General features: G+C 68.5%; 110 protein-coding genes and 1 pseudogene (1 of these 111 running past the window's edge). 38 read left to right on the top strand and 73 right to left on the bottom strand.

Annotated elements, in window-relative coordinates; translation table 11 throughout:
• From opcA to NS1_RS08325, 3 genes are all read left to right on the top strand, one after another.
• Positions 1 to 485: the 3' portion of a glucose-6-phosphate dehydrogenase assembly protein OpcA gene (gene opcA, locus NS1_RS08335; RefSeq protein ID WP_174555374.1), read on the top strand. It extends 424 nt beyond the left edge of the window; the window shows 485 of its 909 coding nt (coding positions 425–909); the start codon falls outside the window, past its left edge; the stop codon is at positions 483 to 485.
• Positions 478 to 1,263, top strand: a complete 786-nt coding sequence (gene pgl, locus NS1_RS08330; RefSeq protein WP_084503597.1) for a 6-phosphogluconolactonase — start codon at positions 478 to 480, stop codon at positions 1,261 to 1,263. Before opcA ends, pgl begins: the two co-directional genes overlap by 8 nt.
• Before the next feature lie 808 nt (positions 1,264 to 2,071).
• Positions 2,072 to 2,584, top strand: a complete 513-nt coding sequence (locus NS1_RS08325) for a DUF8176 domain-containing protein (protein WP_157125133.1) — start codon at positions 2,072 to 2,074, stop codon at positions 2,582 to 2,584.
• 25 nt (positions 2,585 to 2,609) lie between these two features.
• On the opposite strand, the gene NS1_RS08320 is transcribed toward NS1_RS08325, so the two are convergent.
• Positions 2,610 to 3,281 (bottom strand): hypothetical protein, encoded by a 672-nt coding sequence (locus NS1_RS08320; protein ID WP_157125132.1) that lies wholly within the window; start codon positions 3,279 to 3,281, stop codon positions 2,610 to 2,612.
• A 262-nt stretch (positions 3,282 to 3,543) separates the two neighbouring features.
• Here NS1_RS08320 and NS1_RS08315 point away from each other — a divergent pair, with 262 nt between their 5' ends.
• Positions 3,544 to 5,712 carry a thiamine pyrophosphate-dependent enzyme gene (locus NS1_RS08315; RefSeq protein WP_062983503.1) on the top strand — a complete coding sequence of 723 codons (2,169 nt, stop codon included), beginning with the start codon at positions 3,544 to 3,546 and terminating at the stop codon, positions 5,710 to 5,712.
• A 97-nt stretch (positions 5,713 to 5,809) separates the two neighbouring features.
• Here the strand turns inward: NS1_RS08315 and secG are convergent, their stop codons facing one another.
• Together secG and NS1_RS08305 are read right to left on the bottom strand one after the other, a co-directional pair.
• A complete protein-coding gene (gene secG, locus NS1_RS08310; protein WP_056815392.1) occupies positions 5,810 to 6,043 on the bottom strand; it encodes a preprotein translocase subunit SecG in 234 nt (77 codons plus the stop codon).
• A 34-nt stretch (positions 6,044 to 6,077) separates the two neighbouring features.
• On the bottom strand, positions 6,078 to 7,673 hold the full coding sequence (locus NS1_RS08305) for an MFS transporter (RefSeq protein ID WP_062983076.1): 1,596 nt from the start codon (positions 7,671 to 7,673) through the stop codon (positions 6,078 to 6,080).
• A 235-nt stretch (positions 7,674 to 7,908) separates the two neighbouring features.
• On the opposite strand from NS1_RS08305, the gene NS1_RS08300 reads away from it, so the two are divergent.
• Together NS1_RS08300 and NS1_RS08295 are read left to right on the top strand one after the other, a co-directional pair.
• On the top strand, positions 7,909 to 8,424 hold the full coding sequence (locus tag NS1_RS08300) for an MmpS family transport accessory protein (RefSeq protein ID WP_062983074.1): 516 nt from the start codon (positions 7,909 to 7,911) through the stop codon (positions 8,422 to 8,424).
• A gap of 68 nt (positions 8,425 to 8,492) precedes the next feature.
• Positions 8,493 to 9,278 carry an META domain-containing protein gene (locus NS1_RS08295; protein ID WP_062983501.1) on the top strand — a complete coding sequence of 262 codons (786 nt, stop codon included), beginning with the start codon at positions 8,493 to 8,495 and terminating at the stop codon, positions 9,276 to 9,278.
• A gap of 70 nt (positions 9,279 to 9,348) precedes the next feature.
• Here NS1_RS08295 and tpiA read toward each other — a convergent pair whose 3' ends face one another.
• The 7 genes from tpiA to uvrC form a co-directional block, all read right to left on the bottom strand.
• The gene (gene tpiA, locus NS1_RS08290; RefSeq protein WP_062983072.1) at positions 9,349 to 10,137 is read right to left on the bottom strand and encodes a triose-phosphate isomerase; all 789 of its coding nucleotides are present in this window, start codon (positions 10,135 to 10,137) and stop codon (positions 9,349 to 9,351) included.
• 3 nt (positions 10,138 to 10,140) lie between these two features.
• Positions 10,141 to 11,355: a phosphoglycerate kinase gene (locus tag NS1_RS08285; protein WP_062983070.1), complete on the bottom strand. Its 1,215-nt coding sequence runs from the start codon at positions 11,353 to 11,355 to the stop codon at positions 10,141 to 10,143.
• A gap of 5 nt (positions 11,356 to 11,360) precedes the next feature.
• The gene (gap, locus tag NS1_RS08280) at positions 11,361 to 12,377 is read right to left on the bottom strand and encodes a type I glyceraldehyde-3-phosphate dehydrogenase (RefSeq protein WP_056810475.1); all 1,017 of its coding nucleotides are present in this window, start codon (positions 12,375 to 12,377) and stop codon (positions 11,361 to 11,363) included.
• A 217-nt stretch (positions 12,378 to 12,594) separates the two neighbouring features.
• Complete coding sequence (gene whiA, locus NS1_RS08275; protein WP_056810477.1) at positions 12,595 to 13,578, bottom strand: DNA-binding protein WhiA; 984 nt, start codon at positions 13,576 to 13,578, stop codon at positions 12,595 to 12,597.
• Positions 13,569 to 14,615, bottom strand: a complete 1,047-nt coding sequence (locus NS1_RS08270; protein ID WP_056810479.1) for a gluconeogenesis factor YvcK family protein — start codon at positions 14,613 to 14,615, stop codon at positions 13,569 to 13,571. Before NS1_RS08270 ends, whiA begins: the two co-directional genes overlap by 10 nt.
• Positions 14,612 to 15,568, bottom strand: coding sequence for an RNase adapter RapZ (gene rapZ / locus NS1_RS08265; RefSeq protein WP_062983068.1), 957 nt, complete (start codon positions 15,566 to 15,568; stop codon positions 14,612 to 14,614). Before rapZ ends, NS1_RS08270 begins: the two co-directional genes overlap by 4 nt.
• A 119-nt stretch (positions 15,569 to 15,687) precedes the next feature.
• Positions 15,688 to 17,673, bottom strand: coding sequence for an excinuclease ABC subunit UvrC (gene uvrC, locus NS1_RS08260; RefSeq protein WP_056810486.1), 1,986 nt, complete (start codon positions 17,671 to 17,673; stop codon positions 15,688 to 15,690).
• A gap of 377 nt (positions 17,674 to 18,050) precedes the next feature.
• Between uvrC and NS1_RS08255 the strand changes: the two genes are divergently transcribed.
• Positions 18,051 to 18,464, top strand: coding sequence for a hypothetical protein (locus tag NS1_RS08255; RefSeq protein WP_062983066.1), 414 nt, complete (start codon positions 18,051 to 18,053; stop codon positions 18,462 to 18,464).
• Between the two features lie 111 nt (positions 18,465 to 18,575).
• Here NS1_RS08255 and NS1_RS08250 read toward each other — a convergent pair whose 3' ends face one another.
• The gene (locus NS1_RS08250) at positions 18,576 to 19,268 is read right to left on the bottom strand and encodes an HAD family hydrolase (RefSeq protein ID WP_062983064.1); all 693 of its coding nucleotides are present in this window, start codon (positions 19,266 to 19,268) and stop codon (positions 18,576 to 18,578) included.
• A gap of 168 nt (positions 19,269 to 19,436) precedes the next feature.
• Here NS1_RS08250 and ggt point away from each other — a divergent pair, with 168 nt between their 5' ends.
• A complete protein-coding gene (ggt, locus tag NS1_RS08245; RefSeq protein WP_062983062.1) occupies positions 19,437 to 21,389 on the top strand; it encodes a gamma-glutamyltransferase in 1,953 nt (650 codons plus the stop codon).
• 80 nt (positions 21,390 to 21,469) lie between these two features.
• Here ggt and NS1_RS08240 read toward each other — a convergent pair whose 3' ends face one another.
• From NS1_RS08240 to NS1_RS08225, 4 genes are all read right to left on the bottom strand, one after another.
• Positions 21,470 to 21,946, bottom strand: a complete 477-nt coding sequence (locus NS1_RS08240) for a PH domain-containing protein (RefSeq protein WP_062983499.1) — start codon at positions 21,944 to 21,946, stop codon at positions 21,470 to 21,472.
• A gap of 11 nt (positions 21,947 to 21,957) precedes the next feature.
• Positions 21,958 to 22,434 (bottom strand): 6,7-dimethyl-8-ribityllumazine synthase, encoded by a 477-nt coding sequence (ribH, locus tag NS1_RS08235; RefSeq protein WP_056810498.1) that lies wholly within the window; start codon positions 22,432 to 22,434, stop codon positions 21,958 to 21,960.
• 25 nt (positions 22,435 to 22,459) lie between these two features.
• Complete coding sequence (locus tag NS1_RS08230; RefSeq protein WP_056810501.1) at positions 22,460 to 23,704, bottom strand: bifunctional 3,4-dihydroxy-2-butanone-4-phosphate synthase/GTP cyclohydrolase II; 1,245 nt, start codon at positions 23,702 to 23,704, stop codon at positions 22,460 to 22,462.
• Positions 23,705 to 23,911: 207 nt separating this feature from the next.
• The gene (locus NS1_RS08225) at positions 23,912 to 24,535 is read right to left on the bottom strand and encodes a riboflavin synthase (RefSeq protein WP_062983060.1); all 624 of its coding nucleotides are present in this window, start codon (positions 24,533 to 24,535) and stop codon (positions 23,912 to 23,914) included.
• 552 nt (positions 24,536 to 25,087) lie between these two features.
• Here NS1_RS08225 and NS1_RS08220 point away from each other — a divergent pair.
• Positions 25,088 to 25,558 (top strand): hypothetical protein, encoded by a 471-nt coding sequence (locus tag NS1_RS08220; RefSeq protein WP_056810506.1) that lies wholly within the window; start codon positions 25,088 to 25,090, stop codon positions 25,556 to 25,558.
• Here NS1_RS08220 and rpe read toward each other — a convergent pair whose 3' ends face one another.
• Complete coding sequence (gene rpe, locus NS1_RS08215; protein WP_062983058.1) at positions 25,559 to 26,215, bottom strand: ribulose-phosphate 3-epimerase; 657 nt, start codon at positions 26,213 to 26,215, stop codon at positions 25,559 to 25,561.
• Positions 26,216 to 26,314: 99 nt separating this feature from the next.
• Between rpe and NS1_RS08210 the strand changes: the two genes are divergently transcribed.
• Together NS1_RS08210 and NS1_RS08205 are read left to right on the top strand one after the other, a co-directional pair.
• Positions 26,315 to 26,737: an ATP-binding protein gene (locus NS1_RS08210; RefSeq protein ID WP_056810513.1), complete on the top strand. Its 423-nt coding sequence runs from the start codon at positions 26,315 to 26,317 to the stop codon at positions 26,735 to 26,737.
• A gap of 119 nt (positions 26,738 to 26,856) precedes the next feature.
• Positions 26,857 to 27,642 carry an RNA polymerase sigma factor SigF gene (locus NS1_RS08205; protein WP_056815400.1) on the top strand — a complete coding sequence of 262 codons (786 nt, stop codon included), beginning with the start codon at positions 26,857 to 26,859 and terminating at the stop codon, positions 27,640 to 27,642.
• 23 nt (positions 27,643 to 27,665) lie between these two features.
• On the opposite strand, the gene NS1_RS08200 is transcribed toward NS1_RS08205, so the two are convergent.
• The 6 genes from NS1_RS08200 to NS1_RS08175 all read right to left on the bottom strand — a co-directional run bounded on the left by NS1_RS08200 (position 27,666) and on the right by NS1_RS08175 (position 33,481).
• Complete coding sequence (locus NS1_RS08200) at positions 27,666 to 28,010, bottom strand: MmcQ/YjbR family DNA-binding protein (protein ID WP_062983056.1); 345 nt, start codon at positions 28,008 to 28,010, stop codon at positions 27,666 to 27,668.
• Between the two features lie 95 nt (positions 28,011 to 28,105).
• Positions 28,106 to 29,431, bottom strand: coding sequence for an RsmB/NOP family class I SAM-dependent RNA methyltransferase (locus NS1_RS08195; protein ID WP_056815405.1), 1,326 nt, complete (start codon positions 29,429 to 29,431; stop codon positions 28,106 to 28,108).
• A gap of 752 nt (positions 29,432 to 30,183) precedes the next feature.
• A complete protein-coding gene (gene fmt, locus NS1_RS08190; protein WP_062983054.1) occupies positions 30,184 to 31,107 on the bottom strand; it encodes a methionyl-tRNA formyltransferase in 924 nt (307 codons plus the stop codon).
• Positions 31,107 to 31,646 carry a peptide deformylase gene (def, locus tag NS1_RS08185; RefSeq protein ID WP_056810519.1) on the bottom strand — a complete coding sequence of 180 codons (540 nt, stop codon included), beginning with the start codon at positions 31,644 to 31,646 and terminating at the stop codon, positions 31,107 to 31,109. The genes fmt and def overlap by 1 nt, the downstream gene beginning before the upstream one ends.
• A gap of 75 nt (positions 31,647 to 31,721) precedes the next feature.
• Positions 31,722 to 32,741, bottom strand: a complete 1,020-nt coding sequence (locus tag NS1_RS08180) for an esterase/lipase family protein (RefSeq protein ID WP_084503595.1) — start codon at positions 32,739 to 32,741, stop codon at positions 31,722 to 31,724.
• 62 nt (positions 32,742 to 32,803) lie between these two features.
• Complete coding sequence (locus NS1_RS08175) at positions 32,804 to 33,481, bottom strand: PadR family transcriptional regulator (RefSeq protein ID WP_062983052.1); 678 nt, start codon at positions 33,479 to 33,481, stop codon at positions 32,804 to 32,806.
• Positions 33,482 to 33,570: 89 nt separating this feature from the next.
• Here NS1_RS08175 and NS1_RS08170 point away from each other — a divergent pair, with 89 nt between their 5' ends.
• Together NS1_RS08170 and NS1_RS41545 are read left to right on the top strand one after the other, a co-directional pair.
• A complete protein-coding gene (locus tag NS1_RS08170) occupies positions 33,571 to 34,497 on the top strand; it encodes an HD-GYP domain-containing protein (RefSeq protein WP_062983051.1) in 927 nt (308 codons plus the stop codon).
• Between the two features lie 146 nt (positions 34,498 to 34,643).
• The gene (locus NS1_RS41545) at positions 34,644 to 34,766 is read left to right on the top strand and encodes a hypothetical protein (RefSeq protein ID WP_255284457.1); all 123 of its coding nucleotides are present in this window, start codon (positions 34,644 to 34,646) and stop codon (positions 34,764 to 34,766) included.
• 24 nt (positions 34,767 to 34,790) lie between these two features.
• On the opposite strand, the gene NS1_RS08165 is transcribed toward NS1_RS41545, so the two are convergent.
• Positions 34,791 to 35,378: a TetR/AcrR family transcriptional regulator gene (locus tag NS1_RS08165; protein WP_062983049.1), complete on the bottom strand. Its 588-nt coding sequence runs from the start codon at positions 35,376 to 35,378 to the stop codon at positions 34,791 to 34,793.
• An 80-nt stretch (positions 35,379 to 35,458) separates the two neighbouring features.
• Here NS1_RS08165 and NS1_RS08160 point away from each other — a divergent pair, with 80 nt between their 5' ends.
• Positions 35,459 to 36,304, top strand: coding sequence for an NAD(P)H-binding protein (locus NS1_RS08160; RefSeq protein ID WP_062983047.1), 846 nt, complete (start codon positions 35,459 to 35,461; stop codon positions 36,302 to 36,304).
• Positions 36,305 to 36,325: 21 nt separating this feature from the next.
• Here the strand turns inward: NS1_RS08160 and NS1_RS08155 are convergent, their stop codons facing one another.
• The 7 genes from NS1_RS08155 to NS1_RS08125 form a co-directional block, all read right to left on the bottom strand.
• Entirely contained in the window at positions 36,326 to 38,518 is a 2,193-nt protein-coding gene (locus tag NS1_RS08155; RefSeq protein ID WP_255284456.1) for a primosomal protein N', read from the bottom strand.
• Between the two features lie 14 nt (positions 38,519 to 38,532).
• Positions 38,533 to 39,744 (bottom strand): methionine adenosyltransferase, encoded by a 1,212-nt coding sequence (gene metK, locus NS1_RS08150; RefSeq protein WP_082844160.1) that lies wholly within the window; start codon positions 39,742 to 39,744, stop codon positions 38,533 to 38,535.
• 215 nt (positions 39,745 to 39,959) lie between these two features.
• A complete protein-coding gene (coaBC, locus tag NS1_RS08145; protein WP_056810539.1) occupies positions 39,960 to 41,177 on the bottom strand; it encodes a bifunctional phosphopantothenoylcysteine decarboxylase/phosphopantothenate--cysteine ligase CoaBC in 1,218 nt (405 codons plus the stop codon).
• Positions 41,178 to 41,206: 29 nt separating this feature from the next.
• Entirely contained in the window at positions 41,207 to 41,485 is a 279-nt protein-coding gene (gene rpoZ, locus NS1_RS08140) for a DNA-directed RNA polymerase subunit omega (protein WP_056810542.1), read from the bottom strand.
• A 27-nt stretch (positions 41,486 to 41,512) separates the two neighbouring features.
• The gene (gmk, locus tag NS1_RS08135; protein WP_062983043.1) at positions 41,513 to 42,097 is read right to left on the bottom strand and encodes a guanylate kinase; all 585 of its coding nucleotides are present in this window, start codon (positions 42,095 to 42,097) and stop codon (positions 41,513 to 41,515) included.
• A 6-nt stretch (positions 42,098 to 42,103) separates the two neighbouring features.
• On the bottom strand, positions 42,104 to 42,424 hold the full coding sequence (gene mihF, locus NS1_RS08130; RefSeq protein WP_056815410.1) for an integration host factor, actinobacterial type: 321 nt from the start codon (positions 42,422 to 42,424) through the stop codon (positions 42,104 to 42,106).
• A 348-nt stretch (positions 42,425 to 42,772) separates the two neighbouring features.
• The gene (locus NS1_RS08125) at positions 42,773 to 43,363 is read right to left on the bottom strand and encodes a TetR family transcriptional regulator (protein WP_062983041.1); all 591 of its coding nucleotides are present in this window, start codon (positions 43,361 to 43,363) and stop codon (positions 42,773 to 42,775) included.
• A 30-nt stretch (positions 43,364 to 43,393) separates the two neighbouring features.
• Between NS1_RS08125 and NS1_RS08120 the strand changes: the two genes are divergently transcribed.
• Positions 43,394 to 43,738, top strand: a complete 345-nt coding sequence (locus NS1_RS08120; RefSeq protein ID WP_084503594.1) for a DUF6463 family protein — start codon at positions 43,394 to 43,396, stop codon at positions 43,736 to 43,738.
• A 4-nt stretch (positions 43,739 to 43,742) separates the two neighbouring features.
• Here NS1_RS08120 and NS1_RS08115 read toward each other — a convergent pair whose 3' ends face one another.
• The 3 genes from NS1_RS08115 to NS1_RS08105 are packed head-to-tail and all read right to left on the bottom strand — an operon-like array spanning position 43,743 to position 46,161.
• Positions 43,743 to 44,399, bottom strand: coding sequence for a response regulator transcription factor (locus NS1_RS08115; protein ID WP_056810557.1), 657 nt, complete (start codon positions 44,397 to 44,399; stop codon positions 43,743 to 43,745).
• Positions 44,390 to 45,514 (bottom strand): sensor histidine kinase, encoded by a 1,125-nt coding sequence (locus NS1_RS08110; protein WP_062983038.1) that lies wholly within the window; start codon positions 45,512 to 45,514, stop codon positions 44,390 to 44,392. The genes NS1_RS08115 and NS1_RS08110 overlap by 10 nt, the downstream gene beginning before the upstream one ends.
• Entirely contained in the window at positions 45,511 to 46,161 is a 651-nt protein-coding gene (locus NS1_RS08105; RefSeq protein ID WP_062983036.1) for a DedA family protein, read from the bottom strand. The genes NS1_RS08110 and NS1_RS08105 overlap by 4 nt, the downstream gene beginning before the upstream one ends.
• Before the next feature lie 155 nt (positions 46,162 to 46,316).
• Here NS1_RS08105 and NS1_RS08100 point away from each other — a divergent pair, with 155 nt between their 5' ends.
• Positions 46,317 to 47,420: a serine hydrolase domain-containing protein gene (locus tag NS1_RS08100; protein ID WP_062983034.1), complete on the top strand. Its 1,104-nt coding sequence runs from the start codon at positions 46,317 to 46,319 to the stop codon at positions 47,418 to 47,420.
• Positions 47,421 to 47,493: 73 nt separating this feature from the next.
• Here the strand turns inward: NS1_RS08100 and pyrF are convergent, their stop codons facing one another.
• The 8 genes from pyrF to NS1_RS08060 form a co-directional block, all read right to left on the bottom strand.
• On the bottom strand, positions 47,494 to 48,315 hold the full coding sequence (gene pyrF, locus NS1_RS08095) for an orotidine-5'-phosphate decarboxylase (protein ID WP_056810566.1): 822 nt from the start codon (positions 48,313 to 48,315) through the stop codon (positions 47,494 to 47,496).
• Position 48,316: 1 nt separating this feature from the next.
• Positions 48,317 to 51,679 (bottom strand): carbamoyl-phosphate synthase large subunit, encoded by a 3,363-nt coding sequence (gene carB / locus NS1_RS08090; protein ID WP_056810569.1) that lies wholly within the window; start codon positions 51,677 to 51,679, stop codon positions 48,317 to 48,319.
• Positions 51,679 to 52,794: a glutamine-hydrolyzing carbamoyl-phosphate synthase small subunit gene (gene carA / locus NS1_RS08085; RefSeq protein ID WP_062983032.1), complete on the bottom strand. Its 1,116-nt coding sequence runs from the start codon at positions 52,792 to 52,794 to the stop codon at positions 51,679 to 51,681. Before carA ends, carB begins: the two co-directional genes overlap by 1 nt.
• Positions 52,791 to 53,294, bottom strand: a complete 504-nt coding sequence (locus NS1_RS08080) for a PH-like domain-containing protein (RefSeq protein WP_056810572.1) — start codon at positions 53,292 to 53,294, stop codon at positions 52,791 to 52,793. Before NS1_RS08080 ends, carA begins: the two co-directional genes overlap by 4 nt.
• Positions 53,295 to 53,306: 12 nt before the next feature.
• A complete protein-coding gene (locus NS1_RS08075; protein WP_062983030.1) occupies positions 53,307 to 54,605 on the bottom strand; it encodes a dihydroorotase in 1,299 nt (432 codons plus the stop codon).
• Positions 54,602 to 55,555, bottom strand: coding sequence for an aspartate carbamoyltransferase catalytic subunit (locus NS1_RS08070; protein WP_062983028.1), 954 nt, complete (start codon positions 55,553 to 55,555; stop codon positions 54,602 to 54,604). Before NS1_RS08070 ends, NS1_RS08075 begins: the two co-directional genes overlap by 4 nt.
• A complete protein-coding gene (gene pyrR, locus NS1_RS08065; protein WP_056810577.1) occupies positions 55,552 to 56,151 on the bottom strand; it encodes a bifunctional pyr operon transcriptional regulator/uracil phosphoribosyltransferase PyrR in 600 nt (199 codons plus the stop codon). The genes NS1_RS08070 and pyrR overlap by 4 nt, the downstream gene beginning before the upstream one ends.
• A gap of 418 nt (positions 56,152 to 56,569) precedes the next feature.
• Positions 56,570 to 57,418 carry an SAM-dependent methyltransferase gene (locus NS1_RS08060; protein ID WP_062983026.1) on the bottom strand — a complete coding sequence of 283 codons (849 nt, stop codon included), beginning with the start codon at positions 57,416 to 57,418 and terminating at the stop codon, positions 56,570 to 56,572.
• A gap of 100 nt (positions 57,419 to 57,518) precedes the next feature.
• On the opposite strand from NS1_RS08060, the gene NS1_RS08055 reads away from it, so the two are divergent.
• From NS1_RS08055 to NS1_RS08045, 3 genes are all read left to right on the top strand, one after another.
• Positions 57,519 to 58,076: a TetR/AcrR family transcriptional regulator gene (locus NS1_RS08055; RefSeq protein WP_062983024.1), complete on the top strand. Its 558-nt coding sequence runs from the start codon at positions 57,519 to 57,521 to the stop codon at positions 58,074 to 58,076.
• Positions 58,077 to 58,129: 53 nt separating this feature from the next.
• Entirely contained in the window at positions 58,130 to 58,765 is a 636-nt protein-coding gene (locus NS1_RS38545) for a GNAT family N-acetyltransferase (RefSeq protein WP_063816098.1), read from the top strand.
• Positions 58,766 to 58,922: 157 nt separating this feature from the next.
• Entirely contained in the window at positions 58,923 to 59,213 is a 291-nt protein-coding gene (locus tag NS1_RS08045; protein ID WP_056815412.1) for a hypothetical protein, read from the top strand.
• Between the two features lie 383 nt (positions 59,214 to 59,596).
• On the opposite strand, the gene NS1_RS08035 is transcribed toward NS1_RS08045, so the two are convergent.
• From NS1_RS08035 to NS1_RS08015, 5 genes are all read right to left on the bottom strand, one after another.
• Positions 59,597 to 60,532, bottom strand: coding sequence for a MerR family transcriptional regulator (locus NS1_RS08035; RefSeq protein ID WP_062983023.1), 936 nt, complete (start codon positions 60,530 to 60,532; stop codon positions 59,597 to 59,599).
• 101 nt (positions 60,533 to 60,633) lie between these two features.
• Complete coding sequence (locus NS1_RS08030; RefSeq protein ID WP_062983021.1) at positions 60,634 to 61,545, bottom strand: EamA family transporter; 912 nt, start codon at positions 61,543 to 61,545, stop codon at positions 60,634 to 60,636.
• A gap of 91 nt (positions 61,546 to 61,636) precedes the next feature.
• The gene (locus NS1_RS08025) at positions 61,637 to 63,199 is read right to left on the bottom strand and encodes an FAD-dependent monooxygenase (RefSeq protein WP_062983495.1); all 1,563 of its coding nucleotides are present in this window, start codon (positions 63,197 to 63,199) and stop codon (positions 61,637 to 61,639) included.
• 151 nt (positions 63,200 to 63,350) lie between these two features.
• A complete protein-coding gene (locus tag NS1_RS08020) occupies positions 63,351 to 63,986 on the bottom strand; it encodes a LysE family translocator (RefSeq protein WP_062983019.1) in 636 nt (211 codons plus the stop codon).
• Between the two features lie 73 nt (positions 63,987 to 64,059).
• Positions 64,060 to 64,635, bottom strand: coding sequence for a TetR/AcrR family transcriptional regulator (locus tag NS1_RS08015; RefSeq protein WP_062983017.1), 576 nt, complete (start codon positions 64,633 to 64,635; stop codon positions 64,060 to 64,062).
• A 98-nt stretch (positions 64,636 to 64,733) separates the two neighbouring features.
• Between NS1_RS08015 and NS1_RS08010 the strand changes: the two genes are divergently transcribed.
• Positions 64,734 to 65,699: a quinone oxidoreductase family protein gene (locus tag NS1_RS08010; RefSeq protein ID WP_062983015.1), complete on the top strand. Its 966-nt coding sequence runs from the start codon at positions 64,734 to 64,736 to the stop codon at positions 65,697 to 65,699.
• A 31-nt stretch (positions 65,700 to 65,730) separates the two neighbouring features.
• Positions 65,731 to 65,949, top strand: coding sequence for a hypothetical protein (locus NS1_RS08005; protein WP_062983013.1), 219 nt, complete (start codon positions 65,731 to 65,733; stop codon positions 65,947 to 65,949).
• A 45-nt stretch (positions 65,950 to 65,994) separates the two neighbouring features.
• Here NS1_RS08005 and NS1_RS08000 read toward each other — a convergent pair whose 3' ends face one another.
• Positions 65,995 to 66,402: a YybH family protein gene (locus NS1_RS08000; protein ID WP_056810597.1), complete on the bottom strand. Its 408-nt coding sequence runs from the start codon at positions 66,400 to 66,402 to the stop codon at positions 65,995 to 65,997.
• Here NS1_RS08000 and NS1_RS07995 point away from each other — a divergent pair.
• A complete protein-coding gene (locus tag NS1_RS07995; RefSeq protein ID WP_062983011.1) occupies positions 66,394 to 66,822 on the top strand; it encodes a winged helix-turn-helix transcriptional regulator in 429 nt (142 codons plus the stop codon). The genes NS1_RS08000 and NS1_RS07995 overlap by 9 nt on opposite strands.
• Positions 66,823 to 66,873: 51 nt before the next feature.
• Complete coding sequence (locus tag NS1_RS07990) at positions 66,874 to 67,497, top strand: alpha-ketoglutarate-dependent dioxygenase AlkB (protein ID WP_062983009.1); 624 nt, start codon at positions 66,874 to 66,876, stop codon at positions 67,495 to 67,497.
• A 21-nt stretch (positions 67,498 to 67,518) separates the two neighbouring features.
• Here NS1_RS07990 and NS1_RS07985 read toward each other — a convergent pair whose 3' ends face one another.
• The gene (locus NS1_RS07985) at positions 67,519 to 68,751 is read right to left on the bottom strand and encodes an alpha/beta fold hydrolase (RefSeq protein ID WP_062983007.1); all 1,233 of its coding nucleotides are present in this window, start codon (positions 68,749 to 68,751) and stop codon (positions 67,519 to 67,521) included.
• A gap of 651 nt (positions 68,752 to 69,402) precedes the next feature.
• Between NS1_RS07985 and NS1_RS07980 the strand changes: the two genes are divergently transcribed.
• Positions 69,403 to 71,661: a nuclease-related domain-containing protein gene (locus NS1_RS07980; protein WP_084503592.1), complete on the top strand. Its 2,259-nt coding sequence runs from the start codon at positions 69,403 to 69,405 to the stop codon at positions 71,659 to 71,661.
• 655 nt (positions 71,662 to 72,316) lie between these two features.
• Here the strand turns inward: NS1_RS07980 and NS1_RS07975 are convergent.
• The 4 genes from NS1_RS07975 to NS1_RS07960 all read right to left on the bottom strand — a co-directional run bounded on the left by NS1_RS07975 (position 72,317) and on the right by NS1_RS07960 (position 74,857).
• The gene (locus tag NS1_RS07975; RefSeq protein WP_062983005.1) at positions 72,317 to 72,583 is read right to left on the bottom strand and encodes a YciI family protein; all 267 of its coding nucleotides are present in this window, start codon (positions 72,581 to 72,583) and stop codon (positions 72,317 to 72,319) included.
• A 2-nt stretch (positions 72,584 to 72,585) separates the two neighbouring features.
• Positions 72,586 to 73,104: a transcription antitermination factor NusB gene (nusB, locus tag NS1_RS07970; protein ID WP_056810618.1), complete on the bottom strand. Its 519-nt coding sequence runs from the start codon at positions 73,102 to 73,104 to the stop codon at positions 72,586 to 72,588.
• Between the two features lie 2 nt (positions 73,105 to 73,106).
• The gene (gene efp / locus NS1_RS07965; RefSeq protein ID WP_056810621.1) at positions 73,107 to 73,670 is read right to left on the bottom strand and encodes an elongation factor P; all 564 of its coding nucleotides are present in this window, start codon (positions 73,668 to 73,670) and stop codon (positions 73,107 to 73,109) included.
• 65 nt (positions 73,671 to 73,735) lie between these two features.
• Positions 73,736 to 74,857 (bottom strand): M24 family metallopeptidase, encoded by a 1,122-nt coding sequence (locus tag NS1_RS07960; protein ID WP_062983004.1) that lies wholly within the window; start codon positions 74,855 to 74,857, stop codon positions 73,736 to 73,738.
• A 159-nt stretch (positions 74,858 to 75,016) separates the two neighbouring features.
• On the opposite strand from NS1_RS07960, the gene NS1_RS07955 reads away from it, so the two are divergent.
• From NS1_RS07955 to aroB, 4 genes and pseudogenes are all read left to right on the top strand, one after another.
• Complete coding sequence (locus NS1_RS07955; protein WP_062983003.1) at positions 75,017 to 75,490, top strand: prepilin peptidase; 474 nt, start codon at positions 75,017 to 75,019, stop codon at positions 75,488 to 75,490.
• 182 nt (positions 75,491 to 75,672) lie between these two features.
• Positions 75,673 to 76,881 (top strand): chorismate synthase, encoded by a 1,209-nt coding sequence (aroC, locus tag NS1_RS07950; RefSeq protein WP_062983492.1) that lies wholly within the window; start codon positions 75,673 to 75,675, stop codon positions 76,879 to 76,881.
• Positions 76,882 to 76,979: 98 nt separating this feature from the next.
• Positions 76,980 to 77,489: pseudogene (locus NS1_RS41540) on the top strand (shikimate kinase); the annotation flags it as partial.
• Positions 77,490 to 78,331: 842 nt separating this feature from the next.
• Positions 78,332 to 79,450 (top strand): 3-dehydroquinate synthase, encoded by a 1,119-nt coding sequence (gene aroB, locus NS1_RS07940; RefSeq protein WP_062983000.1) that lies wholly within the window; start codon positions 78,332 to 78,334, stop codon positions 79,448 to 79,450.
• A gap of 79 nt (positions 79,451 to 79,529) precedes the next feature.
• Here the strand turns inward: aroB and NS1_RS07935 are convergent, their stop codons facing one another.
• From NS1_RS07935 to NS1_RS07910, 6 genes are all read right to left on the bottom strand, one after another.
• Positions 79,530 to 79,973 (bottom strand): B-4DMT family transporter, encoded by a 444-nt coding sequence (locus NS1_RS07935; RefSeq protein WP_063816097.1) that lies wholly within the window; start codon positions 79,971 to 79,973, stop codon positions 79,530 to 79,532.
• Positions 79,974 to 80,053: 80 nt separating this feature from the next.
• Positions 80,054 to 80,860, bottom strand: coding sequence for a shikimate dehydrogenase (locus tag NS1_RS07930; protein ID WP_062982996.1), 807 nt, complete (start codon positions 80,858 to 80,860; stop codon positions 80,054 to 80,056).
• Entirely contained in the window at positions 80,853 to 82,358 is a 1,506-nt protein-coding gene (mltG, locus tag NS1_RS07925) for an endolytic transglycosylase MltG (RefSeq protein WP_062982994.1), read from the bottom strand. The genes NS1_RS07930 and mltG overlap by 8 nt, the downstream gene beginning before the upstream one ends.
• Complete coding sequence (gene ruvX / locus NS1_RS07920) at positions 82,355 to 82,906, bottom strand: Holliday junction resolvase RuvX (protein WP_056810643.1); 552 nt, start codon at positions 82,904 to 82,906, stop codon at positions 82,355 to 82,357. Before ruvX ends, mltG begins: the two co-directional genes overlap by 4 nt.
• Positions 82,906 to 85,569, bottom strand: coding sequence for an alanine--tRNA ligase (gene alaS / locus NS1_RS07915; protein WP_062982992.1), 2,664 nt, complete (start codon positions 85,567 to 85,569; stop codon positions 82,906 to 82,908). Before alaS ends, ruvX begins: the two co-directional genes overlap by 1 nt.
• Before the next feature lie 72 nt (positions 85,570 to 85,641).
• Positions 85,642 to 86,988 (bottom strand): replication-associated recombination protein A, encoded by a 1,347-nt coding sequence (locus tag NS1_RS07910; RefSeq protein WP_062983486.1) that lies wholly within the window; start codon positions 86,986 to 86,988, stop codon positions 85,642 to 85,644.
• A gap of 164 nt (positions 86,989 to 87,152) precedes the next feature.
• On the opposite strand from NS1_RS07910, the gene NS1_RS07905 reads away from it, so the two are divergent.
• From NS1_RS07905 to NS1_RS07895, 3 genes are all read left to right on the top strand, one after another.
• Entirely contained in the window at positions 87,153 to 88,817 is a 1,665-nt protein-coding gene (locus NS1_RS07905) for an alkaline phosphatase D family protein (protein WP_062982990.1), read from the top strand.
• Between the two features lie 132 nt (positions 88,818 to 88,949).
• The gene (locus NS1_RS07900; protein ID WP_062982988.1) at positions 88,950 to 89,303 is read left to right on the top strand and encodes a YciI family protein; all 354 of its coding nucleotides are present in this window, start codon (positions 88,950 to 88,952) and stop codon (positions 89,301 to 89,303) included.
• A complete protein-coding gene (locus NS1_RS07895) occupies positions 89,300 to 90,547 on the top strand; it encodes an RNA polymerase sigma factor (RefSeq protein WP_062982986.1) in 1,248 nt (415 codons plus the stop codon). Before NS1_RS07900 ends, NS1_RS07895 begins: the two co-directional genes overlap by 4 nt.
• A gap of 15 nt (positions 90,548 to 90,562) precedes the next feature.
• On the opposite strand, the gene NS1_RS07890 is transcribed toward NS1_RS07895, so the two are convergent.
• The gene (locus NS1_RS07890) at positions 90,563 to 91,384 is read right to left on the bottom strand and encodes a siderophore-interacting protein (protein WP_062982984.1); all 822 of its coding nucleotides are present in this window, start codon (positions 91,382 to 91,384) and stop codon (positions 90,563 to 90,565) included.
• A gap of 76 nt (positions 91,385 to 91,460) precedes the next feature.
• A complete protein-coding gene (locus NS1_RS07885; RefSeq protein ID WP_056810664.1) occupies positions 91,461 to 92,630 on the bottom strand; it encodes a hypothetical protein in 1,170 nt (389 codons plus the stop codon).
• 193 nt (positions 92,631 to 92,823) lie between these two features.
• On the opposite strand from NS1_RS07885, the gene NS1_RS07880 reads away from it, so the two are divergent.
• Positions 92,824 to 93,843: a hypothetical protein gene (locus tag NS1_RS07880; RefSeq protein WP_062982983.1), complete on the top strand. Its 1,020-nt coding sequence runs from the start codon at positions 92,824 to 92,826 to the stop codon at positions 93,841 to 93,843.
• 2 nt (positions 93,844 to 93,845) lie between these two features.
• Here the strand turns inward: NS1_RS07880 and NS1_RS07875 are convergent, their stop codons facing one another.
• Together NS1_RS07875 and aspS are read right to left on the bottom strand one after the other, a co-directional pair.
• On the bottom strand, positions 93,846 to 94,814 hold the full coding sequence (locus tag NS1_RS07875) for a DUF389 domain-containing protein (protein WP_062982981.1): 969 nt from the start codon (positions 94,812 to 94,814) through the stop codon (positions 93,846 to 93,848).
• 75 nt (positions 94,815 to 94,889) lie between these two features.
• Positions 94,890 to 96,698 (bottom strand): aspartate--tRNA ligase, encoded by a 1,809-nt coding sequence (gene aspS / locus NS1_RS07870; protein ID WP_062982979.1) that lies wholly within the window; start codon positions 96,696 to 96,698, stop codon positions 94,890 to 94,892.
• A 209-nt stretch (positions 96,699 to 96,907) separates the two neighbouring features.
• On the opposite strand from aspS, the gene ypfJ reads away from it, so the two are divergent.
• Both ypfJ and NS1_RS07860 read left to right on the top strand, forming a co-directional pair.
• A complete protein-coding gene (gene ypfJ / locus NS1_RS07865) occupies positions 96,908 to 97,834 on the top strand; it encodes a KPN_02809 family neutral zinc metallopeptidase (protein ID WP_062983484.1) in 927 nt (308 codons plus the stop codon).
• Positions 97,835 to 97,882: 48 nt separating this feature from the next.
• Positions 97,883 to 98,377 (top strand): hypothetical protein, encoded by a 495-nt coding sequence (locus tag NS1_RS07860; protein ID WP_062982976.1) that lies wholly within the window; start codon positions 97,883 to 97,885, stop codon positions 98,375 to 98,377.
• 57 nt (positions 98,378 to 98,434) lie between these two features.
• On the opposite strand, the gene NS1_RS07855 is transcribed toward NS1_RS07860, so the two are convergent.
• Complete coding sequence (locus NS1_RS07855) at positions 98,435 to 100,057, bottom strand: hypothetical protein (protein ID WP_062982975.1); 1,623 nt, start codon at positions 100,055 to 100,057, stop codon at positions 98,435 to 98,437.
• The gene (locus NS1_RS07850) at positions 100,054 to 100,383 is read right to left on the bottom strand and encodes a type VII secretion target (RefSeq protein WP_062982973.1); all 330 of its coding nucleotides are present in this window, start codon (positions 100,381 to 100,383) and stop codon (positions 100,054 to 100,056) included. Before NS1_RS07850 ends, NS1_RS07855 begins: the two co-directional genes overlap by 4 nt.
• Before the next feature lie 192 nt (positions 100,384 to 100,575).
• Here NS1_RS07850 and NS1_RS07845 point away from each other — a divergent pair, with 192 nt between their 5' ends.
• Positions 100,576 to 101,550, top strand: coding sequence for an NAD-dependent epimerase/dehydratase family protein (locus NS1_RS07845; RefSeq protein WP_062983483.1), 975 nt, complete (start codon positions 100,576 to 100,578; stop codon positions 101,548 to 101,550).
• Positions 101,551 to 101,581: 31 nt separating this feature from the next.
• Positions 101,582 to 102,595, top strand: a complete 1,014-nt coding sequence (locus NS1_RS07840; RefSeq protein ID WP_062982971.1) for an Rv2578c family radical SAM protein — start codon at positions 101,582 to 101,584, stop codon at positions 102,593 to 102,595.
• Between the two features lie 27 nt (positions 102,596 to 102,622).
• Here the strand turns inward: NS1_RS07840 and NS1_RS07835 are convergent, their stop codons facing one another.
• Both NS1_RS07835 and hisS read right to left on the bottom strand, forming a co-directional pair.
• Positions 102,623 to 103,231: a hypothetical protein gene (locus NS1_RS07835; protein WP_255284455.1), complete on the bottom strand. Its 609-nt coding sequence runs from the start codon at positions 103,229 to 103,231 to the stop codon at positions 102,623 to 102,625.
• A gap of 118 nt (positions 103,232 to 103,349) precedes the next feature.
• The gene (hisS, locus tag NS1_RS07830) at positions 103,350 to 104,621 is read right to left on the bottom strand and encodes a histidine--tRNA ligase (RefSeq protein ID WP_062983478.1); all 1,272 of its coding nucleotides are present in this window, start codon (positions 104,619 to 104,621) and stop codon (positions 103,350 to 103,352) included.
• Positions 104,622 to 104,707: 86 nt separating this feature from the next.
• Here hisS and NS1_RS07825 point away from each other — a divergent pair, with 86 nt between their 5' ends.
• Complete coding sequence (locus tag NS1_RS07825) at positions 104,708 to 105,604, top strand: peptidylprolyl isomerase (RefSeq protein ID WP_062982969.1); 897 nt, start codon at positions 104,708 to 104,710, stop codon at positions 105,602 to 105,604.
• Between the two features lie 240 nt (positions 105,605 to 105,844).
• Positions 105,845 to 106,417: a hypothetical protein gene (locus NS1_RS07820; RefSeq protein ID WP_056810695.1), complete on the top strand. Its 573-nt coding sequence runs from the start codon at positions 105,845 to 105,847 to the stop codon at positions 106,415 to 106,417.
• Positions 106,418 to 106,461: 44 nt separating this feature from the next.
• Here NS1_RS07820 and NS1_RS07815 read toward each other — a convergent pair whose 3' ends face one another.
• The 7 genes from NS1_RS07815 to NS1_RS07785 all read right to left on the bottom strand — a co-directional run bounded on the left by NS1_RS07815 (position 106,462) and on the right by NS1_RS07785 (position 115,179).
• Complete coding sequence (locus NS1_RS07815; RefSeq protein WP_056810698.1) at positions 106,462 to 106,878, bottom strand: DUF4913 domain-containing protein; 417 nt, start codon at positions 106,876 to 106,878, stop codon at positions 106,462 to 106,464.
• On the bottom strand, positions 106,875 to 108,701 hold the full coding sequence (locus NS1_RS07810) for a type IV secretory system conjugative DNA transfer family protein (RefSeq protein ID WP_062982967.1): 1,827 nt from the start codon (positions 108,699 to 108,701) through the stop codon (positions 106,875 to 106,877). The genes NS1_RS07815 and NS1_RS07810 overlap by 4 nt, the downstream gene beginning before the upstream one ends.
• A 31-nt stretch (positions 108,702 to 108,732) precedes the next feature.
• Positions 108,733 to 109,236: a hypothetical protein gene (locus tag NS1_RS07805; protein ID WP_082844168.1), complete on the bottom strand. Its 504-nt coding sequence runs from the start codon at positions 109,234 to 109,236 to the stop codon at positions 108,733 to 108,735.
• 59 nt (positions 109,237 to 109,295) lie between these two features.
• A complete protein-coding gene (locus NS1_RS07800) occupies positions 109,296 to 110,951 on the bottom strand; it encodes a peptidoglycan DD-metalloendopeptidase family protein (RefSeq protein WP_062982966.1) in 1,656 nt (551 codons plus the stop codon).
• A gap of 61 nt (positions 110,952 to 111,012) precedes the next feature.
• On the bottom strand, positions 111,013 to 111,321 hold the full coding sequence (locus tag NS1_RS07795; RefSeq protein ID WP_062982964.1) for a transposase: 309 nt from the start codon (positions 111,319 to 111,321) through the stop codon (positions 111,013 to 111,015).
• Positions 111,318 to 113,675 carry a hypothetical protein gene (locus tag NS1_RS07790; protein ID WP_084503590.1) on the bottom strand — a complete coding sequence of 786 codons (2,358 nt, stop codon included), beginning with the start codon at positions 113,673 to 113,675 and terminating at the stop codon, positions 111,318 to 111,320. Before NS1_RS07790 ends, NS1_RS07795 begins: the two co-directional genes overlap by 4 nt.
• Before the next feature lie 7 nt (positions 113,676 to 113,682).
• Positions 113,683 to 115,179, bottom strand: a complete 1,497-nt coding sequence (locus NS1_RS07785; protein ID WP_056810708.1) for an SCO6880 family protein — start codon at positions 115,177 to 115,179, stop codon at positions 113,683 to 113,685.
• Positions 115,180 to 115,343: the final 164 nt, after the last annotated feature.

Raw genomic sequence — 115,343 nt, 5'->3', positions numbered from 1 at the left:
GCCGCATCACCGATGCCACCTACGCCCGCGATCCACAGGCCGCGATCAAGAAGCGCCGCTACTCCTATGCGACCGGCGACACCGATCTGGCGTGGAGCCGGATCACCTACTGGCGCGCACTGCTGGCCGCGGCACTGGACGAGCCGCCGTTCGAACCGGTCATCTCGGTGACCGTGTCCGGCCTGGCCTCCGAACCCGCGCTCGACACCCTGGCCGGTTGGCTGGCGTCCCGTCTGCACTGCCCGGTGATCCGCAAGACCGGGGAGTTGAAGGTAGAGATCCAGCGCGCCACCGATTCGATCGCCATCGAACGCCCGCAACTAGGAAGGACGGCAACGCTGACCCGCACCGGCGAACCCGACCAGCGGATCGCGCTGGCACGCCGGGAAACTCGCGATTGTCTCGCCGAAGAACTGCGTCGGCTCGATGCCGACGAGATCTACGCCGAGGCGCTCGCCGGAATCGAGAAGGTGACCTATGAGTGACCACGTAGACGTGCACGACGACCTCGGTGCCGAATTCCCCGCCAACACGATCGAGATCCACGACGACGCCGAGTTTCTCGCCGACGCGGCCGCCGAGCGCTTCGTCGATGTGATCGTCACCGCCCAGGCCGAACGCGGCCACGCGTCGGTCTCTCTCACCGGTGGCAGCGACGGCATCCGCCTGCTCGAGCGAGTCCGGCAGTCCCCCGGCGACATCGACTGGTCCACCCTCTACGTCTACTGGGGCGACGAGCGTTTCGTCCCCGACGGCGACAAGGACCGCAACGAACTCCAGGCCCGCGAGGCGCTGCTGGACTTCGTCCCGCTCGATCCGGCGCACGTCTTCCCGATCGCCCCTTCCGACGGCGCCTACGGCTCCCCCGAGGAAGCCGCCGCCGCCTACGCCCAGCTCGTGCACACCGAACTCGACGAGCGCGGTGAGTTCGACCTCACCGTCCTCGGCATGGGCCCCGAAGGCCACATCGACTCCCTGTTCCCGCACTCCCCCGCAGTGCAGGAAACCAAGGAATACGTTGTCGCCGTGCACAATTGCCCGAAGCCTCCGCCGACCAGGATCACGATGACCCTGCCCGCGATCCACCGCTCCCGCCACGTGATGCTCGTGGTCAGCGGCGAAGCCAAGGCCGCCGCGGTGGCCGCCGCCGTCAACGGCGCCTCCCCCGACGACATCCCGTCGGCCGGCGCGGTCGGCATCGAGTCGACCACCTGGGTGATCGACGAACCCGCGGCGACGGGTCTGCTGCTCGACGACGAATAAGCGCACCTGACGAAGCCGGGCCCGATGATCGCGGCCCGGCTTCGTCGCACAGCGAGGTGGCGGCCGGAATCAGGCCCTGCATGCTCAAGAAGCCATGTGTCGCGGTAGGGCTGTCCGCGTTCTCGGTGAACGAGGGATACTCGAACACCCCGTCGGTCGATGTACCCGAACATTCACGGGCAGACCGACGCAATTTCTCCTGCGCCTCGACGATCTCGGCCGGCGTGATCGAATCCCGATCCGGCCCACCATCGAGCGCGGACAACACCCGTATCCGTAAGGGAACTCTGCCTCGCGGGATGTGCCTCCTGGCGCTCGCTCACCACCCGCTCTCGCTGCGGCGTAGAGCAACCCGGGCAGGAGGGCCCCAGTCCGCTTTCGGAAACATACGGTTCCCGCCCAGCCGTTTCGCGACAGCGCCTGGTTAAAATGTCGGGCGATCGGTGTGGCGGGGGACGAGTTGCCTACCGGGAACATCATGGGTTGCCGACCTGTGGTGCTGCCGTGTCCCGTGCGCTGAGGTTGCGCTTGGGTCGGATGCGAGGTGCCGGCATGGGAAGGGAAAGGGTGATGGGTGGCTTCCACAGGACCGCGGGAGGACGGGAGTTCGGGGTTACCGTTCGGTCCACCACTGGACGTACTCGGGCCTGATCCGGCCGCGATTGCGCCGGGGTACGCGCCGACTTCGTGGCGACCGGCCGATCCGGAGCCGATGATTCCGCCGCCACCCCCGCAGTTCCGGACGCACAAGAGGATCGAGCCACAGAACACGGGTCGCAGCAGGATCGGCTTCGTCGTTCTGGGTTCGGTGGCAACGATCGCGGTCGGCGTGGCGGCGCTCTCCTACGTCGTGGCAGGTCGAGACAGCGAACCAGAGGAAGCCGTGCTCATCGCCGCGACCAGCCCGCCGACGACCAGGAAGACGGCTGGACCGCTGCCTTGCGCCGACGAACAGCGCGGCAGCCTGACCATCGGCCGCGGTCCGGGTGACCACAACTCCGGTCCCGGCGCGATCCTCGGCTTCGAGTACGCGTTCTACAGCGACCGCGATGGTGAGAAGGCGCGGTCGTTCGTGGCGCCCGACGCCGACACCGTCGGTTCGGCCCCGACCATTCAGCGCGGCATCGACGAGCACGTCCCGCGCGGAACCACCTACTGCGCCCAGATCAACCAGATCGGTCCGGACAACTACGAACTCGACCTGACCGAACGCCGCCCCGGCGGCACGTCGGCAGAAGACCTGCTCTACACCCAGCTCATCACCACCACCGTCCGCGACGGGCGAACGATGATCACAGCGATTGTCGTACGGGGACAGTGAGATTCGGTTCGGTACCCTGGGACTGTCAGCCCAGGACCGCGCGCGGATCCGGGAGGTACATGCCGGCCTTACCGCGCACGGTGCTCCACATGGCGAATCCCAGCACGGGAGTGTTCTGCGCGATCATCATCTGACGGTTGCCGAGGTCGATGACGGCGGGCACCACAACGGTGCCGTAGCTCATGGCTTTATTGGTCACGGCGCCGAAACTGGCCGGGTGTACGCGGTCGGAGATCAACGCGGCGACAGCGCACGCGCTACCTTTCACCGCGAAGGCGCTGGGGCGGCGGATCGAGCGGGCGAATTCGTCTACCTGCCTGGTGAATCCGGCAACGGTCGCGGGTGAGATCTCGCCCGCATGGCCCACACAGACGGCCAGTTCGATCGGGTTCAGCGAACTCTTGATCACCGCACCGATACCGATCAGGGAAAGCACCGGGCCGATCCAGTTCCGGCTCACCTGGAGGCCGCCCATAGTCATGTGGTGAGCGACGGCCGCCAGATAAGCCTGCACCGCCGCACTCTCCGGTGGTGCGACCGGACCCGGTGGTTGCTGTGGCGCACCGTAATTCGGTTGCGGAGCACCGAATTGAGCAGGCGGCTGCTGGTACTGCGGTTGCTGCGGCGGAAGATGCGGCTGCCCGTACTGCTGCGGCGGATACCCCCACTGCCCTCCCAGCCCACCTGGCGTAGTCAATGCCCCTCCATCGCCGTCCCACATGAACACCGGACATTACCGCGCACTCGGATCACCCCACACACGAGCTCCGTCTACGAGATCGATGTTCGTCAGCGGATAACGCAGTTGCGCGCTTCTGGCGGGAATTGCCCGTTGTTCATCGAGGATCGCAGTAGCTTTCTTGGCATGCCGACGGTTCGGACGTCGACTCGACTGCGGGCGAGGAGTGGTGACGGTGGCACTGGGTTCGCTTGACCTCGATGGGGCGTTTCGGGCCGCGATGGACAGTCTCGCTGTGCCCGATCGGATCGACCCTATCGAGACCATCGATGCCGCGTTCGGCATCGAATTGTTCGAATCGCAGGTTGCCAGTCGGCATCTCGATCTGGCGGCTCGCCGGTTGGGGGCCGCTCGGCAGGGGTTCTACAGCATCGGGTCCTCGGGGCATGAGGGGAATGCGGCGGTGGCGGCGGCGGCGCGCGTCGATGATCCGGCGTTGCTGCACTATCGGTCGGCGGCCTTTTTCGTGCAGCGATGCAAACAGATTCCGGGGCTGGATCCGATTCGGGACGTGCTGCTCGGGGTTGTGGCGGCGGCCGCTGATCCGATTTCCGGTGGTCGGCACAAGGTGATCGGGAGCGCGGCGGCGTCGATCATCCCGCAGACCTCGACCATCGCTTCGCATCTGCCGCGTGCGGTGGGGTTGGCCTTCGCGCTGGATCGGGCCGCGAAGCAAGGGGTTTCGTGTCCGTGGCCCGCTGACGCGGTGGTGGTGTGCAGTTTCGGCGATGCGTCGGCGAACCATTCGACGGCGGTCGGTGCGGTCAATGCCGCCCTGCATGCCGCCCATCAGGGCGTGCCGATGCCGCTGGTGTTCGTCTGCGAGGACAACGGCCTCGGCATCAGCGTGCCGACCGCTCCGGACTGGATCGAACGGGCCTACGGCCCGCGGCCGGGGCTCACCTACCTCGCCGCCGACGGTTGCGACCTGCCCGACGTTCTCGGTGCCGCCGAAGACGCGGTGCACCTGGCGCGAACCTGGCGGGTGCCGGTTTTCCTGCACCTGCGCACGGTCCGACTCGGTGGCCACGCGGGATCCGATGTCGAGTCCGCCTATCGCGGTCGGGCCGATATCGCCGCCGACCTCGCCCGCGACCCCCTTCTCGGCACCTCCCGCTATCTGATCGCGGTGGGTGCCGCCGACGCGGGCGATCTCATCGAGCGCTACGAGCGGATCGGTGCGCGCGTGCGCGAGACCGCGGACGAGGTGGTTCACGAAGCGCGGCTCGATTCCGCCGCGGCCGTGATCGCACCGCTCGCGCCGAGTCATCCCACCGCGATCCGCGACGATGTCACCCGCCCCGGTCCATCGATGCCCTCGCCACAGTCGTCGGCTGACGAACGACCTCGCGAATCGTCGCCCCGGCCTCCCGGGACAGCCGACCTTCGGATGACGCTGGCGCAGGCGATCAATCACACCCTCGGTGAGCTCCTCACCAGAGACCCCGATGTCCTGGTATTCGGCGAGGACGTCGGCCGCAAGGGCGGTGTCTACGGCGTCACGAAGGGACTCAGAAAACGATTCGGAGCGCGCCGGGTCTTCGACACCCTCCTCGATGAACAGTCCGTCCTCGGCACCGCGCTCGGTACCGGATCGGCCGGATTCATTCCGATCCCCGAGGTCCAGTACCTGGCCTACGTGCACAACGCCGCCGATCAGATCCGCGGCGAAGCGGCCACACTGCAGTTCTTCTCGAACGGGCAGTACCGCAATCCGATGGTCTTGCGCATCGCCGGCCTCGCCTATCAAAAGGGCTTCGGCGGCCACTTCCACAACGACGATTCCCTCGCTGCGCTGCGCGATATCCCCGGCGTCGTCGTCGCGGTGCCTGCGCGCGCCGACGACGCGGCGGCGATGCTGCGCACCTGCGTGTCAGCGGCTCGAGTCGACGGCCGAGTATGCGTGTTCGTAGAGCCGATTGCGCTGTACCACACCAAAGATCTCCATCCCGGAGACGATGCCTGGCTGGCCTCCCCCGCCACCGACCACATCCCGATCGGCGATGCCCGCGCCTACGGCGAAGGCACCGACCTCACCATCGTCACCTTCGGCAACGGCGTCCCGATGAGTCTGCGCACGATGAATCGCCTTGCCGCCCAAGGAATTCACGCACGGGTGCTCGACCTCCGCTGGCTCAATCCGCTACCGGTCACCGACCTGGTCCACCACGCCGAAGCCACCGGAAAGGTGTTGGTCGCCGATGAAACCCGGAGCACCGGTGGAGTTTCCGAATCGGTCTACGCGGCGCTGATCGACTCGGGCTACCGTGGAGCGCTCGCCCGAGTCACCAGCGAGGACAGCTTCGTCCCACTCGGTCCCGCCGCGGACACTGTGCTGCTGAGCGAGTCGGCGATCGAGACCGCCGCACGGCGTCTGCTACTGGGCTGAGTCGAGAACCGATACCGGCGCAGAGCCCCCGTAGGTCGCGGAAACAACCCTACCGACATGCTGTGCGCTGGCCGGTAGGGCAGAACGTAGAGCGAACTCAGGCGAACTTGATCTCGAGGCCGATGCCGAGGATCGCGATGAACCAGACGACACCGACGAAGATGGTGATGCGGTCGAGGTTCTTCTCGACGACGGTGGAGCCCGACAGGCTCGACTGCACGCCGCCACCGAAGAGGCTGGACAAGCCGCCGCCCTTGGCGCGGTGCAGCAGCACCAGCAGCACCAACAGCAAGCTGGTGATCACAAGGAGGATATCGAGGAACAGCGACATGACGTTCATCCTAGGTGGTGCGGGACCGACTGGTCTAACCAGGCTCGACGGCGACCAGGTGTGAGACCGTCTGGGGGCCCGCGGAGTACTCGACGACGGCCTGTTCTATCTCCCGATCACGGGCGGTCAGACGCACCTGATGCTGGTGCATGTGCTCGGCCCATGACCGCACGACGAAGGCTTCCACGAAGCGGTCGACGGTGCCGACATCGCGGTAGAGGCGCCATTCCATCGCGCCCGTACGCTGCCGGGATCGCCCGACCAGCGCCATCGACTCGGTGAAGGCGGCGACGTCGCCCGGTGGCACGTCGTAGCCGCGCATCACCAGGACGGGGCCGTCCGCGGGTTCGGGCTCGACGACGAGTTGCGGCTCGGGCCAGTACGCCGCCGGGGAGAGGTCGATCTCCTCGACGTTGTGCCGGATCGGCCACCACAGGGTGCTCACGGCGCAGCATGCCAGCATCGCCGCCGCGATCAGCAGCGCCGTCACGGCGCCGTAGGCACCGGCGACCAGGCCCCAGAGCAGCGACCCGATCGCCTGCCCACCCATGAACACCAGCATGTACACCGACAGTCCGCGGGCGCGGACCCAGGCGGGCAGGAGCAACTGCATGGTCGAGTTCAGCGTCGACATCGCCAGCAGCCACGCCAACCCGGCCCCGACCAGCAGCACGAGGACCAGCACCACATTCTGGACCAGCGCGGCCGCGACCGCGCCGAGGCCGAACAGGACCGCGGCGAGCGCGAGTCGCTGGGTGGGGGTGAACAGGACCCGCAGGCGTGACAATCCGAGCGCGCCACACACCGCGCCGAGCCCGAGCGCGCCGAGCAGCAGACCGTAGCCGGACGACGACAGTCCGAGGCGGTCGTGCGCGATCACCGGCAGCAGCGACCACACCGCGCTGGCGGGGGCGATGAACAGGCTCGCACGGAACAGCACCCTCCTGATCGCGGGCGCGGCGCGGATGAACCGGGTGCCCGCCTGCAACGCCGCGAGCGGCCGTTCACTGGGCAGCGGGCTCGTTCGCGTCGGCCACTTCGACACCAGCAGCACCACGACGATGCCGATGAACGACACCGTGTTGAACCCGAACACCACGGTCGGCCCCGCTATCGACACGATCACCCCAGCCACCGCGGGCCCGACGGCTCGACCGATATTGACGCTCATACTGCCCAGCGCCGCCACCGACGTGATCTGGTCGCGCGGCACCAGCTCGGGCTGTATCGCCTGCCAGGCGGGAGCCGTGAGCGCCTGCCCGCAGCCGAGTAGGAACAGCAGGCTGAGCAGGACCGCGGGGGTGGTATGGCCGGTGGCCGTGAACACGGTGAGGGTGAGCGAGGCGAGGGCCATGCCCGCCTGCGCGCCGATCAGCAACCTGCGCCGGTCGACCAGGTCGGCCAGGACTCCGGACGGAATCGACAGCAACATCACCGGCAGGGTGAGCGCGGTCTGCACGAACGACACCAGCACCGCCGCGTTCGGTTGATCCACGAGAATCCACTGCGCGCCGACCGTCTGCATCCAGGTGCCCAGATTGGACACGAGCTGCGCGATCCACAGCGCCCTGAACACCGGCGAACGCAACGGCGCCCAGGTCGAGATTCGCTCCGCCGCCACAGTGCCCACGCGTCGAGCATATCCCCGGCGACCACCGTGCCCCGGCACGCAGTCTCCGCCGCGACGACGGTGCGCTACCGGCACCGCCTTCTGCGCCCGATCACCCTGAACCACCAGATGCCCTGTGCTTCAAGACGATATCCCCACGAATCTTCGATGCGGTGTTACCTTCTGGCCGCCTTCGAGCGATCAGTACAGAGCTCCCGTGTCGTTCGGAGAGCCCGCACCACACGGAGGAACCCGCATGACTGTCCCACCCGGCCATCCGCAGCAGCCCTATGGTCAGCAACCGCCGCCGTACGGCCGGCAACCGCCTGGCGGTGGCTACCCCCAGCAGGGTGGCTACCCGCAGCCGCCACGTAAGAAGAAGGTGTGGCCGTGGGTGCTCGGTGGTGTCCTGGTGGTCCTGCTGCTGATCGTCGGCGGTTGTGTCGCGCTCGTCGGCACCGTCGCCAATGAGATCGAGAACGAGGTCAGCCGGGAGGTCACCGTTTCCTATCAGGCCGGTGGCACCGGGACCTCGACGGTGACCTATTCCGACGGAAGTCTGGATGTCGCACAGGAATCCGATGTGACGCTGCCGTGGTCCAAGGAGGTCACGGTCACCGGTCTGGTGAAGTTCGTTTCGCTGAGCGTGCTCTCCGGGGCCGACGGCGGATCGGTCTCTTGCAAGATCACCGTCGGCGGCACAGTGATCGCCGAGGACCAGGCCAGCGGCCAATTCGCGAGCGCCATCTGCTCGGGCGACGCGGCCGGGTAGGTAACGAGTTCGCGAACCGCCCCGAACACCGCGCCGTGGCGTTCGGGGTGGTCCGTACCATCGGCTCCATGCGGATATCACCTCGTCCTCTGGCTGTTCTGCTCGCACTGGTCGGCACCGTGGCGGCCGGGTGCGGGTCAGCCGACAAGGAACCGGTGGACGACACCGCCACGCCGATGGACCACACCTACGTCTCCACCGAGGTCGTCGGCGACCAGATCCCGGGCGGCGGTCCGATGACGCTCACCTTCACCGACGGCCGGATCTCGGCGAACTCCGGCTGCAACTCCGCGGGCGGCACCGTCGACCTGAGCAACCACATCGTGCACACCTCGCCGCTGGCGAGCACCCTGATGGCGTGCACCGACGGCCGTGACGGCGCCGACGCCTGGCAGAACACCTTCCTGGAATCCGACCCCACCTGGCGCCTCGACGGTGATCAGCTCACGCTGACGGGCAAGTCCGTCACCGTCCATCTCACCGACAAGAAGATCGTGAGCCCCGACAAGCCCCTGACCGGTACCACCTGGGTGGTCACCACCATGCTCACCCCGGACGCGCAGATCCGCTCGACCACCCTCGACCAGGTGAGCCCGACTATCACCATCGGTGACGGCGGCACCGTCAACGGCTTCGCGGGGTGCAATCGGATCACCGGAACCGCGGGCGTCGGCCCCGGCGACGCGGTGAACTTCGCCGTCGCCACCACCAGGATGATGTGCCCGCCGGAGGTGATGGAGGTCGAGCAGAACGTGCTGCGCGCGCTGGACGGCCGAACCACCGCCACCATCGACGCGGCCACTCTGACCTTGCGCAACGACAACGGCTACGGCCTCATCCTGCACGCGCAGTAGCCTCGCAGCGCACGACAAGCGAAGGGCCGGAAACCCAGCGGTTTCCGGCCCTTCAGCGTTCAGTACCCGATCAGGGCAGCGGTCCGCCCGCGGCGATCGCCGACAGGGTGGCGAACTCGTCACCCTTGAGCGAGGCACCGCCGACCAGCGCGCCGTCGATATCGGGCTGACGGATCAGCTCGCCGATGTTCTTGGCGTTCACCGAGCCGCCGTAGAGCACGCGCACACCGGCGGCGATCTCCGGAGAAGCCAGCTTCTCCAGCTCGCCACGGATCGCGCCGCACACTTCCTGCGCGTCGCCCGCCGAGGCGACCTTGCCGGTGCCGATGGCCCAGACCGGCTCGTAGGCGATGACGACCTGCGAAATCTGTTCCGCCGTCAGACCTTTGAGCGAACCACGCAGCTGCTCGAGGTTGTACTCGACGTGCGTACCCGCCTCGCGGACGCCGAGACCCTCGCCGATGCAGACGATCGGGGTGATCTCGTACTTCAGCGCCTGCTTGGCCTTGGCCAGCACGGTCGCGTCGTCCTCGTGGTGGTACTGACGACGCTCCGAGTGCCCGACCACCACGAAGGTGGCGCCCAGCTTCGCCAGCATCGCCGCGCTGATCTCACCGGTGTAGGCACCGGAGTCGTGCGCCGAGACGTCCTGGGCGCCGTAGGTGATCAGCAGTTTGTCGCCGTCGACGATCGACTGCACACTGCGCAGATCGGTGAACGGCGGAATCACCGTCACATCGACCTTCGCGAAGTACTTCTCCGGCAGCGCGAACGCCACCTTCTGCACCAGGGAGATGGCCTCGAGGTGGTTGAGGTTCATCTTCCAGTTGCCCGCGATGAGCGGTTTCCGTGTTGCCATCGCTCAGCCCTCCAGCACCGAAATACCGGGCAGCTCTTTGCCTTCCAGGTATTCGAGAGAAGCGCCACCACCGGTGGAGATGTGCGAGAAGCCGTCGTCGGGCAGTCCGAGGGAGCGCACGGCAGCAGCCGAGTCTCCACCGCCGACCACGGTGAACGCACCCTTGGAGGTGGCGGTCACGATGGCTTCGGCGACGCCACGGGTACCCGCGGCGAACGCGTCGAACTCGAACACGCCCATCGGGCCGTTCCAGAACACCGTCTTGGCCTCGGTCAGCAGCGCGGAGAACCGCGACACCGACTCGGGACCGATGTCGAGGCCGAGCCAGCCGTCGGGGATCTCGGTCGAGGCGACGGTCTTGGTGTCGGCGTCGGCCGCGAACTTGTCCGCCACCACGATGTCGACCGGCAGGTGCAGCACGTCGCCGAAGCGCTCGAGCAGCGACTTGCAGGTGTCGATCATCTCGGTCTGCAGCAGCGAGCCGCCGACCGGAAGTCCTTGCGCGGCAAGGAAGGTGAAGCACATGCCGCCGCCGATCACCAGGGTGTCGACCTTGGGGGCCAGCGCCTCGATCACCGCGAGCTTGTCCGAAACCTTGGAGCCGCCGAGCACCACGGCGTACGGACGGGCCGGGTCCTCGGTGAGCTTGCGCAGCACCTCGACCTCGGCCGCGACCAGGGTGCCCGCGTAATGCGGCAACACCTGTGCCACGTCGTAGACCGATGCCTGCTTGCGGTGCACCACGCCGAAACCGTCGGAGACGAACGCGCCGTCGTCGCCGACCAGCTCGACGAACGCCGCGGCCAGCTTGGCCCGCTCCGAGTCGTCCTTGCTGGTCTCGCGCGGGTCGAAGCGCACGTTCTCGAGCAGCAGCACGTCGCCGTCGGTGAGGCCTTCCGAGCGCGAGAGCGCGTCGTAGCCCACCACGTCACCGGCCAGCTGGACGTTGCGGCCCAGCAGCTCGGCCAGCTTCGCCGCCACGGGAGCGAGCGAGAACTTGGCGTCGGGCTCGCCCTTGGGACGGCCCAGGTGCGCCATCACGACCACCTTGGCGCCGGCATCGACCAGCGCCTGGATGGTCGGCACCGAGGCGATGATGCGGCCCGGGTCGGTGATCCGGCCGTTGTCGTCGAGGGGAACGTTCAGGTCGGAGCGCACGAGCACGCCCCGGCCCTCGACACCCTCGGTCAGGAGATCCTGCAGTGTCTGCACTGTCATCGCGATCAGAGCGACTTGCCGACGAGATCGACCAGGTTGGCCAGGCGGTTCGAGTAGCCCCACTCGTTGTCGTACCAGGAGACGACCTTGACCTGGTTGTCGATGACCTTGGTCAGCGGCGCGTCGTAAATCGACGAGTGCGGGTCGGTGACGATGTCGCTGGAGACGATCGGGTCCTCGTTGTACTTGAGGATGCCCTTCATCGGGCCCTCGGCGGCGGCCTTCATCGCGGCGTTGATCTCCTCGATGGTGGCGGGCTTGGCCAGGGTCGCGGTCAGGTCGGTGACCGAGCCCGTCGGGACCGGAACGCGCAGCGCGTAGCCGTCGAGCTTGCCTTGCAGCTCGGGCAGCACCAGGCCGATGGCCTTGGCCGCGCCGGTGCCGGTGGGCACGATGTTCAGAGCCGCGGCGCGGGCGCGACGCAGGTCCTTGTGCGGCGCGTCCTGCAGGTTCTGGTCCTGGGTGTAGGCGTGAATGGTGGTCATCAGACCGTTCACGATGCCGAACGAGTCGTTGAGCACCTTGGCGATCGGGCCGAGGCAGTTCGTGGTGCAGGAGGCGTTGGAGATGATGTTCTGGCTGCCGTCGTACTTGTCGTCGTTGACGCCCATCACGATGGTGATGTCGTCGCCGGTGGCGGGCGCGGAGATGATGACCTTCTTGGCGCCGGCGGACAGGTGACCCTTGGCCTTCTCGGCGGCGGTGAAGATGCCGGTCGACTCGACGACCACGTCGACGTTCAGGTCGGCCCACGGCAGCGCCGAGGGGCCTTCCTTGATCGCGAGCGCCTTGATGCGCTGCTCGCCGACCACGATGGTGTCGCCCTCGACGGAGACGTCCTGCGGCAGACGACCCAGGATCGAGTCGTACTTCAGCAGGGTAGCGAGGGTGTTGATGTCGGTCAGGTCGTTGACCGCGACGATCTCGATATCGGTCTCGCCGACGGCCTTCAGCGCCTCCACCGCACGGAAGAAATTACGTCCGATACGACCGAAGCCGTTGATACCTACCCGGACAGTCACGTTATCGCTCCTCAGCTTTCAAGCGGATTCATTCCGACGGTAACCACAGTAGTAGCCGCGCCAGCCTTTCACGACAGCCACCTGTGAGTTGTGAGCTCCCCGGCCTCAGGCCTGCGGAGCCCCCAGAATAGAGGGCAGAGCGGTCATCGATGACCGCTCTGCCCTAATCGTCGGATTCGCCACACCTTTCGGCGTGCGGAGTCTGTCGATATTCCTATTACGCGTCGTCGAGCAGTTCCGCTGTCACCGCGGACTCCGTATCGGGGATGCCGAGGTCCTTGGCACGACGGTCGGCCATCGACAGCAAGCGCCGGATTCGGCCGGCGACAGCGTCTTTGGTCATCGGCGGCTCGGCCAGCTGACCGAGCTCCTCGAGCGAGGCCTGCCGGTGCTGCACCCGCAGCCTGCCCGCCGCGGCGAGATGCTCGGGCACATCGTCGGCGAGGATCTCGAGCGCCCGTTCCACCCGAGCCGCCGCCGCGACGGCCGCACGCGCCGAACGACGCAGGTTCGCGTCGTCGAAGTTGGCGAGCCGGTTGGCGGTGGCCCGCACCTCACGGCGCATCCGCCGTTCTTCCCAGGTGAGCCGGGTGTCCTGCGCGCCCATGCGGGTGAGCAGGGCGCCGATCGCCTCGCCGTCGCGCACCACGACCCGATCCGTGCCGCGCACCTCGCGCGCCTTCGCGGTGATGCCGAGCCTGCGCGCCGCGCCGACCAGCGCCAATGCCGCCTCCGGCCCGGGGCAACTCACCTCGAGCGCCGAGGAACGACCCGGCTCGGTGAGCGAACCGTGCGCGAGAAACGCGCCACGCCATGCCGCTTCGGCATCACCGATGCTGCCGCCGACCACCTGTGCGGGCAGCCCGCGCACGGGACGTCCGCGCACGTCGAGCAACCCGGTCTGGCGCGCCAGCGCCTCGCCTTCCTTCGACACCCGCACGACGTAGCGGGAGGTCTTACGCAACCCGCCCGCGCCGAGCACATGCACGTCGGAGCCGTATCCGTACAGCTCGAAAATCTCTCTGCGCAATCGCCGGGCGATGGACCCCATGTCCACCTCGGCTTCCACGATCACCCTTCCCCCCACGATGTGCAGACCGCCCGCAAACCGCAGCAACGCCGACAGTTCCGCTTTGCGCGAGCTGACCTGCGATACCACGAGCCTGCTCAGCTCGTCCTTCACCTCGGCTGTCATCGCCACGAGACGCGCTCCTTTCCCACCGACCCGGAACGCACATCTGAGACACTGTGCCGTCCCTCGACTCGAAGCCCTGCCAGTTGCGACCGCGGCGACCGGATCAGCTGATCCAGTGCGGCGGCAAGTTTTCCGGGATGATGCCGATCCGTTCCCGGCTCGGCGACATCGCAGAACGTTACCCGTGCACGCAACTGTTCGGCGGCTCTTGCCACATGTTCCCGTTGCCGCCCCTCGGGCACCGACGCCGAGTCGACGAGCACATCGTCGACCGCGAAATCCGGTGCGTGCTGGGACAATACATGCAGATGACGTTCCGCGGAAAAGCCGGCGGTCTCGCCCGGCTCGGCCGCCAGATTCAGTACGAGCACTTTGCGTGCCTCCGTGCGTACCAGCGCCGCGTGCAATTGCGGCACGAGGACATGCGGAATGACGCTGGTGAACCACGAACCAGGTCCCAGCACAACAACATCCGCGTCTTCGATGGCCGCGGTCGCCTCGGGACTGGCAGGCGGATCGGACGGAATCAGCCGCACCCGCCGGACCTTACCCGGCGTGGTCGCCACCGCAACCTGACCGCGTACACACCGGCCGATCCGCGGATCCGACTCGAGGCCCGACACTTCGGCCTCGATGTCGAGCGGAATCGGCGACATCGGCAGCACCCGGCCGGTGATCCGCAGCAGGCGGCCCACCTCGTCGAGCGCGGCCACCGGGTCACCGAGGATGTCGGTGAGTCCGGCCAGAATCAGATTGCCCACCGAGTGCCCGGCGAGCGCGCCGGTGCCGCCGAAGCGGTGCTGCACCGTCGTGGTCCATACGTCGCCGGCGTCCTCGGACAGCGCCGCGAGGGCCATCCGCAGATCTCCCGGCGGGAGCATGCCCAGCTCGGCGCGTAGCCGACCGGACGACCCACCGTCGTCGGCGACGGTGACCACGGCGGTGATCCGCCGCGTCAGCCTTCGCACCGCTGTCAATGTCGCGTACAGCCCATGTCCACCGCCCAACGCGACAACCGCTGGGTCGGCTTCGGTTCCACTCATTCGCGCCCCAGATCCCGGTGCACGACGCGAACGACGTCCACCGCCGCGTGTCCGGTATCGGCGCCGATGCGCTCACCCAGTGCCTCGGCGATAGCGACACTGCGATGTTTGCCGCCGGTGCACCCCACTGCCACGGTCATGTATCGCTTCCCCTCTTGGCGGTATCCGGTCGTCGTCAAGTCGACCAAGTGTTTGCCGGTCTGCAGGTAGTCCCGCGCACCGGGCCTGGACAGCACGTAATCGCTGACCACCGACTCCTGTCCTGTGTGTTCCCGCAACTCCGGAATCCAATGCGGGTTGGGTAGGAATCGCACGTCCAACACCATGTCGGCGTCGAGGGGAACACCGTACTTGAAGCCGAATGATTGCACGGTCAGTTGCAGTGCGGCTGGCGCGCCCGCGCCGTATGCCTCCTCCAGCTTGCGGTGCAGCTGGTGGATCGACAGCTCGGTGGTGTCGATGACGAGGTCGGCGGCGCCCTTGACCGGGGCCAGCCTGGCTCGTTCGGCGGTGAGCCCGGCCGACAGCGTCCCGTCGGGGCTGTCGCTCTGCAGCGGATGACGGCGTCGGGCGAAGCCGAATCGCCGGATCAGCACATCGTCGGACGCTTCGAGAAACAGCACTCTGGTGCGGATGCCCGCGCCGCGCAACTGCTCGGTGACGCCGGACAGCTCACCGGTGAAGAATCGGCTGCGCACGTCCATGACCAGCGCGAGCCGACGGATCGGCGGGTCGGCGGCGGCGCCTAGTTCGATCATCCGCCCGATCAGTTCGGGCGGTAAATTGTCGGTCACGTACCAGCCCAGGTCCTCCAGCACGCGCGCGGCAGTGCCGCGGCCCGCGCCGGACAAGCCGGTCACGATGACCACTTCTACTGGTTGCTGTGTGTCGGTGACCGTCCCGGATTGACCGGGTGCCGCCCCCGCATTGTTATTCGATTCGACGCGTGTCATGTCCTACCGGATCCGTTTCTGGGTGCCTTTCGATCATCCCGCACCGGTTCGGGTATCGGGCGCAGACACACAACGTACGGCACACGCAATCTTGCGTCCTGCGATCCCGCCCGTCGCGGTTACGGACTGTTGAGTGCCGCGAGCACTGCTTTCGCCGTCGATACTCCGATTCCGGGCACCGAGGTGATTTCCTCGACGGTCGCGTCCTTGATCCTGGCGACCGAGCCGAAGTGGGTGACCAGGGCCGTTCGCCTCGTCTCGCCGAGGCCCGGCACCGAGTCCAGTGCCGATGCCGTCATCCGACGGGAGCGTTTGCTGCGGTGGAAGGTGATGGCGAAACGGTGGGCCTCGTCGCGTACGCGTTGCAGCAGGAACAGCGCCTCGCTGTTGCGCGGCATGATCACCGGGTCGGCTTCGCCGGGTACCCATACCTCTTCGAGGCGTTTGGCCAGGCCGATCACCGCCACGTCGGTGATGCCGAGTTCGTCGAGGACCTCGGCGGCGGCGGCGACCTGGGGTGCGCCGCCGTCGACGACGTAGAGGTTGGGCGGGTAGGCGAAGCGGCGCGGGCGGCCCGTGGTGGGGTCGATGCCGGGGCGTGAGGCGGGTTCGTCGACCTCGTCGGGCTCGATCTCGACCGGTTGTTCACGGTCGCGGGCCAGGCGGGCGAAGCGGCGGCGGGTCACCTCGGCGATGCTGCCGACATCGTCGGAGCGGCCGTCGCCCGCGGCCTCCTTGATCGCGTAGTGGCGGTAGTCGGACTTGCGCGCCAATCCGTCTTCGAAGACCACCAGCGAGGCGACCACGTCGGTGCCCTGCACGTGGCTGATGTCGACGCACTCGATCCGCAGCGGGGCGCTGTCGAGTTCGAGCGCGTCCTGAATGTCTTGCAGCGCTTGCGATCTCGACGTGAGATCACCGGCGCGGCGGAGCTTGTGCTGGGCCAGTGCCTCGGCGGCGTTGCGCTGCACCGTCTCGGCGAGCGCCTTCTTGTCGCCGCGCTGCGGGATGCGCAGCGAGACCGCCGAGCCGCGCATCTCGCTGAGCCACTCACCGATCTCCTCGGCGTCGGCGGGCAGTTCGGGCACCAGCACCTCGCGCGGGACGACGATGGCCGCGTCGCCGTTCTGATCGGCCATGGCGGCCTGTTCGCCATAGAACTGGGTGAGGAACTGTTCGACCAGGGCCGCCATCTCGGTGCCCGATTCCGCGACGTCGAGCGCGTCGCCGGATTTGTCGACGACCCAGCCGCGCTGGCCGCGCACGCGTCCGTCGCGGACGTGGAAGATCTGGACCGCGGCTTCGAGTTCGTCGGTGGCGAAGGCGATCACATCGGCGTCGGTGCCGGTGCCGAGCACCACGGCCTGCTTCTCCAGCGCGCGGCGCAGCGCCTGCACGTCGTCACGCAGGCGGGCGGCGTTCTCGAAGTCGAGGTCTTCAGCGGCCTCGTGCATGCGGCGTTCGAGCGCGCGCACCATCTTGTCGGTCTTGCCGGAGAGGAAGTCGCAGAAGTCCTCGACGATCTGGCGGTGCTCGTCGGCGCTGACCCGGCCCACACAGGGCGCCGAGCACTTGTCGATGTAGCCGAGCAGGCAGGGGCGCCCGATCTGGTTGTGCCGCTTGAAGACTCCGTTGGAGCAGGTGCGCGCGGGGAACACCCGCAGCAGCAGATCGAGGGTCTCGCGGATCGCCCAGGCGTGGGCGTAGGGGCCGAAGTACCGAACGCCTTTTTTGCGTGCCCCGCGGTAGACGAACAGCCGCGGATACTCTTCGTTGAGGGTCACCGCGAGCACCGGGTAGGTCTTGTCGTCGCGGTAGCGCACATTGAACCGAGGATCGAATTCCTTGATCCAGTTGTACTCGAGCTGCAGCGCCTCCACCTCGGTGGACACCACCGTCCACTCGACGGCGGCCGCCGTGGTGACCATCTGCTTGGTACGCGGATGCAGCGAGTACACATCGGCGAAGTAGGAATTCAGCCGACTCCGCAGGCTCTTGGCCTTACCGACATAGATGACCCGCCCGTGCACGTCCCGGAACTTGTACACACCGGGTTCGACGGGGATCGTGCCCGGCGCCGGCCGGTACGTCGCGGGATCTGCCACCCATCCAGCCTAGCGAGGGACTCCGACAGGTCCGCACCGCCGAGGTACCGACTGGCGCGGGCGACCCTTGGTCGGCACCGAAACCATGCTGGCACAATGCTTTCCGCCTCCAGTAACGCCGCACGGACTCAGCCCTACCCGGGCGCGACGAAACCGTCCGAACCGGCAGCAAGGAGATCAGGACGACGGCCATTGTGGTCGGCGGGTCGACGGCCTTGTGTGGGCTCTGCTCGATGGCGAGTCGGGCACCGCCCGAGTTTGCTCGGGATTGCTGATCAGCGGGGCCGGCGCAAACCTGCTCGCGAGGTCGCCGGGGTGAGCTGTGCGCCCGCCTGTGTAGCGTGAGTGCTCGGATTATGTGCCCGAAAGGACGTCCGATGAGCAATGCCGCCGCCCTGCCGCAAACCGGCGATGACCTCTACGACGACGAGGCGTCCCTGCAGGGGGCCATGCCGGGGACGGTGCGCGGGGCGCGGCTCATCGCCGCGGTTGCCACCGCTGTCGGCGTGGTGTTGATCGCGATCACGGTGGCGTTGGGCGGCTCGCTCGGCGCGCTGCTCGCCGGGTATCTGCCGTCCTTCGCGCTGGTTCCGCTGGTGCTGCTGTTCCGGCAGGGCGGTGACCTGGTGCGCAAGGCGGCGATCGGGGTCGCGGTGCTGGCGTGCCTGGTGTCGTCGACGGGCATTCTCACCGGGCTGCCGCCGGGCGTGGTCGGCGTCGTCGCCAATGCCGCGGTCGCGGGGATGCTGCTTCGACCCTCGGCCCGGGCCTGGTTCACCCGCGAACGCTGACCTGCGCCTCGCGCTGGTTCGCACGGCTGTAAGCGTCCGCGGGCGTCTCGACCGGGGCATAGGAGTCGGTTGCCGGGCACGACTATCGATCGACGAGTCGCCCGCATGCGGTCAGTCGGCAGTTCGGATGCCATGTCCGGCGAGTGCGTCGATGAGGGCGCGGGGGCGATCGATGGTGGGGACCGCGTCGACGAGGGCGAAGCGGGCACCGAGGGAGGTGGCGCCGCCGTCGGCTTCGGCGCTGTCGCCGATCATGAGGACACGTTCGGGGTCGACACCGAGGCGGTCGGTGGCGTCGCGGAAGATCTGGGCGTTCGGTTTGATGGCGCCTATTTCGTAAGACAGGGTCATCGCACCGATCAGGTCCGTCCAGCCGTGCTTCGCGAAGGCGGGGCGGATGTCGAAGGCGATATTGCTGACGATGCCGACCGGGATTCCCTGGGCGGCGAGTGATTTCAGGACAGTGCCGGTATCGGGGTACGGAGTCCAGGTGAGCGGGTCGATGAGGCGTTCGTAGAGGCGCGTCGCCTGGGTGCCGGGAAGGCCGGAACCGCGCAGCACCTCCAGATAGGCGTGGCGGTGCAGGGCGGGGTCGAGATCGCGGTTGTCCCAGGCATGTTGGCCCGCCGCGTCGAAGGTCATGAACTGCTCGACCGGGGCCGTCATCCGCCGCAGCACTTCGGCTTTCGCCGCGATGTCGAACGGTGTGCCGTCGTCGCCGACGAGTTCGTCGGCCCAGGTCCGGTCGTCTTCCAAACGAAAGACCGTGCCCGAGTAGTCGAAGAGCACCGCGTCGATATCCATATCAGCCAGGGTAGCCAGACGGCGAGTACGGCTCCGGCGGAAACCGGCCGGGGAGTCCAGGATTCGCGAACACGTCATCCGGGTGTCGAGATCACCGAGGAGGTCGGCGACCTGCGCCCCGGCGGAAAAAGCTCGGATGGTGTCGGACCGGCGCGTTACGCTGCCTCTATGACGCCAAGGCGACGGACGTGGATCGGGGCCACGACGGCCGCAGTGCTCGCGGTGGGGGTACTGGCCGGATGTTCGACAGATGAGAAGACGGCTGCCGAGTGTACGAGCACGCCCAACGGCACTCCGGTGTCCGCGGCGCCCGCGACCGGAGGGGGTGCGCCGACCTCGCAGAACCTCAGCACCAACCCGGAGATCTCGTCGGGATACCGCTCGGACATGACGGCGGTACGCACCAGCACCTACGCGGTGTCGACCGCCAATCCGATTGCCACGGAGGCCGCGTGCCGGGTGCTGCGCGCGGGTGGCACCGCCGCCGACGCGCTGGTCACCGCACAGGCGGTACTCGGGCTGGTCGAACCGCAGGCTTCCGGAATCGGCGGCGGCGCGTTCCTCGTCCACTACGACGCGAAGTCGCGCACGGTCGACACCTACGACGGCCGCGAGACCGCGCCCGCCGCGGCGACCGAGAACTATCTGCGCTGGATCAGCGATACCGACCGCACCGAACCCGCGCCGAACACCCGCGCCAGCGGTCGCTCGATCGGTGTTCCCGGCGTGCTGCGGATGCTCGAACTCGCGCACCAGGAGCACGGGATGAGCGCATGGAAGGAACTGTTCGATCCCGCGATCAGTCTGTCCGACAGCGGTTTCGAGATCAGTCCGCGGCTGGCCGGGCAGATCGCAGAGTCCGCGAAGGACCTGGCCGCCGACGAAGCCGCGCGCGGCTACTTCCTCGAACCCGATGGTTCGCCCAAGAAGTCCGGCACCGTCCTCACCAATCCGGCGCTGGCGAAAACGCTGTCGGCGATCGCGACCGACGGCGCGAAAGCCTTCTACAGTGGCGCCGTCGCCCAGGACATCGTCGAGGCCGCGGGCAGCACGGCGGGTGGTCGCACCCCGAGCGCGCTGACCACTACCGACCTGGCGAATTACGAGGCCAAGAAGCGCACGGCGCTGTGCACCGGGTACCGCAAGTACGAACTGTGCGGCATGCCCGCGCCGTCCTCCGGTGGCAGCACCGTCGCCGCGACGCTGGGTATCCTCGCCAACTTCGACCTCCCCGCGCTGCGTCCCCAGGAGCTCGACGCCAACGGCGGCCGCCCCGACGCGCAGGCCGTGCACCTGATCTCCGAGGCGGAGCGGCTGGCCTACGCCGACCGCAACAAGTACGTCGCCGACCCGGATTTCGTTCCGCTGCCGGGTAATTCGGCCCTCTCCCTGGTCCACCCGCAGTACCTCGAGGAGCGGTCGACGCTGATCGACCCGCAGCGCAGCATGGGGACCGCCAAGCCAGGTAACCTCGGCCCGGTCCCCCTCGGCAACGGCCCACAACCGCCCGAACACGGCACCAGCCACATCTCCGTCATCGACAAGTACGGCAACGCCGCCGCGATGACCACGACGGTCGAATCGGCGTTCGGGTCGTTCCATCTCGTCGACGGATTCGTCCTCAACAATCAGCTCACCGACTTCGCCGCCGACCCCGTCGACCCCGACGGCACCCCGGTGGCCAACCGCCTCCAGCCCAACAAGCGCCCGCGCAGTTCGATGGCTCCGACCCTGGTGTTCGATCGTGACGACAAGGGCGACCGTGGCGAACTGAAGCTCGTCACGGGTTCACCGGGCGGTTCGGTGATCATCCAGTTCGTCGTGAAAACGCTGGTCAACGTTCTGGATTGGGGCCTCGACCCGCAACAGGCGGTCTCCGGGGTGTCGTTCGGCGCGGGCAATACGCCGGTCACCGGCGTGGGCGGCGAGCACCCCGACATCGATGCCACCGACAACGGCGCCCACGATCCGCTGGTCGAGAAGCTACGGGCGATGGGCCATCAGGTCTCCGTGGCGCCGCAGTCCAGCGGACTCAGCGCCCTGCAACACAACGGCGAGGACGGCTGGATCGGCGGTGCGGATCCGCGCCGCGAGGGAGCGGTCCTCGGCGACACCCGCTGACGCGCCGGCCTGTGCGTCACCAGGTGGCGCACAGGCGGCTGTCGGCAGACAGCGGCCCCGGGTGGCGACGGTCAGCGAATTCAGTCCTGCGGGGCGTAGCGGGCGCCGAGTTCGCGGACGCGTTCGATGGCGTCGGCAGCGTGGGTCTTGTCGTTGGAACGGATCGCCAACATCGGGACGTAATCGTCATCGGCCAGTTCGAGGCGGGCCCACGCCTTGCCGTCCGGGAAGGCCGCGCCGCGGATGTAGGCCCACGGGTACACCTGCTCGCCCAGGATGTTGCGTATCCCGACACCCTGGCTACCCACGCGCACTCGCGGCCGGGTCAGCATCAGTACCGCACCCGCACCGACCACGCCGATCAGGATCATCGCGACCTGATCGGCGACCCGGAAGTTCACCCCGGTCGACCCGGTACGCAGCAGCACCCCACCCACGGTGAACGCGACGAGGATGATGATCGCGACCACCACGGCGGTGCGGATCGCCCGGCGCGGACGCACCTCGAACTCCCAGCCCGAGTCGGGCTCGGGAGCACCGCGACGCCACGTCCGCACCACCGGCACGGTCACACCGATCGCAGCGCGCGCAACGTGAGCGCGGCATCGAGGGCAGCGGCACACGCCTGCTCGCCCTTGTCCTCCGACGAACCGGGCAGCCCGGCCCGATCGCGCGCCTGCTCCTCGTCGTTCGTGGTGAGCACGCCGTTGGTGACGGGGGTGGCCGCATCCAGCGACACCCGGGTCAGCCCGGCCGTCACCGCGTCACAGACATACTCGAAATGCGGTGTACCACCACGGATCACGACGCCGAGCGCCACGACAGCGTCATGGGTGCGCGCCAGCTCCTGCGCGACGACCGGCAGCTCCATCGCGCCGGCGCAACGCACCACGGTCACGTGTTCGACGCCGGCCTCCTTGGCCACCCGTTCGGCATTCGCCACCAGGGTGTCGCAGATCTCGGTGTGCCAACGCGAGGCGACGATGCCGAGTTTGACGTCTTTGGCCTGCGCCAAGGCGAAGGACGGAACACCCGTGCCGCTCATCGTTACTGCCTTTCCGAAGTGGTGATCACTGCGCGGTTTCGCCCAGGTCGAGATCGTCGAGGCCGACCAGGTCGTGGCCCATCCGATCGCGCTTGGTGCGCAGGTAGTGCAGGTTCTCGGCATTGGCACGCAACGGCATCGCAACGCGCTCGGTGATCGCGAGGCCGTAGCCGTCGAGGCCGACTCGCTTGGCCGGATTGTTGGTGAGCAGCCGCATCGAGCGGATACCGAGATCGACCAGGATCTGCGCGCCGGTGCCGTAATCACGAGCGTCGGCGGGCAGGCCGAGATCGAGGTTGGCGTCGACGGTGTCGCGACCGGTGTCCTGCAGCTGGTAGGCCTGCAACTTGTGCATCAGACCGATGCCACGGCCCTCGTGCCCGCGCATGTAGAGCACGACGCCGCGCCCCTCCTGATCGACCATCTCGAGCGCCGCGTCCAGCTGCGGGCCGCAATCGCAGCGCAGCGAACCGAAGACGTCGCCGGTCAGGCACTCCGAATGCACGCGCACCAGCACGTCCTCGCCGTCGCCGATGTCGCCGCGCACCAGCGCGACGTGCTCGGCGTCGTCGAAGATGCTCTGGTAGCCCACGGCCTTGAAGTCGCCGTGCGCGGTGGGGATCCGGGCCTCGGCCACCCGCACGACATGCTTCTCGTGCTTGCGCCGCCAGGCGATCATGTCGGCGATCGAGATCATCGCCAGGTTGTGCTCGTCGGCGAACACGCGCAGCTCGTCGGTACGGGCCATGTGCCCGTCGTCCTTCTGGCTGACGATCTCGCAGATCACGCCCGCGGGACGCAGTCCGGCCATCCGGGAGAGATCGACCGCGGCCTCGGTGTGGCCGGGCCTGCGCAGCACGCCGCCGTCCTTGGCGCGCAGCGGCACCACGTGGCCCGGGCGGGTGAATTCGTCGGCCTTGGCCTCGGCGCTGGCCAGCAAGCGCATGGTGACGGCCCGGTCGGCGCCGGAGATGCCGGTGGTGATGCCCTCGCGCGCGTCCACCGAGACGGTGTAGGCGGTGCCGTGCTTGTCCTGGTTCATCGCGTACGCGGGCGGCAGGCCGAGGCGGTCGCAGTCGTCGGCGGTCAGCGGCACGCAGATGTAGCCGGAGGTGTAGCGGATCATGAACGCGACCAGCTCCGGGGTGGCCTTCTCGGCCGCGAAGATGAGATCGCCTTCGTTCTCCCGGTCCTCGTCGTCGATGACGACAACAGCCTTGCCGGCCGCGATATCGGCGACCGCGCGCTCGATGCTGTCCAACCTGGTCACGTCTGCTTGCTCCGTATATTTGGCGGCCGGGGCCGCGGGTTTCTCGGCCCGGTGGGCCTCGATCTTCCCTCCCGGCGGGCACTCCTTCGTCGCACCCTCTGGTCAGTCCAGATCGAGGCGGCCGAGAAACACTCCGTGGGATGGCAATGACTTCCTACATTACGGCGTGGTCCCGGCGTGTTCTGTGAGGCCTGGCGCCGATCGGTGTCAGCCTCGTTGGGCGAGGCGTTCTACGTACTTCGCGATGACGTCCACCTCGAGGTTGACGGTGGCGCCGACGGGGGCGGTCCCGAGGACGGTCAGCGCGAGGGTGGTCGGGATCAGCGAGACCTCGAACCAATCACGGCTTCCGTCGGCACCGGGTTCGTCGTCGATACCGAGACCCGAGACGGTGAGGGAGACGCCGTCGACAGTGATCGAGCCCTTCTCCACCACATAGCGCGCGATGGAATCCGGCAGCGAGATCCGCACGATCTCCCAGTTCTCCGACGGGCTGCGGCGCAGCACCGTGCCGGTGCCGTCGACGTGGCCCTGCACGAGGTGGCCACCGAGGCGACTGTTCAGCGCGGCCGCGCGCTCGAGGTTGACCGGCGATCCCGTGACGAGGCCGCCGATGCTCGAACGCTTCAACGTCTCGTCCATGACATCGACGGTGAAGCTGTCGCCGTCGACCACGTCGACCACGGTGAGGCAGACGCCGTTGACGGCGATCGAATCGCCGTGTCCGGCATCGGAAGTCACCAGCTTGCCGCGAATCGTCAACCGGGCGGCGTCGGTCAGCGCTTCGGTGGCCACGACCTCGCCGAGCTCCTCGACGATCCCTGTGAACATGCCTGAACTCCCTTGTCGCGTCATCCGTACCCGTTGGGCCCAACAGCAGGCCCGTGGCCGCTATTCCCACGCGACCACCCAGCTCGTCGCACAGCCTAGTAGCGCGGCCGGTGAGCCCGGGTCGGGGGCCGAACCCGACCGTGGGCAGCACTCGGCCACCGGAACCGATCGACCGGGCATCGATTCGGCGGCGAAGGTGTATCGACATGACGCGACACCGCCGTTAATCATCCCGGCGGTTGTCGTTCAATCCAATTTTCAGCGAACCGGTCCCCCGCATTCATCCGGCGGCCTTAATCTGGCAATACCCAGCCATCACGAACTGGAAACACGGTGAGTGGAATGCTTGCGCCCCCCGCGCCATTGACGCAATATTGTTACGTCATTGATTCCTGCTGTTCAACCAGATGTCGGGGCCTGGAACTGCGGGTTCTTCCCGACATCATCGCTCGGAGCGCCGCTGCCACCGAGTGTTCGCCCCAGGGATAGTCCACCACTCCAGGAAGACAACACTGTGGGTTACAACAGGTTCGCGATATGTGGGGGTGCCGCATGAGCACATTGATCGATTCGACGCTGGAAATGCGCTGCGTGCGTTATCGGCGCGAGTTGCATCTACCGGCCAAGATAGATTTCGATTCCCGCCGCATTCTGCTCCAGATCGGCGCGCACTACGGCGCGGTGACCATGCCCGGCGACCTGGGCGAGCGAGTGCAGGCCAAGCTGCGGGAGGCCGCTATCGCGGGGCCGGTCGTCGATCACCCCCGTGCCCGGCGTTGGACGTTCCTCACCGGCCCCTGCCGACCCGACTCTCTCACCGCGACCGCCTCGGCCGAACTGTTCCGCCTCTACGCGACCGTCGCCTGCGCGGGCAGCCAGATCGTGCTGCCCTCCCCCGACGACGAGCGCACCGGCTACCGCACCTGGGTGCAGGAACCCGAATCCGGCGACCATCGGCCGCCGGTGCAGGCCGTCATCGATGCGGCGCGAGCACTGGGCACCCGCAAACTCCGCGCCCTGTAGCTAGGACAGCCAGGCCGCCGCGGCGAGGTTGCGCAGCGTCTGCACAGCGGCACCCGGATCGGCGGTGTTGTAGACCGCCGATCCGGCCACGAAGCAATCGATACCGGCCGCGGCGGCCTGCTCGATGGTGTCGTCGTTGATGCCGCCGTCGATTTCGACGACCAGGTGCAGCTCACCCGAGTCCACCAGGTTGCGCACGATCCGCGCCTTCTCCAGCACGCCGGGAATGAACGACTGTCCGCCGAATCCGGGTTCCACGCTCATCACCAGCAGGGTGTCGAACTCGCGCAGGATTTCCAGGTACGGCTCGATCGGGGTGTTCGGCTTCACCGACAGCCCGGCCCGGCCGCCCGCGGCGCGGATATCGCGCGCCACCGCGATCGGATCATCGGTGGCCTCGGCGTGGATGGTGACGTTGTAGGCGCCCGCCTCGGCGTAGCTCGGCGCCCAGCGGCCCGGATCGTCGATCATCAGGTGGCAGTCGAACGGGATGTCGGTGGCCTTGAGCAGGCTCTGCACGATCGGCAGACCCAGTGTGAGGTTCGGCACGAAGTGACCGTCCATGACGTCGACGTGGAGCCAATCGCATCCTTCGACAGCCGCGGCCTCGGCTGCCAGGTTCGCGAAGTCCGCGGACAGGATCGACGGGGCGATCATCGGCTTGGACGGACGAGAGAACGTCGGAGTGGACACAGCGCGCCAGTGTAGCGATGGCGATGGTGATTGCCCTGCCGGGATATGGGTAGCCTTCTGAGGGTGACCAATTTTTCGGCGGAACATGGGCCCTTCGGCGCCCCGGTGGAGATTCGTGTGGCAGCACAGCTGACGCAGCTGCCAATCGTGCGCGGACTGGCCGAAACACTGGTACTACTCAGTGATTTCACCCTCGACGAGGTAGCCGACGTGCGCCTGGCGGTGGACGAGGTGTGCTCGACTCTGATTGCGATCGCCGCCCCCGATACGCTACTCACCTGCGAATTCCTCGTCGGTGACACCGAATTGCAGGTCCGCGTCGACGGTGTCGCGGGATCGCAGGGCATGCCGGATCAGCGCAGCTTCGGGTGGCATGTGCTGCGCACGCTGTGCGACGAGGTAACTGCCGAGCAGCAGGATTTCGACGCAGGCGTGTCCGGGTACCCGACGACGGTTCGATTTCGACGGGTCCGGGGGAAGGCGTAGTGCACGGCGAGGACACATCCGACCAGCACAGTCTCAGCGAACCCGACAAAACCGACTCCCCTGCCGCGGAATCGGACAAGGCCGCTGAACCGGACAAGGAAGCCCTCGAGCAGGAATCGCTGGAGGACGAGACCGAAACGCCGGAGCCGGTATCCGGGTACGACGACGTCAGCGCCCTGTTCGAGCGTCTCGCGGCGACCGAGCCGGGCAGCGTGGCGCATGCGGTGGCGCGTGACGCGCTGATCAACCGCTGCATCCCGCTGGCCGACCACATCGCGCGTAAGTTCAGCGGGCGCGGTGAGCCGTTCGACGACCTGTCGCAGGTGGCGCGGGTCGGTCTGGTGCACGCGGTGGATCGATTCGATCTGAGCCGGGGCTCGAACTTCCTGTCCTTCGCGGTGCCGACCATCATGGGCGAGGTCCGGCGATATTTCCGGGACAACACGTGGGCGATGCGGGTTCCGCGGCGCGTCAAGGAAACCCACCTGCGCATCGGCGCGGCGGTGGATCAGCTCTCGCAACGACTGGGACGCTCCCCCACCGCCAAGGAGATCGCCGCCGAACTCGATGTCGACCCCGACGAGGTCACCCAGGCGGTCATCGCGGGCAACGCCTATCAGCCGACGTCGATCGACGCCGCCTCGATCGGGCGCGACAGCGATGCGTCGCTGCTCGACACCCTCGGCGAGGAGGAATCGCAGTTCGACCGGGTCGAGGAGTACATCGCGGTGCGCCCGCTCCTGGCGGGCCTGCCCGAACGTGAGCGCCGCATTCTCACCATGCGGTTCTTCGAGTCGATGACGCAGACGCAGATCGCCTCGCAGCTGGGGATCTCACAGATGCACGTGTCGCGGATTCTCGCGAAAACCCTTGCACGCCTGCGTGAATTGTCCGAACGGGACTGACGCCAGCGGGACAACGGAGTCCCCTACGCGTTCTCCCTGGCGCGCCGAAGCTTCGCGGGTGCGCGCAGCCACCAGGCGCTGTCGATCAGCTCGGCGAGCTGTCGCGGGTCGACCGCGGCGAGGTCGACGAGAACGAACGGGTGCCCGTCGTAGTGCGGGGTCGTGTAGAACGCCGGATCGCCGGAGGCGAGCAGCGCTTGCTTCTCCGTGAGCTCGCAGAGCAACGCCAGGCCGCCCTCCGCTTCGATACGCAACCGTGCGAAGCCCTTTCCGCCCACCTTCAGGCCGGGACTGCGCCACCAGGTGCCTTCCTCCACACCCGGCAGCGCCGTCGCCACCGCGACCACCTGCTCCCATGTCATCGCCATACGTCGATTCTGCACCGCGGCGATCGGCACCCGCTTGGACGAATGGAACGGCGCCGCTCCCCGGTGTGGGAACGGCGCCGTGTGTTCGCGCGGGGCTACTTCTTGCGCAGGGTCGCCAGGAACATGGCGTCGGTACCGTGGCGGTGCGGCCAGAGCTGTGCGGACGGGCCGTCGCCGAGATCGGTGACGCCGGGCAGGAACTCGCGGCTGTCGAGTTCTTCGGCGCCGGTGCGACGGACGAAATCGGCGACCACCGACACAGTTTCGGCGAGATGCGGTGAGCAGGTCGAATACACGACGACACCACCCGGTCGCACCAGATCCCACGCGGCGGTGAGGAGTTCGCGCTGCAAGGTGACCAGTTCGGCCACGTCGGCCGGGGTGCGACGCCAGCGAGCCTCCGGGCGCCGGCGCAGCGCGCCGAGGCCGGTGCACGGCGCGTCGACCAGAACGCGGTCGTAGCCGGGGGTCAGCCCGCTGTCGCGGCCGTCGGCGACGTGCACGGTGACGGGCAGGTTCCTGGTGGATTTGCGGACCAGCTCGGCGCGGTGCTCGGCGGGTTCCACGGCGTCGACGGTGAACAGGTCGATCGCGGCGAGTGCGCCGAGCAAGGCCGCCTTCCCGCCGGGACCGGCGCACAGGTCGAGCCAGCGACCCTTGTCCTCGCCTTCCAGCGGCGCCCGGGTGAGAGCGAGCGCGACCAACTGGCTGCCCTCGTCCTGGACCGAGGCGATGCCGTCGCGGACCGGTTCCAGCAGGCCGGGATCACCACCGTCGAGATACACCGCGTACGGCGACCAGCGGCCCTCTTCGCCGCCGGTGACCAGCGCCAGCTCTTCGGCGGTGATCTCGCCGGGGCGGGCAACCAGGTGCACGACCGGGCGCTCGTCGTCGGCTGCCAGAAGTTCGTCCAGCTCGCCTGCCTGCGCGCCCAGCGCGTCGGCGAAGGACTGGGCAATCCACTTGGGGTGCGCGTGTTCGAAGGCGAGCTTGCCGACCGGGTCGGCCGGGGCCAACTCGGTGATCCACTGCTCGGCGGTCTTCTCCCCCGCTCGACGCAGGACGGCATTGACGAAACCGGCACGGCCCTGGCCGAATTCGGCACTGGCCAGGTCGACGGAGGTGTCGACGGCGGCGTGCGCGCTGGTGCGGGTGCGCAGCAGCTGGTAGACGCCGAGGCGCAGGATATCGAGGATGGGGCCGTCGATCTCGTCGACCGGGCGGCCCGCGCAGGCCGAGATCACCGCGTCGAGCTGCCCCTGCGAACGGCTCGCGCCGTAGGTGAGCTCGGTCGCGAACGCGGCGTCACGCCCACTGATCTTGCGCTCGCGCAACAGCTTCGGCAGCGCGAGGTTGGCGTAGGCGTCGCGCTCCCGCACTGCCCGCAGTACATCGAGGGCGACCTCGCGCGCCGGGTCCACCGGCTCGCCGCGCCGCTTGCGCGGACTGGGCACGCTGGGATCGGGCCGCTCGGGGCGACGCTGCGTGGGGGCCTTGGGCGCCGGTCCCGCACCAGCATCGCGGCCGCTGCTCCGCGAATCTCCTTGGCGCGCACCGCGGTCGGGACGGGAGGTGCCGCGATCGGCACGTCCCGCGCCGGAACGTCCGGCACGATCACCGCGCTGGTCGGCCGTGTCACGCCCCTGTGCCCGGTCGTTCGCGCCACCGAAACCAGGACGGTCGTCCTCGCGGCGAGGGGCACCGGAGCGCGGAGCGTCCGCACGTCGACTACCCGCGTCACGGCCTTGCGCACGGTCGTTCGCGCCGCGGCCGAAACCGGGACGGTCGTCTTCGCGGCGGGACGCGCCGGAGCGCGGTGCGTCGCCGCGTTGGCTGCCCGCGTCGCGACCCTGCGCGCCGCGGGAGAAACCGGGACGGTCGTCCGCACGCCGGGGCGCGCCGGAGCGATAGCCGCCGTCGTCGCGCCGGGGTCGATCGGAGCCGCCGCGGTCGTCGCGGCCCGTCCAGCGGTCGCCGTCCGCGCGCGGGGTGGTGGTGCCCTTCGCGGCGCGGGCGGCCCAGCCGCCGTCGACGTTCTTGCCGGTGATCTTGCGGTCGTCGCGGGGGCTGCTGCCCCGCTGCTCACCCGTTTTTCCGGTGGGCTTGCGGTCGTCGCGGGACGTGATGCCCTTCGCCGCGTCGGCATCGCGGCGTCGGCGGCGGTCGGAGGCGCTCATCCGATCACCGTGCCGGGAGCCAGGCGGGCGCCACGGGCCCAGTCGAGGGCGTTCATCATCTTCTTGCCGGGCGGTTGGACCTGCCCCAGGCGGACCGCTGTGGTCGACGTTCCGACGAAGACGCCGGACTTGCGCACCTCGATCTCGCGTTCGGGCAAGGTTTCCTCCACCATTTCCACCGGGCCGAGTTTGAGGCGCAGCCCGTTCACCTCGGTCCACGCACCGGGCGCCGGGGTGACGGCGCGGATGTGGCGGTGGATGGCCAGGGCGGGTTCGTCGAATCCGATCCGCCCTGCCTCCACGGTCACCTTCGGTGCGTAGGACACGCCGTCATGGGATTGCGGAATCGCTTGCAGCGAACCGTCTTCCACTCCGTCCAGGGTCTTCTCGAGCAGCACGGCGCCCGCGTCGGCGAGTCGGGCGAGCAGCTCGCCAGCGGTGTCGGTGAGCCCGATCTTCTCGGTCATCACTCCGTACACCGGACCGGTGTCGAGGCCCGCCTCGATCAAAAAGGTCGACGCGCCGGTCATGTCGTCACCCGCGTCGATGGCCGCCTGCACGGGCGCCGCCCCGCGCCAGGAGGGCAGCAGCGAGAAGTGCAGATTGATCCAGCCGTGCGCGGGGATATCGAGCACCTGTTGCGGCAGCAGCGCACCGTAGGCGACGACCGGGCAACAGTCCGGCGCGAGCTCGGTGAGCGCGGCGACGAATTCGGGCTCGGACGGCTTACGCGGCGTGAACACCGGAATACCGTGGTCATCGGCGAGCTGTCCCACGGGCGAACGCATGATCTTGCGGCCACGGCCCGCGACCGCGTCGGGCCGGGTGACCACCGCGACGACCTCGTGGCCGGTGCTCTCGATCAGCCTGCGCAGTGAGGGCACCGCGGGTTCGGGCGTGCCCGCGAAAACGAGGCGCATCAGCGACCACCGCCGACGCCGCTGGATTCGCGCACAGTGATTCCGCCGCGGAACCAGTCGGATTCGCGGATGGTGCGCATCGCGTCCTTACGGTCGGCAGGTTCGAGCCGGTTGATGAACAGCACGCCGTCGAGGTGATCGTGTTCGTGCTGTACGCAGCGCGCGAGCAGCCCCTCGGCCTCGAATTCCACCGGCGCACCGGTGATGTCGACGCCGGTGACCCGAACGCGCGATGCCCGGCGCACGTCGTAGCGCACGCCGGGAATCGACAGGCAGCCCTCGGGGCCGACCTGTTCGTCGGCCCCTACGGCCGACCATTCCGGGTTCACCACGTGCCCCGCGGCGTCGCCGGTGTCGTAGACGAATACCCGCAGCCCGACCCCGATCTGCGGCGCGGCCATCCCGACCCCGCCGTCGTCGTGCATGGTCTCGGTGAGGTCGGCGACCAAGGTGGCGAGGTCGGGACCGAACTCGGTGACCGCGTCGGCACGCGAGCGCAGGATCGGGTCGCCGAACAGGCGGACGGGCTGAATGGTCACGATGGCTCCCGGGGAGGACGAATGCGGTCGTCCCAGTCTAGTGACCCCGCCAGGCGCTTCCGTCCAGCCCGGCCGTCAGGAGTTGCCCGCGATGATCACCTCGGGGATGCCGGTGCCGAGCGGGACCGTCGCGCAGACCGGAGCGGGTGCCCGAACGGGGTCGAGGACGCGCTGGAGCAGTTGCTGCGCGAAGGGGTCGTAGACCAGGTGGAAGTGGCCGGTCAGGTTGTCGGCGCACAGGTCCTGGAGGACGAGGTTCTCCGCACCCGCGCCGCGCAGAGCGATGTTCGAGAACGGCTGGATCATCTCGTCGACCCGGCTGCCGACGGTGACATAACGGACACCGGGCACAGTGTCGCCGCCCGCGTTGAGCTCCACCATGAGTGGTTCGCCCTGGGCCTGCTGAACCGCGGCCGTCGAGGTGACCTTCGCGAAGACATCCATCATGCCGGGAACGGCCTGCCCCACCGGAACCAGTCCGTACATGACCCCGCCGTAGCTGGGTGAGGCCAGACCGACCCAGGTCCCGACCTTCGGCGCGCCCCCGAGCTTGTTGACGTAGAACCGGCTGACGGTGGCCCCCTGCGAGAATCCGACCAGATCGACCTTGGTCGCCTCGGTCGCGACCAGGACATCGTCGACGAACCCGGCCAGCTGGGCGAAACTGATCCGCATGTCCTCGGTGCCATAGGTGTCGGCGCCCGGCGCCCCGCCGTAGTTCAGCGCGAAGACGCAGTATCCTGCCGACACCAGTTGCGGTCCGATTCCCGCCCAGTCGGAGTACGCACTCGAGTCGGTGCCGTGCACCAACACGATCGGCCGCGGATGCTCAGCCGTGGGCGTACACCCGAAGTTGTTGAGCCCCACCGGAACCGAGTTCGGATGAGCCTTGATGTAATGGGCTGCGTCCAGATGATCGGCCTGCGCGGGACCCGCCTCCATCGGAATGACAGCCGGCCGAAAATTCGCCGGTTCAGCGGCGGCGATCGGCGCGACGGACACACCGATCACCGCCGCGCAGGCGAGTGCCGTGACCGACACCGCTCCGCGCAATCGTGATGTTCCCCAACCCCACAACGTTCCCAGTTGTTCCATGCCCCAAACATTTACTCCATGGGATCGACAACCGCACGCCGGGAAGGGCGTTCACGACGCCCTCACTTCTCGGGGGTTGCGTCGCCCTCGGAAACGACATCGTCTTCGGCGAGGATCCGGTACAGCGCCCGACGGGTTTCGGCGAGCACCTCGGCCGCCTTCGCCGCCTGCTGCGCCGTGCCGACCTGGGCCACCTGACCGACCGCGCCCATCACCTGTCCGACCAGACCGCGCAGGTCCAGCGCCTGAGCGCCGACATCCTGCTTGACCTCGGCCCACGGGTCACCGAGATCGTCGCGATGAGTCTCGACATAGGCCTTGCCCTCGTCGGTGAGCTGCGCGGTTTTGCGACCGGCGACCTTCTCGATGAGCACCAGGCCCTCGTCCTCTAGCTGGGCCAATGCCGGGTAGATGGACCCCGGACTCGGGCGCCAGACATCGTCGCTGCGATCGCGGATCTGCTGGATCAGTTCGTAGCCGTGCATGGGGCGCTCTGCGAGCAGCAGCAGCACCGCGGCCCGCACGTCACCGCGCCTGCCACGACCGCCACGGCCGCGTCCACGACCGAAGCCAGGGCCGAAACCGGGTCCGAAACCTGGGCCGAAGCCCGGTCCGAACTCGGGGCCGTGCCCGTGTCGCCCGCCGTGACGGAACTGCTGCCGGTCGGGACCGAATTCCCGGGGGCCCGGTCCGCGACCGCGCCGGAAGTGTCCGAATTCTCGTTGTTCTTGGTTCTGCATGACAGCCTCCTGTGGCTCTCTCGTTTGTCTTGACACTATCGACGATATATCGGCAATGCATCGAATGCAAGGAGTAATCCGAATTCACCATGACGGACCCGTCCCGGCCCCTTCGGCTCGCCGAACTGGTCGCCTCGCTGTCACTGGCCACCGACCTCAGGCTCGACCAGCCGCAGGAACACGTCCTGCGCCAGACCGTGCAGGCCGTCCGGCTGGCGGAAGCAGCAAAGCTGTCCGAGGCCGATCGGGCGGCCGCCTACTACGTCTCACTACTGGCCTGGGTCGGCTGTGTCGCGGACTCCCCCGAGATGGCGCGCTGGTTCGGCGACGACCTGCGGATCCGGGCCGACAGCTACGACATCGACAAGACCGGGTTGCCGATGATGGCGTTCCTGCTCGGGCATCTCGCCGAGGGCGCGTCTGGGCTGCGGCGGATCTCGGTGACCGGCCGCTTCCTCGCGGGTGGCGTGCGCGACACGATGGACTCGTTCCTCACCCACTGCCGCACCGCCGCCGATATCGCCGACCGCCTCGACCTGCCCGAGGCGGTCAAGGCGGCGCTGCCGCAAGCCTTCGAACGATGGGACAGCCACGGTGTTCCCGGCGGCTTGTGCGGCGACGCGATCATCCCGGTGATGCGGGTGGTGCACATCGCCGACGACGCCGAAGTCCATGCCCGGTTCGATGCTGCCGCCGCCGCACGCATTCTCGCCGACGCGCAGATGTTTCGCGCGCTCGGCGAGCAGCGGCCACACCGCCCGCCCCTCGATCCCGACGAACGCGCCGAGATCCTGCGGGCCGAAGTGACCGCGGGCAGGCTGGACGGTGACGCCGTGGCCGCGGTTCTGGCCGCGGCACAGGGCCGACGTCCACGCAGACGCGCGCGGATCGCCGGCCGCACTGCCCGCGAACTCGACGTTCTCGCCCTGCTCGTGCGCGGTCGGTCGACCCGCGAGATCGCCCAAGCTCTCGGTAGACGACCTACCTCGCCCCCGAGGTCACGCTGCGCGGCCTGATCCCGCCCGGCCCGTTCACCGCGGTCGGCCCCGATCCGGCGATCGAGCGCTTCCGCCGCTGGTTCGGCGGTCCCGACGATTTCGCCGTCGTCGATTCCGGCCGCGAACGCATCGGCGACAAGCTCGCGCTGCACTGGCTGGTCCGCATGCGACCCGCCAACGGCGCCACCCGCGTCGCCGAGCAGCGCGTCTTCCTCACCACCGACCACGGCGAGATCACCGGCATCGACCTGTTGTGCTCGGGCTGGCAGCCCGGCGATCGCGCCTGAATCCGCCGCGTACCCGAGTCGGGTCTACCGCGCACCCAGCTCGTCGATCCACCGCTCCAGGCGCGCGCCCTCGGTGACCATCAGTTCCGGGTCGCGGAAAGTGTTGGTGAGCAGGGAGATTCCCTGATAGGCAGCTACGAACGCGATCGCGAGCTCGGCGGCATCGGTGCGCCCCAGCTCGGCGAACTGCGTGCGTGCCCAGTCCACGAGCAGCCCCATCACGCGCGCAGGCTCGCCGCGGAAGGCATCCTCCCGCTTGTCGAGCTCGGCGGCCAACGAACCGAACGGGCACCCGTATCGCGCCGCCATCTCCCGCTGGTCGACCCAGCTGCGCACCATCGCCTTCAACCGCTCGGCGGGCCCCGGCAGCTCGGCGATCTCGGCGACGGCCCCGGTCAGCACCTGCGCGTGCAGCTCGATGACCGCGGCGACGAACTGATCCTTGGTCTTGAAGTAGTAGTAGACATTGCCGACCGGCACGTCGGCCTCGCGCGCGATCTCGGCGATCGTCGTCTTCTCGATGCCCTGCTGGTAGAACACCCGCATCGCCGCCTGGACCAGCCGTTCCTGCTTCCCGATCTTAGGGCTGACCTGCGCATCCGATTTAGTCATACAACTAACTATAGACAGCCGATGCTCGATGGGATACCTTCTGTTCAGCAAGTCAGTCAGCCAACTAACTAAGGACTCACATGATCGTCGTCACCGGAGCGACCGGCAACATCGGCAGCACCCTGGTCGGACTACTCGCCGACGCGGGTGAGCAGGTCAGGGCCGTCTCCCGAGGTACTCGTCCCGTCGACCTGCCTGCGGGCGTCGAGCACGCGGTCGCCGACCTAGGCGATCTCGACAGCCTCTCCCCCGCACTACGCGGCGCCGACGCGCTGTTCCTGCTGATCACCGGGGAGCAACTGATGAGCGGCCCCGAGCCGGCGCTGCTGCTGAAAACCGCCGCGGACGCCGGCGTGCGCCGAGTCGTCTTCGTGTCCTCGCAGGGCGCGGTGACCCGCCCCCACTCCGACGGCTACGCCAGAACGATCGCCTTCGAACAGGCACTCGCCGAGTCCGGCCTGGAGTGGACGGCGCTGCGACCCGGCGCCTTCTTCTCCAACACCTTCGCGTGGATCGAACCGATCCGCACCCAGCGCATCGTCCCGGCGCCCTTCGGCGATGTCGGCCTACCCTCCGTAGACCCCGCCGATATCGCCGCCGTAGCCGCGGCCGCCCTCCGCGAAGACGGCCACCACGCCCGCGCTTACACCCTGACCGGTCCCGCCGTAGTCACCCCGCGCGACCAAGCAGCGGCACTTGCCGAAGCGATCGACATCCCGATCGCCTTCGTCGAACTCACGACGGACCAAGCCAAACAGAACATGCTCCGCTTCATGCCCGAGCCGGTCGCCGACCACACCCTGACCATCCTCGGCACACCCACACCGGAAGAGCTGCAGGTCAGCGACGATATCGAGAAGGTTCTCGGTCGACCGGCCACGAGCTACGCGCAGTGGGCGCGGCGCCATCGAGCGATGTACGCCTGACCGGCGTGCCGGACGTCCGGGTCAGCCGATGTCGACAGGGTCGATCTGGACGCGAAGGGGGGCATCGGAGCGGTGGGAGCTGCGAACCGCTTGGGCGGCGGTGAGGGCGCGAGCGAGGGGCGCGCCACCCGAGCGGGGTACGCGCAGGAGCATGCGCTCGACCTCGGCAGGAGAGTCGGCGCCGGAGAAGGGTTTACGGGCCGTCGGCGGCAGGGGGACGGGGCCGAGGACCTCGGTGCCGTCGGGAAGGGTTGTGGCGTCGAGTAATTCGGCGATCGAGGCGGTGGTGCCGTCGACTGCGGCGAGGCGGACCGCGGGCGGGAAGCCGACCTCGGCGCGGGCTTCGAGTTCGGCGGCGGCGTGGTTGACGGGGTCCCACCGGACCAGCGCCTGGACGGTGGGCAGGGAGGGTTCGGCCATCACGATGACCTGCCCGCGAGGCCGCACCAGCGCCGCCGCGCCCATCCAGCGGCGCAAGGTGTCCTCGCTCGCGCGCAGGTCGGCGCGGCCGAGCAGCGCCCATCCGTCGAGCAGCAGGGCCACGCCGTAACCGCCCTGCACGAGCGGTTCTGCTCCGACGGTGGCGACGACCACCTGAGCACCCGGTTCGACGGTATCGAGCACTTCCCCGCCCCCCGAGGTGCGGATCGGTACCCCGGCGAAGGCGCGACCGAGTTCTTCGGCGGTCCGGGCCGCGCCGATCACCGTCGCCCGCAGAGCTCGCGCACCGCACGCCTGGCAGCGGAACGCCGCTTCGGTGATCCCGCACCACTTGCAATTCGGGCTCGCCGCTTCACCATTGGCCGACTGCGGCAGCGCCAACGGGCCGTTACAGTGCCGACAGCGGGCAGGCGTGCGACATTTCGCGCAGGCCAGCGACGGAACGTATCCACGCCGCGGCACCTGCACCAGCACCGCCACGTTCTCCTTGATCGCGGAGCGCGCGGCCGCGAACGCGACACCGGGCATCCGCACCGACCGCGCCAACGCGTCGCGCTCCAACGCGAAATCGCTGTCACCGGGCGCGCTGATCCGTGGCGTCACCTCACGCAATACCTGGCGTTCGGCGAGAAGGTCACGTGCCCAACCGGATTCGACCACCGCTTGGATCTCGGCGGTCCGCGCGAAACCCGCGGCGACGAACGCTGCGCCCGTCTCGTGCGCCCGCAGCATCGCCACTTCACGAGCGTGCGGATACGGGGACCTCGGTTCGGCATAGGTGTCGTCGCCGTCGTCCCAGATCGCGATCAGTCCGAGATCCCGCGCCGGGGCGAACACCGCCGCCCGCGTCCCCACCACGATCCGCGCCTGCCCACGTAATACCGCCAGCCACCGCCGATACCGCGCCGCGGGACCCAACCCCGCCGACAGCCCTACCGCCGAATCACCTACCAGCGCAACACATTCGGCGAGCAAACGATCGAGATCGCGCTGATCCGGCACCATCAACACGGCGCTGCGTCCACTGGCCACGACCGTCGCCGCCAACTCCGCCAGCCGCGCCGCCCAGTTCTCACCCGGCAATGCCTGCCACGCCGCCCGCGCCCCCTTGCCGTGCGCCAGCGCGTCGACAAAGGCCAGGCCGTGCACATATCGGCCCCACGCCGAAGCATCGACCTCGACGCGCGATTGGGCTACGGACACTTCGGGTGACGACTCGGGCCGAACCTCCACGGTCGTCGCGTCCGGCTGGTCCGATGTAGCCCCGCCCGCCGCCGCGGCCGATTCGCCCGGGCCGTTCCCACCGGTCTCGGCAAGTACGTCAGACGGCGAATCTTTTTCGGTATCAACACCTTCCGTGACGGGTGCCGCTTTCGCCGCCGTACCGGTCTTCTTGGTGCCGCCGGTTTCGGTACGAGCGTGGCGCGGTGGAATGGCCAGACGAAGGACGTCGGCGCGCGTCCCCGCGTAGCGGGTGGCAACGGCGGTGGCCAGGCGCAGAATTTCCGGGGCGAGCACGCGTTCCGGCGAAACGACCCGTTCGAGCGGCATCATCTTGCCGTTGTGATCGCTGCGCGGGAGACGTTCCAGCAGGTATCCGTCGACGAGGCGACCGGCGAAACGCACGCGCACGCGCACGCCGGGTCGGGCGATCTCGTCCAGTTCGGCGGGGACGAGGTAGTCGAAGTCGCGGTCGAGGTGGGCAGGCGAAAGCAGCGGGAGCACCCTCGCGATGGGGTGTCCCGCTGCCTTCGATGTTTCGTCCGCTGCCACGCGGTCCGTTGGTATTACAGGCCGACGGCCGCGCGCAGCTTGTCGGCGCGGTCCGTGTGCTCCCAGGGCAGGTCGACATCGGTGCGGCCGAAGTGGCCGTAGGCCGCGGTCGGCGCGTAGATCGGGCGCAGCAGGTCGAGATCCCGGATGATCGCGCCCGGACGCAGGTCGAAGACCTCGGAGATGGCGGTGGAGATGCGCGTCGGGTCGACCTTCTCGGTACCGAAGGTCTCGACGAACAGACCGACCGGGGCCGACTTGCCGATCGCGTACGCGACCTGCACCTCGACGCGATCCGCCAGACCGGCGGCCACGACGTTCTTGGCGACCCAGCGCATGGCGTAGGCGGCCGAGCGGTCGACCTTCGACGGGTCCTTGCCGGAGAACGCGCCGCCACCGTGACGGGCCATGCCGCCGTAGGTGTCGACGATGATCTTGCGGCCGGTCAGGCCCGCATCACCCATCGGACCACCGAGGACGAACTTGCCGGTGGGGTTGACCAGCAGTCGGATATCGGAGGTGTCCAGGCTGGGCAGGTTCAGATCGCCGATGACGGCGTCGACGACCTTCTCGCGGATATCGGGGGCGAGCAGGTTGTCGAGGTCGATATCGGCCGCGTGCTGGGTGGAGATGACGACCGTGTCGAGACGGACCGGGCGGTCACCGTCGTATTCGATGGTGACCTGGGTCTTGCCGTCGGGGCGCAGGTAGGGCAGCACACCCGACTTGCGGACCTCGGTGAGCTTGCGCGAGAGCCGGTGCGCGAGCGCGATCGGCAGCGGCATCAGCTCGGGCGTGTCGGTGGTCGCGTAACCGAACATCAGGCCCTGGTCGCCGGCGCCCTGACGCTCGATCGCGTCGTCGGAACCGCCGACGCGCGCCTCGTGCGAGGTGTCGACACCCTGGGCGATATCGGGCGACTGGGCACCGATCGCGATATTGACACCGCAGGAGTTGCCGTCGAATCCCTTTGCGGAGGAGTCGTATCCGATCTCGAGGACCTTCTCGCGCACGATCCGCGGAATGTCGGCATAGGCGGAGGTGGTGACCTCGCCCGCGACATGGACCTGCCCCGTGGTGACCATGGTTTCCACCGCGACGCGGCTGCCCGGGTCCTCCGCGAGCAATGCGTCGAGGATGGAATCGCTGATCGCGTCACAGATCTTGTCCGGATGCCCCTCGGTCACGGACTCACTGGTGAATAGCCGACTACCTGTCGTACGCACAGTTCTTCCCTCTCCCTCAACGGGTTACTCGTTCGGCTTGTGACGGTAACTTCTCGGTGTTACCGCGCAACCCTTCTCATCAAGACTATTCCAAACCACCGACATGGTGGCGAGTACGCACCAAGCCACGCCGCGAACACCTACTCGAACGGTAGACTGCACGACCCTCGTTGCCGCGCAACTGTTTTCGCGCGAAATCGACGCGAACTCCCCGGTCAGCGCAGGAGCGGAACCAGTGCGTCGAGCACCCGGCTGGCCAGCAGCGCCTTCGAGCCGTGATCGAGGGCCTGCTCGGTGCCGTCGGCGCCGAGCAACCAGCCGTCGTTGGTGTCGACCTCGAACGCCTTGCCCTCGCCGACCGCGTTGACCACGAGCAGATCGCAGCCCTTGCGTGCCAGTTTCGAGCGCGCGTGGGTGAGCACGTCGCCGTTGTCGTCACCGGTCTCGGCGGCGAAACCGACGATCGCGGTACCGGCGAGCCGTCCCTCGGTGCGGGCGTCGACCAAACCGGCGAGGATGTCCTCGTTCTTGGTCAGCGGGATCACGTCGGGTTCGTCGGCGCCCTTCTTGATCTTCGCAGCGGCCACATGGGTCGGACGGAAATCGGCGACCGCGGCCGCCATGATCACCGCATCGGCGCCGAGCGCGTGCTTGTCGACCGCGGTCTTGAGCTGGTCGGCGGTGGTGATGTGGACCAGTTCGACCGCGGCGGGCGGCGCGAGCTCGATCGTGTTGCCCGCGATCAGCGTCACCTGGGCGCCACGCTGGGCGGCGACCCTGGCCAGGGCATAGCCCTGCTTGCCGGAGCTGCGGTTGCCGAGGAAGCGCACCGGGTCGAGGGGTTCCCTCGTACCACCGGCGGTGATCACCACGCGGCGACCGGTCAGGTCGCGCGGCAGCGCGTCGTCACGTTCGAGCAACAGCGAGGCCAGACCGAAGATCTCCTCCGGCTCCGGCAGCCGTCCCGGACCCGTATCGGTGCCGGTGAGCCGGCCCGAGGCGGGTTCCATCACGTTGGCGCCGTGCGCACGCAGCGTCGCGACATTGGCCACCGTCGCCGGATGCTCCCACATCTCGGTGTGCATCGCGGGCGCGAACAGCACCGGACATCGAGCCGTCAGCAAGGTGGCGGTGAGCAGATCGTCGGCGCGCCCCTGTGCGGCGCGCGCCATCAGATCCGCGGTGGCGGGGGCGATGACGACGAGATCGGCCTCCTGGCCGATCCGGACATGCGGCACCTCGGGCACGTCGGCGAACACCGTGGTGTGCACCGGCTGACCGGACAGCGCCTCGAAGGTCGCTTTGCCGACGAACTGTAGAGCCGACTCGGTGGGAACGACCCGCACCTGGTGTCCGGTCTCGGTGAAACGGCGAACGAGGGCACACGCCTTGTAGGCGGCGATGCCCCCGCCGACCCCGACGACGATCCGCATGGTCTTCTACGCCTCCGGACTAGAGATTGTCACTCGCCCTCGGTGTGTTCGAGCAGGTCGGAGTGAATTTCGCGCATAGCGACCGACAGCGGCTTCTCCTGCAGACCCGGCTCGACGAGCGGGCCGACGTACTCGAGGATGCCGTCACCGAGCTGGTTGTAGTAATCGTTGATCTGGCGGGCGCGCTTGGCCGCGTAGATCACCAGGGCGTACTTGGAGGACGTGCGCTCGAGCAGCTCGTCGATCGGGGGGTTGGTGAGGCCGATCGGGGTGTCGTACGCGGGTACTGCGGTGATGTCCGTACTCACTAGGGGTGGCTCCTGCGGGTTAGTGGGTCAAGAACTCGAATTTGTGCTAACGAACAACGATACCAACTGCTCACAAGCGGTCGTTACCTCGCTGTTCACGATGACCGTGTCGAACTCGTCACAGGCCGCCAATTCGACCCGGGCCGTCTCGAGCCTTCGCTCGATCACCTCGGGCGTCTCGGTGCCGCGCGAACGCAACCGCGAGACCAGTTCTTCCCAGCTCGGCGGCGCGAGAAACACCAGAAGTGCCTCCGGCATCGCCTGCCGGACCGACCGTGCACCGGCCAGGTCGACTTCGATCAGTACTGAAAGTCCGCTCGCCAGCGCTTCTCGCACCGGGGCGGCGGGGGTGCCCGATCGCTGCAACCCCCCATGGATGTCTGCCCATTCGAGCAGTTCGTCCGCCGCGATCATGGCGTCGAACTCGGCTCGGGAAACGAAGCGGTAATCGAGACCGTCGACCTCGCCGGGACGGGGGTCCCGAGTCGTGGCCGACACACTGAAAACCAGTTCGGGCAGGCGTTCCCGCACGCACCGCACGACCGTGGATTTACCCACAGCCGAGGGGCCGACCAGTACTACCAGCCGGCCCTTCCGCGTGTTTTTGTCCACCAGACTTTAGGCGTCGAAGTCGAAGCGGGTGAGCAGCGCGGCGCGCTGCCGGGCACCGAGACCACGGAGACGACGCGTAGGCGCGATCTCCAGCTCGGTCATGATCTCCGCCGCCTTGACCTTGCCCACCTTCGGCAGAGCCTCGAGCAGCGCAGAAACCTTCATCTTGCCGAGAATCTCATCGGACTCGGCATCGGTGAGGACCTGCTTCAGGTTCGTTCCACCGCGCTTCAGGCGCTCCTTGAGCTCTGCCCGAGCGCGGCGAGCGGCAGCCGCCTTCTCCAGAGCAGCGGCGCGCTGCTCATCAGTCAGCTGGGGAAGGGCCACGGGTTCCTCCGTCTCATCGTTCATTGCCAGATCTACCGCCGGTTACCCGGACGGTCTGTGCGACCGTACCCACGGTGCGCGCCGATTGCGAACCCGACCCCCAGGTCAGGGCAGGATTACGCATGCCGTATGGCGCGCGCGGACCCGATGCGGTGACCGCCGATTCCTTGGTCACGATCGTACAGTCGAATTCTTGAAATGTATCCTCACCTGCGGTTATACCGATATGGGCGATGATAGCCACCAGGTAGCGTGAGGGCCGGGTGCCGCCCTGGCAAACCCGGTGGCGCGCGACCAGCGGGTTTCCTGAAAAAGCCCGCGTGTCGCTCGATTTCGTACAGCGTGTCGTCAAGATCGGGCCCGAAACTGGTCGAGAACCGCGCCCGACGCGGTCGCCACGACATCGTCGATCCAGTCCGGAATCGGGGTGGCGCGGGCGATGTAATCGCGCACCAGACCGTACGGAATCGCCTTCACCGCGGCGCCCGCGATGGCCAGCGATCGGTCGTCGGCGGCCCCGAATTCGGCCACCACGGCAGTCCGCAGCGCGGCGTTCATCTCGTCGTTGACGCCCGCGATCGCGGACCGCAGATCCTCGGGTCCGACCTCGAGCAGTTCGTCGCGATGGAACATCTTCATCGCCCGTGCCTCGGTCGGGTGCGCGCGGCAATAGCGCGGCAGAAACGTGGCGGCCGACAGCAGCGGCGCGGGCCCGGTCAGTGCCGCGACGAAGCCCTCGTGGAACCGGCGGATCGACCGCAGCCACAGGCGGGCGAGCAGTTCGTCACGTGAGGCGAAACGCACATAGATCGACCCGGAGTGCACGCCGGCGGCGGCGCCGATCGCCGTAATGGCGGGACGGGTGACCGCGGGATCGGTGAGCAGGTCTCGGGCCGCGTCGAGCACCTGATCGTCGGTGAAAAGGCGGGGTCTTGCCACCGGATCAGCCTAGTGGCACAGTTTATGAATATGGATTCAAAAACTAGTTTCCCGCTCGCCGGTGCGCTGCTCGCCTTCATCGGCACCGTGCATACCGCCCTCGGCGTCGCACTGTTCGTCTTCGCCGATCAAGACGTCGAGCTCACGTTCTGGTTCACCGAGTTCGGCGTGCTCAGCATCGGTTTCGGCATCGCCATGATCGCGCTCGAGCGTGCCTTGGGCTACGTGCCCGGAGCGGTGCTGCTAGTGCTCGGCGCGGTCACTGTGTTCGGTCTGGCCTTCATGCCGGTATCGGGGTTCGTCATGGTGCTGCTGCCCCTCGGGGTCGGCTCCTACGGCTGGTGGCGAACCAGGAACGAGCGGGTCGCGGCCTGAGTGCTCACCCCTGCGCGGCACCGGCCCGCAGGTGCTGCAGGATGGCGAGCACGCGCCGGTTGTGTGCCTCGCCGGCCGGTAGGTCCAGCTTGGTGAAGATCGCGTTGATGTGTTTTTCGACGGCACTGCGGGTGACGAAGAGCTGTGCGCAGATCGCCGCGTTGCTCAGACCCTGCGCCATGAGTTCGAGCACTTCGCGTTCGCGCTCGGTGAGCCGGTGCAGTGGCGAGTCGGCGCGATTGTGCAGCAGCAACTGGCGGACCACCTCCGGGTCGAAGGCGGTGCCGCCGGTGCCGACCCGGTCGACGGCATCGAGGAACGACCCGATCGCGGCGACCCGGTCCTTGAGCAGATAGCCGATGCCGCCGGTGCCGGTGAGGAACTCCGCGGCGTGCCTGCGCTCGACGTACTGCGACAGCACCAGCACGGCGATCCCCGGCTGGTCGCGGCGGATCTCGAGTGCCGCTCGGATCCCCTCGTCGACGTGGTCGGGCGGCATCCGCACATCGGCGATGACGAGGTCGGGTGGGCGAACCCGCACGGCGGCCAGCAGTTCGATCGCCGTGCCGACGGAGTCCACGATCTCGTGGCCCTCCGCGGTGAGCAGCTGGGCCAAGCTCTCGCGCAGCAGCGCGGAGTCCTCGGCCAGGGTTATCCGCACGGAACCTCCACGGTGATGACCGTCGGGCCGCCCGACGGGCTGTCCACTGTCATGGTGCCGTCCAGCGCGGTGACGCGGGTGGCGATGCCGGTCAGGCCGTGGCCGGTGGGGTCGGCGCCGCCTTGTCCGTCGTCGTGCACGCGGAGGCGCACCGTCCGGTCGTCGCGCTCCACCGCCACTTCGATGGCCGTGGCCCCGGAATGCTTGATGGCGTTGGTGATCGCCTCGCTCGCGGTGAAATAGCACGCCGATTCGACCGGGCGGGGTGCGCGCTCGTCGAGGTCGACGGTCAGTCGTGTCGGTACCGGGGTGCGGTCGGCGAGGGCTTCGAGGGCGGCGCGCAGGCCGTCGCGGGCGAGCATGGCCGGGTAGATCCGCCAGGAGACCTCGCGCAGCTCGTCGAGGATGTGCCCGGTCTCGGCAATCGCGCGGCGCTGCAGTTCACCGCGCACTTCCTGCTCGGCCGCCCGGTCCATCCGGCCGAGCAGGATCGACAACGCGACCACCCGCTGCTGCACGCCGTCGTGCAGATCGCGCTCGATACGGCGCCGCTCGTCGTCGATCACCTCGACCACCTCTGCGCGGGTGGTGGTGAGCTGGGCGACGCGCTGAGCCAGTTCGTCCTGCCCCGGCCGCGTGCTCCGTCGCAGACACCAGGCTTCGGCACGCACCACCCCGAGCAAACCCTGCACGGCGAGGAAGCAGAGCACCGCGCCGGGTAGGGCCAGCACGGTGACCGTCGCCCAGCTGACCTGCCCTGGTTCGGTCGCGTCGATGATCGGCACCGCGTCGCCGGTCGACGCGCCGTAGACCACGGCCACCGCGACGACGACCCCCAGCCCCGACAGCGCCAGCACCAGCGCACCGAGCACCCCGACGAGCGCGCGAATAGCCAGGTATCCCGCGGCCCGCGCCCCCTTCGGCGCACCGTTCGACCGCACGCCGAGCAACCGGGTGAGGCGCCGGTGCTCGCCCTGGGCGATCCGGTCGGTGAGGCCCGCCGCGATCGGCGCGGCGAGCACACCGAGCAGGTCCAACGGCACAGTGAGCACGCCGAGCAGGTATCCCGTGACCGCGGCGGCGACGCGTGAGGATCGCGCCGGGGAGGTGCTCATCGCCCAATTCTCGCGTGTGCCTGCCGCTGCCGCACGCGCCGGACGACGAACACGGTCGCGGCTACGAGCACGGCGGCGATCACGGCCTTCTGCAGGATGCCCGCGTAGGTCTCGACGACGTGCCAGTTCTCGCCGAGAAAGAAGCCCGCGAACACGAAGACCGCGTTCCACACCAGGCTTCCCGCCGTGGTCAGCAGCGTGAAGCGGGTGAGGGGCATGCGTTCGACGCCCGCAGGGATCGAGATCAGGCTCCGGAAGATCGGGATCATCCGGCCGAAGAAGACCGCTTTGTCGCCGTGGCGGGCGAACCAGTCCTCGGTGCGGTCCAGGTCGGACAGTCGGACCAGGGGTAGCCGGTCGACGATGCGGCGCAGGCGGTCGCGGCCGAGTGCGGCGCCGAGGCCGTAGAGGGCGAGCGCGCCGACCACCGAGCCGAAGGTGGTCCACAGCAGCACCTCGGCCAGGCCGAATCGACCGCGACCGGCGGTGAAGCCGGCCAGTGGCAGGATCACCTCGCTGGGCAGCGGAGGGAAGAGATTCTCGAGTGCGATCGCGAGGCCGGCGCCGAAGCCTCCGAGCTGTTCCATCAGCTGTACCGCCCAGCCCGCGATGCCGGTCAGTTCGGTCGAATTCCCTGTCGTTTCCATGTTTTCGACGCTAGGTAGGCGGGGGTTCGCGATCAGTAGCGTCGACCACCCGGTCGGCGCGGTGCGACCACAGGTCGGGGGTGGGGTTTTCCGCACCCCGGTTGCGGGGCGCACACCATCGCCGCGGGCCGTACGCGTGCTTAGCGTCGAAAGGTATGCGACAGAAACTGTTTCGGGCCGCCGTGGTCATTGTGGGCACCGTGCTGACAGCCACGCTGGTGGCCGCTGTGGTCCTCGTGACGGCACGATGGCGAGTCGTCGGGGATACGGTGGAGGCCGCGGCGCGCTGGAGCGACACCGATGTGGTGTTGCGCGTCTCCGATGGCGAGCAGCGCCGCGAATGGCACCACGAAGGCAGCGCCGCCGGACAGGCGAGCGCGCCGGGACCGCACAGCAGGTTCCGGATCGGCAGTATCACGAAGACCTTCGTCGCCACCGTCGTGCTGCAACTCGTCGATGAGGGCAGGGTCGCACTGGACGGTGCGATCGCCGCGCAGCTACCCGAAACGGTTCCCGGCGGGGACCGGATCACGGTGCGGCAGTTGATGAATCACACCAGCGGGCTCTACGACTACATGAAAGAGCCGGGCATGTCGACGAACCGGTGGCGCGGCGACGACCGCTTCCGCACGCACGCGCCACGCGATCTACTCGCCACCGCCGTGCGCCACGACCCCTATTTCGCACCGGGCGCCCGCTTCCGGTACTCGAACACCAACTACATCGCACTCGGCCTGCTGATCGAGCACGTGACCGGGCACCGATACGGCGACGAGATCCGCGACCGCATCCTCATGCCACTGCGCTTGACCGCCACCACCGTGCCCGGTGACGACCCCCGCGTCCCCGCGCCCGCCCTCACCGCGCACCGTGACATCGACGGTGCGGGCCGGATGGACGTGACCGAGATGAACCCCTCACTGGACTGGGCCGCGGGCGAGATGATCTCCACCACAGCCGATCTCGACGCCTTCTTCACGGCACTGCTCGGTGGGCGTCTGATGAGCCCCGCCTCGCTGGACCGGATGCGGGAGACGGTTCCGATGGGCATGGGTTTCCACTACGGCCTCGGCCTGCAGCGTTTCGAACCACCGTGTGGCGCCGACCTGTGGGGACACGGCGGTGAACTGCTCGGTTACGTCTCCTACGCGTTCCGTTCGACCGACGGCCGGTCGCTGACGATGGTTCTCGGCTCGGCGGCTTCCTCGGACGCACTCTCGCTGTTCGCCACGGTCACCGCCACCTACTGCCTCGCGTGATCTCCGGCTGTGGTCGCCGACAACAAACGAGGCCGGGGCAGCATGTCGCTGCCCCGGCCCGTCGTGGCGTTCATCAACGCTGCAGGAAGGCGAACTCCTCCTGCAACTGAGCCGTCTTGTCGCACAGCGCCGTCACCGACGGTCCCGCGTTGAGAACCTCGCGTGACACCGCGGGCACGGCGGCGGCGAAGTTCGCCTCGGTGACCAGGGCGCGGATGGAGTCCGCTCCCCCGCCCTGCGCGCCGACGCCGGGCATCAGGATCGGGCCGTTGAGGGCCGACAGGTCGGGCGCCTCGGTGAGCGTCGCACCGACGACCACGCCGACGGAGCCGAAACCGGACCCGGCATTGCGCGCCGCGGCCTCGTCGACCATCGTCTGCGCGATGGTGCGCCCGTCGGCGGCGGTGATCCGTTGTAGTTGCGCCCCTTCGGGATTCGAGGTCGCCGAGAGCACGAACACCCCACGGTGATTGTCCTTCGCCAGGCTCAGAGCCGGGTCGAGGGAGCCGAACCCGAGGTACGGCGACACCGTCACAGCGTCCGAACCCAGCGGTCCGTCGCCGAGCCAGGCATGGGCGTAGGCATCCATGGTGGAGCCGATGTCGCCACGCTTGGCATCGGCCAGCACCAAGGTGCCCGAGGCCCGCAGCACCGAGATGGTGCGCTCCAGCACCGCGATGCCGCCGGAACCGTAGGTCTCGAAGAACGCGACCTGCGGCTTCACCAGGGCGACGCGACCGTCGAAGGCCTCGACACAGATCTCGGCGAAAGCCTCCAGCCCGTCGACGTCTTCGGTGAGCCCCCATGCCCGCAGCAGGGCGGGATGGGGGTCGATGCCGACGCACACGGGTCCGAACTGCCGCATGGCCTGCTGCAACCGGTGACCGAACGTCATGTCAGCCACGCAGCTTCGAGTGCAGTTCCTGCAGCGAGCGCACCCCGATGCCACCGTTGATGCCCGCCTCGATGCCCTGCACCGCCGCAGCCGCGCCCTGCACGGTGGTGATGCACGGGATGTTCGCGCCCACCGCGGCGGTGCGGATCTCGTAGCCGTCCACGCGAGGGCCCGAGTTGCCGTAGGGGGTGTTGAACACGATGTCGATCTCGCCGTCGCGGATCTGCTCCACGATCGAGGCCTCCGGCATGCCGGTGGCCGGATCGGTGGATTCCGGATCGGAGTGCTTGCGTGCCTGTTCGCAGGGAATGCCGTTGCGGCGCAGGGTTTCCGCGGTGCCCTCGGTGGCGAGGATGCGGAAGCCCAGGTCGTGCAGGCGCTTGATCGGGAACACCATGGCGCGCTTGTCGCGGTTGGCGATCGAGACGAACACGGTGCCCTCGGTCGGCAGCGAGCCGTAGGCGGCGGCCTGGCTCTTGGCGAAGGCGGTGCCGAAGTCGGCGTCGATGCCCATGACCTCACCGGTGGACTTCATCTCCGGCGAGAGCAGCGAGTCGATGCCGGAGCCGTCGGCGCGACGGAACCGGTGGAAGGGCAGCACGGCTTCCTTCACCGCGACCGGCGCGTCCAGCGGCACGTGGCCGCCGTCGCCCTCGGGCGGCAGCATGCCTTCCTTGCGCAGGTCGGCGATGGTGGCGCCGAGCATCACGCGCGCGCAGGCCTTGGCCAGCGGCACGGCGGTGGCCTTGGAGACGAACGGAACCGTCCGGCTCGCCCGGGGATTGGCTTCCAGGACGTAGAGCACGTCGTCCTTGAGGGCGTACTGCACATTGAGCAGGCCCTTGACGCCGATGCCCTTGGCCAGCGCGATGGTGGAGCGGCGCACGGCCTCGATGTCGCTGCGGCCCAAGGTGATCGGGGGCAGCGCGCAGGCGGAGTCACCGGAGTGGATACCGGCTTCCTCGATGTGTTCCATCACGCCGCCGAGGTAGACCTCGTCGCCGTCGCACAGCGCGTCGACGTCGATCTCGATGGCGTCTTCGAGGAAGCGGTCGACCAGCACCGGGTGATCGGGGTTCAGTTCGGTGGCACGGGAGATGTAGCCCTCGAGCGAGGTCTCGTCGTAGACGATCTCCATGCCGCGCCCGCCCAGCACGTAGGACGGGCGGACCAGCACCGGGTAGCCGATCTCGTTGGCGATCTTCTTGGCCTGCGCCACCGTGGTGGCGGTGCCGTACTTGGGCGCGGGCAGTCCGGCGGCGATCAGCACGTCACCGAATTCGCCACGGTCCTCGGCCAGGTCGATCGCGGCCGCGGAGGTACCGACCACCGGCACGCCGGCGTCGGTGAGCCGCTGCGCCAGACCCAGCGGGGTCTGGCCGCCGAGCTGCACGATCACACCGGCGACGGTGCCCGACTCGGCTTCGGCGTTGTACACCTCGAGGACGTCCTCGAAGGTGAGCGGCTCGAAGTAGAGGCGATCGGCGGTGTCGTAGTCGGTGGAGACGGTTTCGGGGTTGCAGTTGACCATCACGGTCTCGTACCCGGCGGCCGAGAGGGTCTGTGCCGCGTGCACACACGAGTAGTCGAACTCGATGCCCTGACCGATGCGGTTCGGGCCCGAACCCAGGATGATGACCTTCTCGCGCTCTCGCTGGGGCGCGACCTCGGACTCCGCACCGGGATCCAGCTCGTAGGTGCTGTAGTGGTACGGGGTCTTGGCCTCGAACTCCGCGGCGCAGGTGTCGACGGTCTTGTAGACCGGGCGCACCTGGAGGCGGTGACGCAGCGAGCGCACGCCCGCCTCGCCCGCCAGCTCGGGGCGCAGTGCCGCCAGCTGACGGTCCGACAGGCCGTAGTGCTTGGCGCGGCGCAGCAGATCCTCGTCGAGGACGGGCGCATCGAGGACTTCGGTCCGCAGCTCGACCAGGCCGAGCACCTCGGCGACGAACCACGGGTCGACACCGGAGGCCAGCGCGACCTCTTCGATGCTCGCGCCGTAGCGCAGCGCCCGCTCGACCTGGTAGATGCGGCCTTCGGTCGGCACGCGCAGGTCGGCGAGGATGGCTTCGATCGCCTCGCGTACCGACGCCGGATCGCTCGGATCCGCCGGGGCCCACTGGCCGTCGTCGGTGGTCCAGAAGCTGGCGGCCTTGGTCTCGAGCGAGCGCAGCACCTTGCCGAGGGCCTCGGAGAAGTTGCGGCCCATCGACATGGCCTCGCCCACCGACTTCATGGTGGTGGTCAGCGTGGCATCGGCGCCGGGGAACTTCTCGAACGCGAACCGCGGCGCCTTCACCACGACGTAGTCGAGGGTCGGCTCGAACGATGCCGGGGTCTCGCCGGTGATGTCGTTGACGATCTCGTCGAGGGTGTAGCCGATGGCCAGCTTGGCGGCGATCTTGGCGATCGGGAAGCCGGTGGCCTTCGACGCCAGCGCCGAGGAACGCGAGACGCGGGGGTTCATCTCGATGACGATCAGGCGACCGTCGGCCGGATCCACCGCGAACTGGATGTTGCAGCCGCCGGTGTCGACGCCGACCTCGCGCAGGATCGCGATGCCGAGATCGCGCATCTTCTGGTACTCGCGGTCGGTGAGGGTCATCGCGGGGGCCACGGTGACCGAGTCACCGGTGTGCACGCCCATCGGGTCGACGTTCTCGATCGAGCAGACGATGACCACATTGTCGTTGCGGTCGCGCATGAGCTCGAGTTCGAACTCCTTCCAACCGAGGATGGACTCCTCGATCAGGACGTTCGCGGTCGGCGAGGCGGACAGGCCGCCGCCGGCGATGCGGTCGAGGTCTTCCTCGTTGTAGGCCATGCCCGAGCCGAGCCCGCCCATGGTGAACGAGGGACGCACGACCACGGGGTAACCGAGGTCGGCGACGGTCTCGCGGACTTCGTCCATGGTGTAACAGACGGCGCTGCGGGCACTCTCGCCGCCGACCTTGGCGACGATGTCCTTGAACTTCTGCCGGTCCTCACCGCGCTGGATGGCGTCGAAGTCGGCGCCGATCAGCTCCACGTTGTACTTCTGCAGCACACCGTTCTCGTGCAGCGCGACGGCGGTGTTGAGCGCGGTCTGCCCACCGAGGGTGGCCAGGATGGCGTCGGGGCGTTCCTTCTCGATGACCTTCTCGACGAACTCCGGGGTGATCGGCTCGACGTAGGTGGCGTCGGCGAACTCCGGGTCGGTCATGATGGTCGCCGGGTTGGAGTTCACCAGCGAAACGCGCAGTCCCTCGGACCGCAGCACCCGGCACGCCTGGGTACCGGAGTAGTCGAATTCGCACGCCTGGCCGATCACGATCGGGCCAGAGCCGATCACCAGGATGTGCTTCAGATCCTCGCGGCGAGGCATCAGGCTCCTTCCATGAGACCGGCGAAACGGTCGAACAGGTATGCGGCGTCGTGCGGGCCTGCGGCGGCCTCGGGGTGGTACTGCACCGAGAAGGCGCGGCCGTCGATCAGCCGGACCCCTTCGACGGTGCCGTCGTTGGCGCAGATGTGGGAGACCTCGGCCTTGCCGAACGGGGTGTCGAACACCTCGCCGCGCTCGCCTTCGAGAGCGAAGCCGTGGTTCTGGGCGGTGATGGACACGCGGCCCGTGCCCTCTTCGATCACCGGGATGTTGATGCCGCGGTGGCCGAACTTCATCTTGTAGGTGCTGCGACCCAGTGCCCGGCCCAGGATCTGGTTGCCGAAGCAGATGCCGAACAGCGGGATTCCGCGCTCGAGCACGCCCTGGGTGAGCGCGATGGCGCCGGTCTGGGTGGCCGGGTCGCCGGGGCCGTTCGACAGGAACACGCCGTTGGGGTTGAGCGCGAGGATGTCGTCGAGGGAGGTGTTCGACGGCACCACGTGGGTGCGCACGCCGCGCTCGGCGAACATGCGCGGAGTGTTGGTCTTGATGCCCAGGTCGACCGCGACGACGGTGAACTTGTGATCGCCAATCGGTTCGATCGTGTACATCGCGTCGGTGCTGACCTCTTCGGCGAGGTCGGCGCCCAGCATCGAGGCCTGTCCGTTGACCCGCGCGAGGAGTTCCTCGTCGGTGGCCAGCGCGGCGCCGGAGAAGATGCCGGCCTTCATCGAACCGCGGCTGCGCAGGTGGCGGACCACCGCGCGGGTGTCGATGCCCGCGATGCCGACCACGTCCTGGCGGTCGAGCTCGTCGGTCAGCGTGCCGGTGGCGCGCCAGTTGGAGGAGACCCGCGAGGGGTCGCGCACGGCGTAGCCGGCGACCCAGATCCTGGCGGACTCGTCGTCCTCGTCGTTCCAGCCGGTGTTGCCGATCTGCGGGGCCGTGGCCACCACGATCTGGCGGGCGTAGCTGGGGTCGGTCAGGGTTTCCTGGTACCCGGTCATCGCCGTGCAGAACACGGCCTCACCAAGTGTCTGGCCCTGTGCGCCGAAGGCGGTACCGCGGAATACGCGGCCGTCCTCGAGCACCAAGGCTGCCTTCACTGTGCTCATTCATCGTCTCCCGTCGTCACCCTGGTATCCGCAGTCCATGCCGGGTACACCGTCTTGTCGTCGCCCCGGAATCCGGTATCTATCTCGGTTCCGGTCGGCAGTGTCCAGCGAATTACCAGCACACCATTTTCGGTCATCACCTTGCCCGCGTGTCCGCGCTCGGTACGCACGGCTGTCACCGATTCCTGCGGAATCCAGATCACCGTGGCGCCGTCGCGTTCGAGCAGAATTCCGCGTTCGAACCGCGTCAGTTCGGCGGTCGCCCGGAATCCCAGGTCACCGACCGCGATCCGGTCCTGCCAGCTGGGCGCGATGGTGCTGCCCAGGTACATCCCGGTGGTCGGTTCCAGTAGTTGTGCGCCCAGTTCGGCCGGCACCGTCGGCAGTTCGCCGATGCGTGCCTGCTGCCGCGTGGCCTTCTTCTGCCATGCCCGGTACATCAGCCACAGGCACACCACGAAAAATGCCAGCAGTCCGACTACCCACAGCGTTCTTTCCACGTCCTGGCCTCCCTAGATCCCGACCGCCTTGCCCTCGCGGGCAGTTACCCGGCCGCGCAGCACGGTGGCTGTGACCTCGGCCGGGAACGTCATGTCCTCGAACGGTGTGTTGTTCGAGATACTCGCCAGCTCGGCGCCGCGCACCGTCCACTCGGCGTCGGGGTCGATCAGCGTGAGGTTCGCGGGCTCGCCGACCGCGATCGGGCGACCGTGGTCGTCGAGGCCGACGATCGCGGCGGGCTTCTCGCTCATCACCTTCGCGACGCCGCGCCAGTCGAGCAGGCCGGGCTCGACCATCGTCTGCACGATGATCGACAGCGCCGTCTCGAGGCCGAGCATGCCGGGGCGGGCAGCCGCGAATTCGCAGCACTTGTCCTGCTCGGCGTGCGGAGCGTGGTCGGTGGCGACGCAGTCGATGACGCCGTCGGCCAGTGCCTGGCGCAGGGCTGCCACGTCGGTGGACTCGCGCAGGGGCGGGTTCACCTTGTTGACCGCGTCGTAGGTTTCCAGTCGCGAGTCGTCGAGGAGCAGGTGGTGCGGGGTGACCTCGGCGGTGATCGAGATGCCCTGGGACTTGGCCCATTTCACCAGTTCGACGGTGCCCGCGGTCGAGGCGTGGCAGATGTGCACCCGGGCGTTCGCGTCGCGGGCCAGCAGTGCGTCACGCGCGACGATCGACTCCTCGGCGGCGCGCGGCCAGCCGTGCAGTCCGAGGCGCGCGGCGTTGGGGCCTTCGTGGGCGATGGCATTCTTGGTCAGGCGCGGTTCCTCGGCGTGCTGGGCGATGAGCACGCCCAGGGAGTTCGCGTATTCGAGGGCGCGGCGCATGATCAGCGGGTCGTCGACGCAGTGGCCGTCGTCGGAGAACATCCTGACCTGGCCGATACCGGCGGCCATGGTGCCCATCTCGGCAAGCTGCTTACCCTGCAGGCCGACCGTCACGGCACCGACCGGGAACACGTCCACGAGGCCGACTTCCTGGCCGCGACGCCACACGTGGTCGGTGATGACCACCGAGTCGGCGACCGGGCTGGTGTTGGCCATCGCGAACACCGCGGTGTAGCCGCCCAGTGCGGCGGCGGCGGAACCGGTTTCGATGGTTTCGGTGTCTTCGCGGCCGGGTTCGCGCAGGTGCGTGTGCAGGTCGACGAAGCCGGGCAGCAGGATCTGGCCGTTGCCCTCGATCACCTCGGCGTCGTCGGACGCGGTGAGGCCGGTGCCGATGTCGGCGATGACGGTGCCGCGCACCAGGACGTCGACGGGGTCGCCTTCGCCGTAGGGCTTGACGTTCTTGATCAGCAGCTCACTCATACCGTTTCCTCCTGGCCGACGAGCAGCCGGAACAACACGGCCATCCGCATATGCACACCGTTCGAGACCTGCTGCAGCACAGCCGATTTCGGCGAATCCGCGACCGCAGAGGCGATTTCCATACCGCGCAGCATCGGGCCAGGGTGCAGGACGACGGCGTCGTCGCCGAGCAGCGCGAGCCTGCGCTCGGACAGTCCGTAGTTGATCGAATATTCGCGGGCCGACGGGAAGAACCCGCCGTTCATCCGCTCCGCCTGCACGCGCAACATCATCACCGCGTCGGCACCGGGCAATTCGGCGTCGAGCGAGCTCGAGACCCGGCAGGGCCAGGCATCCACGCCGACGGGCAGCAGGGTGCGCGGCGCGACCAGCACCACTTCGGCGCCGAGCGTGTCGAGCAGGGAGACATTGGAGCGGGCGACCCGGCTGTGCAGGATGTCGCCGACCAGCACGATCCGCTTGCCCTCGATGTCACCGAGGCGCTGACGCAGGGTGAGTGCGTCGAGCAGGGCCTGGGTGGGGTGCTGGTGGGTGCCGTCGCCGGCGTTGATGATCGACGGGGCGACGCGGTTCTCCTCGCGCGCCCACTGCTCCATCCAGCGCGCGATCTGGTGCGCGGCGCCCGAGGCCGGGTGGCGCACGATCAGCGCGTCGGCGCCCGCCGCGTGCAGGGTGAGCGCGGTGTCGCGCAGCGATTCGCCTTTGGAGACAGAAGAACTCGACGCGCTGACATTGATCACGTCGGCGCTCATCCACTTGCCCGCGACCTCGAAGGACACCCGGGTGCGCGTGGAGTTCTCGTAGAACACCGTCATCACGGTGCGGCCCCGCAGGGTGGGCAGCTTCTTCACCTCGCGGCCGAGCAGGGCCTGTTCGAAGCGCTCGGCTTCGTCGAGGAGTTCGGTGGCGGTGCCGCGATCCAGGTCGGCGACCGTCAGCAAATGCTTCACTCTTGACCTTCCTGATGCAGATACACGCCGTCACGGCCGTCGTGCTCGACCATCAGCACCGAGATGTCCTCGGCGCGGGAGGTCGGCACGTTCTTGCCCACATAGTCGGCGCGGATCGGCAGCTCGCGGTGGCCGCGGTCGATGAGGACCGCCAACTGCACCGCGCGGGGGCGGCCCAGGTCGCGCAGCCCGTCGAGGGCGGAGCGGACCGTCCGGCCCGAGAACAGCACGTCGTCGACTAGGACGACCAGGGAGTTCTCGATGCCGCCGTCGGGTACCGAGGTGCGTTCGAGCGGGCGATGCGGGCGAGAGCGCAGGTCGTCGCGGTACAGGGTGATGTCGAGGGAGCCGAGCGCGGGGCGCACACCGGAGAATTCCTCGATCTTGTCCGCCAGCCGATTCGCCAGAGTGGTGCCGCGGGTGGGGATTCCCATGAGAACCACCCGCGGTGCGTCGGCGTCGCCGGAATCCAGGGCGGTCTTCTCGATGATCTGGTGCGCGATACGCGCTACGGTCCTGGTCACGTCCGATGGCGACAACAACTCGCGACCGGCTGCGACCCACTCCGGGGTGTGCCGCTGCGATGTTTCGCTCATCTGTCCACCTCGCTGGCGCTCGGGGGACAGATGCGCGATGCGCGCTGCGTTGTTGGTTCGCTTGCACGCTCGCTCACGCCGGTTCCGGCCACCCGTTCGGGCACAGCCATGCCGACCTCCTTCCCCGCCTCACCGGACGGTCCGTTAAAGGATGCCTAACTCGCCCGTCAGCCTATCAGCGCCGCGGGATGCCTTTGACCAGGTAGGCCCACCTGTGAGCGCGACCACGAACCGCCGACTGGGGACCGCTGCCGTGGCGGTGATCACAGGCGCGCCGAAAGTGCAGCGAGCGCACATATTTCACCGCCACGGAGCCAGGCGACGACCACCCGGCGCGAACCGGTCCGTGATCGCATTCACGTCGTCGGAACGACCTCGATAACTGGGGTCGTCCCCGCACGACATGGTTCAGGTTCGGTCACACTCGCTCGGCGAGCACCACGCCGACCTCCGGGTCGTTCACCGCCACGTCTCGACCGAGGGGAACGATCATGTCGTCCCAGGCGCGGAACCGGGTGCGCCAGCCATGTTCGACCAGCCACTGTTCCCCCGGACGCCCGGCATCCGGAGGTATCGGCGCATCGCTGTCGCCCGCGACGAGTCGACGCAGTTCGGCATAGGGCGGGGCGTCGGGATCGACGGCGAAGCGGCTGAGCCCGAATCGGCTCCCAGGGGCGGACAGGGCCGTCAGCGTTGCCACCACACGGAGGTGGTCCTCGGGAGGGAGGTATGGGAGCGCGCCCTCGTCGATCCAGTGCGTCGGCCGGTCAGACCGAAACCCCTGCTCCCGCAACGGGTCGGCCCAGTCTGTTCGCAGGTCGATCGGCAGGACGTGCCGGTGCGCCGTCGGTGTGGCGTCCGCGGCGCGCAGCACCGGTTCTTTGAAGGCGAACAGCTCCGGCAGATCGAGTTCGTAGACGGTGGCGTCGGCAGGCAGACCCATCCGATAGGCCCGGGTATCCAGTCCGGCGCCGAGCAGGACGATCTGGCGACATCCGGCGGCGACCGCCTCGGCCACCCGGTCGTCGACCAACCGAACGCCGACGGATCGGCCCGCGAAGAACTGTTCGGCCAACGCCTCGACTCGCTCCCACCGCGCCGCGCCGCCCTCGGTGCGGGCGAAGTCGCGGCGCGCGGCATCGACGAACGCCGTGGCGAGGGGGTCGTCGTAGAGCCGATCCGGCCTGCGCGACTCCTGCTCACGGATCACCGCGACCCCGATCGCTGTCAGTGCCACCCCGGCGGTGGGCGCGTTCACCTGTGTCATCGTGATCCTCCTAGAAACTAACTTGCCGACCGGCTAGTGATCTCGGTCATGATCCGACGGTAGGCTTGTCCTAGCCGGTCGTCAAGCAAAGGAAAGCCCCGTGGACGGACGTCGTAGCGACACCAAGGAACGCATTCGCACGGTGGCGATGGAACTGTTCTCCGAGCGCGGCTACGAGAAGACGTCGCTACGCGAGATCGCCGAGCGACTCGGCGTCACCAAAGCCGCGCTGTACTACCACTTCCGGACCAAGGAAGACATCGTTGTCAGCCTGTCCGACGATCTGCGTCGCGGCATCGACGACATCGTCACCTGGGCCGAACAGTCCCAGCCCGGGCACGAGCGCGCCGAGCAGATCCTGCGCCGCTACAGCGCGCTCCTGCACAGTCTCGGCCGTGACATGGTGCGGTTCTGGCACGAGAACCAGCCCGCGTTCCGTGACCTGGGTTTCGGTGCGGGGCTGCGCTACCAATTCCGCGTCCTCGCCGATCTCATGACCGGCCCCGACGCCGCCCCGCTCGACGTCTATCACGCCCGGCAAGCGCTGCTCGCGATCAGCTGGAGCGTGTCGATGATGGACGATCTCGAGCTGACCGACGATCAGATGCACACCGCCGCAACGGATATAGCGATCGACATCCTCGCCCGGATCACCTAGCCGGGCGCCGGAAATGCGTTGCCACGGCGTCGTGGGGTCCGCCATCATCGGTCATGACCATCGGCAGCAGCGCCCATCCCGGGTCGACGCCCCCGGAGCGGATCGATCTGGGCGATCTCCTGGTGCGCCGTTGGCGCCGCACTGACCTGACTCGCCAGTTCGCCGCGTTGAGCGCCTCACACACCCACCTGCGGCCGTGGATGTCGTGGGCCGAGCAACCACCCACGCTCGCCGGACAACGCCGATCCCTCCAGACCTCGGCCGCGCACTGGCCTACGCCCGACGGCGGCTACCTGTACGGAATCTTCACCGCGCGGGGCGAGGTGGCGGGCGGCATCGGACTCCACGACAGGGTCGACCCCGCCGCCTTGGAGATCGGTTACTGGTGCCATGTCGCCCACACCGGCCGGGGCATCATCACCCGGGCCGTCCACGCCCTGACCGCCGCCGCGCTCGCCCTCCCCCACATCGTTCGGGTCGAAATCCATTGCGACGCGGCCAATGTCCGTAGCGCGGCTGTTCCACAGCGGCTCGGATACGACCTGGTCAGCACTGCCCCGCGCCCGCGGACGGCGCCCGCCGACTCCGGCATCGGAATGGTCTGGGCGACAACGGCGCGGGCCGGAGTCGCGGCGAATGGGGGCCGAGAAGGTCGCTTGTCGCCCGATGACCCACCGACTAGACTGTGACGCGCACCACATCGCGACGGCTGTTCGGTGCCGCCGCCCAGGGCAATCGTGATTCGATCGGAGCGCCGGGTCACGGTGTTCGACCGCGACCCGCCGCCCCTCGGGCCGGGACCGAAGTCACTCCAACCTCGCTCGACCGTGTAAGGAGATGACCGCCATGACGGTTGCCGTCGAACTCGAATTCACCGGCTCGACTCTCGAACAGTACGACCAGGCCCTCGCGAAGATGGGCTTCGAGCACGGCGGCTCCGGCGGTCCAGGACTCCTGTTCCATCTGGCCAGGAAGACCGACACCGGATTCCACGTCACCGACGTCTGGGAATCCGCCGAGCAATTCCAGAGCTTCGCCGAATCCACCCTCGGCCCCGTCGGCATGGAAGTGGGCATGCCCAATCAGCCCACCATCGAAGTCCACGAAATCTACAACTACCTCGCCCAGGGCAACTGACTCACGGCACCGCCGATCACTCGCCGAACCATCACGACAATTTCGAACACAACAACGCCGGCCCCTCGGCGTCTAACCATTCGCCACCGGTCCACGAGTCCACATCGTGCCAAGCGAATTCTTCGGGCATCGACCGAGGACGCACGAACAGGTGCTGATGAATGTGCGCGACGGACCGACCGGCGATCATCGAGAACACATGTCGCGGTGCGAGTTCCGCGTCGAGGGCTCGCGCACCACACCGCGCGTGCCGGCGCCTGCGCCTCCTCCCACTCCAGGTGCGCGAGATTGCCGACATGGCGGCGGGGCTCGACGAACAAGTAGCCCGGCACAACCCCCGCGCCCGCACCGAGGACACGGTGGATGACGACTACTACTGATGATCAGGGCGTGTGGGCGCGGAGTGCTCGGGCGAACCAGGTGAAGATCGGGGCCAGGTCGGGTTGTTCGCGCCAGGCGTTCACGGTGGCGAGTAGGCGCCAATAGCGTTGTACGCGTGCGTCGTCGGCTACTTCGAGGCGTTCCAGAATCCACGCGCGGAGGGCGTTGTCGTCGGGGCGGTCGAAGGTCGTGGCGTAGCGGGTGGTCAGGGCGTCGACGATGGGGGTCGCGGCGGGAGGTTCCGGGGAGACACCTGTGGCGATGGCGTCGGCGACGAGGGTGCGGACGGCTTCGGTGAGGTCGTGGTGCAGGCCGGTGGTGTCGCCTGCGGCGCGTTCACGGGCCTGGTAGTCGGCCATGCGGCGGACGGCGTCACGGAAGTCGTTGTCCTGCACCAATTCTGCCAGTTCCATCCAGGCTGCTAACTGGTCGGGGGTCGGGTCGTCGGGGAGGTCGGGCACGCTCGCGCGGACCAGTTCCACCATGGCGGGGTTGGCGGCGTAGCGGCCGAAGGTGTCGTCGACGAAATCCTCGATGAGGCGATGCCTTTCGGCGGCGGACAGGGCGGCGAGTCGGTGCATGAGTCCCATCTCTCGTTGATCGGATTTCCGGGCGGCCACCGCACGCAACACGGCCCGGCGCACACGCAGGGCCCTGATCTCGACGTCGAGCGCGTCCGCGTGCGTGGCGGCGATCGCTGCCATCGACGTTTCGCGATCGAGTACCTCGCGCACAGTGGTCAAGTCCATGCCGAGCGCACGCAAGGTGCGGACGAGCTCCAGCTGTGCGATCGCGGCGGTGCCGTAGAGGCGGTGGCCTGCCGGGCTGAGCCTGGTCGGCGCCACGATGCCACGGTCGGCGTAGAAGCGGATGGCCTTGACCGTGAGCGCGGTGCGCGCGGCCGCCTCCCCGATCGTGCAGAGCATGTCGTCGTCCATGGATCTCAGCGTGCCGCCTCCCTTCAGGGGAGATGCAACCCCTGTGCCGCTCACACTGGAATACCGGCTAGTTGATCCTCGTGCCTGATCGGGGCGACCGGTCACAGTGGCGCGGGCGGTTCCGGCGCGGTCTGACGGGTGGGCAGCGCGCTGATCGTCAGGGCCAGCATGACCAGGGCGATGCCCGCGAGTTCGAGCATCGTGGGCCGTTGCGCGAGGGCGATCGCGCCGACGACGGTCGCGGTCGCCGGGAGCAACGCGAGCAGCAAGGCGAAACGCGCGCGGCCTACGGCGGTCAGCACCACCTGGTCCAGCGCGTACGGCACCGCGCTCGACAGCACGCCGACACCGAGACCGAGCAGCCAGGTCCGCGGGTCGGCGAACACCGCGGCATCGATCGCCAGCTGCGGGATCAGCACGAACGGTGCCAGCAGCACGGCGGCGGCCGCCATGCCGACAGCGAGGGAATCCTGGCCGTCGCCGGTGTCGGCGACGCGCTTGCCGACCAGGATGTAGGCCGCCCACAGAACGGCCGAGGCGAGCGCGAAACCCACACCGACCAGCTCGACACCGAGTTGCACGCCGGCCAGCAACACCACCCCGATCGCCACCAGCGCCACGGCGAGCAGGTCGCGAGCCCGTCGCGAGCCCAGTGTGGCAACAGCGACCGGACCGAGGAATTCGATGGCAACGGCGGTACCGAGCGGGATGCGCGCGATGGCCTCGTAGAACACGATGTTCATCGACACGGTGACGATCCCGAAGCCCGTCGCCGTCACGACGCCCCGCCGCGTCCAGCGGGTCCGCCACGGACGTCGCCATGCCAGCAACGCCACTCCCGCCGCGGCGGCGCGCAACCAGGCGACCGTGGCCGGTTCGGTGGTGTCGAAGAGGAATACGCCGAGTGCCGCGCCCACATATTGCGAGGTCGCCGCGACGATGAACACCATCGGCACCGACCAGCCTGGCAACACGCGCGTCGCCGACCGTTCGGTGGTCGAGATCGAATTCATCCCAGGAGTAATCCACAGACGGACACGGATTTCAACGCGGTGACATTGCGTCACGTGGCGGTCACGTGAGTGGGACCCCGCTGTCGGAAACTCAGCGCCGGAAGCCGAACGCTTCCCGGTGTTCGCGCGATTCCTGGACGCCGAACCACATGGTCAGCGCCGCACGCAGATCAGCGGCGGCGGTGTCCGATGGTTCGCCGATCGTCCCTGCCCAGGCGATATGACCGTCGGGGCGGATCAGCAGAGCGTCGGCCGGGCGATCGAGGGTCTTGCCCGAGTGGATCTCGACGCGCGGCGCCCACTCTCCGACGACCTCGCGCAGGTCGGCACGGTCGGCCAGGTCGAGGAAGATCGGTCGCGCGGCGTGCATGAGTTCGGCGACGCCGGTGGTGCCCTGATCGGTGTGCAGGATCAGATCGGGTGCGAAAGTGCCGGTGAGCGAATGGGTTCCGCTGATCTCGTAGCGCAGATCGGTACCGGCGACGAGGGCTCCCATGCGGCGCAACGCGGGTTCGTCGGACAGGAGTTCCTGGAATACCGCTCGCAGTGCCTCGGCGGCGGGGTCCTGGCCCTGGCGAAGGGCGGCCTGGGCGCGGGTCTGCAGCAGTGCGCGGCCACCGGCGAAGTGGCGTTCGGAGTGGTAGGTGTCGAGCAGGTCTGCCGGTGCCCAACCTCGGAGATCGGCGGCCAGCTTCCAGGCCAGGTTCACCGAATCGGTCATGCCGAGGTTCATCGCGGCACCGGTGGCGGGCAGCAGATGCGCCGCGTCACCGGCCAGGAAAACCCTGCCCACCCGGTAGTTTTCGGCCTGCCGGTCCTGGAATTGGTAGCGCGACAAGCGAGTCGGCGCGCCCAGCGGAACCTCCGCGCCCAGCACGCGTCGCACGCTGTCGCCGAGTTCGGCCATGGACAGCGGTTCGTCGTTGTCGTATTCGGCATCGTCGTTCTCGGTGGTCTGGAAGAACATCACCCGGTCCTCGGCACTGACCCGGCCGAGCGCGAACACTCCGTTGTCGGTGTGAGTGAATCCCGGATCGATCCGGCCGAATCCGGGCACCTCGATCCCGCCGTCGTCGAGCACGGTCACCGACTCGTGCACCGCGACCACCGCCAACCGGTTGACCTCCGGATAGGTGCTGCCGGGAAAGCCGATCCCCGCCAATTCGCGGATCCGGCTGCGGCCACCGTCGCAGCCGACCAGGTAGCGGGCACGCACCCGGTAGCGCCCGTCCGGGCCGTTCACCTCCGCGATCACCGCGTCGTCGACCTGGGTCACCGCGAGCACCTCGTGTCCGCGCCGGATCTCGGCGCCGAGGTCGACGGCGTCCTCGGCCAGCAGTTCCTCGACCCGTGCCTGCGGCATCGCCATGGCGTGCATCGGCGTTTCGTCGAGCCCGGTGAAGTCCAGGTACACCCCGCCGAAGGGGAAGATCGGCTTCGGACTCGGGTCACCGCTGCCCGCGATCATCCGATCGAGCAGTCCCCGATATCGCAGCACATCCAGAATCCGCCCACCGAGACCACTGGCCTTCTGCGCGGTGCCCGGCTGTTCCCGACGCTCGAGCACCAACGGCCGCACCCCCGCCCGACCCAGTTCCCCCGCCAGCATCATTCCGGCAGGTCCAGCGCCGACAACGATCACGTCGGTGGTCATCTCTTGCATCTTCGTCACTCCCGAATGTGGCTGGTCCCTGCGTTGCCCAGCGATTCTGCAGCACCACCGGGGCCTTGCCGCAAGCCCCCGGGTGAGCTATAAGTTAGAAGGGGCAACGAGTGAGCACACCTCGGAAGAGGCCCGATATCGGTCAGTGGGTACCGGTCAGCGCCATACCCGCCCCGACTCCGATGATCATCAGTCCGCCTGTGCTGCCGACAGTTTCGAGGCGACGCGGAGAACGCGCGAACCACGACCGCGCCGTCGCCGCGAGCAGTGCCCAGCAACCATCCGACAGCGCCTGGATCGTCAGGAAGATCGCGCCCAGGATCAGCAGTTGCGCGGGCAGTGCACCCTGGGCTGGTACCGCGAACTGCGGAAGGACCGCGCCGAAGAAGACGATCGTCTTGGGGTTGGTGGCACCGACGATGAATCCCTGGCCGAGCACCCGACTTCCACCGACGCTCGGGGCATTCGAGTGCAAGGCCGCCGCCAGCTCCTTGCGCCGCCGGATCGTCGCGACGCCCAGATAGATCAGGTATCCGGCTCCGACAATCTTCACGATCAGGAACAACGTCGCCGAGGCCATCAAGACCGCACCGAGGCCCACCGACACCGCGACCAACGGCACGAACGATCCGGCGACGGCCCCCGCGACCGACAGCACAGCGGACCGGCGCCCCAGCGTCAATGCCCGGCCGATCGCGAACAGCACGTTCGGGCCGGGAATCACGATGATGATCAGGGAGGCGACGGCGAAGGCCGCGGCATGTGACAGCGGAACCATCTGTCGCAGCGTAGCGGCGACCGGCGGACTTCGTGTGACAGTGCCGCTTCCGCGGTAACCGCGAACAACGCGCTCAGGGAACGCGCAGAACCGAACGAACCAGTTCCTCGATCGCCGAGCGCAATCGGTCGACTTCTCCTGCTCTGGCCATGTGCTGAGCTAGTTCCCCGCCGACAGTCGACAACAACAGTGCGCCCACGGTGTCGGCGTCGATATCGGGCCGGACCTCACGTAGGAGCGTGCCGATGTGCTGAGCCCAGAACGTATGGAATTCGGCGCTGCGCGGATGCGGCGGCATCGCCTGATAGGCCGCGATCAACTCCACGTCGTCGGTGACCAGACTCGTCATGGCGTCGAAGAAGGCCAGTAGCCGATCGGTCGCCGCCGCGCCGGGTCCCAGGGGTGGCGGGCCGCTCGAGACCGCCGCCATCAGCGCGACAGCGCCCTCGGCGACGAGCTCGTAGAGCAGGCCCGCGCGGCTGCCGAACCGGTGGAAGATGGTGCCCTTCCCGACGCCCGCCGCCGCCGCCACGCGGTCCATCGTCACCCCGGCCGCGCCGTGTTCGGCCAGCAGCGTGGCGGTGGCATCGAGGATCGCTCGACGGTTGCGCGCCGCGTCGGCGCGTTCGGTGGGACGTCGGTCGGTCATCGCACCCGCTTTCTCGGCACCCGCCGATCGTTGACAAGTTGACCGCCGGTCCATATCGTTCGAGATATCTGGACCGGCAGTCAACTTATGGAGTTCTGATGCAGGCAATCGTAATGACAGAGACCGGCGCACCCGAGGTCCTGGTCGCGCGTGAGGTCGGCGAACCTCGTCCGGGCGACGGGCAGGTCGTCGTCCGGACGGAGGTGGTGCCGGTGCTGTACCCGGAGACCAAGGTCCGGGCCGGCGCGTTCCCCTTTCCCGCACCACTGCCCGAGGTCTTCGGATTCCAGGCGGCGGGCACTGTGGTCGATCTGGGCGCGGGCGTAGATCGAGGATTGCTCGGCGCGCGGGTGGTCGCGTCGACCAGCGGGTTCGGATCCTATGCCGAACTCGTTGTCGCCGAAGCCGATTCGGTGACGGTGATTCCGGAGGGTCTGACCACCGAGCACGCCGCCGCGATCCTGATGTCAGGGTCGGTGGCGCTGGCCCTGATGCAGACCGCGGCGGTCGCCGCAGGCGAGACCGTGCTGATCGAAGCAGCGGCGACCGGCGTCGGCGGCCGTCTCGCCCAGCTGTGCGCCGCCGCGGGCGTGCGCGTCATCGGCACCGCGGGCGGGGAACAGAAAGCCCGCCTCGCCCGCGACAACGGTGCGCACGAAGTGCTCGACCACACCGCGCCCGACTGGGCGGACAAGCTGGCCGACCTGCTCGCGGGCGGCACGGTCGACGTCGTATTCGATTCCATCGGAGGCGATTCACTCATCCCACTGCTCGACCGGATCACGCCACTGCGCGGCCGGATTCTCAGCTACGGCTGGCTCGACGGCGCACCCGCACAGCTGGGCGTCACCGATCTGATCCTGCGCGGGCTCACGCTCACCGGCTGCGCGGGCAGCGCATGGCTCGGCGAAGTCGCCCGGCAGCGGTCGGCGGCGCTCACGGCTACGGCACAGGGACTACTGACACCCGCGGTACATTCGGTCCTCCCCCTCGCCGGTGCCGCGGACGCGCACCGAATGCTCGAGGACCGGGCCGCCTTCGGCACCGTTCTGTTGCGGCCGTGACGATCCCGGCGGCTCGGATCACCACCTTCACGTGACCGGATTCCTCGAGTGTCCTGCCAACGGCACACAACGATTCGAGATCGACGGTGCGGATCTCGCGGCCGAATTCCTCGAAGCGCAAGGTGTCCGCGATGAGCGCGGCGACATCGTCCGGGACGCCGTCGCCGCGCACACGACCGGCCTCAGCGACTCACCGGTGTACCGACGACGACCCGCCGCCATCTGGATCGCGGTCACCGGCCAGGACTGAGCCGGTAGTCCGTGCGGAACGGTTGCCGATCATAGGTCGCCGGCTTCAGGCGACACCGAACGGATTGTCGATGACGTAGCGCCAGAAGCCGTCGGCGTCGCGACGGGCGACGTCCGTGGCGGTTCCCGATACGTGGACCGGCTCGCCGTCCGGGCCGGTGCCGTCGATCTCCCAGTCGACGATGAGCAACGCGATATCTCCCGCGACGTACGTGTGGCGCGGGCTTACTCGGATAGGCAGGCCCAGGGCGAGGAACTCGGCATTGGCCGCGCGCAACGCGGGCCCGGTGACCTCGCTGCCCGGTTCCGGCACGAATACGGCGTCGTCGGTGTACACCTCGGCGAGCGAGTCCGAGTCGAAGGTGTTGAAGCGGGCCGCGAACACCGCGGGATGTTGCCTCGGGTCGACAGTGAGGGCGACAGTGGGGTTGTGACGAGAACTGGTATGGGTCATAGCGACAGCCAACTCGGCCCGCGCGTAGGCAACCAAACGGTGACCGACGCGGGCTGGGACGACGAGCTCGTGCCCGACGACCGCGGGCGAACCCGCGCGCCGGAACCTGACTGCCCCGTCGAGGTCACCCTGGCCGCCATCTCCGGCCGCTGGACAACTCTGGTTCTGCGCGAACTCATGAGTGGGCCGCTCTCGTTCGGCGAGTTACGGGACCGGCTGCCGTCGCTCAGCGCCAAAGTGCTGACCGACCGTCTCCGCGACCTCGAAGCACGCGCACTGGTCGAGCGACGGACGCACCGCGGCTTCCCCGTGCGCACGAGTTACGCCCTCACCGATCGCGGCCGGGCGCTGCGGCCACTTCTCCTCGAGCTCTATCGGACCGGCGACACCTTGGCAGCCTTGCGTCCGCAAGACTCCTGATCGAACACCATCTATCGAACATACATTCGAACACGTTGTAGACTGTCGCTCATGTCGCTGCCCCTGCAAGGTTCACTGTTCGACGGTGATGCGATTGCCCTGGGTTCGATCGAGGCGATCCGGCGCACCCAGCTCGATGCCACGAGCTGGGTCGATGTGATACCCGGCTGGCTCAGCGGCGCGAGTCAGCTGTTCGATCGGTTGGCCGAGCGGGTGCCGTGGCATGCCGAACGCAGGCCGATGTACGACCGGGTGGTCGACGTGCCGCGGCTGGTGTCGTTCTTCGGGGAGAACGATCCGCTGCCCGATCACATTCTGGTCGATGCGCGGGCGGCGCTCTCCGCGCACTACGCGGCCGAGCTCGGTGAACCGTTCCTGACGGCCGGGCTGTGCTTCTATCGCGACGGCCGCGACAGCGTCGCCTGGCACGGGGACACGATCGGCCGCGGCGCCACCCACGACACGATGGTCGCGATCGTGTCGGTCGGGGCGCCGCGCTCGCTGCTGCTGCGGCCGCGCGGTGGCGGTGCGAGTGTGCGGTTCACGGCGGGACATGGGGACCTGTTGGTGATGGGTGGCGCGTGTCAGCGCGCCTGGGAGCACGCGGTTCCCAAGACCGCGCGCCCCGTCGGACCCCGCATCAGCATCCAGTTCCGCCCGCGCGGCGTCCGGTGAACACCGACCCCCCGACAGCCGCTACGCGGTGGTCGGCAGGCCACCGTCTCGGGGGTCGGCGAGGGCTCGCGCCGCCACGGTGGGGGCGTAGCTCGCCAGCGCGCGGACGAGGTCCCGGATGCCTTCGCGAGTGGATGCCGACAGGCTCGCATGGCGTGCCACATCGAGCTCGTTGACAATCGTCAGCTCCGCGAAATCGCGCAGATCCGCCCCTTCGATCGCCCTCGACTCACCGGTGAACCGGTCGATCACGGTCAACGGTCGCTGCCCGAGGTCTCGGTATGTCCGCTCACGATCGCAGGCGCCGTAGAGGTACACCAGCGCCTCCGCATCGGCCCCGATGACGGCGCGCAGACGCCCGCGATCCTCGGTGGGAAGCAGGGCATGCGCGAAACCGTCGGTGCCATATGACGCGTGACAGATCGCCGCCAGCTGGGCACGTGGCGCGGCGTTCCATTCGACCGCGAGGGCGTGCACCCGATGCAGATGCGCGTGCAACGTCCCGCCGGGATGTTCGATGTGTTCCGTCCCGAGAGTGCGTTGGAATTCGAACGCACCGCGCACGACCGGGTCGGCGGCCAGCCAGCTGGGGACGCAGACCGACAGAATGCGGGCCAGTTCCTCTGGAGCTTCCCGCGCCACGAGGTGGCCGACATCTGACAACTCGGTGACGGTGACCCGAGGGTTCGCCGCGCGGAACCGGTCCACATCGGCGGCGCTGAGCGGTGAGCGTTCGGCATGCACGAGCAGGATGGGCAGGTCCGACGCCGCGGCCGTCGCCTGCAGTCGCGGGCCCCACGTCAGAGTGTCTTCCACGAGATCGGCCCGGCGATCGCCCAGCCCGAGATCACCGAGCCATGCGCGGACCCGATCCGGATCGGGCCAGGCCACGACATCCACGAGAACCAGGCCGACGACACGTTGCGCGACAGTCGGTTCGGCGAGGGCGGCGATGGCGGCCAGCCCGCCGATCGAGGCTCCCACCACGACGATCGGCGTCGGCTCACGCAGCACCATCTCGATCACGTCGTCGCGCAGCGCCCGAAGAGTTGTCGCCTGCCCGGTGCTCTCGCCGTGACCGCGCAGGTCGTAGGCCACCGTTCGCAACCCACCTTCGGCGAGGCGTGCCGAGATCGGTGCCCACACACGGCGATCCTCACCACCCGCGTGGAGCAACAGCACCGTCGGTCCCGCGCCGGTGACAGTGGCCCGCACAGTGACATCGCTCAGGGCGACGCTGACATCGGTGTCCATAGACGCTCCTCATTGAATTCCGGTGCCGAGCGCTGAATCGGACGTCCCCGCATTCGCCCGCAACCATCATCGGCGACACCCGACGAACGGGTCAATCCGCGGTGTCCCATGACCGACCACCGGTCTCAGCCTCCTCACCGCAAGCATCGGATCGACCGAACCCGCCATGAGTTCGTCGGATACAGCCGAATCGGCGTTCACTCCGCCGCTACCGACACCGCGACGCCACGCACCGGCGTCGAGCAGCAACGCCCGCGGGGTTCGATCATGTGACAGCGGTTCGTCGCCGTGACGGGGCCAGGGACTATGCCCGGTTGGCGGGTTGTGCGTGACTGAGGGATACGTTGACATGGCGGATTGTCGGTGGCTGGCCGTAGGATTCCGGGCATGGGGAGTTCACTTCTGCCGCACATGCGGGCGTCGAATGCATCGGCGGGGCTGGTCCTGGCGGCAGGTCAGGTCCCCGAGCCGCCACGAGAACGGGTTCGGCCGGTCGGCGAGGCATCGGCGGTAGGTCGAAACACGGGGGCGCCGTGGCGAGATCGGTAATCGACATTGCCGAAGGCGTTGCTCAGCAACAGGATTCGGTTTCGATACGGCTAGTGGAGGCCGTATCCTGGTAGAAGTCCGCAGTCAGGTGCACAGGGGGTCGTGGTGATCGTCGTTGTCGCGGACGAGAGCGAACTCGAAGGCGCGGAACAGATCGTCGGCGCGGCCCTCCGTGACCAGGCGTTTCGGGCGGGCGGCGTCGCCGTGTTCCGCTGCCATGTGCCGGAGAGCCGGGGCGGGTCGGTCGAGGTCGACGCGTTGGTGTGCACGCCGCAGAGCGTGACCATCGTGGAGGTGAAGGGTTTCACCGCCCGTCAGGAAGGCACTCTCGCCACCCCACCGAATGGGCCGTGGACCATCGACGGCGAGCCCGCCGCGCTCTATCACGCCGTCCGGGTACCGAATCCGTTCGTCCAGGTGCGCCGACAGGTGTTCGCCGCCAAGAGCTTGCTGCAGCAGTCCGGAATCTTCGGCTGGGTGAACGCGGTGATCGCGCTGGTGTCCCAGCCCGGCACCGAGATCACCATCGAGGAAACCAGAATCGCCGACGGGTACCGTGCGGTGCTGATCGATCGTGATGACGTCGGCGCGCTGCACGATCATTTCCAGGCGGAGAGCGGGCGCACCGTCCGGCTCAGCGTCGATGACGTCACCCGGGTGTTCGCCGCATTGAACCTGGGCCACCTGTTGCCGTCGCCCGATGAGCTGACGGCACAGGGTTTTCCGGCCGTTCTCGACCCGGCGACCACGTCCCGACCCGCCGGCCCGACTGCCGTGGAGCTCGGCTCCTCTTCAGGGACAGCAGATTCCGACACCACATCGAATCCGGCTGCGGCGTCGACCAGTTCGGCACGGGTCACCCAGGCGGCAACACCCGCCTTCCTCGCTGCGATCGACAGGCTCGCCCATCGAGCCCCTACGTCATCTCGCCCCGAGGAGTCCGCGACACCGCTACAGTCCGAGGAAGTGGCGGAATCACCTTCTTCGAGCGAGGAAAGCGTTGCACACGTTGATGATTCGGACAGCGGGGCGCTACCGGCCACCGCGATCGGACGGCCGCCATCCGGGCCCGAACCCGCTGATCAGGTGACGAACGAAGCCTCCTCGTCCGAGAAAGACCCGTCTCCGGACGACGCTGCTGAACGCGAGTCGGCCGAAACGGACACGGCTTCGCACAGCGAAAGCGTCGCACCCACCGCATCTTTCGACGACGACACGATAGACACGGACTCGCCTACCCCTGACGAAGTGGCCGAAGCATCGGACAGAGCGTCCGAAAACGTTGTCTCGCTGACCAAGTCGACCGCTGGAACCGGATCGTCCACGATCGATGATCCGTTGGCTGGTGACGGCGAACGTGCTGCGAGTGAAAGTTCGGCGTACCGCCACGAACCCACATCGGACGACAGGGAGGATGCCGCTACGAGCACCCCCGGTCCGACGGTCGGCGCGGGTGCGGCGGTCGGTACGGCTGCCGCCCTTGGCACCGCCGCCGCGATCGGTTCGGCCGGCTCGACCGGCAGGACCGGGTCGTGGAGCACTCCCTCGCCGTCGCGCGACACCCCCGCCGTCGCGCCCGCGTACCGTTCCCCGGAACCGGAAGCACCTCGGGAGAATTCGGAGCACTGGTCGGATTGGGTCGAACACGACCGGACGACGCGGCGACCGACGCTGTCGGACAGGTGGCGGTCATGGCGTCGGGGGAACGGTTCGTCGCTGATCGACCGGTGGCACAATCGCCCCGTTCGGGAGCGGAGTCGGCCGAGGCGAGGACTGCGGGTCGGGCCCGGTGTCGCATTGCTGCTGTTCATCGCCCTGTTCGGGGCCGGGTTCTTCGCGATCACGGCGGTACAGGCGAGCCGATTCGAGATGTCGGACTACGACCGCATGTGCGGCGCGGACAAGAAGCCGTTTCCTGATGCCGCGCCCTATCAGCGCGACGGCGCACGGCCGATCTACCTGTCCGGTGAACTCACGGCCATGGTCCACCCGGATGATCCGACCGCGTGGAACCCGGACGACCCGTCGACCGTGCAGCTCATCGCCTGCATGAAGCAGCTGGAACTGCGCGACCTCGTCCAGACCTGCCAGTACGGTCCCTCCGCCGGTGCACCGATAGGGCGCACCGTCAACCTCTTCCGCGCCACCTACGAGATCGCCGTCTACGAACTCCACACCGGACGCGAGGTGGCCAAGGCGACCATGCTCGGCGAACGCTATTCCGCCAACCCGTCCAACACCGACCCGGACCGCTGCCGAGCCGCCGCCGACGCCCCCGACTACCTCGGCCGCCGCCTCGGCCAACCCTCGGCGGCCCAGCTCACCGGCTTCCTCGCCCCGTTGGTCCACGCCGACCGCTGAACCCCTTGACCTCGAGCGCACTCGAGGTAGCAAGATCACTTCGTGCCCAGCGCACACCCGACACCGCGCCTACCCAGCGTCGGTCGCGTCTCCGCCGGTTTCCTCGTACACCCACCGGCGGAGGCCGTCGGGATCCTCGGTGATGCGTGAGTTCGATTGCGGCAGTGGCAAGCTGGCGGCGGTCGGCTTGATGGCCTGGGGTCTGCTCTCGCCGCGATCGGATACGGAGCGAACCGGCGATTGCGGGTACTACACAGATCCGGGGCGACGTGGCTGGGACTTCCATCGACGGGCATGTACCGACCCCGACGCGGTGTTGATCATCACCAGCGCATGGAGTACGCAGAAATGCGCGACGGGAGACCTGGACTTCTCCCGGGATCGCCGAAAGAACACCAGCAGCTCCAGGAAGTACCTGTGCACTCATCTCAATGCGAAAGTCGGTGAGTGTGTCAACGATCCGGGCAACACTTGGTTCGGCTACGCAAAGTTCCCTGTGGCGCAGGGGCATTCGAGGTCGACACCCGCGTCGATGCCGATGACGCCGAGGTCTGCGACGCCTCGCGGAAGCGGTTTCACGAGACAAAGCCGGTGCCGCACTTGAACAGCAGAACAGCCGCACGTCCACGTCGGACGTGCGGCTGTCCGGAACGGTTCACGCCGAAATGGTGATTTCCCATTCGTGGATCGTCAGGTCCGAGGCACCGGTGGTGTGCAGCGGATCGGAGTGCACCAGCGCTGTTGCGGCAGCATGGCTTTCGGCCAAGACAACGTAGGCACCGCCGGTGCCGTCGGTGAAGCCGCCGCTTTCCTGGAGTCGACCCGCGGCGAGCAGATCCTGCAGGAAGGTGCGGTGCGGTTCGATCACCGAGGCGTCGAACTTCGGGGTGCGCTCGGCCATCACGAGGTACTTGCGCGCCACGGTCAGGACTCCGCCTCGCCGCGGGCGGCCTTCGTGGCGGCGGTGGCCGCGGCGGCGGCGCGAACCTGGGGCGCCACCTGCACGACCTGGCCGAGCACGCCGTTCACGAACGACGGGGAGTCGTCGGTGGACAGTTCCTTGGCCAGCTCGACAGCCTCGTCGACCGCGACGACCGGGGGGACGTCGGTGGCGTGGAACAGTTCCCACACCGCGATCCGCAGGATGGCCCGGTCGACGGCGGGCAGCCGCTGCAGGGTCCAGTCCTGGAGGTAGCCCTCGATGGTGCCGTCGACCCGGTCCAGGTCGTCGGCGACGCCCTCGACGAGGGTGGTGGTGTAGGCGTGCACGGGGGCCACGCTCTGGTCGCGGGTCGCGAGGTCAGCGCGATCCGAGAGCAGCACGGAGACGTCGACATCGCGCGCCTCCGCCTCGAACAGCAGGTCCACGGCCCGGCGGCGTGCCTTGTGGCGCGCGCCGAGCTTCTTGAACGAGCCCTTCTTGTCTGCCGGGGAGTCGGTCACGATCAGCCGTTGACGCGGCCGAGGTAGCTGCCGTCGCGCGAGTCGATTTTCAGCTTGTCACCGGTGTTGATGAACAACGGGACGGCCACCTCGGCGCCGGTTTCCAGGGTGGCGGGCTTGGTGCCGCCGGTGGAGCGGTCGCCCTGCAGACCGATATCGGTGTGCTGCACGACCAGCTCGATGGTGACGGGGAGCTCCACGAACAGCGGCGCCTCCTCGTGCACGGCGACCTGCACGCCCATGTTCTCCAGCAGGAAGCGGGCACCGTCACCGATGGTGGCCTCCGGGATGGAGATCTGGTCGTAGGTGTCACCGTCCATGAAGATGTAGTCGGTGCCGTCGTGGTACAGGTAGGTCATGTCGCGACGGTCGACGGTCGCGGTCTCGACCTTGACACCCGCGTTGAAGGTCTTGTCGACAACCTTGCCGGACACGACGTTCTTCAGCTTGGTCCGCACGAACGCGGGGCCTTTGCCCGGCTTCACGTGCTGGAATTCGATGATCTGCTGGAGCTGACCGTCGATCTTCAGCACAAGGCCGTTCTTGAAGTCGCTGGTGTCCGCCACTGTCCTCGGATCTCCTCGTTCGTAATACTGCGTACTGGGGGGTTACTGCGTTCTGCGCGCCGATGTCACTCGACGACGATCAAGTCCTTGCTGGTGCGGGTGAGCAGTTCCGGGCCCGCTTCGCGCACCACGAGCGTGTCCTCGATCCGGACCCCGCCGCGGCCGGGAAGGTATACACCAGGTTCGACGGTCACCGCCACACCAGCCAGAAGTGTACCGGTACTCGTTTTCGCCACTCCGGGTGCTTCATGGATCTGCAGCCCTACCCCATGACCGAGACCGTGCACGAACTGCGGGCCGTACCCCGCTTCTTCGATGATCGTGCGGGCCGCGGCGTCGACCTCGCTGGTCTGCGCGCCGGGGGTGAGCGCCTCGGTTCCCGCGCGTTGCGAGCGGGCGACCAGTTCGTAGATGTCGCGCTGCCAGTCGGCGGGGGCGCCGAGGATCAGGGTGCGGGTCATGTCGGAGTGGTAGCCGTTGACCACCGCGCCGAAATCGAACTTCACGAAGTCGCCCACGGCAAGGACCGCGCCGGTCGGGCGATGATGCGGGATCGCCGAATTGGCGCCGGCGGCGACGATCGTCTCGAAGGAGATCGCCTCGGCCCCGTGCTCGAACATCGCCCATTCGAGGTCGCGGGCAACCTGGCGTTCGGTACGGCCCGCACGCAGCAGGCCGCGCTCGAGCAGGGTGGCCAGGCTCGCGTCGGCGGCCGCGCACGCCGCGCTCAGTTGATCCACCTCGTAGGGGTCCTTGACCATGCGCAACTGTTCGACCAGACCCGCGGTGGGAACGAGCTGCAATCCGGTGCGCAGTTCCTGGAACGCGGAATGCTGATCGACGGTCACCACATGACTTTCGAAGCCGACCCGGCCCAACTGCCATTCCCCCGACAGTTCGAGGATGCGGCGCGCGGTGGCCCGGCAGATCTCGGCCTGTAGGTCGGGAACCTGTTCGGCGACCTGGGCGGAGTAGCGGCCGTCGGTGCCGATGACGGTGCGGTCCTCGGCGCCGCGCATATCCCACGAGTGCACCAGGACAACGGCATTGGATCCGGTGAAGCCGGTCAGGTAGCGGATGTTGACCAGATCGGTCACCAGCAACGCGTCCACACCGTTTTCCACGAGCAGGCTCCGCAGGGCACCGCGCCGGGCCGCGTAATCGGGAGCCGTGTAGTCAGCACACATGGGTCAACGCTACCGCCCGAGGGGCGACCTGTCGGCACGTGATGCTCCGTATCCCGTGTCGACGGGCGACTGGATACGGCTTTGTTCACATGCGCCGAAGTTGTCCACATTCTCAGGGAGAACCCGCTTTCGGCCGTCGCGGCGCCGCACGATCGATCCATGACCACTGCCGCGTTCTGTTGCCTCATCGCCTGGTGTCTGCTGCTGGGCGTCATCGATGTTCATGCCCGTCGTCTTCCCAACGCGCTGACCGGCGTCGGCGCGGCCGCGGTGTTCCTGTTCGCCGCGTCGACCGGGGAATTGGGGACCGCGGTGATCGGTGCCGCGCTGCTGACGATGCCGTACCTGGTTGCCCACCTGCTCTCCCCTGCCGCCCTCGGGGCCGGTGATGTGAAGCTCGCGGTGGCGCTCGGGGCCGCCGCGGCGATCGCCGGGCCGCCCGCCTGGGCGTGGGCCGCCGTGGCCGCACCGCTGCTCACCGCCGCGGCCGCGGTGGTGATGCTCGGCGGCGATCGGTTGCGAGTGGTACTGGGACGTGATTCACGCGAGGTGCGTGCTGCGCCCACTCGACGATTGGTTCCGCACGGACCGGCCATGTGCCTGGCCACGGTGACCGCGATGGTGTTGGCATGACCGGTGGTGCGACGCGCCGGGACGATCTCGCTGACGGCGTTGTGTCGGCGGCCCGGAGCAGGCCGGTTCGGCCGGATCAGGGCGGCGGCCGCCACCGCGCGGCCCGCCGCGGCGCCGACGTGCCGCTCGTCACGTCGGCCCGCATTCCCTCCCACACGTGTCGACATGGGAAGATGGTCGGCGTGTTGCGCTGGATAACTGCCGGAGAATCCCATGGTCCCGCTCTCGTCGCCCTCCTGGAAGGGATGGTCGCCGGAGTCGAGGTGACATCGGACGATGTCTCCGCACAGCTCGCCCGCCGCCGGCTCGGTTACGGGCGCGGCGCCCGGATGAAGTTCGAGGCCGACAAGGTCACCCTGGTCGGTGGCGTGCGCCACGGCCGCACCATGGGTGGTCCGATCGCGATCGAGATCGCCAACTCCGAGTGGCCCAAGTGGACCGAGGTGATGTCGGCCGATCCGATCGACGAGACCGAGCTCGCGGGAATGGCGCGCAACGCGCCGCTGACCCGCCCTCGCCCCGGCCACGCCGATTACTCCGGAATGCTCAAGTACGGCTTCGACGACGCCCGCCCGGTGCTCGAGCGGGCCAGCGCCCGGGAGACCGCGGCCCGTGTCGCCGCCGGAACCCTCGCGCGCAACTTCCTGCGTCAGGCCTTCGGTGTCGAGGTCGTCTCGCATGTGGTGTCGATCGGCGCCGCGGCCAACACCACCGGTGTCACGCCGGGTCCGACCGATCTCGACGCGATCGATGCCAGCCCCGTGCGCGCGTTCGACGCCGAGGCCGAGGCCGCCATGATCGCCGAGATCGAAGCGGCCAAGAAAGACGGTGACACCCTCGGCGGTGTCGTCGAGGTGATCGTGGACGGGCTGCCCATCGGGCTCGGCTCGTTCGTCAGCGGTGAGCAGCGCCTCGATTCGCGCCTGGCCGCCGCCCTCATGGGCATCCAGGCGATCAAGGGTGTCGAGGTGGGCGACGGGTTCGAGACCGCGCGCCGACGCGGCAGCCTGGCCCACGACGAGATGCGTCCCGGCCCCGACGGTGTGCTGCGCTCGACCAACCGTGCGGGTGGGCTCGAAGGCGGCATGACCAACGGCGAAGCACTGCGGGTACGTGCCGCGATGAAGCCGATCTCGACCGTGCCGCGGGCGCTGTCGACGGTCGACATGTCCAGCGGTGAAGAAGCCGTCGCCATCCATCAGCGTTCCGATGTGTGCGCGGTGCCCGCGGCGGCCGTCGTCGCGGAATCGATGGTGGCACTGGTGCTGGCGCAGGCCGCGCTGGAGAAGTTCGGCGGCGACTCGCTGGTCGAGACCGTCGACAACATCAACAGTTACGTCAAGCGGATCGGCAGCCGCCCACACGTGCCCGCGGACAGCCGTATCCCGTGACCGAGCAGGGCCAGGAGGGGACCGCGCCGGACAGCGACGCGGGCCCCTCACCGGCGAGCGTCGAGCCCGGTGCTCCTGACACCGACGCCGACGACCGGATCGCACCGTCGGCGCGGGTGGTGCTGGTCGGGCTGCCCGGCTCGGGGAAGTCGACGATCGGGCGCAAGCTGGCCAGGGAACTGGGGGTGGCGCTCTACGACACCGACGCGGGGATCGAGGACGATACCGGGCGCACCATTCCCGATATCTTCGCCACCGACGGTGAGGTGGAGTTCCGCCGGATCGAAGAAGAGGTGGTGCGCCGCGCCGTGCTCTCCCACGACGGCGTGGTCTCTCTCGGTGGCGGTTCGGTGCTGTCCGAGCGGACCAGGGAACTGCTGCGTGACGCGACGGTGGTCTACCTGGAAATCAGTGTGTCCGAAGGGGTTCGGCGCACCGGCGCCAGCAACACCCGCCCGCTGCTCAACGGAGTCGACCCGGCCGCCAAGTACCGGGATCTGATGCGCGAGCGTCGTCCGCTCTACCGCCAGATCGCCACCGTGCGTGTGCGCACCGACGGGCGAAGCCCGGGTCGGGTGGTGCGGATGATCCTGGCCAAGCTCGGCCTGGAATCGGTACGCACCGACCTGGACGCCGCGCGCTCGACCACCGGAAATGTCACCGCGGCTTCGGGTTCGGTCACCAGCAGACCCGGCGCCGGGAGCAACCGGTCCAAGAACCGGCGACGTGCCAGGGCACGCGCGGCCGCCGCGCGCCGAGGCGGCGCCGAGCAGTCGGGCGTGACGGCCACCGAGCGTCGTGGCGTCGCCGACGACCGGAACCGTTCGGCGCCGACACCATCCTCGGTCGATGGCGCCGCGGTCGACGAGACCACCGGTGCGGCTCGCACCGCTGGTGCGGCGCAGAACGAGTCGCGCACGGCGGGCAGTCGACGGTCCCGGCGTACCAGGTCGCGCCGAGGAGGCACCCGTATCCGGCCGGCGACCAGCGCTGCCGCCCGCGAGACGGACAACTCGTCAGCCGCGGTGTCCGAGAACCCGGAAAGCCGTACGAGCAACGCCGAGAACCAGCCGGGCAACCGGGAGGCCGCCGGGGGTCGTGCGGGCAACCGCAATGCCCCAGGCAGTCGGGCGAGCGGACGCACTGCGGTCGCAGGCGCGAAGACGAGCAGTCGCGGCGTCGGCCGAGGCAGACGCACAGCCAGCCGCGACGCCGGCGCCCCGGGGCGGGTAGGTCACCGTGGTAGCGAGCCCGCGCAACCCTCGGGCTCGGCGACGTCGGACCCGACGAAGGAACCCCGGACCGGGGCGTCGCAGCAGGTTCAGCGGGCCGGGCAACCCGGTGAAGCGGATCGGGGCACCGGTACGAACGAACGCAGGCGACGCGGGCAACCGCGGCGGCGTAGCGGGCGACGTAATAACAATGACCAGAAAGAATCGGAGCAGCGCACGTGACAGAGCCGTCCATCATTGAGGTTCGCACCGCCGACCCGTACCCGGTGATCATCGGCCGCGGGCTGCTCGGCGATCTCGTCGAAGCGGTCAACGCGGGCAATGCCGTGCGGACCGTGGCGATCTTCCATCAGCCGCCGCTGGCCGAGACCGCCGAGGCGGTGCGTAAAGCACTGGCCGACACCGGGATCGACGCGCATCGCATCGAGATCCCCGACGCCGAGGACGGCAAGGAACTGGCCGTGGCCGGGTTCTGCTGGGAGGTGCTCGGCCGGATCGGGCTGACCCGCAACGACGCCATCGTGAGTCTCGGTGGCGGCGCCGCCACCGACCTGGCCGGCTTCGTCGCCGCCACCTGGATGCGCGGGGTGCGCATCGTGCACGTGCCGACCACGCTGCTGGCGATGGTCGACGCGGCGGTCGGCGGCAAGACCGGCATCAACACCGAGGCGGGCAAGAACCTCGTCGGCAGCTTCCACGAACCCAGCGCCGTGCTGGTCGACCTCGTGACGCTGGAAACGGTGCCGCGCAACGAGATCGTGGCGGGCATGGCCGAGATCATCAAGGCCGGTTTCATCGCCGACCCGGTGATCCTCGACCTCATCGAAGCCGACCCCGAGGCCGCCCTCGACCCCACCGGCGACGTGCTGCCCGAACTGATCCGCCGCGCCATCCAGGTCAAGGCCGATGTGGTCGCCGCCGACCTCAAGGAGTCGAGCCTGCGCGAGATCCTGAACTACGGCCACACCCTCGGCCATGCCGTGGAACGCCGCGAGCGCTACCGCTGGCGTCACGGCGCCGCGGTCTCCGTCGGCCTGGTGTTCGCCGCCGAACTCGGCCGCCTGGCCGGGCGTCTCGACGACGCCACCGCCGACCGGCACCGCACCATCCTGGAAAGTGTCGGCCTGCCTGTCACCTACGACGGCGACGCGCTCCCCCACCTGATGGACGCCATGCAAACCGACAAGAAGACCCGTTCGGGGGTCCTGCGTTTCGTGGTCCTGGACGGTCTGGCCAAGCCCGGCCGCCTCGAAGGCCCCGACCCGTCTCTACTGGCCGCCGCTTACTCGGCCATCGCGCGCGACACCACCCCGGGCACGTCCCCGATCATGCTCTGAGATCCGAGTCGCCGACCTGTACGCACCAAGTAGGAGCGCGTACAGGTTCGGCGCGGGTTCGGTTGCCGGAGAAGGCGATTCAGCTCGCGGTAGCGAACGCTGGTTCTGTTGCGGGGGTAGCGGATTCGCTCGAACGTCGCGACCGGATGTGGCCGAAGGCGACACCCACCATCGCGGGCAGGAAGATCAGCAGCAGGATGAACGATGCCGCGGAGGTCAGCTCGTAGAGCAGGCCGGCGTCGCCGAGTTCGATTCCGGGCACCTGATCGAGGACCCAGCACACTGCCGAGCTGGCCAGTCCCGCGCCGAAACCAGCGGCCAACCAGCGCACGGTGAGGCTGTCGGCGCCCGCACGGGCATCGCGCAAGCCCCAGACGACGACCACCGCGATGACTGCCGCCAGACACAGCGCGCGCCAGAAGATGCCGTAGGTGGGCCAGGAGCCCATGGCGAGGCCGAGGAGGACGCGCAAAGCGACGACCAGCGCGCCGAGGACGGTGGCTCGTAACACCCAAGCGGTCATGGACAACACCTTAGCGAGATAAAACTAGAACCGGTATCAATTTCGCGGATCGGGCGACAATCTGTTCCGACAGCGCGGGCCTATTCGACGGCAGCGGCCATCGCGGCGCGCGGCGCGGGCTGTCCGGTGAACAGCTCGACCTGACCGTAAGCCTGATTCAGCAACATCTGCAGCCCGCTGACCACCGTGTGCCCGGCGGCCTCGACCGCCGTGGCCAGCGGGGTCGGCCACGGGTTGTAGATGGCGTCGAGCACCACCGGCGCCGCGGCTACGGCCGAGGCGATCACCGCGGCGGCCTCGGCGGGCACCGTACTGACCACCGCACCGGCCGACGCGCACGCCGCACGCACCTGCTCCGCGTCGAGCGGAACGACCGTGGCGCGCATCCCGAGTCGATCGGCCAATTCCAGCGCGCTACGCGCCCGTCCGGCATCACGGGCGATCACCGTGACCGTCTTCGCCCCGAGTTCGGACAGCGCCAGCAATGCGGGCCTGGCTGTTCCACCGGCACCCAGCACGACGGCCTCGTCGAGCGAGGAGACACCGCCACCGCGCAGCGCGCCGAGGACGCCGTCGACATCGGTACAGTCCGCCCGCCATCCGCCCTCGGCGCGCACGAGAGTGTTGGCCGAGCCGACCAGGACCGCGCGTTCGGTGCGCTCGACGGCCACCGCCAGCGCCGCCTCCTTGCCGGGCATGGTCACCGACAGCCCGACCCATTCCGGCCCGAGCCCGTCGACGAGGCCCGGCAACTGCTCGGCCGAACACTCGATGCGTTCGTAGCTCCAGGGCAATCCGAGCGCACGATAGGCCGCCAGATGCAGTTGTGGCGAACGTGAGTGCTCGATCGGCTTGCCGAGCACCGCCGCCTTGCGCGCCTCAGCCACCGTAGGGCCGTGAGCTGTCGAGGATGCCGCTGCGCTGCGCCTGCGTGACCAGCCGCAGATGCTCCGAATAGGAGTCGGTGAACTTGGTCGTGCCCTGTTTGTCGACGGTGACGAAGTACAACCACGCACCCGGCTCCGGGTTCTCCATGGCACGCAACGCGCCCACCGACGGCGCGGCGATCGGCGTCTTCGGCAGACCCTCCATCGCGTAGGTGTTCCAGGGCGTCTCCGCGGCCCGGTCGGCGTCGGTGGTGGCCACCTCGGTGGTGTCGAGCGCGTAGTTCACGGTGGAGTCGAACTGCAGCATCTGACCGACCCGCAGCCGGTTCACGATCACCCGTGCCACCTTGCCCATGTCCTGGGGTTTCGCCTCCCGTTCGACCAGTGAGGCGGCGACGAGTGTTTCGTACGGCGACAGCTTCGTGTCGGCGCCCGACTGGAGCAGTCCGGTGGCCTCGTAGCTCTTCACGCTCGCGGTCACCATCTGCCGCAGGATCTGTTCCGCTGTCCCGCTCGGATCGAAATCCCAGGTCCCGGCGGCGATGAGGCCTTCCAGCTGCCTGGTTCTATCGGGGGTTTCCCTGACCGCTTGCATGGCCCATGTGGGCACGCCGAGTGCGTTCGGGTCCATACTCGCGCCCGCGGCGTCGAGCTGTTCGTAGGTGACGCACTTGCGCTCGGGGCCGACGCAGCTGGCCTCCGCGATCTTGCGGTAGATGCCGTCGTATCGACCACCGGTGGTCGCGTCATGCTTGTCGTGCAGCAGCCGCCCCTCGGAGATGGTCACATTGCCCACCCGGGATTTCCCGCCGACCAACGCGGTGACAGCGTCGACGGCCGGGCTCTTCGCGCCGATCGCGTAGAAACCGGGCTGGACGCTGTTCATGGCCGAATTCCGTACGGCCGCTTCGTAGAAGGCTTCGGAGCTGGCGACCACGCCCTTGCCGTGCATCTCGTCGGCGATCTGCGTCGCGGTGTCACCGGAGTGCACCTGGACCACCACGGGCGCACCGGGCGGACCGGCGAAATCTTCGGCCGGGCTGAGGCTGCCCATCAGTTTGTATCCGGCGAAACCCGCGGCCGAGACGACCAGAACGACGAATACCGCGGCCACGGCCCATAAATTGCGACGGCGCCGCTTACGCTCGGCCGCCTTGCGTGAGGCGATCCGCGACCGCTTGCCACGTCCCGACGGGCGAGCGCGGCCGCGTTCGGGCGCTGCCGCGCGAGCGGACTGCGCCGCGCGCTGCCCGACTCGGCGCGGCGGGGGCGCCGGTTCGGGCTCGGGCTCGGGTTCGGGCTCGTCGTAGATCTCGTCCTCGTAGCGCGGGATGACATCGGTGCCCGCTTCGTCGTCCCACCCGGCAGGTCCGGCCTGCTGCGGCTCGTCGTCGCGCGCCGCACGGGCGTCCAGGCCCCAATCGTCGCGTCGGGGATAGCGCCGGTCAGCTTCCCGTGCTCGGTAGCGTTCCTCGGCCCTGGTCCATCGGTCGGTCATGCATCGTCTCCGACCCTCGCCGTATCTGCTGCGTCCTTCAACACCGAACTCCGCTCGTCCAACCATCCTTGCAGAATCGACACGGCTGCCGCCTGATCGATCATCTGCCGCTGGCCACGTGCGCGAACTCCACTGTCGCGCAGCGCACGTGCAGCAGACACCGTAGTCAAACGTTCGTCGGAAAGGCGTATCGGAATCGGGTCGATCACCCGGCGCAACTGCTTGGCAAACTTACGCGCGATGGCAGCCGCGGTGCCGTTCTCGCCGCGCAGGGTGCGTGGCAGGCCGATGACCACCTCCACCGCTTCGTATTCCCGCACAATGTCGGCAATTCTCGCGATGTCGGCGGGTGGACCGCCGGTGCGCCCGCCGGACTTGGCGCGCGCGACGGTCTCGACGGGGGTGGCGAGGATGCCATCGGGGTCGCTCGAGGCGACACCGATGCGCACGCTACCGACGTCGATCGCGATCCGACGGCCCCGACCCGGGTCGGTGCCCGGGTCAGGGCGGTCGGCGGATTCCTCGCTGGACGAACCAGGGGTCGTCATCAGCCGGCGAGTTCGGCCACCCGGGCACGGACCGCGGTCAAACCGGTCGGGATACCCGACGGATCCGAGCCCGCGCCCTGTGCCATCTCCGGCTTGCCACCGCCACGCCCGGCGATGCTCGGTCCGAAGGCCGCGACCAGATCGCCCGACTTGAAGCCGAGATCCTGGGCCGCCTTGTTCACGGTCACCACGAACGGCGCCTTGCCCTCGACATTGCCGAGCAGCACCACGACGGCGGCCTCGCTGCCGAGCCGGCCACGGATATCGGTGGCCAGGGTGCGCAGGTCACCGGCCGACACGCCCTCGGGCGCCGCGGCGGCCACCAGACGCACCGCACCGACCCGCTCGGCCTGTTCGGCGAACGTGCCCGCCGAGGACAGCACCGCGGCGATCTTGGTGCGCTCGAGCTCCTTCTCGGCCACCTTGAGCCGCTCCACGAGCTGCTCCACGCGACCGGGCACCTCGTCGGAGGGCACCTTCAGCGAGGAGGCGACACCGGCCAGCAGCGCACGCTCCTTGGCCAGGTACTTGTAGGAGTCCAGGCCGACGAAGGCCTCGACGCGACGCACACCGGAGCCGACCGAGGACTCACCCAGCAGGGTGATCGGGCCGATCTGCGAGGAGTGCTCCACGTGGGTGCCACCACACAGCTCCATGGAGAACGGACCGCCGATCTCCACCACGCGCACCTCGTCGCCGTAGTTCTCGCCGAACAGCGCCATCGCGCCCATTTCCTTGGCCTTGGGCAGATCGGTGACGAAGGTGTTCACCGGGAAGTCCGAGCCGACAGCGTCATTGGAGACGGCCTCGATATCGGCCTTCTGCTGCTCCGACAGCGCGCCCTGCCAGTTGAAGTCGAACCGCAGGTAGCCGGGCTTGTTCAGCGAACCCGCCTGCACGGCGTTGGGGCCGAGGATCTGACGCAGGGCGGCGTGCACCATGTGCGTGCCGGAGTGCCCCTGGGTGGCGCCGCGACGCCAGGCCGGATCCGCTTGGGCGAGAACGACATCGCCCTCGGTGATCTGACCCGCCTCGACGGTGGCCTTGTGGACCCAGACCTTCTTGGCGATCTTCTGCACATCGTTGACCTGGAGCTTCAGCCCCGAGGCGGTGATGGTGCCGCGATCGGCGATCTGACCGCCGGACTCGGCGTACATCGGGCTGCGATCGAGGATGACCTCGATGTCCTGGCCGAGGGTGGCCACCGGGACCCGCACGCCGTCGGCGATCAGGGCCAGCACGTTGGCCTCGGAGGTCAGCTCGTCGAAACCGGTGAACTCGGTGGCGCCGCGGTCGACCAGTTCCTTGTAGACGGTGAGGTCGGCGTGGGCGTGCTTGCGGGCCTGCGCATCGTCCTTGGCGCGCTTGCGCTGCTCGGCCATGAGCGAGCGGAAACCGTCCTCGTCGACGGAAAGGCCTGCCTCAGCGGCCATTTCGAGGGTGAGGTCGATCGGGAAGCCGTAGGTGTCGTGCAGGGCGAACGCGTCGGAACCGGTGATCTGCTTGCCGCCCTTGGACTTCACCGCGGTGGCGGCGTTGTCGAACAGGGTCTCGCCGGTGTTGAGGGTCTTGAGGAACGCCAGCTCCTCGCCGACCGACACGGTCTCGATCCGCGAGAAGTCGGTGCCCAGTTCGGGATAGGACGGCGACATCAGGTCGGTGACGACCTTGATCAGCTCGGCCATCACCGGCTTCTCGGCGCCGAGCAGGCGCGCCGAACGCACGATGCGGCGCAGCAGGCGGCGCAGCACGTAGCCGCGACCGTCGTTGCCGGGGTTCACGCCGTCGGCGATGAGCATCGCGGCGGTGCGGGCGTGGTCGGCGATCACGCGGAAGCGCACGTCGTCGGTGTGGTCGACGCCGTAGGAGCGGCCGGTGAGTTCCTCGGCCTTGTCGATGATCGGGCGCATCAGGTCGGTCTCGTAGACGTTGTCCACGCCCTGGAGCAGGAACGCGACGCGCTCGACGCCCATGCCGGTGTCGATGTTCTGCTTGGGCAGCGGGCCGAGGATCTCGAAGTTGTCCTTGGAGATGCCCGCACCGCGCTCGTTCTGCATGAACACGAGATTCCAGATCTCGATGTAGCGGTCCTCGTCGGCCTCGGGGCCGCCCTCGACACCGTATTCGGGGCCGCGGTCGTAGTAGATCTCCGAACACGGGCCACACGGGCCTGGGATGCCCATCGACCAGTAGTTGTCGGCCATGCCGCGGCGCTGGATGCGGTCGGCGGGCACGCCCATCTCGAGCCACATCCGCTCGGCCTCGTCGTCGTCGAGGTAGACGGTGACCCAGAGGCGCTCGGGATCGAAGCCGTAGCCGCCGTTCTCGACGGTGTCGGTGAGCAGCGTCCAGGCGAGGGTGATGGCCTGGCGCTTGAAGTAGTCGCCGAAGCTGAAATTGCCCGCCATCTGGAAGAACGTGTTGTGGCGAGTGGTGATGCCGACGTTCTCGATGTCGAGGGTGCGCACGCACTTCTGCACGCTGGTCGCGGTAGCCCACGGCGGGGTCTGCTGACCCAGGAAATACGGAACGAACTGGACCATGCCTGCGTTGACGAACAACAGGTTGGGGTCGGCCAGGATCAGCGAAGCACTGGGGACCTCGGTGTGTCCGGCACGGACGAAATGGTCCAGGAACCGTCGTCGAATCTCGTGGGTCTGCACAAATACCCAGACTACCGGTGCGGTGCGCGTGGTTTTTCATCGACCGGGGTGGTCCACGCCACGCAGGTAGGGCTATTTTCCGCGGATGATGCGGCGCAGCTTCTCCAGGCGCGGGGCGATCGTGCGTTCGTTGCCGTGGTCGGTGGGCAGGTAGTAGTCGGTGCCGACCAGTTCGTCGGGCGGATACTGCTGGGCGACGACGCCCTCGCGGTACTTGTGCGGGAACTTGTAGCCCTGAGCGTTGCCGAGCAGGGCGGCGCCCGCGTAGTGGCCGTCGCGCAGGTAGGGCGGCACCGCACCGGCCTTGCCACGGGAGACATCGGCCATGGCCGTGCCGATGGCCGTGGTCACCGCGCCGGATTTAGGGGCGGTGGCGAGGTGGATGGTGGCCTGCGCCAGGGCGAGTTTGCATTCGGGCAGGCCGACCTGTTGGACGACCTGCGCGGCGGCGGTGGCGGTCTGCAGGGCCATCGGGTCGGCCATGCCGATGTCTTCGCTGGCGTGGATCATCAGCCGGCGCGCGATGAATCGAGGATCTTCGCCCGCGGCGAGCATGCGCGCCAGATAGTGCACGGCCGCGTCGACATCGGAGCCGCGAATGGACTTGATGAAGGCGCTGATCACGTCGTAGTGCTGGTCGCCCGCCCGGTCGTAGCGGACGGCGGCCTTGTCGACGGTGGCCTCGACGGTCTCCAACTCGACGGCGCCGCCGGTCGCGGACTCCGCCGACGCCTCCAGGGCGGTGAGCGCGCGGCGGGCATCGCCACCAGCGATCCGGACGATGTGTTCGATCGCCTCGTGGCTGACGGTGTAGGCGTCGGCGAGACCGCGCGCGTCGGTGATCGCGCGGGCCAGGACCGCGCGGATGTCGTCGGGGGTGAGCGGTTGCAGTTGCAGGACGAGCGAGCGCGAGAGCAGCGGAGAGACGACGGAGAACGAGGGGTTCTCGGTGGTCGCGCCGACCAGCAGCACCACCCGGTTCTCGACGGCGGCCAGCAACGCGTCCTGCTGGGTCTTGGAGAAGCGGTGGATCTCGTCGATGAACAGCACGGTCTGCTCGCCCGCGGCGAGTCGGCGCCGGGCGAGGTCGATCACCGCCCGCACCTCCTTGACCCCGGCCGAGAGCGCCGACAGCGCTTCGAACCGTCGGCCGGTGGCCTGCGAGAGCAGCGAGGCCAAGGTGGTCTTGCCGGTACCGGGCGGGCCGTAGAGCAGCACCGACGCCGCACCCGACCCTTCGACGAGCCTGCGCAGCGGGGAGCCGGGGCCCAGCAGATGCGCCTGACCGATCACCTCGTCCAGGTTCGCGGGGCGCATGCGGACGGCGAGCGGCGCGCCCGAGTCGCGACGGAACACCGCATCGGCGCCGGGTTCGGCGGACGCGTGTTCGCCGGGCACGTCGAAAAGGCTGTCGCTCACGGTGTGCAGGGTACCGAGGCCCTCGGACATGTTCTGCGAAGCTCACCCACCGCACTCGCCCCTGCCCCGGAATCCGTCCAGAATCCGCCGCGAAGATGGACAGTTGACCAACAATGCTCGCGCGGACTTGCGCGGAACCGATCCGTGGGCTGTGATCGCTGATCGTGGTCGAAAACAACAGCGCCGTAGCGTCCCAGCCGGTCGGGTTCGCCCGCCGCACCTTGTTCGCCGGTTCGACGGCGGTGGCGGCGGTCGCGGTATTGGGCACCGTCGCGCCCGCGCGTGCCGCGGGCGGCGTCTTCCGGCACGGTGTGGCATCCGGTGATCCGCTGCCGGGCGCGGTCATCCTGTGGACCAGGGTCACCGTCGCTGAGGACGCCACCCCCGGTTCCGGCATCGGCGACGCGACGCCGGTGCGCTGGGAAATCTCCACCGACGCCGATTTCGGCACGCTCGCCGCGTCCGGCACCGTCACCGCCTCCGTCGCGACCGACCACACCGTCAAGGTCGACGCGACGGGCCTCACTCCCGGTCAGGACTACTTCTACCGCTTCACCTCCGGCGGTGAGACCTCCCCGGTCGGTCGCACCAGGACAGCACCCGCACCGGACAGCGAGGTCGACCGTCTGCGCCTCGGCTTGGTCTCGTGCGCCAACTGGGAAGCGGGCTGGTTCGGCTCCTACCGGCACCTGGCCGCGCGCACCGATCTCGACGCGATCGTGCATCTCGGCGACTACATCTACGAGTACGGCCGCGGGAAATACACCGGCCGCAACGGCGCGGTCCGCGCGCACGACCCGGCGAACGAGATCGTCACCCTCACCGACTACCGCACCCGCCACGGCCAGTACAAGACCGATCCCGATCTGATGGCCCTGCATGCCACGGTGCCGTTCATCTGCACCTGGGATGACCACGAGTCGGCCGACAACTCCTGGCGCGAGGGTGCGGAGAACCACGACCCTGCCACCGAAGGCCCCTGGGGTGATCGTAAGGCCGCCTCTGCCCGCGCCTACCTGGAATGGATGCCGGTGCGCGCGACTCGCGCCGACGGCCAGGTGCAGATCTACCGCCGCTTGCGTTTCGGCACGCTGGCGGAGTTGTCGATGCTGGATCTGCGCAGCTACCGCGACGAGGAGGCCGGGCCGGGCGCGGGGTGGCGCCACGCCGACGACCCCTCCCGCACGATCACCGGCCGCGCCCAAATGGATTGGCTCACCGCCGGGCTCGCCTCCTCGCCCACCCGATGGAAGCTCATCGGCAACTCGGTGATGGTCGCGCCGCTGCTGTTCCCGCCGCTGGAGGCGGCCACGACCCAGGCGATCACCGAGGCGCTCGGCCTCCCGCAGGGCGGCATCACCGTCAACGGCGACCAGTGGGACGGCTACACCGCCGACCGCGACACCCTGTTCCGGACGATCGTCGACAACGGGGTGAGCGACGTCGTGTTCCTCACCGGTGACATCCACACCTCCTGGGCCGCCGACCTGCCGTTGAACGCCGCGAACTACCCGGGCGGGCCGACGGTCGGCGCGGAGTTCGTGATCCCGTCGGTCACCTCCTCCAGCGTCGGCGATCTGCTGAAGATGCCCGCCCGCACCGCGTCGGTACCGGCGGAAGAGGCCATCAAAGCGGCCAACCACCACCTGCGCTACACCGAACTCGACTCACACGGCTTCGGCGTGCTCGAGGTCACCGCGACGCAGACGCAGATGGACTGGTTCTATGTCGTCGACGTCACCGATCCCGCCACCGGCGTGCGGCACGGCGCGTCGTTCGCCGTCGCGACGGGCGGACGGGTCGAACCGCGGTCTACTCCGGTGCACTGAGCGGGGTTCGTCGCGACGCCGCGGAAATCGGCGCAGAATTCTTCGGACAGGGTTGTCGATTGTGCCCGCGCTCGCTCGTCGAGTGAGTACGGCCACCCGACGAGCGGGCAGCCCCCACCGAAGGAGCACATCATGAGCCAGTACCTGGTCCTGATCTACGGCGACGAAGCCACCTACGCCGCGTACTCCCCCGCCGAGTTCGACGACATGCTCGCCGCCCATCGCACGTTTCAGCAGATCGCCGGTGACGCCAACCTCGGCGGGCAGGCGTTGCAGCCCACCGCGACCGCGACCACGATCCGCCGCGATGCTGGCGGCGAGGTCGTCATCACCGACGGCCCGTTCGCCGAGGCGAAGGAAGCGCTCGGCGGCTACTACCTGCTCGAGGCGCCGGACCTGGACGCCGCGATCGCCCTCGCCGCACAGGTGCCTGCCCCCACCGGTGGCGTCGAGGTGCGCCCGATCCAGGTCTACCCGCAGTCGTGATCACAGCGGCGGCCGCAGCCGTCGAACAGGCGCACCGTCGCGAGTGGGCTTTCGTGCTCGCCGCGACGGTGCGGTTGGTCCGCGATTTCGACCTCGCTGAGGAATGCGTGCAGGACGCCTACGCGACGGCGCTGACCGTCTGGGCGAGCGACGGTGTCCCGGCCCGACCCGGCGCCTGGCTGACGACGGTCGCGCGGCGTCGCGGCCTCGACCTGCTGCGCCGCGACAGCACCTTCCGGCGCGCGCTGCCCCAGCTCGTCGTCGACGAATCGGTGGACGATACCGCCGACCTGGCGCTGGCCGATCTGGACGACCCGGCGATCCCCGACGACCGGCTGCGGCTGATCAGCACCTGCTGCCACCCCGCGCTCGCGCCACAGGCGCAGGTCGCCCTGACACTGCGGCTGGTCTGCGGCGTCACCACCGCCGAGGTGGCTCGCGCATTCCTGGTGAGCGAGGCGACCATGGCCGCGCGGATCACCCGTGCCAAGAAGAAGATCGCGGTAGCGGCCATTCCGTATCGAGTGCCCTCGGTGCGCGAGCTGCCGCAGCGGCTCGATTCCATCTGCGCGGTGATCCACCTACTGTTCACCACCGGCCACACCTCGCCCGCGGGCGAGGTGCTGGTCCGTACCGATCTCGTCGACCGGGCGCTGCAGTTGGCCAGGATGATGCACGCGCTCGTCCCCGACGACCCATCGGTGACCGGGCTGCTGGCGCTGATCCTGCTCACCGACGCGCGCCGGGCAGCGCGCGTCGACGACGAGGGCACCCTGTGCACGCTCGAACACCAGGACCGCGACCGCTGGGACAGAGCGGCCATCACCGAGGGCATCGCGCTGGTGAAACACGCGCTTCCACATACCGACCGGTATACCCTGCAGGCCGCGATCGCCGCCGTGCACGACGAAGCACCGACCTGGGCCGATACCGACTGGCGGGAGATCATCGGCCTGTACCGGTTGTTGCTGCGCGATGCGCCGTCGCCGGTCGCGCTGCTCAATCACGCCATCGCGGTCGGCCTGGCCGGCGATCCGGCCCAGGCGCTGGCGCTCCTGGATCCGCTCGGCGCGGAACCGGCGCTGGCGACCTACGGCTATCTCGACGCCGCCCGCGCCGCCTTCCTCACCGATCTCGGACGCACCGGCGAAGCGATCGCCGCCTACGAGTCGGCGCTGCTGCTCACCGACAACGCGGTCGAAAGTGCCCATCTGCGCGGCAAACTCGCCGCGCTGACCCGCTGAGTACTACTTACGTGATCAGGCGCCCTCGGCTGCCAGCTCGCGCTTCCATTCACGGAAGCCCTCCTCGGTGCGGCCGCGCCGCCAGTATCCCGAGATCGAGAGCCATTTCGGCGCGATGTCGCGTTCCTTGCGCAGGTAAGGGCGCAGCTGACGCATCACGGACTCGGCCTCGCCGTGCACGAACGCCTGCACCTGACCCGGCAGCCACTCGGCCGCACGCACCGCTGCCACCAGCGGCGAATGCGCCCCGGCCAGGTCGTCGGTGATCCGGTCCGAGGACACACCGCGATGCACCCAGTGCAGGCGCAGATCAGCGGGAGAAACGAGGGGGATCTCGTCCTCGGTGCCGCCCACCTCGACGAACACGAGCGCGGGCGCACCGGCCGGCAGTGCTTCGAGTGCGGCCGCGACAGCGGGCAGCGCCGATTCGTCGCCGGCGAGCAGGTACCAGTCGGCCGCCGGGTCGGGTGCGAACGCACCGCCCGGTCCGTTCAACCAGAACCGTGCGCCCGGCTCCACCGAGCGCGCCCACGGCCCCGCGACGCCCTCGTCACCGTGCACCACGAAGTCGATGCTGATCTCGCGCAGCTCGGGATCGAAGGATCGCACCGTGTAGGTGCGCAGCACGGGCTGGCTCTCCGGGCCGAGCGTCGCGCGCACCGTGTCGAGATCGAACGGCTCGGGATATTCGACGCCGGGCGCCGGGAAGATCAACTTCACATAGGCGTCGGTGAACGCGTTAGGGGTGAATCCGTCCGACACGGTGCCGACCACGCGCACCAGGTGCGGGGTCAACCACTGCTTGCGGACGACTGTGACGGTGACCGGTATCGGCACGGCTGCTCCCAACTCCTCAGATCCCTGCCGACGGTACCCGCGGCGCGGCGAGAAGTGGGGAGCCAGCTCGGCGCCGCTACTCCGACCAGCGTTCCTCGAGCATCGCCGAGACCTGTTCGGCGAAGTCGCCGACCGCGTCGTCGCCGGTCATCCTGGCGTCTTCGGCGAGTGCGGACCACCGGTTGATCAGGGCTTCCGAGCGCGGGACCGACAGCCCGTGTTCGCGGGCGGTGGCGATGCGGGCGTGGTCGGCGGGCAGGAACCAGTAGGTGGACAGCCAGACCCAGATCAGCCGGGCTTCGAGGATCCGTTCGGCCAGGACGGTGTCGTCGGCCAGCGACGGCCAGACGCCGACCACGGCAGAACGCCAGGCCTCGACCATTTCCTTGGCGCGGCTGCGCGAGAGTTCGAAATCGCACAGGCAGCCGGGGTAGGAGACGAGCGCGTAAGTGATGTCGAGGGTGGCGTCGCGGAAACCGCCCCACTCGTAGTCGAGGAACCGCGCACCTTCCTCGTTCATGATCACGTTGTCGGGGCACAGGTCCGACGGGCTGAACGCGCGGTAGCGGCCACCGGTGAACAGACGGTTGCCGTGCACGATGCGTTCGGCGATCTCGCCGGGCACCTCGATGCCGAACTCGGCCGCGAGCAGACCGGGGACCTCGGCGATAGCGGCCTGGGCCTGCTGGGCGATCCCGTCGACGCGGTGCACCGAGTCGACGCGACGCATCAGGGCGACGAAGTCGGGCTCGCGGCCGACGGTCGCGGCGTGCATCCGGCCGAGCGCCTGCGCGAACGCCATCAACGAGTTGCGGGTACCCGGCTCCACGCGGGCCTGCAGCACCGAGGTGAGTAACGCGTTGTCACCGAGGTCGGAGAGCACGAGGAGCCGGTCGGGGACGCTGTGCGCGATCAGGAAGGCACCGGGACGCTGCTCGCGACTCAGCGCGGTGGTGAACTGGTAGGACACCGCCTCGCGGAGGAATGCCGCGTCGATACTGGCGACGCCGGGCGCCAAACCACCGGCGCGGCGGTCGGGAGTAGAACCGCGCACCTGCTTGACGATCAGCGTGCGCGGCAACGAAAATGCGTTTTCCGCAACACGCACGCGTAGGACTGTCGTCCTACCACTGCCGCTGAGCTCGATCGGATCACTCAGCTTTACCGGAGCACCCATTCGCTTTGTGAGCAACTGTTGTGCTGCGGACACGACGTCGGCGGCGCGTTCGGCCAATAGTGCGGTCATCGCCTCTCAAGCTACTCGTACCCGGTCACTTCTAGCGAGCGGTTGGACAACCTTTCCGCGTCGTTCGGCGTGTTGGCACCGAGGTTGCGCGTGTGTTCCTGTTGGCTTGACACATCAGCCGGTCGTCGGGTTTTCTCATCGTGAACTGCTGTGCGCCACACCGCAAACCGGTTGAGTCGAAAGGTCTACCACAGTGACCGACACACCGTACGCCGCATCGAGCGATTCACCGGGCGGGTCGCCTGTTCCGGGCGGTGGCGGACAATTCGCCGGACCCGGGGGCAGACACGAGGGAACCGGGCAACCACCGGCTCCCGGTACCGGACCGAGCAGGCACGGAATGGCCGGTGGCGCAGGCTATCCGCAATTCGAGGGCCCCGGCGCCGCCCAGTACGGGCACGAGCCGGTCGAGCCGCCGCCACCGATTGCCGGCCACGGCGGACAGGCACCGCAGTACGGGCCCGCCGGCACGGGTCCCGGTTACGCGGTGCCCCAGTCGAAACCGGAGAATCCGATCTACCCCGCAGCCCCCGCATCCGGCGTGTCCACGGGTGGTGGCGGGCAGACGCCCGGTTACTACCATTCGGGAGCACAGGCCCTCGATATCGGCCGTTCGCTGAGCTACGGCTGGGAGCGATTCCGGGCCAATCCCGGTCCGTGGCTGGGGGTCACCGCGGTGGGGGTATTGATCTATCTCGGCTTCCTCGCCGTCGTCCAGATCGTCGATCCGACATCACCGTTCAGCGTGCTGTTCCTGTTCTTGATGGTGATCGTCGCGCTGTGGCTGCTGCAGGCGGCGATGGTGCGCGGGGCGCTCTACGAAACCGATGGGTATCCACCGGCATTCGGATCGTTCTTCCGATTCGTGAACGCGGGCAATGTCCTACTGACCTCGCTGCTCGCGTTCACCGTCACCCTGCTGCTGTCGTCGCTGTGCCTGGCGCCGGGGCTGATCGCCGGGTTCCTGTGCATGTTCTCGCTGCACTTCGTGATCGATCAGGACTACGGCCCGGTGGAAGCGATCAAGGCGAGCGCGCAGCTGGTGCTGGCGAATCTGTGGGCGTCGCTGCTGCTGGCGCTCACCGTCATGCTGGTCACCTTCGTCGGCGCGGCGCTGTGCGGGCTGGGCCTGTTCGTCGCGGGGCCGGTGTGCGTCATCGCGGTGACGTACTCCTACCGGATGCTGACGGCGGGACCGGTCGCCCGCGTCTGAGGTCAGCGTTCGAACACGGTCCGCATGCCGATGGCCCGCTTGAACCGGCCGATCGGACCCTTCTCGTCGCCCGCCTTCGGTCGCAGCTCGAGCACCAGTACCCCGGCGATCACGATGCCCACCAGATTCAGCGCGAGCTGGCCGACCGACTCGAACGCCCGATGCCACTGTCCGATGGTCGCCGCCACCACCGCGTAGCCGGCGGCGGGCACGGTCGTCACCGAGATGAAGACCCCGATCAGAGCCGCCGACTTCGCGGTGACCAGCGACAACATCCCCGCCGCACCGGCGAGCAGCGCCACCACCAGCGAGAACGGACCGACCTCGAAGATGAAGTCGACGCTGTGCGCGTCGACCACACCCTCGGTGGTGATCCAGCCGAGCTGCTCCCACACGATCGTCGCGCCGAGCGTGACCACCATCGCGAACGGAAACGCCACCGCCAACGCGATGATGGAGCGCCGCGCCAGCCGCCAGTTGCGGCGCACCAGTGCCACCGACAGCGCGGCCAGCGGACCGAACTCCGGGCCCACCACCATCGCGCCGACGATGGTGACCGGTGAGTTGGTCGCCACCCCGATCGAGGCGAGCAGGCAGGCGATGGTCAGGAACGCCACGAAGGTGGCGTTGAGCGAGGATTCCTCGTGGGTTTCCTTGAGCAGTTGCTCCCAGATCACCGCGTCACTCGGGTCACCGGGCGCGGCGCGAACGGCCCGGTCCGCGGCATCGGAGAGCACCGCGCTGACCGGGCCGAGGGTGATTCCGCCGTGCTCGACGATGCCGAGCGACTTCACATCGGCGAGCACCTTGTTGCCCGCCTCCCGCGCCACATCGGCCTGAACGAGATCGCCCACGGGGTCGAGCGCGATGCCGCGCGCCACCGTCAGGTGGGTGACGCCGGTGTCGGCTTCGAGAACCCGCACCAGCTCATCGGTCTGCTCGGGCGGGCTGATCACTCGAAGATGTAGCACCGGTGTCCTCCTGATCGGTATCGCCGTGGCGATACGGGAACTGACCAGAAGGTACCGGGCTCCCTCCGATGACCGCTATTTCTCGGCCGCAACAACTTTCGCCGCGTCGGTGGCCTTGCCCTTGACCTCGGGCTTGGCGTCGATGCCCGCCTCCTTGCGCTGCTGCGCGGTGATCTGCGCGGGCGCGTCGGTGAGCGGGTCGACACCGCCGCCGGTCTTCGGGAACGCGATCACCTCGCGGATCGAGTCCTCACCGGCCAGCAGCGCGGTGATGCGGTCCCAGCCGAAGGCGATGCCGCCGTGCGGCGGAGCACCGTAGGCGAACGCGTCGAGCAGGAAGCCGAACTTGTCCTGGGCTTCGGCGTTGTCGATGCCCATCACCGAGAACACGCGTTCCTGCACATCGCGACGGTGGATACGGATGGAACCGCCACCGATCTCGTTGCCGTTGCAGACGATGTCGTAGGCGTAGGCCAGCGCGGAATCGGGGTCGGTGTCGAAGGTGTCGAGCGACTCCGGCTTGGGCGAGGTGAACGCGTGGTGCACCGCGGTCCAGGCCGAGTAGCCCAGCGCCACGTCACCGCTGGCGGTCGCCTCGGCGGCGGGCTCGAACATCGGGGCGTCGACGATCCAGACGAAAGCCCAGGCGTTCGGGTCGATGAGGTCGCACTTGCGGGCGATCTCGCCGCGCGCGGCACCCAGCAGGGCACGGCTCGACTTCACCGCACCGGCGGCGAAGAACACGCAGTCGCCCGGCTCGGCGCCGACCTGCTTGGCCAGGCCGTCCCGTTCCACGTCGGTCAGGTTCTTGGCGACCGGGCCGCCCAGGGTGCCGTCTTCGTTGATCAGGATGTAAGCCAGGCCCTTGGCGCCACGCTGCTTCGCCCACTCCTGCCAGGCATCGAGCTGGCGTCGCGGCTGGCTCGCGCCACCGGGCATCACGACCGCGCCGACGTACTCCGACTGGAACACCCGGAAGGTCGTGTCCTTGAAGTAGTCGCTGAGCTCGGTGATCTCGACGCCGAAACGCAGGTCGGGCTTGTCGGAGCCGTAGCGCCGCATCGACTCCGCGTAGGTCATGTGCGGAATCGGGGTGACGATGTCGTGGCCGACCAGCTTCCACAGCGCGGTCAGGATGTCCTCGGCCAGCAGGATCACGTCGTCCTGGCGCACGAAGCTCATCTCGATGTCGAGTTGGGTGAACTCGGGCTGACGATCGGCGCGGAAGTCCTCGTCGCGGTAGCAGCGCGCGATCTGGTAGTAGCGCTCGATGCCACCGACCATCAGCAGCTGCTTGAACAGCTGCGGGCTCTGCGGCAGCGCGTAGAAGCTGCCCGGCTGCAGGCGCGCGGGGACCAGGAAGTCGCGAGCGCCCTCCGGGGTGGAGCGGGTAAGCGTGGGGGTCTCGACCTCGACGAAGTCGTGGCTTGCCAGCACCTCGCGGGCGGCGGCGTTGACCTTGGAGCGCAGGCGGATGGCGTGGCCGGGGCCTTCGCGGCGCAGGTCGAGGTAGCGGTACTTGAGGCGGGCCTCGTCGCCGGGGGTCTCGTCGAGCTGGAACGGCAGCGGCGCGCTCTCGTTGAGCACGACCAATTCCTTGGCGTCGACCTCGATCTGCCCGGTCGGCAGCTCCGGGTTCTCGTTGCCGTCGGGACGCCGTTCCACCACACCGGTGACCTGCACACAGAATTCCGCGCGCAGCTTGTGGGCCTGTTCGGCCGCCTCGCCCTCGCGGAAAACCACCTGCGAGACGCCCGAAGCGTCGCGCAGATCGATGAAGGTCACACCACCGTGGTCACGACGCCTCGCCACCCAGCCGGTGAGGGTGACGGTCTGACCGGCGTGCTCGCCTCGCAGCGAACCAGCCAAGTGGGTGCGCAGCACGGTATTCCTTTCGACAGACTTTCACGGACTTGTCGCACCGGCGCAGATGACCGGGTGCACTGCCATCGTAGTGAGACACGGTGCCCGAGTGAAAACCGATATCTTCCCCACCGTGTCAAGCTTGTGACACCTGTCCGCCGTCGCCGCTCCCGCCGACGGTGAATCATGCTGTGAGGCAGCTGGACAACCGAGCGAAGGCGAGTACCGCGATGACCTTCAACGAAGGTATGCAGATCGATCCCGGCCGGGCTTCCTCGGGTGGCGGACCCGGCATGGGCGGCAAGCTCGCTCTCGGCGGCGGCGCTGGCGGTCTGATCCTGTTGGTCATCACGCTGCTCCTCGGTGGCGATCCCGGGACGGTGCTCGGCAACTTCACCGGCGCGCAGAGCGGGCAGCAGGCGCAGCCGGGGACCGCGGGAACGCCGGCGCACTGCAAGACCGGCGCCGACGCGAACAAGTACGTCGACTGCCGGGTGGTGGCCACCGCGCAGAGCCTCGACGCGGTGTGGTCGGTGCAGCTGCCGCAACAGACCGGCAAGAACTATGTCGAGCCCGAGCTGGTGCTGTTCACCGGTGCCGTGAACACCGGGTGCGGCAATGCCACCAGCGACGTCGGACCCTTCTACTGCCCGGCCGACCAGACCGCCTACTTCGACACCGCCTTCTTCCAGGAGCTGACCGACCGGTTCGGCGCGAGCGCGGGACCGCTGGCGCAGGAGTATGTGGTCGCGCACGAGGTCGGCCACCACATCCAGAACCAGCTCGGCGATATCGGCAAGGCCCAGCGCGATCCGCAGGGCGCGACCTCCGGCGCGGTGCGCACCGAGCTGCAGGCCGACTGCTACGCCGGTATCTGGGCCAACTTCGCCGACAAGCAGCCCTCGCCCGGAGGCGGGCAGCCCTTCCTGAAAACCTTGTCCGACAAAGATATTCGCGACGCGCTGTCGGCCGCCAATGCCGTGGGCGACGACCGCATCCAGCGCTCGGCGGGTCGCGGCGTCAATCCCGAGTCGTGGACCCACGGGTCCTCGGATCAGCGGCAGAAGTGGTTCCTCGTCGGCTACCGGACCGGGTCGGTGCAGGCCTGTGACACCTATTCCGCGCGTGACCTGGACAACCCGCCCGGGCTACGCTGACTCCTCGAACGCGATACCCACGCACTGTCTTTCGATCGAGGGGAACCCATGCGCCTGACCATGACCGGACTGCTCGTCTGCGCTCTCGCCCTGCCGGGCGCGAGCGCACTCGCCCATGCCGATCCGGCGCCACTACCGCTGGTGAGCCTGACCACGATCCCCGACGGCTGGTCGCAGCGCACCGACCTGCGCCCGGTCCTGCAGGTCTTCGCCGACGGCGAGGCCGTGCACCAGCCCGATGCCGTGAGCAAGGACCGCAAACCCGAGACCGCCCCCAAGAAGGTGACCGGAAAGGTTGCCTCCGACGTGATTTCGGCCGCGCGCGAGGAGATCAACGCGCTCAAGGAGATCGATTTCGGCATTCCGGCCGGCGACAACAGGGGCACCCAGATCATCGATCTGATGCCCGACGATCCGGCCGACGAAGTCCACCTGGTCGTCTACTCCCCCGAGGCGTCCGATGGCCTCGATCCGGCGCAGAAGGACGCCCGCAAGCGATTCACCGACCTCTACAAGAAGCTGGTCGACGCCTTCAAGAGCTGATCGTTCGACGCTGAACCGACAGGGGCTCGCCGGTTTCCACCGGTGAGCCCCTTCGGGTCAGAAGCGATCCGCGGTCGCGTCCTCGTCGCGTTCGTCCTCGTGGACGGCACCGATGACGTCGGGTGTGGATTCACCCAGCGGACCGGTGAGATCGTCGTTGCCGGTGCGGCTCTGGTAGGGCTGCACGGTACGACCGTGTTCTTCCTCGTTGTTGCCACGGCCCGCGCCGCCGCCCGCTCCCGCGCCGCCGCCCATCATGCCGGAGGTACCGCCGGTGCTCGCGGCCGTGGTGGTGCCGGAGCCCATCGCGTTGACGGTGGGCATCACTCGACCGGCGGGGACCGCCGCACCCGGCACGGCCGCGGTGGTCTTCGGCGTACCCGCGCTCGGGGTGCCCGCGGAACTGCCGCCCGCACCACCCCGCGCGGTCCCGAGCGCGCCGAGCGAGGCGCCGGAACCGCCGCCGCTGCCACCGGAACCACCGGAGCCGAGGCTCGACGCTGTCGTCGAGCCGGGAGAGGTGGTGCCCGCGGTGGTGCTCGCTGCGGTGGTGGAGGAGTCGCCGCCGCCGGTGAGGGCTTCCTCGGCCTGGGTGAGCAGCGGTTCGCCGATGTTCTCCGAGGCGGCGGAGAGGACTTCCTCGGGCGAGGGCAAGCCGCTCTGACTGGCGAGCTGCCCGACGACGCCGCTGAGTTCACCGGTGTAGCCCATCAACTGTCCACGGGTGACATTGACGACCGACACCGCGTCACCGAGATGCGTAGTGGCCAAGCCGATCAGGGTGGCCTGGGTCGGCGGCAGCATGATCGTCGGCGCGAGCGCGGTGGCCTGGGCCGCGAAGGTGGTGGCGATGGTGGTGAGCTGCGCGTTGCCGGTCTGCACCACAGCGGCCGCCTGCTGCGTGAGCGCGGAGATGTCGATGCCGCGCTGACTGGTGTCCTGCCCCTGGGTCTGCGCCTGCTGGCTGGCGGTGGTCGCCGCGTCGGCGGCCTGACCTTCCCACACCTGCTGAACGGTCTTCACCCCACCTTGGGCCAGGCTCATCGCCTGCTCGATCACCGCAGAGGAGTTGCTCAGGATCGTGGTCGGGTCCAGCCCGCTGAAAACACCGGTACCGAAGCTGCTGAGCAGGTCGAGGAACGGCTGGAACAGGGTGTCGATGCCGGGCAGCGCGGGCAGCGACAGTCCGCTCATCAGCGCGGCGACCGGATCTTCGGTCAGTGTCGTCGCGGCGGCGGACGTGCTCGCGCCAGAGGTGTTCGCGGCGCCGGCGCCCGATGTTCCGGTGAGCGCGGACTTGGCCTGGTCGAACGCGGTCAGTGCGGCGGCCGACGCGGGCGCCGCGACCTGAGCCACCGTGCCCTGCAGGCCACTGAGCGCGGACGAGGCGTCCTCGGCGACGCCGGACAGGATGTCCTGGGGTTGCACGCCGGTGCCGAGCCCGCCCAACCCGGCGGGCGACATGCTGCCGTTCTGGGCTTCGTCGGTGATCTTCTGCGCGAGCGTGAAGACCGCTTCCTCGTCGGCCGCCACATCCTCGGGCACCTGCATCAGCGACACATCCAGAATCGCCTGCGCGTCGAGCGGTGCCGCACCCATCACCGACGCGGTCGCGGCATCGGCGGCCGCCATGGCAGCGTCGGGAGCGATGACGCCGGTGTCCGAACTCAGCGGCTTCACGCAGGACCCCCGAGCCCAGCAGCCTGACGCGCGAGTTCGGCGGCGTTGTCGATATCGGTCGACTCGAAGGTCACCGACGACTTGAAAGCCGCGTCCGAGAGCGAGCTGAACTTGGCCGACAGGTCGTTGATGTCCTTGGCCTGCAACGCTTGTGCCGCCGCGAACATCGCCAGGTAATCGGCGCCGATGAGGCCGAACACCGGCGTCGCCGCCGACACGCTGGCGACCAAGTCGATATTGCCCGCCGCGGCGACCTGTGCCGCCACCCCGCCATTGGTCGCCGCGAACGCGGCGACCTCTCCGGTTTGCACCGAGAGATCAGTCATGCGAATCCCCCCAACTCGTCGTGAAAAGTCTGCACTACAGAAGGCAACGGCGGACGCGAAACTCCCGACGCGACCGCCCAACTGCGATTGGCGCCAAATATAGCCGAATTCCCCGACAGTTTTCGAGTCGTGCCACGTTCGATCTGGTCGATCGACTATCAAAACTAGAACATGTTCTATATCCTCGGGCTCATGAAGGTCGCAGTGACCGGCGCAGCCGGCTACCTCGGTACCAACTTGATCCCTCTGCTCGTCGAGCGCGGCCACGAGGTCGTCGCGATCGACCGCGTAGCCCCGACCACCGCCGATCCGGCCGTGACCTGGGTCGAAGGCGATGTGCTCGACCCCGCGTCGATGCGTACGGTGCTGGCGGGCGCCGAGGTGGTCTACCACCTCGTCGCGCTGATCACCCTCGCCGAACGCAACGATCTGGCGTGGCGGGTGAACACCGAAGGCGTGCGCGTCACCGCCGAGGCGGCGCTGGAATCGGGTGTGCGTCGGTTCGTCCACACCAGCTCGATCCACGCCTTCGATCAGTACCGCGCGGGCGGGCACATCGACGAGACCTCCGGCCGCTCCGACGATCCCAGCCTGCCGGTGTACGACCGGTCGAAGTGGTCCGGCGAACTGGCGTTGCGGCCGGTGATCGAACGTGGACTCGACGCGGTGATCGTGAATCCGACCGGCGTCTACGGTCCGGTCGACCACCTGGACCGGCTCTCGCGCATCAACTCCGCCGCCGGCCAGGCGATGCGTGGCCGAGTTCCGGTGATGATCGGTGGCGGCTTCGATCTGGTCGACGTGCGCGATGTCGCCCACGGCCTGATTCTGGCTGGCGAGAAGGGCCGCACCGGCGAGAACTACCTGCTCGGCGGCGAGATGATCACGATGGTCGACCTGTGCCGGATGGCCGCGGCCCGCACCGGCGCCAAGGGTCCACGCTTCGTCATCCCGGCGAAGGCGGTCGGCGCGATGATGCCGGTGCTCGAGCCGATCAGCAGGCGCCTCGGCTCCGACATCATGTCCAAAGCCGCCATGGGCGCGCTGATCTCGGCGCCGACCGTCGATCACGGCAAGGCCGAACGCGAACTCGGCTACCGCCCGCGTCCGACCCTGGAGACCGTCAACGACCTCGTCGACTTCCTGCGGGCGTCGCGTCAGGCTTGACACCTGTTCGAACAAATGTTCGACTCGTGGGGTGCGGTGGCAAGCTCAGACCCTGGACGCCGATGACGGCGCGCTGCCCGGCCTGACCAGGGCCGGGCTGGTTCGCTCCGTCCGCACCCCCGAGTTCGACGGCATCACCTTCCACGAGGTGCTGTGCAAGAGCGCGCTGAACAAGATGCCGGAGAGCTCCGCGCTGCCCTTCCGCTGGACGATCAACCCGATGCGCGGTTGCTCGCACGCCTGCCGCTATTGCTTCGCGCGCGGCAGCCACGAATATCTCGGCCTCGACGCGGGCGAGGATTTCGATTCCGAGATCGTGGTGAAGACCAATATCGCCGCGGTGCTACGCCGTGAGCTCATGCGCCGGTCCTGGCAGCGCGAGGCGGTGGCGCTCGGCACCAACACCGACCCCTATCAACGTGCCGAGGGCCGATACCGCTTGATGCCCGGCATCATCACCGCGCTCGCCGATTCGGGCACCCCGTTCTCCATCCTCACCAAAGGCCCGCTGCTGCGCCGCGACCTCCCGCTACTCACCGAGGCGGCCCGGCGCGTCGAGGTGAGCGTCGCGGTGTCGATCGCCATCCTCGATCCCGATCTGCACCACAGCCTCGAACCGGGCACCCCCGAACCGCGCGCCCGCCTCGACCTGGTCCGCGCGCTGGCCGACGCGGGCTTCATCGTCCATGTCATGGCCGCGCCGATCATCCCGTGCCTCACTGACAGCCGGGCCCATCTCGAGGCCCTGTTCGCCGCGATCTCCGACGCGGGCGCGTCCAGCGCCATGGCCTTCCCGATGCACCTGCGCGGCCCCACCCGGGACTGGTTCCTCACCTGGCTCGCCACCGAACACCCCGCGCTCATCCGCCGCTACCGCCAGCTCTACGCCCGCGGCGGCAACGTCACCCCGCTCTACCGCGACTGGCTACGCGACCGGGTGAACCCCCTGCTGACGCACCACGGCCTCCGTCAGACCCAAGGCCGCACAACACCAGCCACTCCCCCTGCCACGCCACAGAGCGCGCAACTCGCTCTCTTCGGCTGACCGCCCTCGGATCCGACAACGAGAGGTTCAGCCGAGTGCGGCGACCTCGGAATCGCTGAGGACTACCGGCGAAACACTGTCCTTGCTGCGCACCGACCGCACCGCGCGATACAGCGGGCGTTCCTCGAGACCCGCATCGCGCGCCTCGGCGCGCAGCTGCTGCACCAGTACTTCCGAGATCGCGATCGCGGCGACGAGTTCGCTGGCGGCGAGCGCGTCGGCGAGTTTGCGCAGGCCGAGTAGGTGCAGTTCGCGTCCGCTACCCACATCGGTATACATCGCCAGGGGCACCAATTGGGTGTCGCCGCCCGCGGTGACCCGCAAGGCGATGCGACTGAGCCGTGCGGGGTACACCAGCAGGTGCACGCCAGTGGCGTCGGCGAGGTCGAGGGTATGTTCGCCGAACAGGCGATGTGCGCGGATCACGGTGCCGCTCAACCACATTCGGCGACGCTGGAACGCGAACACGTAGCCGATGGTCGGGACCGCGACGGCCAGTCCGATCAGGATCGCGTACGGCCAGCTCAGCCAGACCGCCGACAGCAGCGTCGCCCCGACGCCGACTCCGAGCGCGGCCAGCGCGAGCCTGCGCAACATCGGCGCGAACACCTCGGGCGCCACAAGGTCGATACCCACCGGTTCCGTCGCCGACGACTGCCCGGATTGCCCGTCCACGATGACCCTCTCCACCCGCCACCGGCCCACCCGGTGTGGCGCGGTCAGATTACCGCGCCCCACCGACCGCGGCAGCCCGCTACCCGAGCTCCCCGCGCAGCACCGCGACGACGCCGTCGAGCGGGACGGACCGCTGCTCGCCGGTCGCCATCTCCTTGACGCCGATGGTGTTCTCGGCGAGATCGCGATCACCGAGCACGAGGGTGTATTTCGCCCCCGAACGGTCGGCGCCCTTCATCGCGCCCTTCATCCCGCGTCCGCCATAGGCCAGGTCGACGCTGATGTCGGCCGCGCGCAGCTCACCGGCCAGCGCGACCAGCTTCGCCTTGGCGGCGTCACCGAGCGCGACGCCGTAGACCTGGCAGCGCGCCGGATCGGCCGCCGACTTGCCCTCGGCCGCGAGCGCCAGCACGGTCCGGTCGACACCGATGCCGAAACCGATGCCCGACAGCGGCTGTCCGCCGAGTTCGGCCATCAGCCCGTCGTAGCGCCCACCGCCGCCGATGCCCGACTGCGCGCCGAGCTGATCGTGCACGAATTCGAACGTGGTCTTGGTGTAGTAGTCCAGGCCACGCACCATGCGCGGGTTCACCACATACGGCACGCCGAGCGCGTCGAGGTGGCCGAGAACCTGCTCGAAATGGGCCTTCGCCGACTCCGAGAGGTGGTCGATCATCAACGGCGCGTTCGCGGTCAGCTCACGCACTTCCGGACGCTTGTCGTCGAGCACGCGCAGCGGGTTGATCTCGGCGCGGCGCTGGGTCTCCTCGTCCAGTGGCAGCCCACGGAGGAACTCCTGCAGCAGTTCGCGGTACTGCGGACGGCACGTCTCGTCGCCGAGCGAGGTGATCTCGAGGCGGAACCCGTCCAGGCCGAGCGAGCGGAACCCGGCGTCGGCGATCGCGATGACCTCCGCGTCGAGGGCGGGATCGTCGATGCCGATCGCCTCGATGCCGACCTGCTGCAACTGCCGGTACCGACCGGCCTGCGGGCGCTCGTACCGGAAGAACGGACCGGCGTAGCAGAGTTTCACCGGCAGCTGACCGCTCTTGTCCAGACCGTGCTGGATCACCGCGCGCATCACGCCCGCGGTGCCTTCGGGACGAAGGGTGAAGCTCTCGCCGTTGCGGTCGGCGAAGGTCCACATCTCCTTGCTGACCACGTCGGTCGACTCGCCGACACCCCGTGCGAACAGGGCGGTCTGTTCGAATACCGGCAGCTCGACATGCCCGTACCCTGCCAGTCGGGCGGCGTGGATCAAGCCGTCGCGCACGGCGACGAACTCGGCCGAACCGGGCGGCAGGTAGTCGGGGACCCCCTTCGGGGCGGTGAAGCTGCTGGTCTTGGTCACGATGGTCCAGTTTTCCCCACGGGCGCCCTCCGCGTCCAACCGGTTACCCTCTAGACGAACCTGACGAACACGGGAGGAACGCGGTAGTGCCGAGTAACGAACAGCGACGGGCGGCGGCCAAGCGCAAGCTGGAGCGCCAGCTGGCACGACGGGCCGAGCAGGAGAAGAAGCGCAAGCGCTTGACGATCGCGGGCTCGGTACTGGGTGTGATAGTCGTCGCGGCCGCCGCGACCGGCGTGTATTTCCTCACCAGAGGCGACGACAGCGAGTCGGCGACCGCCGAGTCGTCCTCGGCGGTGCCGACGACCCAGTTCGTCAACACCCCCCTCGACATCCCCGGTCCGCCGCCGGCCGCGGCCAAGCCCGCGACCGTCGACTGCAGCTACCCGGTGGGCCAAGAACCCCCCGCGAAGCCCGTCACCGCGCCGGCCACGACCTCGGTCGCCACCGACGGCCCCGAGGTCAAGGTCGCGATCGATTCCACGCAGGGCCCGATCGGGTTGTCGCTCAACAGCGCACAGGCACCCTGCACGGTGAACTCGCTGGTGAGCCTGGCCCAGCAGGGCTACTTCGACAAGACCAGCTGCCACCGCATCGTGGCGACGCCGGGCTTCGGCATCCTGCAGTGCGGTGACCCCGCGGCCACCGGCATGGGTGGCCCCGGCTACAGCTTCGACAACGAATACCCGACCGATCTGTTCGCCGCCGGTGACCCGGCGCTCCAGCAGCCGGTGAACTACAAGCGCGGCCTGGTCGCCATGGCCAACGCCGGTACCTCGTCGGAGGGCAAGGGCACCAACGGAAGCCAGTTCTTCCTGGTCTTCGGTGACACGCAGCTGCCGCCGAACTACACCATTTTCGGCACGATCGACGAAGCGGGCTTGGCCACCCTGGACAAGGTCGCGAGCGGCGGCGTCAAGGGCGGCGCCGAGGACGGTGGGCCCGCCATCCCGATCTCGTTCAACACTGTCAAGGTGGGCTGACGCCGCCTTTCTCAGCGACACAACGGACCGGACACGCTCGCGTGTCCGGTCCGTTTCCACTTTTCTGGCCCCGACGTGCGAAGAAGATCATCAGAGGCTAGGCAACCCTACGATTCATTCGGCCCACGACCCGGTCACCCGCACTTTTTCGGCCACCGGTCGGCCCCGCCGGACATCGCATCGTGTCCTTCGCGCGGTAGGCTCAGATGTCCACTTCCACAGCAGCATCGGGGAGCAGTCATGGCGGAACTCGACGACATCGGCAGCGAAACGGCGTCCATGATGCGCATCATGCTGCAGATGGCCACCCTGGTCGCCCTCAAGTCGCGTGAACACGGTCAGAAAGACGCCGAGTCACGCGCGAAGGCGATCGAGGCCAAGATGAAGGAAGCGCGGGAGTTGCAGATCCGCGAGGCGCGCGATCTCAAGGCCAAGGATCCGCGCAATATCGAACTCGTGCAGATGATGTCGGTGGGCTCGCGCACGGTGGAATCGCGCGGAGTCGAATCACGCGGCGTCAGCCTCAACAAGGAGTCGGGCTCCCCCTTCGCCGCGAGCGCTGCCGGGCACTCGAGCAGCGCGGGACAGGCAGTCGGCTACGACTCCACCGAGCGGCGCGCGGCGATCGCGGCGCATCTGCAGCGAGCCGGTGTCGCCCCCGAACTGAGCCAGGTCCGAATGCTGGTCGAGATGGGCCACGGGATTTCTCCCGAGGAAGCGATCCGGCTGCGCGACGCGGGTACGCGGAACATGCCCGCGCGGGCACGTGGCCTCGAGCGCGGCATCGAACGAGGGATCGAACGCGGACGCTGATCTCGGCGGCGCCGGGGAGCTGCCCCGCCGAGATCGTGCTCGGCTCAGGCGCCGGGAACAGCGCCCTTGTCCCACAGCCCATTATCGGGCTCGGTCCACTGATCCAGGTCCGGCTTCTCCACCGGCAACGACGTGAGCATCTCTTTGTGCCCGTTGCGCACGCTGCAGTATTTGAACGGCCCACGCGGGTCGAACAGCTTGATCATGTGGGGATCGGCGTGTTCGAGGAACCACACGCTGATACCGGGGCCGCCTTTCATCCGGTAGTGCTCCCACGCCTGCCACAGCGCGTCCAGGCGCACGGCGGCCTCGGGGTGGCGCCACCATTCCGGGCACCACACGGTATCGCTGATATCGGTGACCTGACGACGATAGAGCTGGCTCAGGTATTCGCGGACGAACTCGCTCACCCCGGCATAGACCCGCTCCTGCCGGTCCGTATCCGAAAAATCGTTGCTCACAGCGGCTTGACCTCCTCGACTTCACCGATCTCTTCCGGCGGACTGGATTTCGCTAGCGACGGGGACCCGAACAGGTCGTCTATCCGGGTTTTGCGAGTCGGATCGTTCTGCTCGATCGACTTCTTGACCGCCTCGGAGTATTCCGATTCCCACCACGGCACCGTCCGCACCAGCACGGCAGGCTGACCGGAGGTGAACACGACGGCACGACCGCGCGGTAGCGTCGCCAGGCCCTGTGGGGTGAAGGTCACCGAGGAGCTCAGCGAGCGCGAGTAGCTCTTGCTGTTGCCCGACTGCGACATCGACGACGAGATCGAGTCGTACTCGCCGATCGCCTCGGATCGGTCGCGCAGGAAGGCCATGTCGTCGACCCCGCTGCCGAGGACTTTGATATTGGCCGCGGACCACAGCGCGCTCATTCCGGCCTCGCCCCAGCAGCGAGCACCCTGCGCCCACGACTGCAGCACGGTCATCACCACGATGCCGCGCGATCCGAAGTGGCTGTACTGCTTGGGCAGATCCTTCCAGCGGACCACGTTGGCGGCCTCGTCGAGCACCGCGAGCAGCGGGATCGGCAACCGCCCACCCGACGACCGCGAGGCCTTGCGCATGGCCACATCGATGACGGCCTCGGTCAGCGCGCTCACCAGCGGTGCGGCCGAACCGCGCCCCTCGAGCGACAGGCAGTACAGCGTGCCGTTGCGTTCGATGAACTCCAGCTCGTCGAACTGGGGGCGAACACCGTCGGCCGGCGTGATCCACGGATGCACATTCGACAACTGCAAGCAGCGGATCATTTTCTTGGCGGTACCGAAAATGCCACTCCTGGTGCGCTGGTCGGCGTTGTACTGCATGGCCAGACCGGACGCGGTGAAGTGGTGTTCGGCGCTGCGAAGGTATTCGATCGCCTCGGTGTTCTGCGGGTTGGTCACCCATTCCCACACCTGGGTGATCGGTTTGCCCGCGATCGCGGCGGCGAGGAAGAACGCGGCGAGCAGGTCCTCTGCCTCGGGATCGAAGAAGTTGTCGCCGTCGTCGGCACTGCCGCCGGTCTCGGCGTCGGCGAAGTGACCGGCCAATCGCGCCGCCCGCATCTCGCAGCCTTCGGTGCGGAAGTTGACCCAGGCCAGCGGATCCCAGAACCAGGTCGGTCGTTCACCGGCGACGCCCTGCGGGTCGAAGACGAACGTGCGGCTGCCCTTGTCTTCGCGCACGTCACGAGTCGCGTCGACGACGTCGCGCTTGTTCGATGTCGCCAGCACCGGCCCGATCGCGGACAGGATCGCCGGAATCACCCGTGATGTCGACTTGCCCTGTCGAGGCCCCCAGATATCGAGATGGAGGTCTTCGTAGGAGCCGTAGAGCGGGGTGCCGTCGGCAACCGCGATTCCGATCGGTACCCCGGGCGCGTCGCCGGTCCCGAGCCGCACGCCGAGATCCTTCGCCTTCTCCCTGACTCCGGCCTCGGTGATCGACCCGATCGCGCTACCGACACCCATGTAGTCGGCTTTGTCGTCGATTGCCAACCGCCCCACGACCGCACGCTTCTGCAACCGCTTGCGGATCACCACATACGCGATGGCCGACGCGATCACCAACAACACGATCACCGTCGACGCACGTGGCCAGTGCAGCTTGCCCCGCGCCAGATCGGCGACCACCGCGATCGGGTTGATCGGAATGGACTGCGGTACAACCGCCAGCGCGTTGCCCAGATGCAGGGCGACCGCGAGGGTGATCAGCACCGCGAACCCGAACACGATCATGATCAGCGTCGTGTCGGGTCCGACCGCGGCCGGATCCGTCACCTTCTTCTTCGCCACGGGTGCCTCCTTGTGTGGACGTGGTGTGTGGTCAGCGGAACGCGTCGAGACGCCAGCCTTGCGGCGTCTGCACCACGGTCGCGATGACCGTGCTCGGCGGTAGGGCTTCGGTGCGTCCGTTGGGGTAGACGACCGTTTGTTCGATGCCGATCTTGTACTGCGCCACCGTGGGATCGGCGCTCGCGGGCGCCGGCTCCCCCGAGGCGAAGGTGAACGCCTCCACATGCGCCTTCGCCCTCGCCCAGTCCGCCCACTGCAGCGACGGTTTCGGGGTCTCGGTGGCGCCGATCGAGCTGTCCAACATACGTATCATGCTGGGCCCCAACCATTCTCGCGCGCGCTGTAGCGAGGATCCCGGTTGCTCGGTGACGGGGTTCCAGGTGTAGACCTCGCGCAGCGCGACGACCGCGACCCCGTCGGGAGTGGTCGGGTCGACCGCGGCTTCGAGCAGGCGGGTGGTGGAGGTGGCCTCAGGGCGCGACGGCTCGGCGTCGCCACCGCAGGCAGGGACCGAGAGCAGGACAACCACGAGCATCACCGCCCCACTTGTGTGGATTCGTGTTCTCTCCCACCAGGTTATCGCTGGTCGCGCCCTCACAACATCCTCCTCGCCCGTGCGTCGCCGGGCACCGCCACCTCGGCGACACCCCCGCCACCGCGGTTGCTCGTCGGTGGCACCGCCTGGATCAGCCTGCCGTTGCCCGCGTAGATCCCGACCTGGGTCGGTCCCTGCCGTCCGAACCCGCTGAACACCAGATCACCGACCGCCGCCTTCGCGATCGGCACCTCCCGGCCCGCCTCCCACTGCTGTTCCGCGGTGCGCGGCAACGTGACCTTGCCCGAGGACGCGGCGAACACCGCCGCGGCGGTCAGTCCCGGCCCGTCGAATCCGCCGCCGCTCGGCCCTTGCGCGCCGCCGCCACCCCACACGTACGGGGTGCCGAGCCAGTCGTGGGCGGCCTCGACGATCTGTTCGCCGTCGGACCCCTGCCCCGGGGTGAATCGGCCTTGCGCGCCGGGCGCCCGGTACTGCGGCTCCATCGACAAGATGTTGGTGACGTAGGGCCTGGTCTCGGAATAGTGCGCCGCATACTGATTGGGCATCCCCCCGGAGGCCAGCACCGCGCCCTCACCGGCGTTGTAGCCGGCCAGGGTGAGCGCGGCCAGGTCGCCCGAGACGCGACCGGCGGCCATCCACCCGGCGATCTTGTGGGCGATCGAGCACATGTAGCGGGCTTGGCCGATGATCGCGTCGCCGTCGTCCCACACGCTGGCCGAACCGTTGCCGTCGGCATCGATGATGTAGGGCTGACCGTCCTCGGGATTGATGCTCGCGGCCGTGCCGGGCAGGAACTGGGCCAGGCCCTGGGCACCCGCGGGCGAGGTGAGACCGCGCCGGAATCCCGACTCCTGCTTGGCCTGCGCGGCCAGCAGCGACGACGAGATCTCCGGGCACACGGTTCCCGCGCGGCGATACCAGATCTCGAGCTCGGCGGGCACCTTCCCGTCGGCCAGCGCCCCACCGGCGCTGCCGAATCCACGCACACAGTTCGGATCGCTCGAAAACGCCCGCGCGCCGCCGACATCCGGGGTGGGTGCGCCGTCGAGCCACGGCATCGGGTCGATCTGACGGCCACCGGTGAACCGGCCGCCGGGCACGATCTCGAAATGCAGGTGCGGGCCACTGGATTCGCCGGCCGAACCGACCATCCCGATCGGCTGACCCGCGGTCACCGTCTGACCGGTGCGCACCTTGACGCCCGCGTCCCACATGTGGCCGTAGACCGCGGAGTAGGCGCGCCCATTGGTGTCGACGGAATCGACGACGATCCAGTTGCCGAAACCCGAAGCGGGACCGGCGGCGACGACCCTGCCGTCGGATACCGAGTAGATCGTGGTCCCGTCGGTGGCGGCCATATCGATGCCCTTGTGATCGCCGCCGCGCGAACCGAACACGTCGGAGACGGTGAAAGTGCCGATCTCGAGCGGCAACGTGCGGCGCAGCGGACCGACACCCGCGGCCAACACCGGCGTGCCGGTTACCGCCGGATTCGATGTCGGTGCGGCAGCACTGGTCGCGCCCGCGCGATTGTCGCCGCCGAGTTGGGGCAGCGTCGGCACCGACGATCCGACCAGCACATCGCCGGTCTCGCAGGTCTCATCCGAGGACGGCAGCACGATCACCAGCACCAGCGCCACCAACCCGACGACCGAACCGAGCGCCGTCATCATGATCGTGCGGACGTTCACCGGCCGCCTCCCCACGTTCCGCGGCGGGCGCCGACTTCGGCAACGTCCGCCGCGGCGGAGTTCATGTGCGTCGCCGGGACTCGTTGAGCGTGTCGGCGAGCGTGCGGTTCATCTCCGCGGCGGCGGCCAGCTGTTGTTGCAGCAGCGCCACTTTGCGGCGTAACGCGGTGGCGTCCAGCCGGTCCAGGCTCGGGTCCTGGGTCGCGCGGACCCAGTTGCGCACCGAATTGGCGTGCACGCCGATCTGTTCGGCGACCATCCGGCACGCCTCGGATTCGCTGCGCAACTTGTCGGTCAGCGCGACCACCTGGGCGACGGCGGCATTGCGGACCTCCGGCGAGACCCGGCGATAGGACCGGTGCGGCATCATTGCTCACTCCCGTTCGAGTAGTCCGGCGTGCCACGTGGGTTGTCGCCGAACTCGCTGAAGCGCTGATTCGTGTCGTGGATTCCGCTTTCTCGTTCCGACACCGTGAACTCCATGTGGAAAGGGATACCGGGTCGACGATCCTCGCCGACCTTCAGCAAGAACTTTCCGGTGCCGGGCGGCGATGGCCGCTGCTGGCCGGGCTTGAGCGCCTCACCGGTGAGGGCCTGCGGCGCCGACCAACTGGTCACCATCTCCTGCTCGGCCGAGGTGAACGGCACCGTGGAGTCGAGCCTGCTGATCTCCTCGGCGGGCAACGCGCCGAAGATCTTGGCGCGCGCGCGTTCCAGGAAGCCGATCGCCTTGGCGATCGCGGCGTCCGAGCCGAGCGCCTGCAGGTCCTTGATGGTGTGGCTGATCATGATCAGGGCGGTGGCCAGGCCGCGCTGCAGACGGGTCAGCTCGTCGACGCGGTCGACCATGAAGTCGCCGAGACCGAGCACCTGCCACAGCTCGTCCATCACCACCTGGAAGTAGCGCTGCGGGCCGAGGTCGGCGTCGGCCAGCACGTGCGCGGCCTCGACGGAGGCGAAACCGTCTGCCCAGCAGGCCAACATGACCGCGGCCTTGAGCTTCTTGTCGCCGCTGGGGATGTGCGAGACGTCGATGCACACCGCGACGGCGCTGGTGTCGATGGGAACGCTGGTCTGGCCGTTGAAGATCGCGCCGAACGGGCCCTGGGTGAGCGCGCGCAGCGAACGGCGAAGCCCCTTGATCGCGTTCTGGTATTCGTCGCTGTTGTCGGCGCCCGCGTCGAGCATCATCTCGGCGCCGCCGCCGACGATCACCTCGAGCAGGTTCTCCATGATCGGCGGCTTGTCGGGGGTGAAGCCGCCTGGCTGGTAGAGGATGCGCAGCGCGGTGGCGATCAGCGTTTCCTCGAAGTCGGCCACGCGGGCGCCGCGGACCAGTTCCACCAGGCCCGCGATCAGTGTCACCTGCCTGGCCCGCAGATCCTGCAGCACCTGACGTTGCAGCGCGGGTTTGTCTTCCAGCCGCGGCACGACCGAGCCGAGTACGCCCGCCGCCAGTGGGTTCAGCTTGCCGTGCCCGTAGCCGAGGTCGATCACCTGACCGCCGACGAGTTCGACCATCTTGCGGTAGTCGGGTTTCACGTCGGCCAGGATCAGCGGGGTGATGCCCTGGGCGATGCCGCCGAGCACGATCCGGCGCACGAGCGAGGACTTGCCGAAACCGTTGAGGCCGAGCACGAACAGGCTGGGCGCGGTGATGAAGCTGCCGCGCATGAACCAGTTCATCGGATCGAAGCAGACCGGGGCGCCGGTGTGCAGATGCGAGCCGAGCGGGGTGCCGATCAGCGGCGCGCCGGCACCGACCGACCACGGCCACAGACCCGCGACCTGGGCGGTGGTGGCCCGATACTCCACCGGGCGGCCGACGACGTTCATCTTGCCGCCGCCGGCGCCCGAGTAGCCGCGGTCGGTCAATTCGGCGGTGGTGCGGTCGAATCCGTCCTTGACGACGGCCTCGCTGCGGGCGTGCGCGTTGTTGCGACGCAGATCGTCGGTGTGGATCCGGAAGGTCGCCCACGCCGCCCGCAGACCCGACTGCTCCCGGGCGATCATCTCGTAGCGGGCGCGGGTGGCGTCGTCGAGCAGCCTCGGGCCCGACTGCGAACGCCGGTCCGGCTTGGTCGATTTCGCGGACCGACCCGAACCCATCGCGCGGTCGGCGGCCTCGTCGGGCCGGATCGCGCGCACCGCCTTCGCGGGCCTTGGCTTCTTCTTCGTCAGCTTGGGTTCGGCCTGCTTCGGCCGTCGACGCGGATCGCCCTGGGGGCGTTGGTGTTCCAGACGTGGGCCGTGGTCCTCGTCGCGCAGCCCACGTTCGGCCCGCGCCCGCGCGGCCCGATCGGCATCGGGATGCGGGCGCCGAGTGCGGCGCTCCCCCGCACCTTCGCGGCCGGGCGCGCGCGGTCCGTCACCGCGACCACGCATCTCGTCACCACGGGGGCGAAGACGACCGTCCTCGTCCTCCCTCGGCCTGCGTGGTTCCTCGCCACGCGGTCGGGTCGGGCGGACTCGGTCGGCCCGCGGTTCCTCACGCGACCTGCGCTCACCCGACGGACGTTCTTCGGGCACGCGTGATCCCCGCGTCGAGCTCTCGCGCTCGTCGCGTTCGGTGCGCTCGTCGAGGCCGAGCACGTCGTCGCTCACGCGCGGCGCGCTCCCCGCGGGCCGTGGCTCGCGTTCGCCGCGGATGCGCGGCGGCCGGTGGACCGGGCGCAACGCGACATCGTCGCGATCGCGCACCGGGGGTTCGTAGTCGCGTCCCATAATCGCCTCACCCCGCCAATGCCTTCGGAATGGTTGCGTGTTCGGGCAGGATCACGCCGCAACCGAGAGATGCCGCGAACGCCGCGGACTGGTACCGGTAGCAGCGCCGGATCTTGAGCCGCGCCTGCGTGGAGAGGTCACGGGTGATGGCCTCGATGCGTGGCAGGTCACCGCGCAGCGGTTCGGTGATGGTGACCAGCGCGCCGAAACGGGTGACACCGTGTCCGCGTGCCTGTTCCTCGCGCGCCTGCTGGGTGGCGCCGACCCGCAACGTCGCCGCCGCCGAGACCACACCGCGTTCGCTCTGCTGCGCGACGAGCGCGTTCTTGAAGTCGTCGTCGACGATCTCGGCGGCGTCGGCGGCCGAGTGCGGCCGGTAGACGATCGCGATGCGTTTGCGTGGCACTTCGGGATTGGGCGCGAGCAGCCGCTGCAGTACCCGCTCGTCCACCGCGCCCTCGGGCGCCGCGTCCATCTCCCAGGTCACCGAGCGGCCACCGTCGTGGATCAGGTGATCCCACTTCTCGTCGTAGGACACCGGGCCCGCGTCGTCCCAGCCGAGGCCGTGCCCACCGGGATCGGCCGCGGCCACCTCGAGATCGGCCTGCGCGGCCGGGTCGTAGCTGCGGCGGATGAAGGAGATGACCTCTTCGGCCGACATCGGCTGCGCCCGCACACCCGCCTCGGCCAGCGCCGCGCAGATACCGGGCAGCCTGCGCCCGATCTCCACCGCTTCCTCGGCCGGATTCTTGCGCCGCTCGGCGGTGGTCGCCTTGAACGTGATCGCCACCCGCGGCAGCAATTGCACCCGCTCCTGCGGCAATTCGGTGGCCAGCTCGTACATCACCTGCTGGGCCAGATCGGGAGCTTCGGGGCGGGTGATCGTGGAAACCTCGTTGAGCAAACGGTTTCCGGTCTCGGGCACCGTGTCGATCACCGGCACCACCGCGACGATGTCGCTGGTCTGGCCGACCGAGGCGAGGAAGGTGCCCCAGGCCGCGACCCAGCGATCGATCACCGGCTGGTCCACTGCCTCGTGCCCCTGCGGCCAGGCCCGCAACACCACCGTGTACTGCGCGAACGCGGGCAGGTGGATCATCCCGAAGTGATAGCCGCCGGCGTCGATGCCTTCATAGAGCTTCGACGGAGCGAGCAGCCCTGGCAATTTCGTGACACCGCCGGGGATCCGGGAGAACCGGCCGCCGCGATACACGTGCTCGCCGTTGTTGCGCGAGCGCCTCCAGTTGAACATCATCAGTCCCGTCTCATAGCCCGAGCGGCCCCCCGTCCGCCACACCAGGGGCACCATGACCAGCGCACCGAGCCCGCCGACGACGAAGCCCCATTTGAATCCACCGACCATCGCGCAGATCAGCGCCGTGATCACCACGACGAAACCGATCACGGTCTCTTCCCAGCGCAGGCCGAAAAGGCCCGCGCTGCGCGGTTTCTGCCACAGCCCGTACGAGCGGCGCTCGTAGGTGTCGGTCGCCGATGTCGTCATCGCGGAATCGTGCTCCTGCCGAGGTCGGGTGAACGATTCGCCCAGCGGTCACCGGCGACGTCGCCCATCGATTGGTCCGCGCGCCCGGTGGTGTTGGCCGCGGTCCGCGCGGCGGCCACATTGCGGGCCGCGCCCGCGGGCACCGAGCCCGAACTGGTCGTCGC

It is taken from the genome of Nocardia salmonicida NBRC 13393 (assembly GCF_001613085.1).
In the GTDB taxonomy this organism is placed as follows: domain Bacteria; phylum Actinomycetota; class Actinomycetes; order Mycobacteriales; family Mycobacteriaceae; genus Nocardia; species Nocardia salmonicida.
Note: the sequence above shows the minus strand (reverse complement) of the source record. Positions and strands in the feature narration are given on the sequence as shown.

Coding starts and splice junctions, on each gene's coding strand:
- pgl (WP_084503597.1), top strand. CDS start 478: ATGAGTGACCACGTAGACGTGCACGACGACCTCGGTGCCGAATTCCCC.
- NS1_RS08315 (WP_062983503.1), top strand. CDS start 3,544: ATGGACAGTCTCGCTGTGCCCGATCGGATCGACCCTATCGAGACCATC.
- secG (WP_056815392.1), bottom strand. CDS start 6,043: ATGTCGCTGTTCCTCGATATCCTCCTTGTGATCACCAGCTTGCTGTTG.
- NS1_RS08300 (WP_062983074.1), top strand. CDS start 7,909: ATGACTGTCCCACCCGGCCATCCGCAGCAGCCCTATGGTCAGCAACCG.
- NS1_RS08295 (WP_062983501.1), top strand. CDS start 8,493: ATGCGGATATCACCTCGTCCTCTGGCTGTTCTGCTCGCACTGGTCGGC.
- tpiA (WP_062983072.1), bottom strand. CDS start 10,137: ATGGCAACACGGAAACCGCTCATCGCGGGCAACTGGAAGATGAACCTC.
- NS1_RS08285 (WP_062983070.1), bottom strand. CDS start 11,355: ATGACAGTGCAGACACTGCAGGATCTCCTGACCGAGGGTGTCGAGGGC.
- NS1_RS08270 (WP_056810479.1), bottom strand. CDS start 14,615: ATGAGTGGAACCGAAGCCGACCCAGCGGTTGTCGCGTTGGGCGGTGGA.
- rapZ (WP_062983068.1), bottom strand. CDS start 15,568: ATGACACGCGTCGAATCGAATAACAATGCGGGGGCGGCACCCGGTCAA.
- NS1_RS08255 (WP_062983066.1), top strand. CDS start 18,051: ATGAGCAATGCCGCCGCCCTGCCGCAAACCGGCGATGACCTCTACGAC.
- NS1_RS08250 (WP_062983064.1), bottom strand. CDS start 19,268: ATGGATATCGACGCGGTGCTCTTCGACTACTCGGGCACGGTCTTTCGT.
- ggt (WP_062983062.1), top strand. CDS start 19,437: ATGACGCCAAGGCGACGGACGTGGATCGGGGCCACGACGGCCGCAGTG.
- ribH (WP_056810498.1), bottom strand. CDS start 22,434: ATGAGCGGCACGGGTGTTCCGTCCTTCGCCTTGGCGCAGGCCAAAGAC.
- NS1_RS08225 (WP_062983060.1), bottom strand. CDS start 24,535: ATGTTCACAGGGATCGTCGAGGAGCTCGGCGAGGTCGTGGCCACCGAA.
- NS1_RS08220 (WP_056810506.1), top strand. CDS start 25,088: ATGAGCACATTGATCGATTCGACGCTGGAAATGCGCTGCGTGCGTTAT.
- rpe (WP_062983058.1), bottom strand. CDS start 26,215: ATGATCGCCCCGTCGATCCTGTCCGCGGACTTCGCGAACCTGGCAGCC.
- NS1_RS08200 (WP_062983056.1), bottom strand. CDS start 28,010: ATGGCGATGACATGGGAGCAGGTGGTCGCGGTGGCGACGGCGCTGCCG.
- fmt (WP_062983054.1), bottom strand. CDS start 31,107: ATGCGCCTCGTTTTCGCGGGCACGCCCGAACCCGCGGTGCCCTCACTG.
- NS1_RS08180 (WP_084503595.1), bottom strand. CDS start 32,741: ATGGAACAACTGGGAACGTTGTGGGGTTGGGGAACATCACGATTGCGC.
- NS1_RS08175 (WP_062983052.1), bottom strand. CDS start 33,481: ATGCAGAACCAAGAACAACGAGAATTCGGACACTTCCGGCGCGGTCGC.
- NS1_RS08170 (WP_062983051.1), top strand. CDS start 33,571: ATGACGGACCCGTCCCGGCCCCTTCGGCTCGCCGAACTGGTCGCCTCG.
- NS1_RS41545 (WP_255284457.1), top strand. CDS start 34,644: ATGCGACCCGCCAACGGCGCCACCCGCGTCGCCGAGCAGCGCGTCTTC.
- NS1_RS08165 (WP_062983049.1), bottom strand. CDS start 35,378: ATGACTAAATCGGATGCGCAGGTCAGCCCTAAGATCGGGAAGCAGGAA.
- NS1_RS08160 (WP_062983047.1), top strand. CDS start 35,459: ATGATCGTCGTCACCGGAGCGACCGGCAACATCGGCAGCACCCTGGTC.
- coaBC (WP_056810539.1), bottom strand. CDS start 41,177: ATGCGGATCGTCGTCGGGGTCGGCGGGGGCATCGCCGCCTACAAGGCG.
- NS1_RS08120 (WP_084503594.1), top strand. CDS start 43,394: ATGGATTCAAAAACTAGTTTCCCGCTCGCCGGTGCGCTGCTCGCCTTC.
- NS1_RS08110 (WP_062983038.1), bottom strand. CDS start 45,514: ATGAGCACCTCCCCGGCGCGATCCTCACGCGTCGCCGCCGCGGTCACG.
- NS1_RS08105 (WP_062983036.1), bottom strand. CDS start 46,161: ATGGAAACGACAGGGAATTCGACCGAACTGACCGGCATCGCGGGCTGG.
- NS1_RS08100 (WP_062983034.1), top strand. CDS start 46,317: ATGCGACAGAAACTGTTTCGGGCCGCCGTGGTCATTGTGGGCACCGTG.
- pyrF (WP_056810566.1), bottom strand. CDS start 48,315: ATGACGTTCGGTCACCGGTTGCAGCAGGCCATGCGGCAGTTCGGACCC.
- carB (WP_056810569.1), bottom strand. CDS start 51,679: ATGCCTCGCCGCGAGGATCTGAAGCACATCCTGGTGATCGGCTCTGGC.
- carA (WP_062983032.1), bottom strand. CDS start 52,794: ATGAGCACAGTGAAGGCAGCCTTGGTGCTCGAGGACGGCCGCGTATTC.
- NS1_RS08075 (WP_062983030.1), bottom strand. CDS start 54,605: ATGAGTGAGCTGCTGATCAAGAACGTCAAGCCCTACGGCGAAGGCGAC.
- pyrR (WP_056810577.1), bottom strand. CDS start 56,151: ATGAGCGAAACATCGCAGCGGCACACCCCGGAGTGGGTCGCAGCCGGT.
- NS1_RS08060 (WP_062983026.1), bottom strand. CDS start 57,418: ATGACACAGGTGAACGCGCCCACCGCCGGGGTGGCACTGACAGCGATC.
- NS1_RS38545 (WP_063816098.1), top strand. CDS start 58,130: ATGACCATCGGCAGCAGCGCCCATCCCGGGTCGACGCCCCCGGAGCGG.
- NS1_RS08045 (WP_056815412.1), top strand. CDS start 58,923: ATGACGGTTGCCGTCGAACTCGAATTCACCGGCTCGACTCTCGAACAG.
- NS1_RS08035 (WP_062983023.1), bottom strand. CDS start 60,532: ATGGACGACGACATGCTCTGCACGATCGGGGAGGCGGCCGCGCGCACC.
- NS1_RS08030 (WP_062983021.1), bottom strand. CDS start 61,545: ATGAATTCGATCTCGACCACCGAACGGTCGGCGACGCGCGTGTTGCCA.
- NS1_RS08025 (WP_062983495.1), bottom strand. CDS start 63,199: ATGACCACCGACGTGATCGTTGTCGGCGCTGGACCTGCCGGAATGATG.
- NS1_RS08020 (WP_062983019.1), bottom strand. CDS start 63,986: ATGGTTCCGCTGTCACATGCCGCGGCCTTCGCCGTCGCCTCCCTGATC.
- NS1_RS08015 (WP_062983017.1), bottom strand. CDS start 64,635: ATGACCGACCGACGTCCCACCGAACGCGCCGACGCGGCGCGCAACCGT.
- NS1_RS08010 (WP_062983015.1), top strand. CDS start 64,734: ATGCAGGCAATCGTAATGACAGAGACCGGCGCACCCGAGGTCCTGGTC.
- NS1_RS07995 (WP_062983011.1), top strand. CDS start 66,394: ATGGGTCATAGCGACAGCCAACTCGGCCCGCGCGTAGGCAACCAAACG.
- NS1_RS08000 (WP_056810597.1), bottom strand. CDS start 66,402: ATGACCCATACCAGTTCTCGTCACAACCCCACTGTCGCCCTCACTGTC.
- NS1_RS07990 (WP_062983009.1), top strand. CDS start 66,874: ATGTCGCTGCCCCTGCAAGGTTCACTGTTCGACGGTGATGCGATTGCC.
- NS1_RS07985 (WP_062983007.1), bottom strand. CDS start 68,751: ATGGACACCGATGTCAGCGTCGCCCTGAGCGATGTCACTGTGCGGGCC.
- NS1_RS07960 (WP_062983004.1), bottom strand. CDS start 74,857: ATGTGTGCTGACTACACGGCTCCCGATTACGCGGCCCGGCGCGGTGCC.
- NS1_RS07955 (WP_062983003.1), top strand. CDS start 75,017: ATGACCACTGCCGCGTTCTGTTGCCTCATCGCCTGGTGTCTGCTGCTG.
- NS1_RS07935 (WP_063816097.1), bottom strand. CDS start 79,973: ATGACCGCTTGGGTGTTACGAGCCACCGTCCTCGGCGCGCTGGTCGTC.
- mltG (WP_062982994.1), bottom strand. CDS start 82,358: ATGACCGACCGATGGACCAGGGCCGAGGAACGCTACCGAGCACGGGAA.
- ruvX (WP_056810643.1), bottom strand. CDS start 82,906: ATGACGACCCCTGGTTCGTCCAGCGAGGAATCCGCCGACCGCCCTGAC.
- NS1_RS07900 (WP_062982988.1), top strand. CDS start 88,950: ATGAGCCAGTACCTGGTCCTGATCTACGGCGACGAAGCCACCTACGCC.
- NS1_RS07885 (WP_056810664.1), bottom strand. CDS start 92,630: ATGACCGCACTATTGGCCGAACGCGCCGCCGACGTCGTGTCCGCAGCA.
- ypfJ (WP_062983484.1), top strand. CDS start 96,908: ATGACCTTCAACGAAGGTATGCAGATCGATCCCGGCCGGGCTTCCTCG.
- NS1_RS07860 (WP_062982976.1), top strand. CDS start 97,883: ATGCGCCTGACCATGACCGGACTGCTCGTCTGCGCTCTCGCCCTGCCG.
- NS1_RS07850 (WP_062982973.1), bottom strand. CDS start 100,383: ATGACTGATCTCTCGGTGCAAACCGGAGAGGTCGCCGCGTTCGCGGCG.
- NS1_RS07845 (WP_062983483.1), top strand. CDS start 100,576: ATGAAGGTCGCAGTGACCGGCGCAGCCGGCTACCTCGGTACCAACTTG.
- NS1_RS07820 (WP_056810695.1), top strand. CDS start 105,845: ATGGCGGAACTCGACGACATCGGCAGCGAAACGGCGTCCATGATGCGC.
- NS1_RS07805 (WP_082844168.1), bottom strand. CDS start 109,236: ATGCTCGTGGTTGTCCTGCTCTCGGTCCCTGCCTGCGGTGGCGACGCC.
- NS1_RS07795 (WP_062982964.1), bottom strand. CDS start 111,321: ATGATGCCGCACCGGTCCTATCGCCGGGTCTCGCCGGAGGTCCGCAAT.
- NS1_RS07790 (WP_084503590.1), bottom strand. CDS start 113,675: ATGGGACGCGACTACGAACCCCCGGTGCGCGATCGCGACGATGTCGCG.
- NS1_RS07785 (WP_056810708.1), bottom strand. CDS start 115,179: ATGACGACATCGGCGACCGACACCTACGAGCGCCGCTCGTACGGGCTG.